The sequence below is a fragment of the Pseudomonas sp. COW5 genome, assembly GCF_026240005.1.
Lineage (GTDB): Bacteria > Pseudomonadota > Gammaproteobacteria > Pseudomonadales > Pseudomonadaceae > Aquipseudomonas > Aquipseudomonas kribbensis.
Window position 1 is genome coordinate 1,723,896 of record NZ_JAPHVP010000001.1, and the last position, 115,343, is coordinate 1,839,238.

Here is a 115,343-nt window from a genome sequence, read left to right on the forward strand (position 1 = left end):
AGTTGCCAGCGACACCATCCCCGCCCCGCTGCGCAAGGCGCTTTCGGTACTGAGCATAATCGCCCCGCCAAAACCGTGATCGCCACCGATCAGCAGGACATGGCCAAAACGCCCCTTGTGCGCAGCCGGTGCCCGGGCGGGCAGACGCGGCAGATTAGCGGCGTTGAGCCGGCGGACGGCGACGGCAATGTCACTGCAGGTTTCGGCCGGTGCTTGCAGATCGTTGAACAGCAGGTTGCCGACGTGATCCGCCGCGTCCCCGGTAAACAGGCCAAGCTTGAGACCGATGAAGGTCACCGTGAGATCGGCACACACCGCCCGGCCCAGCACATGACCGGTATCGGCACACAAACCGGAAGGGATATCGACCGCCACAACCGGCAGGCCGCTGGTATTGATTGCCTCGATCGCAAGCAAGTACGGCTCGCGCACCTCACCGCTTAACCCGGTGCCAAGCAGCGCATCGACAAGAATTCCGCGCAATTCACTGGAAGCCGTCCACGCAGCAATCGCAACGCCTTTGGCCACCGATTCGGCATGTGCCAGAGCCGCATCGCCCTGCAATCGTTGCGGATCGCCGACGGCCAGCACCCGCACCCTCCAGCCCGCACAGTGGGCCAGTGCAGCGATCAGATATCCGTCACCAGCATTGTTGCCGTGCCCGGCCAGCACCGTCAGTTCGTTCGCCGAAGGCCATTGGCGTACCAGTGCGCACCAGGTGGCATGGGCGGCACGCTGCATCAATTCGAAGCCCGGCGTACCGGCGGCAATCAGCCGTGCGTCGAGTGCCCGCACCTGCGTGGCGCGGTACAGCGCGTCGGGTAATTGATCTTTAGTGTGCGGCATGCGTCTTCGGGCTCCGATGTCTGGCAGAATTATACGCACCTCAGCTCCGGTTTCTCTCGCCTCATGTCCGCCATCACCACAGATCTTCCCGCCCTCGCCCAATCCATCAAGGACTGGGGCCGCGAGCTGGGCTTCCAGCAAGTCGGCATCAGCGGTCTGGACCTGGCCGAGCATGAGCAGCATCTGCAACGCTGGCTCGAGGCCGGCTATCACGGCGAAATGGATTACATGGGCGCCCACGGCAGCAAACGCTCGCACCCGGAAGAACTGGTGCCGGGCACCTTGCGCGTGGTGTCCCTGCGCATGGACTACCTGCCGGGCGACACGCAAATGGCGCAAATGCTGGCGAAACCGGAAAAAGCCTACATCTCGCGTTATGCCTTGGGCCGCGATTATCACAAGTTGATCCGCAAGCGCGTGCAACAACTGGCGGACAAGATTCAATCCGAAATCGGCCCGTTTGGCTTCCGCGCCTTCGTCGACAGCGCCCCGGTGCTGGAAAAAGCCATCGCCGAACAGGCGGGCCTGGGCTGGATCGGTAAAAACACTCTGGTGCTGAACCGCAAGGCCGGCAGTTATTTCTTTCTCAGCGAACTGTTCGTCGACTTGCCGTTGCCGGTGGATGCCCCCCACAGCACCGAACATTGCGGGCGCTGCACCGCATGCCTCGACATCTGCCCGACCAACGCCTTCGTCGGCCCGTATGTGCTGGACGCGCGACGCTGCATCTCCTACCTGACCATCGAACTGAAGAACGCCATTCCCGAAGACTTGCGACCGTTGATCGGCAACCGGGTGTTCGGCTGCGACGACTGCCAGATCTGCTGCCCGTGGAACCGCTTCGCCCGCCCGTCCGGCGAAAGCGATTTCAAGCCACGGCACAATCTGGACAATGCCGAACTGGCAGAACTGTTTTTGTGGGATGAAGAGAAGTTCTTGAGCAGCACCGAGGGCTCGCCTCTGCGCCGGGCTGGTTACGAGCGCTGGCTGCGCAATCTGGCGGTCGGCCTGGGGAATGCGCCCTCAACGATCCCGGTGCTGGAAGCGTTGAAGGCGCGACGGGATTATCCGTCGGAGCTGGTCAGAGAGCATGTGGAGTGGGCGTTGAACCGACATTCAGAGCGCGCAAAACTGACCCCGGAGTAACCCGCCTCACGCGCCCTCATTGCTTCAGTTACCACGCAGGGTCGTGCGCCCCTACCTGCTTGATGATGACATGCCGGGTGTTCTTGTTTGTCAGGAAGAACACACGATGTTCCTGTGTCAGACGCAGGTGAGCATGCTCGTAGTCCTTAAAGGGCTTGGCATTGGCATAGTTCGGATAAGGGTCGTATTTGCTCCCGGGATAATTTCTCGCAGCGTCGATTGGCGATTTATTGTTCGTCGCGATGTCGGTTTTGAACTCCTGGTATTTACCCCTTGAAACGTTGCCCAGCCTACCGTTGGGCAGGTAATCGTGTGCAGCGTAATCCTCTGTCAATGTCCAGCGTACCGGTGGAGGCGGTGGCTCCTGAGCGCTTGCGCCGGATGACTTGGCCTTCTTTCCTCGAGCGTAGTACTCGACGGGTGGTTCGTCGGCAAGCCCCTTGAAGTTCTTGCCCAGCATCCGTCCGCCCCGCGTGATGATTTGCCGGGCTGCCAGCCATCCTGCACCCGCCGAAGCCACGCCCAATCCAAGGCTTACCCAACCGAGTATTGATGCGGCTTCCGACTCCGGTGCCCACTCATTGACCAGCTCACTGGCAATACCCGAAACACCCGAGGCGACACCCAGCCCCATGGCAAGCAGCGCCAGAGGGGTAGCCGCCCCAAGGGTCACAATGCTCGCGGCAATCCCGATGACCCCAAGCGCAATTCCCAGAATCGACTGCCAGGAAAAATGCCCCGTCGGATCGACACGGTTGACCGGATCCCCCAGGCAATACGCATAGGCATTCACCCCTCCTGCCCCGAACGGACTCATGCTGTCGGGTGACATGAAGCGCATCAAGGTCGGGCTGTAGGCCCGATAGCCATTGCCCAGCAGATACAGACCGGTGACGGGATCGAACTGCTCGCCATTGAAACCCGGCAGACTGAAAAAACCGCCTTCAGCCTCCCGATGCCCAAACGGGCTGTAGGCGATATCGGCAAGCCGGCCATTCTGCAGTTGTGTCAGCACGCTTTGTTGCTGATCCGTGCCGAACATCCTCACACCCGCATCCACTCCGATCTGGTGCTGTCCCAGCAACAGACCTTCGTGGCGCACGACACTGCACGAATCGCCGCCACGCACTTCGTTAATGACGCGTCCACCGCGATAGTAACGCTGAGTGTCCGCGCTACCCGGCTGCGACAGCGCCATCAGCCGGTCAAAGCCGTCGTACTGATAGCCCCGCACCCTCTGCCCTTGCGCATCGCTGACACCTGTCAGACGCCCAAGCGTGTCGTACGTCAGCGTACGACCCTGGTCATCCTTGATCATCCGGCCATTGGCGTCGTATTGCAGAGTGACCGGTTGCGGGTAATCCGCGTGGGAATGACTGATGTCCGCGAGCTGGGTGAAGTCGACCTTGCTGTAGCTGAACGTCGTCAGATTGACTCCCTGGGGGAAACGGGTTTGCAGCGTGAGGAGGTTGTCCAGCGCATCGAAGGTGAATGTCTGTTCGACGATTTCCTTGCCGTAGGGATCCCGTGGCCGTTGCGTGCCTTCACAGCTGTAATGGCTCAGTCGCCCACGCACGTCATAGGTAAAGCGCTCATCGCGCAGTACTTGAGTCCCGCGTTTCAAGACTTTCTGCGCCAGCTTGCCGGAGGGGGTGTAACTCGAGGTCAGCGTCTGACTTGCCTGCCCCTCGACTTCAAACCGGCGGGTCGTTTCACGCCCGATATCGTCGTAGCCCAGATGCGTCTTCATGCGCAGGGCGGCTGATGTATCCCGGGCATCGATCAGCGCCAGCAAGCCTGCGGTGTCATAGGTGTATTCGAACCGCAAACTGCCCTGCGTGAAAGCGGATTTGCGCCCCCAGCTGTCATATTCAGACGTGTGTTCGTTGCCAAGTCCATCGATGAAAGTCAGCGGCCGCCCAGCCAGCGACCAAGTGTGGGAGGTTGTCTGGCGATGTTCACCGTACACGGTTGCTTCGGACTTCAAGCGTCCGGAAGGGTAATAGACGAAATGATGCTCGCGCCCCTGCTCGATGCAGGTTTCAGGCTTGCCATGCAAGGCGTCGTAAGTGAAGCGCGCCAGCAATCCGTCAGCCTTGCGCTCAGCCAGCCTGCTCACTCCCGGCGACCAGGTGAATTCGACTTTTTTACCGTCAGCCCCCATTTGCCATCCGGCCTGGCTGGAGCCCGACACATACCCCGTTGTGGATGTGCGCCCGCCAACCGTACTTTCAGTCAGGCGATCCAGCCCGTCGAATACCTGTCGACCCAACTCCAGAGTGTCGACTTTGATCCTTGTCGGTAATGTTTCGGCGCTGTGATCGGCATATTCTGTCTCGACTGCATGCCCGTCCGGCAATTCGCTGCGAACCAATCGATCAAAGACGTCGTAGTGGTAGAGCGTCTTGTTGCCTTCCTGATCGGTCCGGCTACGGGTTCTGCCGTAACCGTCATACTCAAGGACCGACTTGCCCAGGCTCTCCCCCTTTCGATCAAGCATCTCAATACTTTTCGGCTTGCCGAAAGCATTGAAAACCGAGACCGTCTTGCCCATTCCCTCTTGCCAGAGGGTTTCCCGGAGAGCGACCGGATCGAATTCGCGATGCTCTACGCGCCCGTCAGCATGATGCGTCTGTTTCACTTGCCCCCAACTGTCATAAACCAGCCGGGTAATGGCCGGACGGGCAATGCCATCCCACCAGTCTGTGCGGGTCTGTTCCACCAGATGCCCCGCCTTGTCGTGAAGTGCGGAGTACACCGTGCGAATAAGGCTTTCTTGCGACGCTCCCTCATCTGGAATGTCGCAATCAAGCTCCTTGATGCCGATCACGCGCCCCAAACCGTCATGAGTGACCGTTTGCACACCTCCCGCCGGATCCGAGACGGTCACCGTCGCGGGCGAAGTGCTGTTTGCCTCCTGATAAACCCAAGTCGTCGAAGCCGCATGGGCGGTGTCCGGGGAGAGGGTCTTGCGCACGCATCGACCAATGGCATCGTACTCATAGTCGATCCGGCCACCGTCCATGTCGGTCTCCGACAAGGTCAATCCGCTGTATGACGACAGGACTTGCGTCGTGCTTTGCGAAGTACCATCGAAACCGTGAACCGTGTGGCTCAGATGAAGGCGAGCACCTTCCAGCCGAGAGGAAAACGCCGTTCGGGTGGTGCGACCGTTCCGGGTACTGCGCTGCTCTTGCAATGCACCATGTCGGAGCCGGTCCGCCGGTGTATCGAAATAGCTGTGCTCGACTTTTGAACGAAGAACCTCCTTGTCTTCCACCGTTTCGAAAAACTGCTCTTCGATGAGCACGACGCTGGCCAGCGTCGAGCCTTGCAATGCCGGGTGCAAGGCATGGCGAAAACGGGTGCAGGTCGAGGCCCCGCCGCCGGGTGCGGCGGTGACCGTCCTTTGCTTCTCGAAACGGACAAAGCCGAGCGGATCCACCGGGCAGTCCGGCGACTCGACCGCCGGATAGAATTCGGACAGCGTTGTGACACCGTCGGGCCCCACATGCCTGAGCAGGTTACCCACCGCATCAAACTCGGTGATCGTCGTCTCCTCGCGTTGCTTCTTGCCGAGACGGTTTTCGAATTTCAGTTTCTGGATCCGGGGCAGACGAAAATGTGCCGGTTGCTCATTGAAAGGCTTTCCAGTTGCGACGTGATACTCGGTGAACTGCGAAGTGACCGCCTCCCCGCACGTTGTCACCTGCGCAACCAGCAAATGGAATTTGTTGTACGTCCGCTTGATGTGACTGTGCACCTTGCCATCGACCACCAGGCGCTCCTCGGACGCATACTGGTAACTCCAGGGTGCCGAGTAGAGCGGGTCACCGTCGTCGGATGGCTCCACCGACAAACCATGCCCAAGGAAATTACGGTCCGAAAACGTGTAGATTCTGCTCGTTTTCGGCTGACCGTGACCCGGATAAATGTCATGGGCCATGACATGAGGCAGCGTCGCCGTCGCCCCGGCGTCGCTGGCGGGCAGCAGATGTCCCTGCTCCTTGTAGCGAATGGTTTCCACGGCCCCCAGAGGTGTCACAACCCGTTTCAGGTAGCCGACTTCATCGATGAGCGAATATTCGAGATCCCAGCCCCGGCCCTCTGGCAAACCGATCTCCACGACCCGGTCGTTGCTATCGAGCTTCATTGTGAAGTCAGCCCTGGATGCCGTGTCCGGGTTCTGGCTCAACGTAACCAGAGTGCCCTTGCGGGAGATTTTCAGCAGCGTCCGCTGGTCATCCCTGACTTCGATCAGCTCCGGGTATTGATTGACCACTTTGTACATCAGTGTGATGCCTGCGCCGTTGGCCGCGACGATCCGCGTCGGGACTGCAACCGGACTGCCAGCCTGCACCGTCAACTCTTCCCGGTGCCCGTCCTTGCAATGAACATCAAAACGTCCGGCACCGGTTTTCACGACCTTGACGCTTTCCAGCTTCATTTCCCTGAACTGGAGACCCGCGACCGTTTCGACGGCCTTGTAACGCTCACCGCTGAACAGGGTCATCATCTTGCTGCGCGTGTCGTATCGGGTCGTGGCCAGCGACCAGCCCAGCCCGAATCCGGTGTTTCGAGTATCAAGCGGGTTGAACCCCAGGGCGAGTCCGAACGAAGGTCCGTTGAGACCCGCAGATCGAACAGCCCCCAAAGACAAGGAACAGGTATACAAGCCCGTCCGAGGATCAACACCGCCCGTTACAAACTCACCAAAATTGAATGCATTGGAATGCACGGAGCCCGGAGATTTGTTCTCCATATATAAATTCCTTATTCACCACACAATAACCAACCCACTCGATGAACTTCGAAGTTCAAACCGACTGCGTTGAAACCGAACAAAAGAAGCTCGCGACAATCTGCTAAAAAATCGCCGCTCAAACCAACTTGAATGCGCGTGCGGAAAAATCCGGCTTTATACGAAGCCAGTGCGCCGTACCGAACTCATCGAATACCGTCAGTTCAAAAACCTGATCCCGAACCAGCTGACTCTGATAGTCGGGAGAGAGATAGCTCAATACCGTCAGATTACCCGGCTGCTGATTGACTGGCGTCCCGACATACCCTTTCGGACCGCGAATGGTCGCACTGGCACCATAGACCGGCGCCATGTAGCCGCAATAAGTTCTTCCCCCCGGGTGGGAATCATCAATATTTCCGGAAGCAAAAAACAACGTCGCGTATTCGTCATCCTTTTGTACTTGCGTGCTGGTCCAGTCCAGAAGATGAATGGAACGACGGTCAGCATAGAGACCCAGGCTGTATCGATGAATCGCGTCGAAACGATCAATGACGCTTTCACTGACCTTTTCCAGAGAAAAGTGGCTCACTGGATACTTGACCGGCGATATCGCCTCCAACGTCACGCTGCTGTCGCTCCCCAGTTGCCCGTTGCTTCGAAACACTTCATCGCCCAAGGTGATTTCGGCGGCAATTTGCAGTGAGCCCGGCCTGGAGCTGCTGACCCAGAACTCATAGACCTGAACGGGTTCGGCAGGGTCGGTAATGCGGTTATGCGCAGCCGGTATCAGTGGAGTGGCCCGGGCGATGCCGCCTGCCATGTCATGGGCGTAGCGATTTTCCCGGGTCTCGACATTCCAGTCCCCCGAGAGCGGCCGCGCGCCGTTGTAGGAGATCAGGCGAAGGGTCTGCATGGCCGGATGCCCATGCAGGGACACTTCGTTGGCCTGGGCATCGCCACCCGAAATCAAGACCAGCACCCGTACTTGCATGCGACCGTTGGCGTAGAGTTGCTTATGACGAAGTGTGGGTGCCGAATCAAACTTGACTTCGAGCCTCTGAACACTGACGACTTCTTCCAACATCAATAACTTCCTGTATAAATATTCAATTGACCCCTTTTCAGACAAGTCAGGGCACGATCAAATATTAAACACATCACAAAAGTCTATAACAGCAGCAATAGCTGACAACATGTAAGCAGAGCACCCGAAAGCACCAACCTGAAACACAAACTATAAAACCTGCTCTCTGAAATATAAAAATCACAACAAAAAAAGCCCACTCCCTCCAAAGCCAAAAAGACAAAGAAAAAAGTGGGCCAACTATTTTTTACAACCAGACTCATTGCAAGACAACGGCTGCTCAGTATTTATCAGGTGTCGGACTCCACCCCGCTATCAGAACTGTCGCTTGATTCGGAAGATTCATCGACATCAAGACCGTCCTCATCCGAGCGAATCTGCACTTTACGATCAAGACTGGCATTTTCCAGATAGTGGGTGATTCGCTCCCTCGTCACCACGCCGAGCGGGTTGTCCCTCAAATCCAGGTAAAGATTCTGCGTGTCCGGAATGTCGAACAACTCTTCGCCGATGATGGAAATGTCGTTCTCTCGCAAATCCACGCGAGTCAGTGCTGGCAACCGCTCCATACCGGACGGAAGCTCGTCGATCGCACAATCGCGCAGAAACAACTCTCGCAACCCCCGCATGAATCCCACAGGCGGGGCAATGCCCAAAGGGTTTTCCCTCAAATCCAGTAACGTGAGGGTTTCGATCCGGGACAGGCCCTCGGCACTGTTCTCGGAGAGACGAAGTGAATTTCCGTTCAAAGTCAGGTGCTGCAAATCCCGCATCCGGAAGATCGCCGGAGAAAACTCCTCCATTCGCACAGACTCCAGAATCAGGTAGCGAACATTGGGAAAACTGTCTAAAAACCGACCCAACGATACTTCGGTATTACGAGCGGTCAGCACCAGCTCTGTCACCCATTCAAACCGGGCGGACAAGTGTGGCAATTCCCCGGAGAAATCGATGAACGTCGAAAAGCTTTGATCGGCAGAACCCTGGCCCGGCACTGACTCACGTCGCCAGATCGCCAGAAGATCCTGACTGAATTTTTCACGCTTCTGTCGTTGGCTGGCGAGAGCTTCAGCACTCAATCCGGATTCAGAGCCGGGATGACCTGAACGCTCATTCGCCACCCAGTCCTTCAGTTCTTCACACAACGCTACAGACTCTTTTTCCAGTCGCACGAGAACGGAATGCGGATCACTGTGTAAACGATCTCCGATGAAAGCACTCACTTCGTCGTCCGCAAGCCCGGGATAAAGCGCTCGCACTCGGCGCTCGAAAGATGCTTGCGAAATCAGGCGGCCTGAGAGAGCCGAGGAAGGTCCCGGCGCGAAGGTTTCAACATCGGCTTCGTCCACACCGGTAATCTTATGCGCCCCGTTGCTGTCTTTCGGGTGCCAGTAACGGCGGTGCTGATCAGGCAACAGTAACGGCCCGGAAGGAACAAGCTCACTTGCCAGCATTGCTCGCCAATCCCCCGTAACGGGATCCCTGGCAACCTGGACAAAATGCCCGTCGGTCAATTCGATGTACCGGCGCTGCTTGATGATTCTGAATCCCTGAGCATCGGGTGCGGGCAGTTTAGCTGCAGCGCTGATCCAGAAATCGGCCAACACCGGAGGCATCGGTGCGGTTGCAGGCACCCGGGATGCAGATTCGGAAACAATCATGCTGTTCTCGACAACAGGCGAGGGAGGGGCATTCTGCCTGCCTGAATGGCCAGGGTCTGTTGTCGCAGGTGGCAATGCAGCGCGACGTGACACACCTGGCACGTCGACATCCACTCGCGGCGGTGCTTCATGACTTGGAGTGCGGGAAGCAGGTGGGTTCGGGGAAGGTGCTGGAGCAAAATCCCTTGGTGGTTTTTTGAGCATCAATTCTCATCCTTGAGCGATATTGAGTCAGCCCCTTTACGGTAAGGAACTGACGGACAATAGTGTCCCTGCCGAAATGCCGGCAGGGATCATCGATATGGCAGCTTACTGACTTATTCTTTTACAGCGACCTTATATATCTATTGCCCTGATGCAGATTTACCCCCGCTCAAGAATGAACAAACCTTGCGTAGCGTCGGTTCGAATGGCCAGTTTGTGTTCAGACCCGTATTGATCAATCGCGGAAAAATGAAACGCCTCATCCACCGTATACTTGGCGTAGCTGTACGTGTATTCGGAGATGGCTTGCACAATAGTCAATTCACCGTGACGATCGCTGACCCGTACAGGATATTCCTTACTCATCTCAGAAGAGACACTGGCCGGGCCTGAAAATACGGTGTCTAAAAAATTGTTGTCATTGACAGGCAACTTTACAGTCACATCAGCCTGATCCGGACTTGCCAGAATACCGATCAGATAATTGGTCGCAGGGGCACCCAGCCAGTTACCGTGAGCAAAAACCAAATTGCCTGTACCCCGCGAAGCCACCCAGTCCACCAGTTTTATTTGCTGCCCCTGATGATTGAGTCCGAGGTAGTAATTGGAGATCCGGTTACCTGGTTCTTCATTCCCGCGCCGTACGCTTTTCAAGTGAAACTGCTCAAGCGAGTAGCTGATCGGCAATTGCGCATCCAGCGTGATACTGCTGTCCTGACGATCGATCAGACCAGTACCGTTGCTTTGAATAACGGTTCCGTTGAGTAAAACACGCGCTGCGATCTGTGTGGTACCAACCCCCGCCGATGAAACCCAGAAGGTGCGCACGTGAGGATGGGCATGGTATTGCGACTCATCGTCCGATGCGTCCATCAAATCTGCAGAGACAGGAGCCTCCAGTGTATATCGTCCCTGTTCGGCACTGGCTTTCCAGCCGTCCCGCAATGTTCTCCCGGTATTGTAATGAATAAGTTCTACTGTATTCAGTACATCAGCCGGTACAGAAATATGTTGACCGCTCTCATCGAAACCGGAGACCAGCACCTGCACTTTAACTTGCATACGCCCGTTGCCAAACAACACCTTGCTGCGCGTTGCGCCCCCTGAATCGAACTTCACCTTCAATTCAATACTTTCCAGAGAAGCCGAATTGATCAAGCGCTCTGCAGACAGCTCATTAAACTCACTCATTCTTTCACTCCTGTGACTGATATCAGTTCCGATGCACCCGCACTTTATTGGGCGGAACCGGACATCAATATCACGTCATTCAAAAGCGAACTTAAAATCAAGTGTAAGAAGCTGTAGCCAGTTCTCAATGCTCGTCGTTATAAACGAACTTCGGCATTTCCCAATGAAAGCGAATCGCCAACAACCGCAGCAGAAAGCCACCGAACAAGGTGATCAGAATCGCCTGTTCGCTCGGCACATCCAGATACAGACAAAGCATGTAACACCACGCGGCGGCGAACGAGACGCTGGCGTACAACTCGCGGCGGAAGATCAGCGGAATGTCGTTGCAGAAGATGTCGCGCAGGATGCCGCCGAACACCCCGGTGATCACGCCGCTGACCGAGGCCACCAGCATGCCGTGGCCCATTTCCAGGGCGGTCATGCAGCCGATCAGGGTGAACGCCACCAGACCGACGGCATCGAGCACCAGAAACAGCGAGCGCAGATGGCGCATCCAGCGCGCCGTGAACACGGTGATCATCGCCGCGACCGTGGTCAGCACCAGGTATTCCGGGTGTTTGACCCAGGTCAGCGGGTAGTGCCCGAGTAGCACGTCGCGCACCGAACCGCCGCCCAATGCGGTGACGCAGGCAATCAGCACCACGCCGAACCAATCCATGCCGCGACGGCCCGCAGAGAGGGCGCCGGTCATGGCTTCGGCAGTAATGGCGACGAGGTAGAGCATCAGCAACATGGCGGCGGTCCTGGCAGGAAGGCGCGCAGTCTAGCCATTTCAGGGCGGCACCAGAAGTGCGTTTTGCTGAACGTCTGTGACGAGGGGATCTGGCTGCTGCGCAGCCAGGCGGGAGCAAGCTCCCTCGCCACAAAGGCCGTCGATCTCAGAACTTGATGAAATGCTGGCGGTAGTGCTGCAGCTCGGCGATGGATTCGCGGATGTCGTCCAGCGCCAGGTGAGTGCTGCCCTTCTTGAAACTGTCGCGCACGTCCGGCGCCCAGCGCGCGGCCAGTTCCTTGAGGGTGGAAACGTCTAGGTTGCGGTAGTGGAAATAGCTTTCCAGCGATTTCATGTGGGTATAAAGGAAGCGACGGTCCTGACAGATGCTGTTGCCGCAGATCGGCGACTTGCCCTTCGGCACCCACTTTTCGAGGAAAGCGATGGTTTCGGCTTCAGCTTCGGCCATGGTCACGCGGCTTTCGCGCACACGCTGGGTCAGGCCGGAGTTGCCGTGGGTGCGAGTGTTCCACTCGTCCATCCGGGCAAGGACTTCGTCACTGTGATGGATGGCGATCACCGGGCCTTCGGCCAGGGTGTTGAGATCGCTATCGGTGACGATAGTGGCCATTTCGATGATGACGTCGTTTTCCGGATCCAGACCGGTCATTTCCAGGTCGATCCAGATCAGGTTCTGCGGGTTTTGCATATTTCGGCTCCTAGGCAATGCTGCGCAGTTTAGCCTAGGGCGGTGCCCGGGCGTGCTAAACTCGCGGCCGTTTTACCCAATCGCTGCATTCTTCAGACGGAACACCCATGGCCAAACGCCAACTCAATCGTCGTCAAAACTGGCGCATCGAAAAGATTCAGGGCGAGCGCGCCGCCCGCGCCGCCAAACGCGAATCCTCGGCTGTCGAGGCGCTCGAAGGCGGCGACCTGGGCCCGGAACAGCACGGTCTGGTGATCGCTCACTTCGGTGTGCAGGTCGAGGTCGAGGCCGTTGACGGCGAACTGGCCGGTCAGGTCTTCCGTTGCCACTTGCGGGCCAACCTGCCAGCGCTGGTAACCGGTGACCGTGTGGTCTGGCGCGCCGGCAACCAGGGCATCGGTGTGATCGTCGCGCAACTGCCGCGCACCACCGAACTGTGCCGCCCGGACAGCCGAGGCCAGCTCAAACCGGTGGCCGCCAACGTCGACATGATCGTCATCGTCTTCGCCCCGCTGCCCGAGCCCCATGCGAACCTGATCGACCGCTATCTGGTCGCAGCCGAGCACGCCGGCATCCGTCCATTGCTGCTGCTGAACAAATTCGACCTGATCGACGAACAGAACGCCCCGGCGCTGAACGCGTTGCTGGCGGTATACCGAACGCTGGGTTATCCGGTGCTGGAAGTGTCGGCGCACCACGGCAACGGCATGGAGCAATTGCAAACGCTGCTCGACGGACGCATCAGCGTGTTCGTCGGTCAGTCCGGTGTCGGCAAGTCGTCGCTGGTCAACAGCCTGCTGCCGGACGTCGAAACCCGTGTCGGCCCGCTGTCCGAATGGTCCGGCCAGGGCACCCACACCACGACCACCGCGCGACTGTTCCACTTCCCCGGCGGCGGTGAACTGATCGACTCCCCGGGCATCCGCGAATTCGGCCTGGGCCACGTCAGCCGTGCCGATGTCGAGGCGGGGTTCATCGAGTTCGACGACCTGCTCGGCACCTGCCGCTTCCGCGACTGCAAGCACGATCGTGAACCGGGCTGCGCCTTGCTCAAGGCCCTTGAAGATGGGCGCATCCAGCAACAGCGGATGAACAGCTACCGCTCGATCATCGCCAGCCTTCCCGAAAACGGCTATTAAGCAGCCAGACACAAAAAAGCCGCGATCATCTCGCGGCTTTTTTGTGGGTCACTGCTTCGGCGCGGGCGCCGGTGCAGTGGCCGGTGCAGCAGGCGCCGGGGCTGGCGCTGCGCTGCCCGGCTCGGCCGGTTTCGGCAGCGGGTCGTCGAACAGGTTCAACCGTTCGCGCAACTCGTGGGCCGGCACCGGTTGCTGATCCGCCGGCAAGGCGTTCGGGTCGACCGGTTTGGCCGGATCGGCGCCGTTCTGCCCTTCGGCCGGTTTTGCCGGCTCGGCGCCCTGAGAACCTTCGATGGCGGCCTGGGCCTTCTTGGTCAGCACCACGATGTCGATACGGCGGTTGACCGGGTTGAACGGGTTCTCCTTGTCGAACAGTGCCGACGAGGCGTAACCCACCACACGAGCCACTTGACCGTCCGGATAGCTGCCCGCCACCAATGCACGCCGGGCGGCGTTGGCACGGTTGGCCGAAAGCTCCCAGTTACCGAAATCACCAGTGCCGGTGTACGGCTTGGCATCGGTATGACCGCTGATGCTGATCTTGTTCGGCACCGCCTTTATGGTGTCGGCCATGGCCAGCAGGATGTCTTCGAAATACGGCTTCAGGCGTGCAGAACCGGAGTCGAACATCGGCCGGTTCTCGGCGTCCATGATCTGGATTCGCAAGCCGTTCGGCGTGATCTCGAACAGGATCTGATCCTTGAACTTCTGCAGTTGCGGGTTCTCGTCGACCTTGTTCTGCAGTTCCTGCAGCAACAGTTCCAGACGCTCCTTCTCGACCTGCTCGGCCATGCCTTCAACCTGATCGGTGTCGACCGTGACCTTGTCCGGTTGCGGCTGAGACTTCACTTCAGGGTTGAGGGTGTTTTCCGGCGCCAGGGTCGGCGTACCGCCCAGGTCGATGATGTAAGGCGTGCCGCTCTCGGAGAAGCCGACCGGATCCTTGAAGTAGCCGGCAATGGCGATCTTCTGTTCCGGCGTTGCGGTGGACAGCAGCCACAGCACCAGAAAGAACGCCATCATCGCCGTCGCGAAGTCGGCGAAGGCGATTTTCCACGCCCCGCCGTGATGCCCGCCACCGTAGCGCTTGACGCGCTTGATGATTATCGGCTGGTTATTTTCCATGACTTAGCGACCGCGAACCGCTTGTTCCAGCTCGGCGAAGCTAGGACGGTGAGCCGGGTACAGAACCTTGCGCCCGAATTCCACGGCCAGCGACGGCGGCATGCCGGAAGCCGAAGCCACCAGCGAAGCCTTGATGGCTTCATAAACGTTGAGTTCTTCCTTGGCATCGTGAGCCAGGGAGTGCGCCAGCGGGCCAAAGAAGCCGTAGGCCGCCAAGATACCGAAGAAGGTACCGACCAGTGCCGCACCTACGTGCAGACCGATGGACTTCTGGTCGCCCTCGCCCAGGGACGCCATGGTCACCACGATGCCCAGTACCGCCGCGACGATACCGAAACCGGGCATGCCGTCGGCAATGCCGTTGACCGCGTGGGAAGGATGCTCCAGTTCTTCCTTGAGGCTGTACAACTCCATGTCGAACAGGCCTTCGAGTTCGTGCGGCGCCATGTTGCCGGACGACATGATGCGCAGGTAATCGCAGATGAACGCGGTCATGCGCTCGTCTTTCAGCACCGCCGGGTACTTGGCGAAGATCGGGCTCGCAGCGGCATCTTCGATGTCGCCTTCGATGGCCATCATGCCTTCACGGCGGCTCTTGTTGAGGATTTCATAGATCAGGCCAAGCACTTCCAGATAGAACGTGTGGCTGAAACGCGAGCTGAACATGCCCAGGGATTTCTTGAGCACGTGCATGGTCATGTAACCGGGGTTGGCCTGGAGGAATGCTCCGAGTGCCGCACCGCCGATGATCATCACCTCGAAGGGCTGGATCAGGGCGGCAATCTTGCCGTGGGAGAGCACGTATCCGCCGAGCACGCTCGCGAATACGACGATGATGCCGATAATTTTAGCCATAGGTAGAAAGTACTTGTTTAAGTCGGGTTCAAGGTCATATTCGGAAGTTAAAAAATCTCTTCTTCTACTTATCGGCAAAACTGCGCCAGACTATAGCCAGTTCAGGCGAAAAGCCAATTTAGCCCGTGCCGGGCGCGTCTACAGCAGATCAAGATCCCGTCCAGACATGGCTAATGAAACGAACGTCCCACACGCAAGACCGACCACACTCGATGGCTGGGTGAAGCTGCTCGACAGCGTGCGCCTGCCGGTGCCGCAAGAGGCCCATGACAAGGTCTGCCGGGCGATCCGCGACAATCGCAGCTCGTTGCGCGACATTGCCGACCTGATGCAGGACAGCCCGGCGCTGGCCCTGAGCATCATCCGCGAAGCCAACCGCCATACCCAGGGCAGCCTGACCACACCAGCGGAAAACCTTGAGGTGGCGATCAATCGCCTGGGGCTCGCCCGCACCGAAGAACTGCTGGCACGCCTGCCAGCCGAGCCGCAGGTGCAAATTCCCCAGGCCCTGCGCCAGATACAGATGATCAGTCAGCACGCCACGCAACAGGCCAACGGCTTTTTTGCCAGTCGCCTGGCGCGGCTGTGGCAGGACATTCATTGGGGCAGTCTGTTGTTTCTGTCGCCGCTGTGGCCGTTGGCGCTGACCTTTCCCAAACTGCTCGAAGAGTGGGAAGTGCGGGTCATCCACAAGGGCGAATCGGCCCGCGACGTGGAAAAACAATTGTTCGGCGTGCGCCTGCTGAAGATCGGTGCGGCACTGGTCGAAGCCTGGCGCCTGCCGATCTGGGTGCAGCAGGGGTATCGATTGCTGCTCACCGAGCAGCGCGAACTGGTCAAGGTCCTGCGCATCGCCCGCGATGTCGATCATCCGTTGCGCCAACAGAACCGCCTCGATGACGACCCGACCCTGCGCAACTGGCTCAATCAGCCGGCCAATACCGTGCTGCTGGCCAATGGTCTGGCGCTGTCGGCGCAACAGGCCTGGGACAGTCCGCACAGCGAGCGCTGGCAGTACCTGACCAGCCTCTATCTGCAAATCCCGATGGACGAAGTGCAGCAACAGCTGCACCAGCAGGCCGCCAACAGTGCGCGCCGGCATTCGATGCCGGATCTGTGGCACCCGGCGGTTTCGCTGCTGTGGCCATGGGACAACCGTCGCTTGCCTGCCGGCATGCTGCCGGCCGCCGCACCCAATGCCGACGACCTGGCCAAATGGCGCCGGCAATGCGCCGAGCTGCTGGCCGAGCCGAGCCGTTTCACCAACGCCATGCACTTGACCATCGCCGCCCGCGACGCGCTGGTGGCCAGCGGCATGCGTCGGGTGATGATCCTGATGGCCGACCGCACCCAGTCCAGTCTGCGTGTGCATCAGATTTCCGGTTTGCCGAAGGAAGCCGCTGCGCTGAACTTCGTCGTCAGCCAAAGTACCGTGCTGCAACGCTTGCTCGCGCAGCAGGCACAGGTGCGGATCACCCCGGACAACAACGCCCAGTTTTCCGCCCTGCTGCCGCCATCCCTGCGTACGCTGTTTCGTGGCGAACATCTGTTTCTGCGCTCGCTGATCCATAACGGTCGGGTAATCATGATCGTGGTCGCCGACCAGGGTGGCGGACCGTTCGCCGACATCACCGTGCAAGCCTTCGGCAAAACCGCGCAGTGCATCGAGAAAGCCCTGCACAGCTTTAGCCAGCGCGGCCAATGACAGCTACAATCCTTCCCCTTTGTGCTCTGGAGACCTCACATGTCTGACTTCTCTGGCCTGGCGCTGGTGATCGAGCCGAGCGACCTGCTCCCGCGACTCGACGCCCGCAATCTGATTCTGGTGGATCTGACCAGCGCCGCCCGCTATGCCGAGGGTCACATTCCCGGCGCACGCTTCGTCGATCCGAAGCGCACCCAGCTGGGCCAGGCACCGGCTCCGGGCCTGCTGCCGACAAAAGAAAAACTCGAAGAGCTGTTCGGCGAGCTGGGCCACAACAAAGATGCGGTCTACGTGGTCTACGACGACGAAGGCGGCGGCTGGGCCGGGCGCTTCATCTGGCTGCTCGACGTGATCGGTCACGACAAGTACCACTACCTCGACGGCGGCCTGCCGGCGTGGCTGGCGGAAGGTTCGCCGATGTCGATCCAGGTTCCTCCTGCGGTCGGCGGCCCGGTGGCCCTGACCCTGCACGACGAACCGACCGCCACCCGTGAATACCTGCAAAGCCGCCTCGGTGCCGCCGACCTGGCGATCTGGGACGCTCGCGGGCCACTGGAATATTCCGGCGAGAAAGTACTGGCGGCCAAGGGTGGACACATCCCCGGCGCAGTCAATTTCGAATGGACGGCAGGCATGGATCAGGCGCGTCAGTTGCGCATCCGTACCGACATGCCGCAGATCCTCGAAAACCTCGGGATCACCAGGGACAAAGAAATCATCACTCACTGCCAGACCCATCACCGGTCCGGTTTCACTTATCTGGTGGCCAAGGCTCTCGGTTATCCGCGGGTCAAGGGCTACGCCGGTTCCTGGGGCGAATGGGGCAACCACCCCGACACCCCCGTCGAGCTTTAAGGATTTTTAAGGACAGTCATGAAAGAGCGTTTGTTTATCGTCAGCCAGTACCTGCTGCCTCACCACTTGCTGTCGCGCCTGGCCGGCTGTATCGCCGAGTGCCGTGTGCGCTGGTTCAAGAATGCCTTCACCACCTGGTTCGCCAAGCGTTATCAGGTGGACATGTCCCAGGCGCTGGTTGAAGACGTCACCGCTTACGAGCACTTCAACGCCTTCTTCACCCGCGCACTGAAAGACGGCGCACGCCCTCTGGATCAGACCCCGGGCGCGATCCTCAGCCCGGCCGACGGCGCGATCAGCCAGCTCGGCCCGATCGAGCACGGCCGCATCTTCCAGGCCAAGGGCCACAGCTTCAGCGTGCTGGAATTGCTCGGTGGCGACGCAGCCAATGCCGCGCCGTTCATGGGCGGCGAATTCGCCACCGTTTACCTGTCGCCGAAGGACTACCACCGCGTGCACATGCCACTGGCCGGCACCCTGCGCGAGATGGTCTACATCCCGGGCCGGATCTTCTCGGTCAATCAGACCACCGCTGAAAATGTCCCTGAGCTGTTCGCCCGCAACGAGCGTGTGGCGTGCATCTTCGACACCGAGCGCGGGCCGATGGCCGTGGTGCTGGTGGGCGCGATGATCGTGGCCTCCATCGAAACCGTGTGGGCCGGCCTGGTCACGCCGCCGAAGCGTGAGCTGAAAACCTTCCGCTACGACGAAGCCGCCCGCGCGCCGATTCATCTGGAAAAAGGCGCCGAACTGGGACGCTTCAAGCTGGGTTCGACCGCAATCGTGCTGTTCGGGCCGGATCAGGTGAAATGGGTTGAAGAATTGAAAGCCGGCTCGCCGGTACAGATGGGTCAGGCCCTGGCACTGTCGAACGCCTGAACCTGCTGATCCGCCCCTGCGCACGTCTGCGAAGGGGCGGACACGACCTGAACGGCGCCGTTACTCTATCTGCCCACGGAAGCCGATCGGCCCTTCGTTGGCGTAGGTATTGGTGCCGCTGAGGTTTTTCCCGCCGTCACTCGAGGTGACATTCAACGCGATAACGTTCTGGTTATCCCGACCGCCGATCACCCATTTGCCACCCGGATGCCATGGGGCATCGTTGCCACCCCACTGGTTCTCGACGTTGTACTGGTTCTGACCAGTGCGCTGAGCCTTGAAGCCAATAGGGCCTTCGCCGGCGTAAGTCATGGTGCCATTGAAGGTTTTGCCGCCGTCGCCGGACTTGATGTCGATGGCAACGACTTTCTGGTTGTCCCGCGCCCCAAGAACCCAGGTTCCACCCGGATGCCAAGGTGCCGAACTACCGCCCCATTGGTTTGCCACTGCGTATTTAGACATGAACCTCATCTCCTTGAAGTTTTTCAGAGACCTGCCCGACGTTGGCGGCAAGCCGTGCAACCGTGCGTTTCCGATCGCACGCCAGAGAGCCTAGTAGCGCCTGCCGAAATGGCATCAGGCCAGCAGACCAACGGTAAAAAAGCCCGACAAGCGCCTGCGAAACAGACCACAACTGCTAGAGTTCTGGCATTGCCCTATTCGCCGCCGGAGCTGGTCACGGCATGAGTGAGCCTCGATTCCAACCGCAACTGAGCGCACCGACGCCAACGCAGTTGCGCCTGTCTTTCTGTGAAGCGACCCCACGCGATCTCAAGCGCTGGATCGCCGGCCTGCCGAAAGCCAACATCGGTGAAACCGCACGTCAGCTCTATCAGGGCCTCGGCGAACTCAATCAACTGCTGACGCCCAGCGACAACCGCCTGCACCTGCTGGAGCTGCTGCGGCCCGAGGTGTACTTCGTCTGCCAGCACCTTGAGCGACACTTTCTGCATCAGGCGATCATGCTCGACGAGCGCTCGCGCAAGATCAGCAACCTCTGTCAGGCCCTGCAAAGCCAGCTGGCCATCGGCTACAAACAGATCGTTCTGCGCATCGCCCCCAAATACTCAAAAGACCGGGCCGCCCTGCTGAGCGAGGCACTGCAACGCGCCGTTCATGCACTGAAAGGGCAACTGGTGCGCGCCACGCAGTTGTACAGCCCGGCGCCGGAGCAGCTGTGGTTTGAGCTGCACCAGTTGTTTCGCTGTGCCTGCGACTTGCAGTTGCAACACCGTCGGGTCCGTGACGATCTGGCCAGCCTGGCCGGTGAATTGAGCGTCGAACAGACCTATATCGCCGCTCTGCTGCTGGGCAGCGCCCGCTGCAATCAGTTGCGGCAGAATCCGATCGCCCAACTCGCGCAGGTGCTTGAACCCTGGGGCGCCTGGCTGAAACTGCATCCCGGTGCCTCGGGCGAAGGGTTGTTCGCGATTTCTGCGGAGATCGACGCCGGTCCGCGCTATCGCAGCAAATTTCGCAGCGAACAACAGTCGGGGCTGCTCGGCTTCGATCCGCAACCGCTGGTGAATGCCATCGAGGCTCACCTGTTGCATCAGGACACATCGACGCCGCTGCCGGTGCCGTCCGGCCTGACCCTCGACACCCTGCAACATCTGCACGCCACCTGGGGCGAGGCTGCCGAACGCAGCTTCCAGCGCACCGTTGGCCAGGGCAACCTGACCGTGTGCGTCGGCATGAGCGCCCTGCACTTCTATCTGGGTGGCGAACGCACCTTCAGCGAACTGCTCAGGCATCCCGGCTCGCGCGCCGCAAACTTCAGCCGCGCTGTGGCCCAAGGAGAAAAGGACAGCTGGAGTCAGGCATTCGATGCGGCCCCACAGAGCAAGTCCGACGAGTTTCTGCCTTACGAAGAAATCCGCTACGAACCCTTGGCGGACGACGAAGGCGACGCCGACAGCCCGCCGCACTACCCGACCTATGCCTTGCCGGTCATCAACCACAGCCCCGGAGGTTACTGCCTGGCGTGGCCAAAAGAAGTGCCTGCCGAATTGCAGACCGGGGAAATGGTCGGCATCCAGGACACCACGAATCAGGGCTGGAGCATTGCCGTGGTGCGCTGGATTCGTCAGGTGCGCGGCGCCGGGACACAAATGGGTATCGAGCTGGTAGCGCCACACGCCCAGCCCTGCGGCCTGCAACTGGTGCGCACCCGGGACGATCACAGCCATTACCTGCGAGGTCTGCTGTTGCCGGAAATCAGTGCCATCGACTTGCCTGCGACGCTATTGGCGCCGCGACTGCCGTTTCAGGAAGGCAACAAAGTGCTGATCAACACCCAGGGCGAAGAACACCGCGCCGGACTGGATCGACGGGTGGCAAGCACACACAGTTTCAATCAGTTTGCCTATCGTTCGCTGGAAGCCGCACAGAATGGCGGGAGCGAGGAGGATTTCGACTCATTGTGGAAATCCCTTTAAGTGAAGTCAGATAACCCGGCGTGCCCTCCTTCGCGAGCAAGCCCGCTCCCACATTTGAAATGCATTCCAATGTGGGAGCGGGCTTGCTCGCGAAGGGGCCAGCTCAGGCGACAGAGCTCTCAGAGCTGCCCGTCGCGATCCCGGAAGCCCAGCAGATAAAGCACGCCATCCAGACCGAGAGTCGAGATCGCCTGCTTCGCCGACTGTTTGACCAGCGGCTTGGCGCGAAACGCCACGCCCAGACCGGCAATCGCCAGCATCGGCAGATCGTTGGCGCCGTCGCCCACAGCAATGGTTTGCTCCAGACGCAAACCTTCTTTCTCAGCCAATTGCTTCAGCAGATCGGCCTTGCGCTGGGCATCGACGATCGGCTCGATCGCAACGCCAGTGCACTTGCCGTCGACCACTTCCAGCTCGTTGGCGAACACATAGTCAATGCCGAGCTTGGCCTGCAATTGCTTGGCGAAGTAAGTGAAGCCGCCGGACAGGATGGCAGTCTTGTAGCCCAGACGCTTGAGCTCGGCGAACAGGGTTTCGGCGCCTTCGGTCAGGCGCAGGGAGGCGCCGATCGAATCCAGCACGCTGACATCCAGGCCTTTGAGCAGCGCCAGGCGCTCCTTGAAGCTGGCGCGGAAATCCAGCTCGCCGGCCATCGCCCGCTCGGTGATTTCCGACACCTGGTCGCCCACACCGGCGGCCTTGGCCAGTTCGTCGATGACTTCGGCTTCGATCAGGGTCGAGTCCATGTCGAACACCGCCAGGCGACGGTTGCGACGGAACAGCGAATCTTCCTGAAAGGCGATGTCGACGTTCAGTTCCTGGGCCACGCTGAGGAACTCGGCGCGCAGGGCCTGTGGATCGGCCGCTTCGCCACGCACGGAGAACTCGATGCAGCCCTTGCCCTTGTCGGCCGGCGTGTCCAGCGGCATGCGACCCGACAGACGGTCGATATGGTCGATGTTCAGGCCGTATTTGGCGGTGATCGAACTCACGGCCTGCAACTGACCGGCGGTGACCTTGCGGGTCAGCAAAGTGACGATGTGGCGCTTCTTGCCCTGATTGCCCACCCATTGCTGGTAATCCTCTTCGGACACCGGGGTGAAACGCACCTGCTGGTCGAGCTCGTAGCCCTTGAACAGGATGTCCTTGAGCACCGACTTGCCTTGCTCGGAGTCGGGGATTTCCACGAGGATGCCGAACGACAGCATGTCGTGAATCACCGCCTGACCGATGTCGAGGATATTCACACCACCCTGGGCCAGAACGCCGGTAATGGCCGCAGTCAGACCCGGACGGTCGACTCCCGTGATGTTAATCAGGACGATTTCGCGCAACGCGCACCCCCGCAACTGGAAAAAAACCGCATTCTACCCACTTTCAGTGACCATCGGGCACCGCCAGCGCTTTGCCGGTCTAGGGCCTGTCGCTATACTGCGCGTCAACTTCACGGACAAAAGAGCCGAGCTCAGTGAACCGGCCCACGCCAGTTAAAACCGATAACTTCTTCCTGCTGATTTTCCGTGCACTGCGCCACCGCCGTGTACCGATTGCATTGCGCATCGCCAGCCATAACGTGATCCTGGTCGCCCTGGCCCTGGTGATCTATGCCTGCGTGATGGGCCTGCAGTTCAAGCAGGCCATGCACGAGCAGGCCGATGCGCTGGGCGAAAGCCTGACCACGCAGACCGCCACTTCCGCGACCGAGCTGCTGGTGTCCAACGACATCCTCAGCCTCAACGTGCTGCTCAACAACCTGACCAAGAACAAGCTGGTGGCCCACGCTGCCATCTACAGCGTGGACAACCGCATCCTCGCCGAGTCCGGTCAGCGGCCCAAGCACAGCCTGCTGGGCGAAGCCGAAGGCATGTACGAGAGCAAGATCACCTTCCAGGACGTGACTGCCGGGCAACTGCGCATCAGCCTGGACATGGACCAGTTCCAGCAGCCGATGACCATCAGCCTGCAGAGCATGGGCATTCTGAGTGCGATCCTGCTGGCCCTGTCGCTGGCCCTGAGCTTGCGTCTTGGCCGACACATCTCCACGCCGCTGCTGCAACTGCGGGTATGGCTGCGCCGGATCGACGAATACACACCGGGAACCGAGCGTCAGGACGAGATCGGTGATCTGGCTCGCCAGCTGCATGCCAACTTTGCCCCGGAGCCAGCCCCCAAGCCTGAGCCGGAACCCGAGTTCGAGGACGATGACGTCGAGCCGGAATTCGAAGTGCGCAACCTGCGCGATCCGAGTTTTGACGAAACCCGCCCGATGGCCGCGCAGAAGCCTGCGCCCCGCCATGTGGTCAGCACCGTTGAAGACGACGATGACGAAGATCCGTTTGCCGATTTGCGTGACGAATCGCTGAACGAACCCGCGCAACCTGCCGTTCGCCAGCCAACCCCGAGCGTGCCGCAACACACCGCAGTGCTGGCCGTGCAACTGGGCTCTCAAGAGCAATTGCGCCGTTTGCCACGGGCACGCCTGGAAGAATTGCAGGAGCGCTATCGCGACTGTCTGGAGCAGGCGGCTTCGCTGTATCAGGGTGAAATCGAAACCCTGAACGACGGCAGCACGCTGATGCTGTTCCACACCGAAGACAGCGGCGACGATTACCTGACCAACGCCATCTGCTGCGGCGAACTGCTGCGAGCGCTGGGCCACCAGTTGCAGATCGAAGTCGCCGACAGCGGCATCACCCTGCAATTGCAGCTGGGTCTGACTCTCGGTGATGAGCTGTTCGGCCTGAGCCAGATCGACCTTCTGCTGACCGATTCCGCCCAGGACGCCCTGGCCCTGTCGCAACACAGCCGCAACCTGCTGCTGGTGGAGCGCAAGATCGGTGACGACGCGCTGATCCGCCAGCGTGCGCGGATCCGGCCGATTGCCAGCCCTGAAGGCGCCTGCTGTGTGGAGCGGTTGATGGAACCATATCCGTCGATGCTCGAGCGGCAACTGGCGCGGATGCATGAGCGTCGGGCCTGAGGCCTTGATGTGAAGAAGCCCGCAGATGGGTGATTGTCTGCGGGCTTTTTTGTGCGTGGTGGTTTCGTGATCTCGCCCGGCTTTGGAGCCCCCTCACCCTAGCCCTCTCCCGGAGGGAGAGGGGACTGACCGAGATGTCTTGCGTCATACATCGACCTGAAAGATCTTGGCGATTATGGATTCGGCTAAGCACATTCAGGTCGATGAAATCCTAGAGCATCCCCCTATCAGTCCCCTCTCCCTCCGGGAGAGGGTTAGGGTGAGGGTGAGGGTGAGGGGCTTTTGACTTTTCGCAGTTCCAAACACAACAAAGCCCGCACTAGGCGGGCTCTGTCCTGACTCGTTCCAGCCTTAGAAGCGGAACACTTCCATATCCGTACGAATCGGCGAAGCCATCGGGATCTTCGGCTGTTTCTCGGCTTCCGCCGCCGGCGCGGCCGGTTTTGGTGCCGGTTTGCGCGGTGCTTCGGCAACCGGTGGCTGGTTGGCCAGTGGCTTGAGCGCGACCGACAGTTGCTCGGCCAGGCGCTGCAACAGGATGCCCTGAGCCTGAACCTGCGAAGCCGTGCCGCCACTGTGCAGTTCTTGCAGGTGAACGATGCGGTTGTCACGCACCTGGCCACGACGGTCAATCAGACGCCACTGCGCGTCGAGGATCGCCGGTTGCTTGGCACCGGAGTCCAGACGCGTGATGGTCAACAGCACCTGCACGTCCGGGGTGAACCCGGTGGTGGCCGGTGCCAGCACCACACGTTGACTGTCCAGATGACCGGCAACCTGACGCAGCAGCAACTGATCGATATCCGACGAAAGGCTGCCGGCCCAGCGGCCATCGACGGCAGCCTGCAGGCTGCCGTCCGGCTGACGCTGCAACAGGGTTTCACGTTGCAGGTAATCGGCAACGGTCACAGGGCCCAGCAAAACTGCCATGCCCGCGCTTTGCGCAGGCTGAGCCGGACTTCCGCTGTCCAACTGATATAGCGACACCGGCTGGTGAACGCTGCAACCCGCCAGGCCAAGAACGCCGGCGAGCAGGAAAATAAGGGGGCGCAGAGAAGTCATCATCCCGTCCAGGTGGCCGCCACAAGGCTGACCACAGTGAAAATACTCAAAAAATATGAAGAACGCTCGGCCACGCCGGCGCTTGGAAAGGCCATATCATCCGTGAATATGCGTTCCGACTCCAGCGCCAAAGCGCCGATCTACGGGTTAAATCGAAGATCGGGCGCTCTAGAGAGGCGTTCTCACTCATTTTCTCCACCGGAGAAATCAGTGCGAATGCCTCCTGACCGCTTAATTGAGGTTTTCGACGAGCAGCGCGTCCACTCGCTGGAAGCCCCGTGGCAGTTTATTGCCACGACGACCACGCTCACCCTTGTAGTGTTCGAGGTCATCGGCTTTCAGCGACAGGGTACGTTTTCCGGCCTGCAGCACCAAGGTGGCGCCTTCCGGCAGAACGGCGATGTCCGTGACATATTCTTCGCGACTGGCCACACGTTCACCGGAAATACCGATGATCTTGTTGCCTTTGCCCTTCCCTAATTGTGGCAGATCACTGATTTTGAAGATCAGCAGGCGACCCTCGGTCGTGACCGAGGCCAGCCAGTTCTGCTCGCGGTCGGCCACCGGACGCGGCGCGATCACCTTGGCGTTGTTCGGCAGGCTCAACAGGGCCTTGCCGGCCTTGTTCTTGGCTTGCAGGTCTTCACCTTTCACCACAAAACCGTAGCCGGCGTCAGAGGCGATCACGTACAGCGCATCGTCCTCCGGCATCAGCACGCATTCGAACGTAGCGCCGGGCGGCGGCGTCAGACGGCCGGTCAGCGGCTCGCCCTGGCCCCGTGCAGAAGGCAAGGTGTGGGCGGCCACCGAGTAACTGCGACCGGTGGAGTCGATGACCACGGCTGACTGGTTGGAACGCCCCGCCGCCGACGTCTTGAAGCCGTCGCCAGCCTTGTACGACAGGCCGGTGGCGTCGATCTCGTGGCCCTTGGCCGAACGAATCCAGCCTTTTTCCGACAGCACAACGGTCACTTTCTCGTTCGGCAGCAGATCGTGCTCGGTCAGTGCCTTGGCTTCAGCGCGTTCGACGATTGGCGACCGACGGTCATCGCCGTAGGTTTCGGCGTCTTTCAACAGCTCGCTGCGAACCAGCTTCTTCAGCTTGGCTTCGCTGCTCAGCAGCGCTTGCAGCTTGGCTTGTTCCTTGAGCAGTTCGTCCTGTTCATCACGCAGCTTCATCTCTTCCAGTCGCGCCAACTGACGCAGACGGGTGTCGAGGATGTAGTCGGCCTGGATCTCGCTGAGGGCGAAGCGCTCGATCAGTTTGGCTTTCGGTTGATCCTCGGTGCGGATGATGTGGATCACTTCATCCAGGTTGAGGTAGGCAATCAGCAAACCGTCCAACAGGTGCAGGCGACGTTCGACCTTGTCGAGGCGGAATTGCAGGCGGCGACGCACGGTCAGCACGCGGAATTCCAGCCACTCCACCAGCAACGCCCGGAGGTTTTTCAGCTGCGGCTTGCCGTCCAGACCGATGATGTTGACGTTGACCCGGTAGGTCGACTCCAGCTCGGTGCTGGCGAACAGGTGCTGCATCAGCGCTTCGTGATCGACGCGGCTGTTGACCGGGATGATCACGATGCGGCATGGGTTCTCGTGGTCGGATTCGTCGCGCAGATCGGCGATCTGCGGCGCTTTCGACGGTTTGGCCTGCATCAGCGCGGCGATCTGCTCCAGCACCTTGGCCCCGGAGACCTGGTGCGGCAGCGCGGTGACGATGATGTCGCCGTCCTCGACGTGGTACACGGCGCGCATGCGCACCGAGCCCTTGCCGGTTTCGTACATTTTCAGCAGGTCGGCGCGCGGGGTGATGATTTCCGCTTCGGTCGGATAGTCCGGACCCTGAATGTGTTCGCAGAGCTGTTCGACCGTGGCTTTCGGCTCATCGAGCAGGCGCACGCAGGCGGTGGCGACTTCGCGCAGGTTGTGCGGCGGCACGTCGGTGGCCATGCCCACGGCGATACCGGTGGTGCCGTTGAGCAGGATGTTCGGCAAACGTGCCGGCAACACCAGCGGTTCCTGCAGGGTGCCGTCGAAGTTCGGGCCCCAGTCTGCAGTGCCCTGACCCAGCTCGCTGAGCAGCACTTCGGAATAACGCGACAGGCGCGCCTCGGTGTAACGCATGGCGGCGAAGGATTTCGGATCGTCCGGCGCACCCCAGTTACCCTGGCCGTCCACCAGCGTGTAGCGATAGCTGAACGGTTGGGCCATCAGCACCATCGCTTCGTAGCACGCCGAGTCGCCGTGGGGGTGGAACTTGCCGAGCACGTCGCCGACGGTACGCGCCGACTTCTTGTGCTTGGAATCGGCGTCCAGCCCCAGCTCGCTCATGGCGTAGACGATACGCCGCTGTACCGGTTTCAGACCGTCGCCGATATGCGGCAGGGCACGGTCCATGATCACGTACATGGAGTAGTTGAGGTAGGCATTTTCGGTGAAGTCAGCCAGCGACCGGCGTTCTACACCGTCCAGGCTGAGATCAAGGGAGTCGCTCATGCGGGCCTCATCGGTTCGTTGTCTGGCGCAGCAGCATGGTGCCACCGCGCTGGGTAAATTCAAGTTTGTTCAGGGCGCTCATACCGAGCAGCACCTGATCGCCATGCAGGCCGGGCGCCACCAGTGCGCGGACGTCCCGCAGCACGATGTCGCCCAGTTGCAGGCGGTCGATACGGGTGCGATAGCCCTGGCTCAGGCCATTGGCCGTGCTCAGGGTCACACCGAAACCTTCTTCCAGCCGCAGGTCTTTCGCGACCTCGGCCGGGATTGCCACGTCGGTCGCGCCGGTGTCGAGCATGAACTCCACCGGCCGGCCGTTGATCAGTCCGCTGGCGACGAAATGTCCCTGGGCGTTACCCGCCAGTTTCACTTCGATCACGCCACCCACCTGCTCCGAGCTGACCACCACATTGGGATTGCGCTGGCGGTCTTCCCACTGGCCGAAAAACCGCGTGGCCAGAAACAGCGCCGCGCACCAGGCCAGAATCATCAACACCCGACCGGCGCGCTTGCCCGGTGGCTGCTGGCTCAAGGCTTGGCACTCCAGCCACCTTCAGGCGCGGCAAAGCGCCAGACGATCGGGCGGACTTCGCCATCGGCGCGAGGGCCGAAGTTGTTGTCGACGCCGATCCAGGCACCGTCCGCATCAATCACCAACGCCTCTTCGAGTCCGAAGTTCTGGGCGTAGCGACGGTTGCCTTGCAACAGTTCGTCGGCATACGACCAGCAGCGTTCGACCTTGGCCGTCTGCGGATCGCGGCGGCAGATCTGGTAGGCGTTGCGCTCAAGAGTGAACAGCTTGCCGTTGAACAGTGACAGGTCGGAAAAGTCCCGGTTGACCGGTCTGGCTTTTGGAAACTGCGGCGGCTGCATTTCCATGCCGCCCTCGCTGAGCAATACGCAGCGACCGTCACAGTCCCACACCGTCTGCTGACGCTTGATCATCAACAGACCACGGTTTTGCCGTTCGGCAGCCAGCCACATCTGATCGCCCGCCGGGTTGATCGCCAGGCCTTCGAAGATTGCGTTGAACTGCAGCAGCATGCCGCTGGCCCGCGCCTCGCGGACCATCATCGGCGAAATCTTCAGCCACGAGGACGGCCCCTGCGGCGGGACTTGCAAAACGGCGGCGTGGCCTTCGCTGACAATGTAGCGATTGCCGGCGCTGTCGCAGGTGATCCCTTCGAAATCCAGATCGCCGCCACGGACGAACGACGCCGCCCAGGTCCGCGATTTGATGCCCCACGGCAAGCCGCTGTCGGGCACTGGCGGCGGGTCGATGCGCACGGCCGTGGCCTGCCAGACCGGATCGCGGGTATCGAGACGATAGATCTGATCATCGTCGCGATCCGAGACCGTCCACAGCTCGTTGCCGCACATTGCCAGCCCCGAGAGGTTGCCGCCGCGCATGCCTTCGACCGGATGTTCGGAGAGCACGCGCAGTTCCTGCACCGGCTCGGCCGACACTGTCATCGAGCCCAGCAGCAACGCACCCGCCAGGGCCCGGCCGAAGCGCATCAGGCCAGAACCTCGGCCAGGTTGCCCTTGGATTCGAGCCAGGACTTGCGGTCGCCGGCGCGTTTCTTCGCCAGCAGCATGTCCATCATTTCCGAGGTCTGGGCGAAGTCTTCGCCAAGGGTCAACTGCACCAGACGCCGGGTATTCGGGTCCATGGTGGTTTCACGCAGTTGCGGCGGGTTCATTTCACCCAGGCCCTTGAATCGGGTGACCTGCGGTTTGCCGCGTTTCTTCTCGGCCACCAAGCGGTCGAGAATCCCGTCGCGCTCGGCTTCGTCGAGGGCGTAGTAGATCTCCTTGCCCAGGTCGATGCGGTACAGCGGCGGCATCGCTACGTAGACGTGACCGGCATCCACCAGCGGGCGGAAATGCTGGACGAACAGGGCGCAGAGCAAGGTGGCGATGTGCAGACCGTCGGAGTCGGCGTCGGCGAGGATGCAGATCTTGCCGTAGCGCAGCTGGCTCATGTCCTCGGCGCCCGGATCGACACCGATGGCTACCGCAATGTTGTGCACTTCCTGGCTGGCCAGCACTTCGCTGCCGTCGACTTCCCAGGTGTTGAGGATCTTGCCGCGCAACGGCAGGATCGCCTGGAACTCTTTATCCCGCGCCTGCTTGGCAGAACCGCCGGCGGAATCACCTTCCACCAGGAACAGCTCGGAACGCATCGGGTCCTGCCCGGCACAGTCCGCCAGTTTGCCCGGCAGCGCCGGCCCCTGGGTGATGCGCTTGCGCTCGACTTTCTTGCTCGCTTTCAGGCGACGGCCGGCGTTGCTGATCGCCAGCTCCGCCAGCGCCAGACCGGTTTCCGGGTTGGCGTTGAGCCACAGGCTGAACGCGTCCTTGACCACACCGGAGACAAACGCCGCCGCTTCACGGGACGACAGGCGCTCCTTGGTCTGGCCGGAGAATTGCGGTTCCTGCATCTTCATCGACAGCACGAAGGCGATGCGTTCCCAGACGTCTTCCGGCGCCAGCTTCACGCCGCGCGGCAACAGGCTGCGGAATTCGCAGAACTCGCGCATCGCATCGAGCAGGCCCTGACGCAGACCGTTGACATGGGTGCCGCCCTGCTCCGTCGGGATCAGGTTGACGTAGCTTTCGGTGACCGAAGTGCCGCCCTCAGGCAGCCACAGCAGCGCCCACTCGACCGCTTCTTTGGTCCCGGCCAGATTGCCGCAGAACGGCGCGTCCGGCAGACGCTCGAATTCGCTGACCGCGTCTACCAGGTAGGAACGCAGGCCATCTTCGTAATGCCACTCGACCTTTTCGCCGGTGCCTTTGTCTTCGAAGCTGATCAGCAGCCCCGGGCACAAAACGGCCTTGGCCTTGAGCACGTGCTTGAGGCGGCTGATGGAGAATTTCGGCGAATCGAAGTATTTCGGGTCCGGCGCAAAGAACACGCTGGTCCCGGTGTTGCGCTTGCCGACGGTGCCGATCACTTGCAGATCGGTGGCCTTGAAGCCGTCGGCGAAAGTCATTTCGTATTCGTTGCCGTCACGCTTGACCCGCACCCGCACCTGGGTCGACAAGGCGTTGACCACGGAAATACCCACCCCGTGCAGACCGCCGGAGAACTGGTAGTTCTTGTTGGAAAACTTGCCGCCCGCATGGAGCTTGGTGAGGATCAGCTCAACGCCCGACACACCCTCTTCCGGGTGGATGTCGACCGGCATGCCGCGGCCGTCGTCGCAGACTTCCAGCGAGTGGTCGGCGTGGAGGATGACCTGGATCGATTTGGCGTGGCCGGCCAGGGCTTCGTCGACGCTGTTGTCGATGACTTCCTGGGCGAGGTGGTTCGGCCGACTGGTGTCGGTGTACATGCCGGGGCGTTTGCGCACCGGGTCGAGGCCCGAGAGGACTTCGATGGCGTCGGCGTTATAGGAGCTAGCGCTGGGAGTGGCCATAAGGTCTCGTCGTCAGTGTTCGGTGAATAAGAAAATTATGGGGGCAACCGCTCACAGCGCGGTGAAATCGATTGCCTGAAACAAATCGGCGCCAATGCCGGCAAAACTCAGCAACGCCGGCAACTGCCCGGCAAATCCCTGGAAACTGTGGTCGCCGCCGGCCTGGATACGCAAGGCGCAGGCCCGGTAATACTGCTGGGCGTGGCGATAGTCCAGGGTTTCGTCCCCGGTCTGCAACCACACCTGATAACGCTGCGAATCCTGCGGCGCCGGCACTTCCAGTTCGGCCAGGGCCGTCACGTGGTCGTGAGTCAATTCCCAGGTTTCGTCGGTGTACAGGTTTTTTTGCGTCCCCAGGTATCCGTCGAACATCCGGTGCGGACTGACGGCCGGGTTGACCAGCAGGGCTTTGAGGCCATGGCGTTCGGCCAGATGAGTCGCATAGTAGCCGCCGAGCGAGCTTCCCACCAGCAACGGCCGGCCCAGCTCGGCAATTGCCTGTTCCAGCTGACCGATGGCTTCACGGGGGTGATGATGCAACGCCGGGACACGCAGTTGATCGCCCAAACCCAGCCGCTCCATCACCGCGACCAGCTGACAGGCCTTCTTCGAGGCCGGCGCGCTGTTGAAACCGTGGATATAGAGGATCGAACCGGACATTTGAGCTCCCTGGGTGTCGGCTAAAGAAAGCGGAGTTTACAGGGAGTCGAGGGTCGTTGGGCCAGCACCCGAGGAAATCAGCGCTGCGCCCCTGAATCAGTAACCGTTGGAGCCGTAATCCACCGTGAACCGGAAATCGGTGACACGCTCCACGCCCGTCTCGATCCGCCCGTTGGGCAGCAAGCGCAACCAACGATAGCCCGGCGCCTGCTCGCCGACCTTGAAGTCGACACTGCGCGGCTCGAACTGAATGCAGGTCGACGGTGAGGCGATCAGCCGCACGCCGTTGCGCTCACGGTCGATCTCCTGATGCACATGCCCCCACAACACGGCCCGGGCCTGCGGGAAACGGTCGAGCACCTCGAAAAACGCTTCGGGATTGCGCAAGCCGATGGGCTCCATCCAGGCGCAATCGATCGATACCGGGTGATGGTGGAAGCACACCAGATGATGCCGCTCCGGCGCTTCGCTCAAGGCACGGGCGAGCAGTTGCAACTGGTCATCCTGCAAGTACCCCGGCACCGAGCCCGGCACCGCCGAATCGAGCAGGGTCACGCGCCAGTTGCCGACATCCACTACCGGCTCCAGCAGCGCACTTTGCACCGCGGCCATTTGCATGATCTGCGGTTCGTCGTGGTTGCCGGGGATCCAGCGGGCGGGTGCATCGATCTGCGCGGTCAGCTGACGAAACTGCTGGTAGGACTCCAGCGTGCCGTCCTGGGACAGGTCGCCCGTGGCAATCATCAGGTCGATTTGCGGCTGTTGTTCGAGCACCAGCTCGATGACCTTTTGCAGGCTCTCACGAGTCTTCATGCCCAGCAGCGCGCCGTCCGCCTCGGCGAACAGATGACTGTCGGACAGTTGCACCAGCAACGCCGCATCGGCAGTGGTCAGAGTCGATACGCTCGGCAAGGCGTTCTCCCAGGGCTGGACGCCGGGTCGGAAAGGTTCGCAATTATGCTGGGGGAAGGCCCCGGGAAGAAACCGCCGAACCGGACACAGTTCACAACTTGCCGCTGTAATAGAAACTATCGAACGGCGGCGTACTCGTGACCGCAGGCCAGGCAATGACTCAGCCACTCTCCGAGGAACAGATTGAGCTGGGCCTTTTCGTCCGGCTGATGCATGGCCGCATTGGGGTAAGGATAGACGCCGCGAAAGCGCCGCGCATGTTCGGCGCTGATGACTTCGGCCATGCGCGCGTCGTGATAGACCTGCACTTCCAGCTGCGGCACCGGCAGCCACGGCAGGCTGTGTTCCTGACGCACTTGCAGGGTCGTGGTGTACGGACAGGTCTGCAACACTTCGATGGCCAGCACACCGAGCATCTGGTCGCCCTGGGTCACGGCGATGCGCCGTGCTTCAGGTTCGCGGCGCATGTCCGGCAACAGTCGCATCAGACGCGCGTAGTTGGCCTCGCAGGCGGCTTGCAGGCCCACGAGGTCGACACGATAGCGATCGCGCAGTTTGTTTACGACCATAACCCCCTCACTTCGGCGCGATTGAGCGCCAGCCACTGCAAGGCGATGATGCTCGCCGCATTGGCAATCCGGCCGTCGCGTACGGCCTGCAGCGCATCCTCGAATGCCCAGACCGTGACGCGGATATCTTCTGCTTCTTCCTCCAGCCCATGCAGGCCGCCAACGCCTTCGGTGCTGCAGCGCCCCAGAAACAGATGCACGAATTCGTTGCTGCCCCCCGGCGACGGGAAATATTGCATCATCGGCCACAACGCCTTGATGTCGAGTCCAGCTTCCTCCTGCGCTTCGCGGCGAGCAACTTCTTCCGGCACTTCTTCCTTGTCGATCAGACCGGCGACCAGTTCCACCAGCCACGGGTTGGCAGTCTTGCCCATCGCACCGACGCGAAACTGTTCGATCAGTACCACTTCATCGCGCTGCGGATCATAGGGCAGCAGGCATACGGCGTCGTGTCGCACGAACACTTCACGATTGATCTCGCGGCTCATGCCGCCGGCGAACAGTTCGTGGCGCAAATGCACACGGTCGAGCTTGTAGAAGCCCTTGTAGCATTGTTCGCGCCGCACGATATCGATGGCGGCGGGAGTGGCTTTGGCAAGATCGGTCATGGGCATCCTCGTTTACTGCAATTCCAATACGAGGCTGCGTTTTTTGTGACGGGCAACCTCGACTTCGCGCCATCCTAACGCGCCCGCGATGTTTGATGCAGCCCCTTTACCGTCAGCGGGATGGACGGTGGAGGCGAAACCCACTCTAATTAGCTTAGTGGCGAACTGACCGCTTCACAGAGAGTCGAAGCGGTAACTTTTTGCCTTCCCCTGTTTCAGAAAGGACGCCCATGTCGCTTTTCAAAATCGCCTCCGTGGCGGCCATCGCCCTGACCCTGGGCGCCTGTGCCAGCCTGTTCCAGCCCAACTACCGCACGCCGCTGGAAACCACCCGCGACGCTTCGGAAACCCTGAAACCCGGCTGTTCCAACCCGGACTGCCCGCTGGTGAACATCGACACCCTGCACTTCCCGGCCGAGCCTGCGCTGGACGGCATCATCGAAAAACGCCTGCTGCAATTCACCCGCACCGAACCCAACGCACCGGTGGCGCCAACCCTGGCGGCCTATCGCGAGCAGTTCCTGCGCACGGCCGGCCCGCGCAACAGCAGCTATTTGCAGGCGAAAGTACGCGAGCAGCATGACGGTCTGGTGATTGTCGAAGTGTCGAGCTACCTGGACACCGGCGGCGCCCATGGCACGCCGGGCCGCGGCTTCATCAACTATTCGCGCCAGCAGCACAAGGTGCTGAGCCTGTCGGACATGTTGGTGCCGGGTCAGGAAGAAGCGTTCTGGAAAGCTGCGCAAGTGGCGCATAACAGCTGGCTGATCAGCACCAAGCTCGATCAGGAAGCGGAGTACGTGAAGAACTGGCCGTTCGTCAAAACCCCGCACGTGGCCCTGACCTACGGCGGCGTGATCCTCAAGTACGACGTGAGCACCATCGCGCCTTACGCGCTGGGCCACGTCGAACTGAAGATCCCTTACCCGCGTCTGAACGGCATCATCAAGCCCGAGCTGTTTCCCGGCCGTAACTGAAGGCCCGGCCCAGCACGAGTTGCAGCAGCCCTGCCAGGACCAGCGCCGGCAGGGTTGCGCCGACATCCGGATACAGGTTGGCCAGCAGGTGGTAAGTACTGATGCCACCCAGCCAGGCCAACAGCGCCGGCCAGCGCAATGCGGCCGAAGCGACCTGACCACTGCGTTTGCGCAGGATGAAGTGATCCACCAGCACCACGCCGAACAGTGGCGCAAATACCGAACCGATCAGCAGCAAGAAATTCTGGTACTGCGCCAAGGGCGCGAGCAGCGCGATCAGGGTGCAGATCACACCGATGGCCAAGGCCAGATGCTCGACTTTCAGACGTAGCAGAATCCCGCTGGACACCGCCGCCGAGTGAATGTCGGCAAAGGCGTTTTCCGACTCGTCCAGCAGAATCAGCAACAGCGGAATCCCCAGACCGGCACCAGCCAGTGCCAGCAGCAGCGCGTTGACTTCACCGCTCGGCGCAAAGGCCAGGGTGTAGGCCACGCCGAGACTCATCAGCCAGAAGTTGCCGATGAAGAAACCGATGGCCGTGCCACCGAACACATTCTTCGCCTTTTTGCCGAAACGCGAGTAGTCGGCAATCAGCGGCAGCCACGACAGCGGCATCGCGATGGCAATGTCGAAGCCCACGGCGAGCGGCATCGAACCATCCCCGGCCTGTGCCCACAAGGCACCCAGATCGGCCTTGGCGAACAGGTTCCAGGTCAGCCAGATGCACGCGGCCAGAATCAGCCAGATGCCCCATTTGCGCAGGATCTTGCGCACGAACGTCAGCGGCCCGCTGACCGCGAGCAACGTCGCCAGTGCACCGAAGCACAACGTCCACAGCATCGGGCTGGCCCACAACGAACCTTCGCTGAACGCACGGGTACCCAGCAGGCTGGCCGCATCACGCATGACGATGATTTCGAACGAGCCCCAACCGATCAGTTGCAGCAGGTTGAGCAGCGCCGGCAGGCTCGCGCCTTTGCTGCCGAGGCTGAGTTTCAGCGCGGCCATCGACGACAGACCGGTGTCGCTGCCGATCACGCCGACGGCGGCCAGCAACAGGACGCCGACCAGGGTGCCAAGGAAGATCGCCAGCAGCGATCCCGACAGGCCCAGCCCCGGCGCCAACAGTGCACCGGTCTGCAAGACCATCAGGCCGATGCCCAGGGAAAACCACAGGGAAAACAAATCGCGACCGCCGAATACACGCTTGTCGGCGGGCACGGCGAGGTCGGGGGAATAAGTACCGGGTTGAATGCTCAAGGGTGTTATCTCAGAGGGACATTTGTTGTTGTGTCGACCGTATTCGCGAGCAAGCTCGCTCCCACTCTGGAATGCATTCAAATGTGGGAGCGAGCTTGCTCGCGAAGGGGCCATTACAGGCCCCACTCTTTCAGGTCCGATCAAACCTTCTTGTACAGCTGACTGCCTTCCTTCTTGAACCGCTCGGCCTGCTCCGCCAGGCCCTGGGCGACGTCCACGTCGACCGCGTCGATCCGCTGGTTGGCCGCGTATTCGCGGACTTCCTGAGTGATCTTCATCGAGCAGAATTTCGGCCCGCACATCGAACAGAAATGCGCGACCTTCGCCGAGTCCTTCGGCAGGGTTTCATCGTGATACGAACGGGCGGTGTCCGGGTCCAGACCGAGGTTGAACTGGTCTTCCCAACGGAATTCGAACCGCGCCTTGCTCAGGGCGTTGTCGCGGATCTGCGCGCCCGGATGTCCTTTGGCCAAGTCCGCTGCGTGGGCGGCGATCTTGTAGGTGATGATCCCGGTTTTCACGTCATCCTTGTTCGGCAGGCCGAGGTGTTCCTTCGGCGTCACGTAGCAGAGCATCGCGCAACCGAACCAGCCGATCATCGCCGCACCGATACCCGAGGTGATGTGGTCGTAGCCCGGTGCGATGTCGGTGGTCAGCGGGCCGAGGGTGTAGAACGGCGCCTCGTCGCAGCACTCCAGCTGCTTGTCCATGTTCTCTTTGATCAACTGCATCGGCACGTGGCCCGGGCCTTCGATCATGCATTGCACGTCATGCTTCCAGGCGATCTTGGTCAGTTCGCCCAGGGTTTCCAGTTCGCCGAATTGCGCTTCGTCGTTGGCGTCGGCAATCGAGCCCGGACGCAGGCCGTCGCCCAGCGAGAAGCTGACGTCGTAGGCCTTCATGATTTCGCAGATTTCGTCGAAGTGGGTGTAGAGGAAGTTCTCTTTGTGGTGCGCCAGACACCACTTGGCCATGATCGAACCGCCGCGGGAAACGATGCCGGTTACACGCTTGGCGGTCAGCGGCACGTAGCGCAGCAACACGCCAGCGTGGATGGTGAAGTAGTCGACGCCCTGCTCCGCCTGCTCGATCAGCGTGTCGCGGAACAGCTCCCAGGTCAGGTCTTCGGCCACGCCATTCACTTTTTCCAGCGCCTGATAGATCGGCACGGTGCCGATCGGAACCGGCGAGTTACGGATGATCCACTCGCGGGTTTCGTGAATGTGTTTGCCGGTGGACAAGTCCATGACGGTGTCCGAACCCCAGCGAATGCCCCAGGTCAGTTTCGCCACTTCTTCTTCGATGGACGAACCCAGCGCACTGTTGCCGATGTTGCCGTTGATCTTCACCAGGAAGTTGCGGCCGATGATCATCGGTTCCAGTTCGACGTGGTTGATGTTGGCCGGGATGATCGCGCGGCCACGGGCGATTTCTTCGCGTACGAACTCAGGGGTGATTTCTTTCGGAATGCTCGCGCCGAAGCTGTGGCCGGCGTGTTGCTGGTTCAGCAGGCCGGCGGCGCGGGCTTCTTGCAGCTTCATGTTTTCGCGGATGGCGACGTATTCCATCTCGGCGGTGATGATGCCTTTGCGCGCGTAGTGCATCTGGCTGACGTTGGCCCCGGCCTTGGCGCGGCGCGGGTTGTTGACGTGGGCGAAACGCAGTTTGGTCAACTCCGGATCGGCCAGGCGCTCCTGACCGAAATTCGAGCTCAGGCCTGGCAGGCGCTCGGTGTCGCCACGGTCGTCGATCCACGCCGAACGCACATCGCCCAGGCCTTTGCGCACGTCGATCACCACGTTCGGATCGGTGTACGGGCCGGAGGTGTCGTAGACGGTAACCGGCGCGTTGATTTCGCCACCGAAGTCGGTCGGGGTCACATCGAGGGTGATTTCGCGCATCGGCACGCGGATGTCCGGGCGGGAGCCCTGAACGTAGACTTTTTGCGAACGGGTGAACGGTTGAACCGACTGCTCGTCGACCTTGGCCGAGTCACTCAGGTTGATCGCGTTTTTAGATTTTGTAGTCATCACGGGCTCTCCAGACAGCATCCAGGCAGTGGATTGTCGGAGCAGAACCTGAAAGGCACGGACGCACCAGAACTGGTGCTGTGCATCGTCGTCGAGCGTTCGATTGTCGAACAATTTCCCGGACGAAGCACAAGAGGACTCGCCGGGTGACGAGAAATCTTGTTCCCTACGCAGGCGCTAACCTGATCAGGTTCAACGGGATCCGAAATTATTCGATCTCAGCCTCATAGCAAGGCACCCCGACAAGAACCCGGCCAGTCTAGACACAACCGGCAAAGAACGCCAACACCGCAGCAAACACCATGATGAATGGCGCAATTGCGGCGGCCGACAGGATTGTGAGCGCCTCAATGCGCTACTACACTCGCCTTGCCCTGCTGCGCCTTGACGCTCTGCGGCCCGCGCCTTACCTTTGGCGCCCGGATTATTTCCATAATATTCATGCTAGGGATCGCCTCATGCTGCGCAAACTCTCACTGGCTGTTGCCGTGTCTTGTGCGTCCAACGCAATGGTCTGGGCAGCAGAAGCGCCCTTGTCGACCAGGACCGATCTGGTCAGCGTCTATCAGGAAGCGGTCGACAACAACGCCGATCTGGCCGCCGCCCGCGCCCAGTACGGCGCCCAGAAAGAAGTGGTGCCCCAGGCCCGCGCCGGGCTGCTGCCGAACCTCTCCGGTGGCGCCGAAACCGCCAGCGTGCGCACCTCGATCGACCAGCCTTCGGCCATCGCCAACCGCAGCGCGCACTCCTATCAGGCGACCCTGGCGCAGCCGCTGTTCCGCGCCGATCGCTGGTTCCAGTACCAGGCCGCCAAGGACGTCAACGAGCAGGCCGCGCTGCAACTGTCGGCCACCGAGCAGAACCTGATCCTGCAATCGGCCGAAAGCTATTTCAACGTGCTGCGCAGCCAGGACAACCTGGCCTCGACCAAGGCTGAAGAAGCCGCGTTCAAGCGCCAGCTCGACCAGTCCAACGAGCGCTTCGACGTGGGCCTGTCGGACAAGACCGACGTGCTGCAGTCGCAAGCCAGTTACGACACCGCCCGGGCCAACCGGATCGTCGCCCAGCGTCAGGTGGATGATGCGTTCGAAGCGCTGATCACCCTGACCAACCGTCAGTACAACTCGATTCAGGGCATTGTCCACACGCTGCCGATCCTGCCGCCGGCGCCGAACGACGCCAAGGCCTGGGTCGATACCGCCGCGAAACAGAACCTCAATCTGCTGGCCAGCAACTATGCGGTGAGCTCCGCCGAACAGACCTTGAAGCAGCGCAAGGCCGGTCACCTGCCGACCCTCGACGCCGTGGCCAAATACGAAAAAGGCGACAACGACGCCCTCGGCTTCTCCAACCCGAGCGCCTTCGGCACGCCGTATCACGGCAACGTCGAACAGAGCACCGTGGGCCTGCAACTGAACATCCCGATCTACAGCGGCGGGCTGACCAGCTCCCAGGTGCGCCAGTCTTACGCGCAACTGGATCAGAGCGAGCAACAGCGCGAAAGCCTGCGCCGGCAGATAGTGGAAAACACCCGCAACCTGCACCGCGCGGTGAACACCGACGTCGAACAGGTGCAGGCGCGCCGCCAGTCGATCATCTCCAACCAGAGCGCGGTGGAAGCCACGGAAATCGGTTATCAGGTGGGTACGCGCAACATCGTCGACGTGCTCGACGCCCAGCGTCAGCTCTACACCTCGGTGCGCAACTACAACAACACCCGTTACGACTACATTCTCGACAACCTGCGCCTGAAGCAGGCGGCGGGGACGTTGAACCCGGGTGACCTGCAGGACCTGACCCGTTATCTGAAAGCCGACTACAACCCGGACAAGGATTTCCTGCCGCCGGATCTGGCCAAGGCCGCCGAAGAGCAGCTCAAGGCCCGGCCTTAAACAAAAAACGCAGCCCTGAGGCTGCGTTTTTTTAGGGGCGGTCGATCAACCTTCCCAGCCCATCAAGCAATCGCTGCAACGCACCCTGATTGCGGCGCATCACGCTCAATCCGGCTTCGGCCATGCGCTGTGCATCGCGCGGCAACTCGAACAGCCGCTGCACTTCCGTCGCCAGACCTTCGGCGTCATCCACCTCGGCCAACGCCCCGGCGCTGCGCAGTTGTGCGGCGATGTCGAGGAAGTTGAACAGGTGCGGGCCGCTGATCACCGGTTTCGCCAAAGCTCCCGGCTCCAGCAGGTTGTGGCCACCGTTGGGCACCAGGCTGCCACCGACAAACGCGCTGTCGGCCAGGGCATAGAGAAACAGCAACTCGCCCATGGTGTCGCCGAGCAGCACCGAGGTTGAGGCATCGACGTTGGCGCCGGTCGAACGACGCACCGTGGCAAACCCTTCGCGCTGGCACAGTTCGAACACCGAGTTGAAGCGCTCCGGATGGCGCGGCACCAGAACCAGCAACGCATCGGGATGGTTGGCCAGCAAACGGCGATGGGCATTGAGCACCACCTCGTCTTCGCCTTCATGGGTGCTGGCGGCGATCCACACCGGGCGCTCCTGCGCCTGCCATTCACCGCGCAGTTCAGCGGCGCGTTGCAGCAATTGCGGGTCGATGGTCAGGTCGAACTTGATCGAGCCGGTGACTTCGACTGTTTCCGGGCGCGCACCGAGATCACGGAAACGCTGGGCTTCGGCTTCGGTCTGCACGGCGAACAGGCTCATTTCGGCCAGCATCGGTGCGGTCAGTTTGCTGAACCGGCCGTAGCCTTTGGCCGAGCGCTCGGACAGTCGACCGTTGGCCAGCGCCACCGGAATCCCGCGTTTGGCGCATTGATGAATGTGGTTCGGCCAGAGCTCGGTTTCCATGATCACCGCCAGTTTCGGCTGCACGCGATCGAGAAAACGCGCCGCCGCGCAGGGCAAATCGTAAGGCAGGTAGCAATGCTGGATGCGCGGCTCGTTGGCAAACAATGCGTGAATGCGCTCCGACCCGGTCGGCGTCATGCAGGTCACGGTGATCGGAAGCGTCGGATAACGTTGCAGCAGCGCGCGGATCATCGGCGCGGCCGCGATGCTTTCGCCCACCGACACGGCGTGAACCCAGATGCCTCCAGGCTGCAGCGTCGGCATGCCGTAGGAGAAACGTTCGCCAATCCGTTTGGCATACGCCGGCGCCTTGCGCGAACGCAGCCATAGCCGAATCGCCACCAATGGCAGCCCCAGGTAAAACAGCGCGGTGTAGAGAGTTCTATTCATGGCGGCGGAGTTTATCGGCTTTTGCCGCCGATCGCCCGCAGGTGTATGGCAAATCGCTCCGCCAGCCAGCGGGCCGCCGGCCCGAGCGGTTCGTCACGACGCCAGACCAGCTCCACCACCAGTGCCGGCGGCGTCCATTCGCTGTCGAGTTCTACCATCAGGCCCTGGTAGGCCGAGTACTGCACCACATGACGCGGCAGCCAGGCCCAGCCGAGGTCGCGCACCAGCCATTCGGCCATGACGTAGAAACTGTCGGCACGCCAGACCTGCGGGCTGGCCGGCTCGCTGCCGGGGTAGACGCTGGTCTGGGTCGACATCAGCAGTTGCCGATGTTGCGCCAGTTGCTGGCAATTGACCCGGGATTGCGCCGCCAGCGGATGATTGACGCCGCAAACCGTGACCATTTCCACGCTGCCCAGCACCCGCCGCTCCAGCGCTTCGGGGATTTCATCGTGGTAGAACAACAACCCGAGATCGGCCCGGCGCTCCACCAGTTTGCGCGAAACCTCACCCTGGGCGGCGCTGGTCAGTTGCACCTCCAGGCTCGGAAACTGCTCGGCCAACGCACCGAAGCTTTCCACCAGTGCCTGATAGGGCATCGCCTCATCCTGAGCCACGCGCAGCTGCGCTTCCTGGCCACGTACCATGGCCATGGCCCGACCGTTCAGGCGCTCACATTGGCGCAACACTTCCCGCGCCTCTTCGAGCAAGGCTTCGCCCGCTTCGGTAAGACTCGGCTGGCGACCACTGCTACGCTCGAACAGACTGACACCGAGGTCGTCTTCCAGCATGGCAATCGCGCTGCTGATCGCCGACTGTGCCTTGCGTTGCTGGCGCGCCACGGCGGAGAACGAACGCTGTTCGGCGACCGCGACGAACACACGTAACTGATCCAGATTCCACTGCATGCTCATCGACCAACCCATCTTGTAAACAGATAGGTAATGACTTTACCCCATCCGGGTACTCACTAGAATGCCGCCTCAGAAAGCAACGCTTCACACGAGGAATTGAACATGAACGCTTACGTCTATCTGGCTATCGCCATTTGCGCCGAAGTGATCGCCACCGTTTCGATGAAAGCCGTCAAAGGTCTCAGCACGCCTTTGCCGCTGGTGCTGGTCATCGTCGGCTACGCCATCGCGTTCTGGATGCTGACCCTGGTGGTGCGCAGCGTGCCGGTGGGCGTGGCCTACGCGGTGTGGGCCGGTATGGGCATTGTGATGGTCAGCGTTGCGGCGCTGTTCATTTACGGGCAGAAGCTCGACGTGCCGGCGATGCTCGGGATGGCGCTGATCGTGCTCGGTGTGGTGGTGATTCAGCTGTTCTCGAAAACTGCAGGCCACTGATTCTGACATGAGCCCTTGCAGGCACTCGCGCCTGCAGGGCTCATGCCTGCCCTCTGTTGATCATCGACAAATCCCCTTTTCCCCGAGTCTGTATACTGCGCCCTCGTCTTGAACACTGAGGTCGTTGCATGCCATCTCCCATTTCCACCGACGTGCTGATTGTCGGCGCTGGTGTCGCCGGTCTCTGGTTGAACGCGCGCCTGCGCCGCCAGGGTTTCTCGACCGTGCTGGTGGAAAGCGCCAGCCTCGGTGGCGGACAGAGCGTGAAGTCCCAGGGCATCATCCACGGCGGCGCCAAGTATGCGCTGCACGGTGCACTGACCGGCGCCTCGGAAGCCATCGCCGACATGCCGCGCCGCTGGCGCGAAGCCCTGGCCGGCAACGGTGAGCTGGACCTGAGCGGCGTGCGCCTGCTGTCCGAAGCCCATTACCTGTGGTCGCCGGGCACCCTGGCCGGCAACCTCACCAGTTTCTTCGCCAGCAAAGCGGTGCGCGGCCGGGTCGATCAGGTCAAGGGCGATCAGTTGCCGCCAGCGCTGCAAGACAAGCGTTTCAAGGGCAAGGTCTACCGTCTCGCCGAACTGGTGGTCGACGTACCAAGCGTGATCCAGCGCCTGGCCGACCTCGCCGGTGACGGCCTGCTGGCCGGCCAGAACATCGAGCCATTGCTGGAAAGCGGCGTGCTGGTCGGCCTGAAAGTCGACGGCCGCGAGATTCGTGCCCAGCGCATCGTGCTCAGCGCCGGTGCCGGTACTGCGGCGCTGCTGGAATCCCTCGGCCTGACCCGACCGGCCATGCAACGCCGGCCGCTGCACATGATCATCGCCAAGGGCCCGGGCCTGAAGCCGCTGTACGCCCATTGCCTGGGTGGCGGCACCAAACCGCGCATCACCGTGACCACCCACCCGGCCGCCGACGGCCAGTGGGTCTGGTACATGGGCGGCGATATTGCCGAGTCCGAAGGCGTGGCTCGCGAGCCGGCCGAGCAGATTGCCACTGCACAAAAGGAAATCGCACAGTTGCTGCCGTGGATCGACCTGAGCAACGTGCAATGGGCCACCCTGCGGGTCGACCGCGCCGAACCGCTGCAAACCGGCCTGACTCGCCCGGACAACGCGTTCCTCGCCGAAGAAGGTCGCCTGCTGGTCGGCTGGCCAACCAAACTCGCCCTGGCCCCGGACTTCGCTGATCGGGTGATCGCGTCTCTGGAACGCGACGGCATCCAGCCGAGCCACCCCGCCCCGCTGCCAGAACTGCCAAAACCACCAATGGGCGTTCCCGCCTGGGAGCAACTGCTGCCATGAGCCTGCCGACCCTGCACGATCTGCATCGCCCGCTGGGCAGCACCGGCCTGCTGGTTTCACCGCTGGGCCTGGGCACCGTCAAACTCGGCCGCGATCAGGGCGTGAAATACCCCAACGGCTTCCAGATCCCCGATGACGACGCCGCACGTATGCTGCTCAAGCAGGCGCGGGAGCTGGGCATCAACCTGATCGACACCGCGCCGGCCTATGGCCGCAGCGAAGAACGCCTCGGCCCGTTGCTGCGGGGTGAGCGCAAGGATTGGGTGATCGTCAGCAAGGTCGGCGAAGAATTTGTCGACGGCCAGTCGACCCACGATTTCAGCGCCGCCCACACCCGGATGTCGGTGGAGCGCAGCCTGCAACGTCTTGAAACCGATTTTATCGATCTGGTGCTGGTGCACTCCGACGGTAACGATCTGGCGATCCTCAACAACAGCGAAGTCTACGCAACCCTCGCGGCGCTGAAGGCCGAGGGCAAGATTCGCGGCTTCGGCTTTTCCGGCAAAACCGTCGACGGTGGCCTCAAAGCGCTGGAGCAAGGCGACTGCGCGATGGTCACCTACAATCTGAACGAACAAAACGAGAAGGCTGTCATTGACTATGCTGCTGCCCACGGCAAAGCCATTCTGGTGAAGAAGGCCCTGGCCAGCGGGCACGTGTGCCTGAGTCCCGGCGTGGATCCGGTACGCGCCAGCTTCGAGTTGCTGTTCGCCCAGCCCGGCGTGGCCAGTGCCATCGTCGGGACAATCAATCCGCTGCACCTCGCCCATAACGTTGCGACCGTTGCCCAGGTCCTTCGTGGACACTGACGCCGCCCCGCGGCCTTAAGCAGGAGCCGACATGCCGCGTACGCTCATCAGAAAGAACCCGAGCAACTTCAAGACGCTGCCGCTGTTCGTCGAAGCGACGCCCGAAGGCCTGACGTATCAGAGCGTCGGCATGCCGCTGAATTTCGCCCAGACCCTGCAGCGGCGCAAACCGGTCAGCGTGGCGGATGCCGAACGCTTTGCGCTGGAGCTGGCCAACCTCGGCGTCTCGGTGCGCCTGACCCTGCACTGGCAGAATCGCGATTACTGGGTGCTGGTACGCCAGCGGCGGCAGGATCGCGGCGATGTCGTGCTCAAGCTGATTTCCGGCTACGTGCCGGCCCATGAACTGAATATCCCGTTGCACACGGCCATTCAGGAGATCGCTGAAGAATGCCTGCTGGAAACCCCGGAAGGCTGGCTCGGCGGGCGTTTCAACGACACCTGGCTGCCGGCGCCGTACGCCTCGGCGCTGCATTATCGCGAGGCCCTGCCCTTTCGCCTGATGCCACTGTCCGGCTCAGCCCGGCCGGTACGTTGCGCCAATCTGCAATTGCTCGAACGGCCACGGGCCTACGTGCATTTGCCCACCGCTTCACTGCAATTGATCTATGACCTGCGGCTGGATGTGCCGAAGGAAGCCAAGAACCTGAGCCTGTTTCATGTCGATGAACGACTGGAAGGCGATCAACTGGTCGCCCGGCTCGACCGCAAGCGCCCCGATCTGTACTTGATGCCGTTGCAGGACGGCGAACCGTTGCCCGAGCTGTATACGCTGAAGAAAGGTCAGTTGTCCCCGGCAGGCACCCGAGGCCTGTATCTGGCGGAAAGCTTCGCCCGGCAGGACGGCTGGCTGGTGCGCGATGAGCGCATTCGCTGGAAGGACTGGCTGCGCCAACAGGGCCTGACGCCGCCGCCCAAGGACACGGGGCTGGCGCGGTTGCGCGGCAAGGCCAAGCAACTGCTGAAGAAGATCGTGCCGCGCAAGAAAGTGAACTCCTGAACGGCAAAAGACCGCGCCTGCGAGCGACTCCAGAGAGTCATCGCAGGCGCGGTCTTTATGATTGCATCACTCGGACTTGCGGATTTTTTCCACAATCGCCGTGGTCGAGCTGTTTTCCACCAGCCCCAGCACCTTCACGGTGCCGCCGTAGGCCTTGACGATATCGGCGCCGACAACCTGGTCGATGCCATAGTCGCCGCCCTTCACCAGCACGTCCGGCTTGACCTCGCGCAGCAGGTTTTCGGGAGTGCCTTCAGGGAAGCTGATCACCCAGTCCACCGCGCCCAGGCCGGCGAGAACCGCCATGCGCCGGTCGACGCTGTTGATCGGCCGGCCCGGACCTTTCAGGCGGCTGACCGAGGCGTCGTCGTTGATCGCGACGATCAGACGATCACCCTGGGCCCGTGCCTGCTCGAGGTAGGTCACGTGGCCGGCGTGGAGAATGTCGAAGCAGCCATTGGTGAACACGATCTTCTCGTTGTGCGCACGGGCATCGGCCACCGCCAGAATCAGTTGCTCCAGTCCCAACACACCACGTTCCGAACCTTCCTCGCGCTGAATGGCGCGACGCAGTTCCGGGGCGCTGATCGCCGCCGTACCCAGTTTGCCGACCACGATGCCGGCCGCCAGGTTGGCCAGCGCCACCGCGTGCGGCAGTTCTTCGCCTGCGGCAATCGCGGCCGCCAGGGTGGAAATCACCGTGTCGCCGGCACCGGTCACGTCGAACACTTCACGGGCCCGGGCCGGCAGGTGCAGCGCCGGATGATCCGGGCGCAGCAGGGTCATGCCGTGCTCGCCGCGAGTCACCAGCAGTGCGCCGAGCTCGAGGTCGTGCATCAGTTTCGCGCCCTTGCTCACCAGTTCGTGCTCGTCGGCGCAACCGCCGACGATGGCTTCGAACTCGCTGAGGTTCGGGGTGATCAGGCTCGCGCCACGGTAGATCGAGAAATCCTTGCCCTTCGGGTCGGCCAGCACCGGAATGCCTTTGGCCCGGGCGGCCTGGATCAGCGCCTGATGGTTTTTCAGGGCGCCTTTGCCGTAGTCGGACAGCACCAGCACCTTGATGCCTTCCAGCAGGTCGTCGACCTGGGAAGCAAGGGCCAGGGCGTCGGTGGCGAACGGTTCTTCGAAGTCGATACGCAGCAATTGCTGGTGCCGACTCATGACCCGCAGCTTGACGATGGTCGGCTGGTGCGCGATGCGCTGGAACAAGGCGCGCACGCCCGCACCCTTGAGGCTGTTGCTCAGGCTGTCGGCGGCTTCGTCGTCACCGGTCACACCGACCAGCGACGCCGGCGCACCCAGCGCGGCAATGTTCAAGGCAACGTTGGCGGCACCGCCCGGGCGGTCTTCGATTTGCTCGACCTTTACAACCGGAACCGGCGCCTCAGGGGAAATCCGTGAGGTACCACCATGCCAGTAACGGTCGAGCATGACATCGCCGACCACCAAGACAGGGGCTTGATCGAATCGCGGCATGGACAACTTCATGGAGCAACCCACATACAAAATGAACAGGGGCGCGATATTAACACAGGGTTGGCGAAGGCTTGTGCGGCGGCTGCAACAGGATGAAACAACAGACTTTTTTGCTCATTTTTTGCACAGGAACGCCGCCAGTCGATGGCAGGCATCGGCCAGCTCGACCTCGTCCGTATCGATCCGGCACTCGGCCGCCAGCGGCACCTCGTACGGACTGTCGATCCCGGTGAAGTCCTTGATCCGCCCTTCTCGCGCCGCCCGGTACAACCCCTTCGGATCACGCCGGGCGCAGACTTCCAGCGAAGTGCTGACATGCACTTCAATGAAATCACCTTCGGCAAACAGCCGGCGTGCCGAATTCCGCTCGGCACGAAACGGTGAAATGGCAGCCACGATCACGATCAACCCGGCGTCCACCATCAATCGCGCCACTTCGGCGGTACGCCGGATGTTCTCGCGTCGACAGGTATCGGTCATCCCCAGATCGCAGCAAAGACCGCTGCGCAAGTTGTCGCCATCGAGCAGGAACGTGTGCAGCCCGAACTGATGCAGATACAGTTCCAGCGCATTGGCCAGGGTCGATTTTCCGGCGCCGGACAGTCCGGTCAGCCACAGGCAACGGGGGTGCTGCGCCTTCTGCGCGGCGCGCGCCTGGGCGGGAAGAGACAGCGCATAGGGACGGATCACCGGTGGCGGCGATACTGACAGTGCCTCACTCATAACCGAGCATCTCGTAGTCACGTGCATAGACTCGTCGCACCAGACGTCGGGTACGTTGCGTACAAAAGTCACGGGCCGGTTGCGGGCGTCGCTGCCGGGAGCTGTTGATGTGTTGCAGCTGGCTGGTCAGACCCAGGCGCTCGCACACGAGGCGAAAATCCCGTTCCAGATGTTCCTGATAGCCGACGAAGTCCAGGGCGAGGCGCCCCAGTGAATCGGTGAGAAAATCGGTTTGCGCGGCAAAGTGCAATTGTCGCCCGATGGTGTCGGCATGTAGCCAGCGCGCAACGAAGTCGTCGAAGTCGCGGTAGTGCCTGACCAGATGCTGCGCGGCCTGATCACGCCCGCCCAGTTGGTTGCCATGCAGGAAGGCATAGGCCGAATAGGCACGCTCCAGCGGATCACGCACGAAAGTGAATTTGAATGCGGCGGCAAACTGCGCGGGAAACTGTTCTTCATACCAGTACAACGGCAAGTGACCGGGACGCCAGCCGTCGAACATTGACTCGCAGACACTGCTGCCGGCGCATTTGGGGACGTGAATGAACAGACAGGAACGTTGCTCGAAGACTTCGGGAAAGCGCAGGTTGGACGACATGGACTTGTTCACCGCCTGTCGATCGACGACCGACAGGCGCCCCAGCAGAAAAGCCCGCTGCGGCTTTGGCAGCAGTTTCCACAGATAGCGTTGCAACATGAAAGTACCCGCGCGACGGGGATGGCCCCTTCGATGGAAGTCAGAGTTCGTCCGGGAACCTTAACAAGCGCGGTGTCGGGTTTTATGCAGGTTTGGTCAAGAAGGGTAAAGATCCGGATACAAATGGCCGGGCGCATTGCGCGCCCGGCGTCCGCGAGGCGGGATCAGGCAATATCTTCGGCCGGAGCGTCGAGGCCCATGGCGTTCAGACGCGCGTAGTAGCCATTCTGCGCCAGCAGTTCGCTGTGAGTGCCACGCTCGACGATCCGGCCCTGATCCATCACCAGAATCAGGTCGGCCTTCTCGATGGTCGACAGACGGTGGGCAATGACCAGCGTGGTACGGCCCTTCATCACCTGGTCCAGTGCTGCCTGAATGTGCCGCTCGGATTCGGTGTCGAGGGCCGAGGTGGCCTCGTCGAGAATCAACAATGGCGCGTTCTTGAGCAAGGCACGGGCGATCGCCAGGCGCTGGCGCTGGCCACCGGAAAGCAACACGCCGTTCTCGCCGACCTGGGTGTCCAGGCCTTCGGGCAACTGCGCGATGAAGTCCATCGCATAAGCGTCACGCGCGGCTTTCTCGATGTCTTCACGCGGTGCCCCGGCCAGATCGCCGTAGGCAATGTTGTTGGCCACGGTGTCGCTGAACAGCGTGACGTGCTGGGTGACCTGGGCAATGTGGCGGCGCAGGTTGAGCAGCTTGTATTGCTCGACTTCCACACCGTCGATCAGGATCTCGCCCTTGTCGTGGTGATAGAAGCGCGGGATCAGGTTGGCCAGGGTCGACTTGCCGCTGCCGGAACGGCCGACCAGCGCCACCATTTGCCCGGGCTCGGCCGAGAAGCTGATGTTGTCGAGCACCTGACGCTCGGTGCCAGGGTAGGTGAAGCTCAGGTTGCGCACATCCAGACGACCGCTGACCGCATCACGCTCGATCGTGCCGGTATCGACTTCCGGCTCGACGTCCAGTTGCTCGAAAATGCTTTCGGCGCCGGCCACGCCCTTCTGGATGGTCGAACTGACTTCGGACAACTGACGAATCGGCTTGGGCAGCAGACCCGCCAGGGTGATGTAAGCCACCATGTCACCTGCCGAAGCGTCACCGCGCAGGAACAGCACCAGAAACATCAGCACGGCCATGGCGGTGTAGATCACCAGTTGCAGCATCGGCGTGTAGATGGCGCCGGTGCGGGTCATGCGCAGTTGTTTGTCGGTATTGCTCTGGCTGGCATTGAGGAAGCGTTTCTCTTCGTAGGCTTCGCCGCCGAAGCTGCGCACGACGCGATAGCCCTGGATGGTTTCCGACGCCACATGGGTCACGTCGCCCATGGCCAGCTGGATTTTCTTGCTCTGCTTGCGGAATTTCTTGCTGGCGGTGCGCACCATCACGGCGATCAACGGCAGGATCGCAACCATCACCAGTGTCAGTTTCCAGTTCATGAACAGCAGGGAGGCGAACAGGAAGATGACTGTCATGCCTTCACGGATTACGACCTTGATCGCATCTGTTGCCGCCCCCGTGACCATGGTCACGTTGAAGGTGATGCGCGAAATCAGGTGGCCGGAGTTATGCTTGTCGAAATACCGGTTCGGCAGCACCAGCAGGTTGTTGAACAGCTGCACCCGCAGATCGTGGACCAGGCCCAGGGAAACCTTGGCCAGGAAGTAGTTGCCCAGATAGGAGCCCAGGCCCTGCCACGCAGCGATCAGGATGATCAGTAGCGGTACGGCCTGCAAAAGTTGCAGGTCGCGCAGGTAAGGCACGGTGGGAAACAGCACTGCCTCGGGGTTGGACAGACCGTCGACGAAATACTTGAGAATGTAACCGAGCATCGGCTGGGTCGATGCGAAAATCAGAAAACCGACGATGCTGATCAGGAACAGACTGATATACGGCCGGACGTAGCCGAGCAGGCGGAAGTAGATTTTCAAGCTCGAAGGGCTTGCGGCGGGACTGGAGTCGGTCATATCACGCGAAAGTCGATAAAAAGGACGCTGACTTTAGCACAGCTTCTTAAGGGTTCTGGCAATCGGCCAAAGGCTGTTATTGTTATGCGTCTTTTTCAGCATCAAATAGCCATCAACGAAATGGCCGATCAACTTCAGGATTGAATCTCACAGCATGCAACTTCGCGGCTTCAACAGTACGTCCAGTCGAATCTTCGATTTCATCAGCCTGTGGATGCTTCCCGTCGGCTACTTCCTGCTCCTGTGCGCGCTGTTCTTCCTGCCTGGTCGCAGCCTGCACCACAAGCTGTTTTATGGCCTGTTCAGCATTCCGGCGCTGATTGCCCTGTGCCTGCGCCCTCAGGGCTTCAGGGAGCTGGTGCGCGAACCGATGATTGTTGCCTTGCTGGTGTTCGTCGCCTGGGCGATGCTCAGCCTGAGCTGGGGGCCAGCCGACGGCGAATCGTTCAGTGGGATGTTCAAACCACCGTTGCACACCTTGCTGCTGTTCGTCGGCTGTTACCTGCTTGTGCGGTATCGCAGTGACATTCTTGCGCCGATGCTGTTCGTCGCAGCGCTGGTCGCCCTCGTCGCCACGACGTGCTTCCTGATTCCATTCATCCATCATTACGAACCCGGCGCCCGCCTGGTTGGCGGTGGGGCGTTCGACAACCCGCTGCTCAGCTCACACCTGTTCGGCTTCTTCTGTGCCTACTGGATGAGCGTCAGCATGTCGTGCAGACATGGCCGCCTGCTCTGGCTCAGCCTGCCGGCGATGCTGGTCATGTTTGCAGCAGTCATCGCCACCGGTTCAAGAACGCCACTGGTCGCACTGACCATGGCTGCGCTGTGGCTGAGCTTCATCTGCTGGAACCGTCGCTCACTGGCGATGCTGGGGGCCCTGGCTACCGTGGGCATCAGTGTGGTCTGCGTGTTTTCGAAGATGATCACCGAGCGTGGCGACTCTTACCGTTTCGAAATCTGGCAGATCGCCCTGCAAAAGATTTCCGAGCACCCGTGGATCGGCCATGGCTATAACGCCGATCTGGCGATCGATCCGGGCGTTGGCTACAACTTTCAGGAACCTCACAGTTTTGTGCTGGGCGTGCTTTATTACGTCGGCATTCTGGGTTTGCTGCCATGGCTGTTTTTCCAGGCCTGGGGACTGTTCAGCAGTTGGCGTCAGCGCGTTCAACCACTGCTGATCATCGCGTCGACCTGGCTGGTGTTCGGTATCGGTGCCGGACTGACAGAGGGCGGCGGGATCATCTCGCGGCCAAAGGAGCACTGGTTCCTGCTGTGGATTCCTCTGGCACTGATTGCCGCACTGAGCATCAACCAGCGAGCTCGCCGCCTGCTGACCCTGCCCGTACAGAGAATGTCTGCCACCGGTCTGCAACAGCTGGGTGCCAACGCTCAGGTAGTTGAAGAAGATGGCCTGGGTCCAAAGGTCCTGCGCCTGACCGACGGCAGTTTTCTCAAACTGTTCCGCCGCCGTCGCTGGTACACCTCGGGCAACTTCAACCCTTACTCCGAACGCTTCGCCATCAATAGCGAACAATTGCGCCGGATGGGCATCCCGACCCCACAGGTGTTGAACCTGTACCGCCTCGAAGATGGCAGCAGTGCAGTGCATTACGCTCCACTGCCGGGCCACACCTTGCGCCAGGTACTTCAGGGCATCACCGCACCGGCCGTGCGACAGGCCCTGGTCGAGCGTTTCGGCAAGTTCATGGCGCGCCTGCATGAACAGGGCGTGTATTTCCGCTCGCTGCACCTGGGCAACGTTCTGGTGCTGGAAGACGGTGAATTCGGATTGATCGACCTGGCCGACCTGCGCATCTATCCGTCCCCATTGAGCCTTTCATTACGTCAACGCAACCTGCGCCATATGCAGCGTTACACGGAAGACAAGCGCTGGCTGTTCGAGGACCACTTCGACGCCCTGCTCCAGGGTTATTCGACGACGGCCTCCCGAGCGGCGGTCGATAATCTGCACAGGCAAGTGCAACAGGGAGGTCGCCCGGCCCGGGCCCATTGATCATGACGGATACCAATCCAGTCTTCGCCCTGGCAGCGTATCTGCTCGCCATCGCGACTTCAGTGATATTCCTGCGCGTGGTCCCCAAAGCCGTCATGCATCTGCAGCATAACGGCGAAAGCCGCTACGCCAGCATCGACGGCTTGCGCGGTTATCTGGCCTTTGGCGTATTCATACATCACGCTCTCATTACCTGGTTCTACCTGCGCACCGGCGTCATCGAGTTTCCGCCGAGCAACTTTTATTCGCAGCTGGGCCAGGCCAGCGTTGCGCTGTTTTTCATGATCACCGGTTTTCTGTTCTGGAGCCGCCTGCTCAAGCAGGGACGTCGGCACGACTGGCTGGCATTTGCGGTGTCACGGGTGTTTCGGCTTTATCCCCTCTACCTGCCACTGATGCTGATTGTGTTTGTCACCGTGTTCAATCTGCAGGATTGGGAACTGAAGGACTCTCCCGCACAACTGGCCGGACAGGTACTGAGCTGGTTGACGTTCGACCGGCCGGACATCAATCAGTACCACCAGAGCGGCATGTTGATCTCCAACGTGACCTGGACACTCGCCTACGAGGTGTTTTTCTATCTGGCTCTGCCCCTTCTGGGACTGGTGTTCATTTACCGCGGGCACTGGCTGCAAGTCGTGCTGTGCCTGATCGGAATCTACGCCCTGTATCAGGTCGTCGGCTGGGAACATTCGCTGAAAAAGCATTTTCTGGCGAGCTTTCTTGGCGGCATCGCGGCAGCTTATTGGGTACGACGCCCGCAGCTGGTCGCATGGGGCCAGACCCACGTAGCCACGGCGGTTGCCCTGCTGGCCCTGATTCTGACGATGACACTGTTCAAGCGCGCCTTCAGCCTGATGCCGCTTCTGCTGCTGAGCGTATTCTTCGCTATCGTCGCGTCGGGCAATACGCTTTGGGGGGCGCTGCGTCTGCGCTGCGTCCGCTGGCTGGGAGAGATCAGCTACAGCACCTACCTGCTGCACGGCTATGTGCTCTGGATCATGGTGCAGCAGCTGCCACACCTGATGTCCTTCAATCCACAGAGCCCGGTTCTCTACCTGCTGTTGATGGTCGTCTGCAGTTGTCTGCTGATCGTCATTGCCAGCCTCACTTTCCTGTACATCGAGAAGCCTGGAATCGAAGCCGGAAAGACATTTCTGCAATGGTTACGCCAGAAGCAGCGCCCGAAAAAACTGGCCGAGGAAGCCGCCCGGGAGCGTTGAGCAGCTATGAGGGCTGGCGCTGGCGGGCGTAGGTGAGGAATCCCTCGATGTCGTCACTGCACAGCGTTTGCGCCAGGCTGTGCAGTTCGGTTTCCGGCCAATCCCACCAGGCACTCTGCAACAATTGCTGGCGCTGCTCCTCGGGAAAGCGCCAGCGCAGGAATTTCGCCGGATTGCCTCCCATCACCGCGTAGGGTTCGACATCCCGCGTGACCAGCGCGCCGGCCGCGATGATCGCGCCGCTCCCGATCGTCACGCCCGAAAGGATCGTGCAGTCGGAGCACAGCCAGACATCGTTGCCAATCGTCACGTCCCCATGAGTGCCGCTGTATTCGCGAATGTGCGCAGCCTGCGGCAGCATCGCCGGAAACGGAAACGTGGTCACCCAGTCCGCCCGGTGATGCCCGCCGAGAAAAATCTGCACGCCTTCGGCAATCGAACAGTAGGCGCCGATCTTCAGCGTCGAGCCTTCCTTCCAGTCATGGACGATCGGCAGACCATAACTGCCCCGGCCAAAGGCATAGTCAGGGTAGGCCTGCGCGAACCGTGCAGCACCGCGTTCGATCTTCGGCAACTTGCGAATCGCCCGTTTGGCGCGTCGCTCACGCCAGCGCTGAAGCCAGCCCATGGTTCAATCCTTTTCCAGCGGCGAAAACAGCAACCGGCCCAGACCGCGCCAGGTTTTCTTGTTCCACGCCTTGAACGGAATCTGCGCCAGCAGCTCCCGCGCCAGTTTGCGGTCACGGTTGGCGGTTTTCAGGAACATCGAATTGAGCGACTTGTAGCGCACCTCGTCGTACAGCGGGTGATCGCTGAACAGCGCGTAGGTACGCAGAATGTTCTCGATCATGAAACGGTGATTCTTGTAAGAGTTGGTGGCGTGCTTGCGATAGCGCGCCATCACCACGTTCAGGCCATCGATGAAGTAACCGGCGCGGGTCACTTTCAGTTCGATGTACAGATCCTCGAGACGAATCGTCGGATCGAACCCGCCCACCTTGTCCAGCGCCTCACGGCGGATCATCAGGGTCGGCGCCGGCGGATACGGCTTGCGTTCCAGGAACATGTCATCGAAATCCAGACGACGGAACGGCACGTCCCGGCGCTGACGCTTTTCCGGATAGAGGTTGCCGTCGGCGTCCATCAATTCGATGTTGCCGGCGCAGATACCCACTTCCGGTTTGCCGTCCATGTACGCGACCTGGGTGGCGATGCGATCCGGGTACATGATGTCGTCGGAGCCGAACGGCACGATCAGGCTGCCTTGGGCCCGCGCAATTGCGCCGTTCAGCGTGTTGGTCAGGCCCTGGTTCTGCTGCACCCGGAAATCGAAGCCGTGCTGTTCCTGCAAGGCCTTGATGCGCTCGACGCTGTCATCCTTCGATCCGTCGTCGACCACCAGCAGCTCAATGTTCTTGTAGCTCTGGTTGATGACGCTGAGGATGCTTTCCTCGATGTACGGTCCGTGGTTATACGAAGCGATGATCACGGTGACGAGGGGTTGCGCATCGCTCAGGGCGGTGACCTCACTCATGGCTGCTCCTTGCGGGCCTGCGCCAGACCGGAGTCGATCAGGTTCAGGTATTCCTGGCGGAAGACCTCGATGTCGTGCTGTTCCTGCAAATAGCGATAGGCCTGTTCACCTTTGGCCTTGAGCTCGTCATCCGGCAGCCCGAGGTAGGTGTCCAGCGCCGTGACCAGGCTCGACACATCCTTGGGCGTGATCGCCAGGCCCCCGGCACCTTCGATCAGCGGCAACATGGCCGGCACGTTCGAGGCGATCACCGGCAGGTGCCCGCTCATGCCTTCCAGCAAAGCCAGGCCCAGGCCTTCGGCCAGCGACGGCATGGTCCAGATATCGAACGCACGCACGTATTGCAGGGCGTTTTCCTTGAAGCCCAACAGGTGGGCGCGACCGCTCAGACCGAGCTGTTCGATCTCGGCCGCCAGCGGCGCTTGCAGGCGTCCGGCACCGATGATTGCCAGTTGGGTGTTCGGGTATTTGTCTTTCAGTTGGGCGAAAGCCTGCAACAGATAAGTGTGGCCCTTGACCGACACCAGCCGCCCCAGCGCACCGATCAGGCGCACATTCGGGTCGATGCCCAGCAGTTCGCGGGCACGCTCGCGGCTGTGCTGCAAGCCTTCGGCCTGTTCGATGTCGATGGCGTTGGTGATCGCGTAAGTATTCTGGTCAGTGAAACCGCAATCGCAGTCCAGCAGGTACTGTTTGACCGCCGGCGACACGCCGACGAAGCGCCAGTGCCGGTCGATCAGGCGTTGAGTCTGACGACGGCGATAGAAGCGGTCGTACTCGCCGAAACCGTGGGAAATACCGATGCACAACGGCACTTTCAACCAGCGGTTGAGGGTCAGCATCATGTTCACCGGTTTGAAGCGGTTGCAGATCACCACGTCGAATTTTTCCCGGCGGCAGAACTTGTACAGCTGCCACATCGCCCGCAGGCGCATGCCTTTGAGGGACTTGTCGGAAAACTCGAAATACACCGAACGGTCGGCCCGGCTGACAGCTTCACCCGGTCCGGGTTTGCCGCGCAGGAATGCCGCCGTCACCTCATAGCGATCGGTCGGCAACGCCTTGACGATCTGTTCGGCGAGGTCGGCGAAATCATGGGATTTGACGTTGTAGTCGGGCTGCAGCTGCAGCACCTTTGCGCGTTGACTCATGACTCTCCCCGGTGCGATCCCGTCGCGCCTGTTTCGCTCTGCTTCAGTACCCAGAACAACTCCTGGCGTCTGACCGCTTTGCGGAAAAATTCGTTCTCGCCATAGTCCGACGGCGCCCGACCGGCCAGCAGTCGCTGAAACAACCGGCGCAGGCGCCGCTTGAACGGCGCCGGCGGCTGCAGGTCATGCATCATGCCCAGTGCCATGGCCTTGTCCCGTTGCAACTCGACCGACAGCGGCAGGCACAGCGGCTGCATCGCCAGAGTCGCATCGAACGTCGGCGGCAAGGCGATACCCTGCCCGCTGTCCCCCATCGGCCAGCGATCGTTGTCGTGCAAGTGGTTGGCGTAGCCGAGCAGGATCGGTTGGTAATCGAGACCGTGCAGGGCTTCCAGCACGGCTTCCTGGGCGCAGATATGGTCGGGATGCGGATCAAGTGTCGGGTGTGGCAACACGATCACATCCGGACGGGCACGGGACAGGACGTCACGCAGATCGGCCAGCAGATTGTTCCAGGTCGGCGCGCCGTCGGCATCGCCCGGCAAGGCAAACGGATTCAACTGACGAAAGATTCGCGTGTCGTTCAGATCGGCTTCCCGAGAGCCCACTGGTTGACTCGGCGCAGCCTGCATCGCCGCCAGTTGCAGGCAGAAGTAACCGAGTTGCACGCAGTTTTCCTGTGGAATGCCGGCCCAGCGCGGCACGGCAAGGCTGTCCCAGGCACGCAAGCGGCCCTTGAGTCGCGACGCCTCGACCTTGTTCAGGCCCATCTGCTGGTAGTGTTCGGCTTCGATCTCGCCGGCAGTCAGGGTCACGATCCAGGCTTCGTTGGCCTGACTGTACAGACCGTAGGCGGCCAGTTCGGCATCGTCGGCGTGAGGGGCGATGACCATTACCCGCTGCTGGCGGTAGTCCGGTTGTTCCAGCGCCCACAACACTGGCTCGCCGGACACCCGGCAAAAGCGCCCGCGCAAGCGCAACAGACCTTGCGAGAGGGCCTGCGCCTGACCGCTGAGGTTCAGATAACGCAGGCCGCTGACGCCTCGTTCGAAGGTCTGGGCATCGGGACTTGCCCCACCCGCCAACTCGACCCGAGGATCGAAGAATCGTCCCAGAAAGCTGCTTTTGATCTTCACGGCGAGGATCAGCGTAGCGTCGTCCACCAGCATTACGCCCTCGTCGAGGCGCAATTGCTCACCGTGCAAATGCACTTTTGGCTGCGGTGTGAACGGCGGAAAGCTGTATTGGTAATCGTCTTTCGGCGAATAGAACAGGTGGTCGGCGAACCACGCCTCGTGAGCGATCCAGCCAATCACCGCCAGCACCAGCGGCAACCACCAGGTCACCAGCACGCCGAGGGCGATCAACACGATCAGTGCAACCAACAGGCTGATCCGTTTATTGCGCCGGTGGCGCTTGAGCAGTTGCTGTTTGCGGCTCATGGGCTGACTCATACGGTGAAGACCGGCACAGGATTGCACCAGCGATCCTTGTATTCACGGTCGGCACGACCGAAGGAAAAGCGCAGCGGCTTGTTCAGTGCCCGCGCATGCTCCCAGGCACTTTGCGTATTGAGGAAACTCAGGACACTGCCGGGGCTGAATTCACGGGTTTCGGGGTCGACGCCGCCGTTGATGTACTCGACGCTGATCCACTCCGGCGCTTCGACGCGATATACCAGCTGAATCGCGATCGGCGCATCGTTGAGGAAGATCACCGAGCCGATCAACAGCTCGCGCAGCAGCTCTATGACCTCGGCCATGCGTGCCGCACCAGTGGCTGGAAAACCCCAGCGACGCTGGAACAGGTCGCAGTAGATCGCGGCCAGTTCGGCACTGGAGAACTCAGCGACCGGCCGCACCACCCCGCCCGCCTCTTCCAGCAAACGCAGCTCGCGGCGCTGGTTGTAGCGAAACTTTTTCGACAGTTCTTCCGGGGTACGGGCCATGGCCAGTTGTTCGGTCTGCAACTTGAGGTCGCTGAAGCGGTTTTCGTTGAGTGCCGACAGGTAGCGCCCGCGATGACGCAGCGGCGCCTGGGCATCGACGGCGGCCGGCAGGATCAGTTCGGCGTTGCCGAGATCGAACAGGCCTTTCTTGCCGTTGCGCTTGAGCACGTCCTTGGACAAGGCCAGATCACGGCCCCAGGTCGGGATCGCCGCTTTGATTTCGCCCTGCTGCTCCCAGGCCAGATAACGCACCGGGATGCCGGCCAGATCCGCAAGACGCTCGACGACCATCGGATGGGTCGCGACGCTGCCGCCAAAACGCTGCCAGGCCTGTGCATAAGTTGAGGCGTCAACGGGCGACCAGCCACGTTCGCGCCAGCCTTGAAATCGGTTGAGCATCAGCCCCTCGGTGCCAGATCGGTAACTTGCGGCAAATGCCAGAAGGTGTCGCGCACGGCGCGGTCGGAGAAGCGCTCGCGCAGGCGATCGAACATCATCTCGGCGCACTGACGGCGTTGCTGCTCGTCCATGCCGGCCAGATGCTTCAGGCCCTGGGCCAGATGTTCGGCATCACCCAGCGGGAACAGAATGCCCACGCCTTCGACCACTTCCTTCGCCCCGCCGCACGCGGTCGCCAGCAACGGCACACCGGCGGCCATGGCCTCCAGCAGCACCATGCCGAACGGTTCGTGGTCGGAGCTCAAGGCAAACACATCGAATGCTCGGAAGTAATTGCGTGCGTCCGGCACCTGACCGAGAAACAGCACGCGATCACCGACACCCAGTTCGCGAGCCAGCGCCTTGAGTTCGTCCTCAAGACGCCCCTTGCCGAGGATCACCAGTTGGCTGTTGGCCGGCAGACCGGGCAGTGCGGCGGCAAAACCGTGCAGCAGCGTGGCCTGATCCTTGTCCGGGTGCAGTCGACCGACATTGCCGACAATGAATGCATCCGCAGAAAGACCCAGGGTCTCGCGGGCTTCACGGGCGGACACCTGACTCATCTGCAACGCCGAAACATCGATGCGGTTGTAGAGGGTCTGGATGCGCGTCGCCGGCCATTTCGGCAGGCAGCGTCGCATGTCGTCGCGTACCGCGTCGGACACACCGAGCAGGCTCAGGCGCTTGCGGAAAATGTGCGCAAAGAGTTTGCGCGAGCCACGTTTGTAATCACCAAACGCGTGGTGCACGCCAATCACCGGCAGCGAAGTGCCGAGCAAGGCGATGTAGATCGGCTTGAAGCGATGGGCAATGCAGAAACTGAAATTGCGTGAAGCGGCGATCTTGCGCAGATCGCCGATGGCACCCAGCTTCAGGCCACGAATGGCCTTGGAGCTGTATTCCATGAACAACACTTCGTCGGAGGCGCAGGCCGCGGCCACCTCGCTATCGGCCGCCCCGGTCAGAAAGACCGTGGTGACCCGATAACCGGTGCCCGCGAACAGGCTGGCGTACTGCCGCGCGCAGTCGAGGAACGGCCCGTCATAGCCGTGACAGAACTGCAGCACATGGCGTTCAGCCGAGCGTGTCATAAGCGTTTGCGCCTTCTTTGACCACCAGGATGTCTTCCATGATCAGGTACTGCAGATCGGAGCCGAAGAACATGTTCAGGGCGTCGGTCGGCGAGCAGATCATCGGTTCACCACGGCGGTTGAGCGAGGTGTTCAGGGACACGCCGTTGCCGGTCAGCACTTCCAGCGCCTTCATCATGTCGTAGTAGCGCGGGTTGTATTCGCGCTTGAGCACCTGGGCCCGGGACGTGCCGTCTTCATGGACGACTTCCGGCACGCGGGTCTTCCATTCTTCCGCCACTTCGAAGGTGAAGGTCATGAACGGCGCCGGGTGATCGATCTTGATCATCTGTGGCGCAACGGTGTCGAGCATCGACGGGCAGAAAGGCCTCCAGCGCTCGCGGAACTTGATCTGGTGGTTGATGCGGTCGGCCACGCCAGCCACGCTCGGGCAACCGATGATCGAACGACCACCCAGTGCACGCGGACCGAACTCCATGCGGCCCTGGAACCAGGCCACCGGGTTGCCATCGACCATGATCTTGGCGATCTGCTCCGGCATGTTGTCGAGCTTGCGCCAGGTCGGCTTGTTCTCGTGACGGGCGCACGCGGCGATCACGTCTTCGTTGCTGTACGACGGGCCGAGGTAGACGTGTTCCATCTTCTCGACCGGCACGCCACGGGCGTTGGACACATAGGCCGCTGCACCGACTGCGGTGCCGGCGTCGCCGGAGGCAGGCTGTACGAACAGCTCCTTGACGTCGTCGCGGGCGATGATTTTCTGGTTGAGCTTGACGTTCAACGCACAGCCACCGGCGTAGGCCAGTTTGCCGGTTTCCTTGAGCACGTCGCCCAGGTAGTAGTCGATCATCTGCAGCGCGATTTTTTCGAACAGCGCCTGAATGCTGGCGGCGTAGTGGATGTAAGGCTCATCGGCGATGTCGCCTTCGCGCTTCGGACCCAGCCACTCGATCAGCTTCGGCGAGAAGTAGTAACCCTTGCCTTTCTCTTTGTAGCGACGCAGGCCGATCACGTTGGCGTAGTCGGTGTTGATCACCAGCTCGCCGTTTTCGAACGAGGCCAGGCGCGAGAAATCGTATTTGCTGGCGTCGCCGTACGGCGCCATGCCCATGACCTTGAACTCACCGTCCAGCATGTCGAAACCGAGGAACTCGGTGATCGCGCCGTACAGGCCGCCGAGGGAGTCCGGATCGAAGAATTCCTTGATCTTGTGGATCTTGCCGTTTTCGCCATAACCGAAGAAGGTCGTGGCGTACTCACCCTTGCCGTCGATACCGAGGATCGCGGTTTTCTCTTTGAAACCCGAGCAGTGGTAAGCACTGGAAGCGTGGGCCAGGTGGTGCTCAACCGGCTCGATCTTGATTTTCTTCGGATCGAAGCCCAGTTGCTCCAGGCACCAGACGATTTTGTTGCGATAGCGCTTGTAGCGACGGTTGCCCATCAGGATCGCGTCGAGTGCACGATCCGGGGCGTACCAGTAACGCTTGGCGTACTGCCAGCGAGCCTTGCCGAAAATGCTGATCGGGGCGAACGGAATCGCTACAACGTCAACGTCGGACGGCTTGATGCCGGCCTGCTCCAGGCAGAACTTCGCCGATTCGTAGGGCATGCGGTTCTTTGCATGTTTATCGCGTACGAAGCGCTCTTCCTCAGCCGCCGCGACCAGCTTGCCGTCGATGTACAGGGCTGCTGAAGGATCATGGCTAAGGGCGCCGGACAGGCCAAGAATCGTCAATGCCACAGGGGTCTAGCCTCTTTAGTCTGCATTCAGGCGCGATGCGCCTTGAAAAATGATGTGCCCTCGCACCGGGCGAGAGACAGCTAAAGGGCGGGATTATAGCTTAAAAGCGCCGACAAACCTCTAGCGGAACTGGCCGGCCGGTGCGTTGACACCTTGGGAGCATCGCCATAGACTCCAGCGCAAATGGACTGGGAGATCCCGGTCGGCGCTAATGCCTCGGTGAGATCATCGGGGCTTTTCGCTTTCTGGAGATGGGAAAAGCTTCAAACCACAATTCTCGAAACCCTCTCCAACCTTGCTCCGCCCTCCACTGCAATAGAACTTGCGCTTGAGCACGTCAAAAGCACGGTTCCCCTGACCCGCCCTCAAAAAGCTCATGCCAATGGGCCTCGCAACAAGATCGGCTAACTGCAGGCCGGTGGAGTTCACCTGCTTGGTTGCAAAAACGATGTCAAACGGCAGTTGAATGCCCCATCGATTCGCCCCGCCACACATCCTGCGAAACTCCAATTCAAGCTCGTTATCCTCTCGCTTTCCTCGGCGCTCGAAAATCACATGCGTCAGTGCCCCCTGCTGATTCTTCTCCTGCATAAACTCATAGAGCGTTTCCAGACAAAAGCCGAGAGCGAGGTGATAAGGATTGTGCCCCGTGCCTTGTTTTTCGCGAAGGGAAGCCTTGTCTACGACGCAACTGATCAGAACGAAGTTGCTGGCTTCAATGATGCAAGTCAGCTCCTCAAGAAAGGCATTCTTGTGCTCTCTCGACATGAAAAGGCCAGAAAAAGCTCCTTTTTCTTTACGAATTTCGAGTTCATGCAGACCGATCAGATCGTGCCCCATATGGGCAAACTTGAATTTCTGTAAAGCAGGAATGACTTTCTCGCAGTAATGCAGCTTATGAAAGGCACAAAACGCGAGCACGAAGACTGGATAGTTGGGATCCAGTGTCTGCATTCCATGATCACCGCTCTCATCGACATAAACGATGACATCGCTGTATTCACTGATTGGCGGCAAAGTAATTACCCACGACTCGGCCGCCAATAAACACTGATATTCCCGTCCACCGCCTGGCGATAGATCGTATATGGCAGAAAAGCCGTGTCGAAGACGCCGGACAGGGTCAGGTCGAGCAGGACGACTGGCACCAGAATCCCGGTGGGATCGGGCGGCGCGTGCAGCAGGCAGAAATCGTGGGCCAGGCCACTGTAAATGCGCGGAATGAACTGGCAGTAGGTCTTCTGTTTGCGCAGGCCGCGCGTGGCGTCTTCGTCGTCCTGCAACACGGTGACGGCAGTGCCGCAGCCGGTTAGCGCCAGTGAAAATACTCCGATGGTGATAGCCGTTTTGATGGTCAAGATTTGCCCTCCGGGAACGTCGGGGCAAACTAGCATCGGGACTTTGCGGGGGGCAGTTCATGGGTTCCGGGAAGGCTGTAGGACATGTCACAAGGATTTGTCGCCACATGCCTTACCGGATTTTTATTGCGGAAACGTCTTACCGGCTTGCGAAAGAAATCACGCAGCGCCCGATGCATCCTTGGGCAAACGCTGATCAATGACCTGATACAACGCACTGCTCTCGGGCCAGTTACGCATGAAGCGCGCGCGATCCCGGGCATAGGCCGGAGCAAAACTGCCCGCCGAGCCGTGCTGACACATCGAATCCAGGTCGATCAACGCCCAGCGATCCTCATGCCAGAACAGGTTGTGGCCCTTGAAGTCGCCATGGCTGATGCGCTCGGCAATCAACCGTGCAAACAGCTGATCCAGCGCCTGCAACTCGGCTTCCGGCGCTTCACCGTTTTCAACATACGGCGCAAAGCGCTCGATGATATCCGGCCCGGCCAGGTATTCGGTGATCAGGTACGCCTTGCTGCGCAGCCAGAAAAACCGCGTTTCCAGCACCGCCAGCGGTTTGGGCGTGGCGATACCGAGGAACGCCAGGCGATTGCCTTCGCGCCAGGAATGCCAGGCACGGCTCGGACGCCAGAAACGCTTGAGCCAATGGGCAAAATTCTTGATGTTGTAACGCTTGATCACCAGCGGACGCCCGGCGACTTCAACCTTGCCGACGCTGGCCGCGCCCCCGGTCTTGTACAAATGGCCCTGATCGAGCAAGGCATCGGCCTGCTCCAGCACCGGCAACATCGCGGGTTCTTCTTCGCGACGGATCGAACGCAGGCCAAAGGCCCCGCGCCGCACGCTGAACAACGTGCATTCACGACCGACCTTGATCAGAAAGTCCTTCAGCCGCCAGGCGCGCACCTTGTCGATCTGCTTCTGCAAGGCTTCCAGCGGCAGTGCATGCTCGCTGTTGCTCAGCAGGTAATACACCAGCAATTCTTCGGTGAACGGCTCCAGCGACTTGGGCAACTGGGCGAAAAACACCCCGAGGTTTTCCAGCACTTTCTGTCGCGACAACGGCTGGCCGGCGGTTTCCGCGCAGATGCCGGCGCCATCGATCAGGTGCAAATGACCGCCGTGGCGCAGCAAGTTGTCCAGGTGCAGGTCTTCCTGCCACAGGCCTTTGCCGTGCAGCTGGCCAATGGCACCGAGCGCTTCGGCCAGCACTGCCGATTGCTCGTCGGCCAGCACCGGCAAGGATTCGACCTTGCTCCAGGCATCGCCCAGACTTTCGGCGCCTTCGAGGAATTCGAACAGCAGCCAGCCACCCTCGCCGTCCTTCAGGCCATCGGCCAACAGCAACGGCGTGGTCATGCCCTGGGCGGCGAGCAGTTTCACGCCCTCCAGTTCCCGTTGAAAATGCCGTGCAGCCTTGCTGCCGACCAGCAACTTGGCCAGCACCGGACGCCCGCGCCATACGCCAGCACCGACATAACGCTGCCCCGGCAACACCCGCAACAGGCTGAGCAATTGCAGATCGGCCGGCCCCGCCGCATCGGCCAGCGAAACCGTCAGCGGAAGACTTGGCGTGCGTCCGGCGTTTTTCAGGTCGGACAACTGCATCAGCGGGTCTCCTTGCGACTGCGCCGCGCGGTCAGCCGCGTGACCCAGCTATCCACCAGCGAACTGTCGACCGACTGATCGAGATACGCCGCCAGTAACTCGCGCAACTGGGCATCAGTCCACTCCGGCGCCCGGCGCAGCAACGGCTCCAGGTCCTTGACCCGATCCCGCTGACCGAACAGCAGAGGGCGAGTCTTTTCCAGATCGATCAGTTGCGCCTGATAACCGGCGCCTTCGGCCCGCAGGAAAATATGCTTCGGGTAGAAGCAGCCATGCACCTGACGCACACCGTGCAGGAGCCGCGCCAGTTGGCCGCAAGCCTTGAGAATCGCCGATTGCTGCGATGCATCAAGGTCCGACCAGCGCTGCAACAGCGAATCCAGATCATCCCAACCGTCGAGGGCGCGGGTCAGCAGGATCGCGCGCACTTCGCCGTTGACCTTGCGCTGACCGAAAAACGCCGCTTGCAGCGCCGGAATACCGAGCTGGTTATAACGGCTGATATTGCGAAATTCCCGGGCAAACGTCGGCTCGCCAAACGGCGCATGCAAGGTACGGGTCAGGTAATTGCTCTGGCGCTTGAGGTAGTAACCATGACCTTCGAGCTCAAGGCGGAACACACTGCTCCAGCCGCCACCGTCGGTGTTCGGCTCATCCACCGCTTCGAGCTGCTTGGCCCACAGCGCGTCGAACGTGCCGAGACCGTGGCGCTCCAGCAGCGCACAGTCTTCAGCGGCGAGAAAATCAGTCATTCGCGTCCCTCGAAAAATCTCACCACATGACGAATCCGTTGCTTGTCGGCGGCATTGAGCCGGTCACGCTGGCGGTATTGCAGGTAAAAGCGCAGGCGCTGGGTGTTCGACAGGTGATATTTGGCAACCTTGTCGAGACAGGCCAGGTCCTTGGTGATCCGGTATTTGAGCCAGAAACCACGCCAGAAATCGCCGTTCGGGCAATCGATGAGAAACAGCTGCGCCTGATCGTCGATCAGCAGGTTGCGCCATTTCAGATCGTTATGGGTAAAGCGATGATCGTGCATCGTCCGGGTATAGACGGCCAGTTGCCGGCTGATACCGTCCACCCAGCTGTGATTGCGCAGCTTGGGATCGTTGCGTTCGGCCAGTGCCGAGAGGTCCTCGGTGCGCGGCAGCTCACGGGTAATCATCGCCCCGCGATCGTAGGCCATGCCGTTGCGCTCCAGGCCCCAGGCCACCACTTCAGCAGTGGGAATGCCCCATTTGGCGAAACGCTTGAGGTTCTGCCACTCCATCTTCACCCGCGGCTTGCCGAGGTAGCGGCGCAAACCCTTGCCGGCGCCGGAATAGCGTTTGACGTAATAGTTGACGCCGTTGCGCTGCACACGGATGACTTCGGACAGCGGATCGCGGGTCAGGCGCTCGCCTTCCAGCGCGAATACCGCTTCAAGACTGCCAAAATCCGCTGCGAGGTCACTGTAGCCGGGTTCAAGATTCCAACCCGCCATCAGAGCGCATCCCCGTATCGCTGTTTGCGCGCGTAGAGCTTGTTGGCCTTGCCTTCGAGCCAGCTCAGCAACGACGCCTCTTCAGCCAGGATCTGGCGCAGCGGTTGCTGGAAGTAACCCTTGAGGAAGCGCAGCTTGTCGCGACGGGTCAGACCGATGTCCAGCGCGGAAAAATACAGCGCCGCCAAGTCCTTGTCGCGCCAGCGCCGGGTGATCACGGGGCGGGTCTGGGCACGGTGCAGGTCGATCACCGAGAGTTTGAAATCTTCCGGGGTCACCGGCTTGTCGGTGTGCAGCAGAAAATGGCAGATGTAGCAGTCGCGGTGATTGACCCCCGCGCGGTGCATCATGCCGGTCATGCGTGCGACTTCGGCGATCAATGCACGCTTGAGCTTCGGCTGCGGCGGCTGCTTGACCCAGTCGATACTGAAGTCTTCAAGACTGATGGTCGGCGCCAGCTCTTCGGTGACGATGAACGAATGCTGATCCGCCGGGTTGCTGCCCTTCTCGCCGTACGCGACGGCGGTCATGGTCGGCACGCCGACCTCCTGCAGACGCTGGATAGCCTTCCACTCCTGACCCGCGCCGAGCACCGGCAGCTTGGCGGTCAGCAGGTTCTTGAAAATCTCGCCCCAGCCGATGCCACGGTGGATCTTGACGAAAAATCCGTTGCCGTCGACTTCCGTGCGCAAAGTCCTGCGGGCTTCCAGCTCGCGGTACACCTCGCCCTGCAAGCCCTCGACTTCCGCGAACGCATCGCGGCCGGCCCAGAGGCTCTTGAACGGTTCAGCCAGCATCAACTTCATTTATGCGTGCTCCGCCAGAATCACATCGGCCGCGTGCTGCGGCATGCTGTAGAGGTCGGCCGTTTCGGCGAAGGCCAGACCGTTGCGGCTCCAGGCCGCCCGTGCAGCGTCGTCGTTCAACATGTCGGTCAGGTATTGCGTCAGCTGCGCCTGATCGAACGGTTCGTCCAGCACTCGCCCGGCATCGGCCTCGGCAATGTAATGGGCGTAGCCGCAGACCGCGCTGACCAGCACCGGCAAACCGGCGACCAGCGCTTCAAGCAGCACCGTACCGGTGTTTTCGTTGTACGCCGGGTGGATCAACAGATCGGCGCCGAGCAGGAAGCGCGGAATATCGCTGCGCCCCTTGAGGAACGTCACGTTGTCGCCCAGACCCAAAGTTGCACTCTGCATCTGGAACAATTTGGGGTCATCCTGGCCGATTACAAACAGCCGGGTACGTTTCTTCAGTTCGGCGGGCAATGCGGCCAGGGCTTTCAGGCTGCGATCGACGCCCTTGGTCTTGAACCCGGAGCCGATCTGCACCAGCAGCAGCTCGTCGTCCTTGAGGTTGAATTCAGCGCGAAAACCGGCGCGAATCTCGTCGGCATCCTTCGGGCGGCGACGATCCTGGGCGATGCCCGGCGGCAGCAGGTGGAAGCGTTCGAGCGGCGTGCCGTAATGCTTGATGAACAGCGGTTGCTGCACTTCGGAAATCATCAGCACTTCGGTCTTCGCGTCTTTGGCGAACACTGCGCGCTCGTACTCGGCGAAGTGGCGGTAGCGGCCCCAGCGGCGATACAGCGAATGGCGCAGGTTCTGCGCCTTGTCTTCGAAGCAGCCGTCGGCGGCATAGTAGACGTCCAGCCCCGGCATCTTGTTGAAGCCGATCAGGCGGTCCACCGGGCGCTTGGCCAGGTCAGCCTCCATCCACGCACTGAGCTTTTCGTTACGGCGATGATTGAAGAACGCCTTGACCGGCGCCACCAGCACTTCGAAACCGGGCGGCACGTCGCCTTCCCAGATCAGGGTGTAGACGCGGATCTGGTGGCCACGCTTCTGGCATTCGAGGGCGATGCGCATGAAGTCGCGCTGCAAACCACCGAACGGGAAATACTTGTAAAGGACAAATGCCAATTGCATCAACGCAGCTCCTCAGCCATCAACAACGTGCTCAGTCGGCTGGCGACACGCTCGGGATTCAGACGCGTGAAGCACAAGGGCAACTCGCGTTTCAGGTCAAACTGACGGGCATCCTGCGCGGTCGGTTGATACGTACATTTCTTTTGCAGGCACGGCGCGCACGGGAAATCGCTGCCGAGGTGAATCTGCAGCTTGCCGTAGGCGCCGGTCAGGCCCGGATTGGTCGGGCCGAACAGCGAAATCGTCGGCACGTCCAGTGCCGCAGCGAGATGGCCGAGACCGGTGTCCACCGCGACGCAGGCCTGGGCGCCGGCCAGCACCTTGCCGACCCCGGCCAGGTTCAGCTTCGGCAGGACTTCGGCGTGTTTGAAACCGGCGGCGATGCGCTCGGCCCGGGCCTTTTCCAGCGGGTTGCCCCACGGTAGCCTGATCCCGACGCCGAGGTAGCCGACCCGCTCGGTCAGCTCACGCCAATAGCTTTCCGGCCAGTGCTTGGTGTCCCAGGTGGTGCCATGCAGGAACACCACGTAGGCATTCTTGCGCGGTAGTTCGACCAGACGCTCGACGTTGAGGCCGTAATCGCCCAGGCCTTTTGGCAAGTCGTAGCCCAAGGCGATAGCGAACAACTGACGCACACGCTCGACAGCGTGCTGACCACGGGCCACCGCCAGTTTGCGGTCATAAAAACGCGCGGCGATCGGCTCCCGGGCCGAGCCCTTGTCGAGGCCGGCCACCGGCGCTTTGACGTAGCGAGTCAGCCAGGCGCTTTTCAGCAGGCCCTGAGCGTCGATCACCAGGTCATATTTGTTCGCCCGAACGGATTGTTTGAAGCGCTTCCACTCGCCGCTGGTGATGGTTTTCCAGAGGTTCTTGCGCCAGCGGCGGATCGCCACCGGAATCACCTTGCCCACGGCCGGGTGCCAGGTCGGGATTTCGGCAAAGCCTTCTTCCACCACCCAGTCGAACTTGATCCCGGGAATCGCCCGGGCAGCGTCGGTCAGCGCCGGCAACGCGTGAATCACGTCGCCCAGCGATGAAGTCTTGATCAGCAATACCCGCAAGTTAATGGACCTCGACCACGGAGCCCTGCAAACGCTGCAAGGCATCGTTGACCGCGTCCGGCATCAGCTGGCGCAGGCAGTTGTAATGGCCGAAACGGCAGGTGCGGTCGAAGCACGGGCTGCAATCGAGGCCCAGGCGAACGATTTCCACATGCTCGGCCAACGGCGGGGTGAAACCCGGCGAAGTCGAACCGTAGACCGCCACCAACGGGCGATTCAGCGCTGCAGCCACGTGCATCAGACCGGAATCGTTGGAGACTACAGAGTCTGCGCAGGACATCAGGTCGATGGCCTCGGCCAGCGAAGTGCCGCCGCTGAGGTTCACGGACTCTTCACGCAGGCCCGGAATCAGCCGCGCTCGAATGTCTTCGCCAACTGCGTGATCGTTCTTCGAGCCGAACAGCCAGACCTGCCAGCCTTCGCGGATGCGCGCCTCGGCGACCTTGGCGTAATGCTCGGACGGCCAGCGTTTGGCTTCACCGAACTCGGCACCGGGGCACAACACCAACACCGGGCGATCAAGGGTCAGGCCGAACTTGGCCAGCGCCGCCTCGCGGGTCACCGGGTCGATCTGCAGGCTCGGGCGCGGATAGGGTTTCGGCAGCTCGGCGTTCGGCTCATAGGCCAGCGCCATGAAACGCTCGATCATCAGCGGATAACGTTCTTTATCCAGCGTGCGCACGTCATTGAGCAGGCCGTAGCGGAACTCGCCGCGCCAGCCGGTGCGTTTCGGGATGCCGGCGAAGAACGGCACCAGCGCCGACTTCAGCGAATTCGGCAGCAGGATCGCCTGGTCGTACTGGCCGGCCAGGGATTTGCCGATCCGCCGGCGGGTCGCCAGCTCCAACGCGCCGTGGCCGAGCGGGAAGCTCAAGGCCTTGCGCACTTCGGGCATGCGCTCGAGGATCGGCCGGCTCCACTCGGGGGCCAGCACGTCGATTTCGCACTGCGGGTGGCGTTGCTTGAGACACTGAAACAGTGTCTGCGCCATCACCATGTCACCGACCCAACTGGGCCCAACGATCAGAATATTCATGTGGTTTCCATAAACGAACCGGGGAGGCCTTACGCCTCCCCGTCTCGAGAATCAGCTTAGCCCCAGCTCTCGCCAGATCCGCATCACCTGCCGCCGTTCGTCCGCGAACTGGTCGCCCGGTATCACGCCGGCGTCCTTCTGCAAGGCCTGCCGGTGGGCGGCGGAACGATAGGCCTTGTAGGCCTCGCGCAACAGGCTGGCGTCTTCGACGGGCATAAGCCCTTCGTGTTCCAGCTCTTCCAGAATGCGGATATTGTCCGTCCAGCGCAGCAGCGGCGGGTGGCTTTGCGACCACGCCAGGGCCGCGTATTGCACCATAAATTCAATATCGACGATACCTCCGGCGTCCTGCTTGAGGTCGAACGGCGCCGCGGCGTCGAAGGCATTTGCTCCGGTACCGGCGGCCGTGCTCTTGCTGCCGAGGTTGTCGCGCATCTTGGCGCGCATCTCGCTCACTTCCTGTTGCAGCTTCGCCAGATCCCGCGCCTTGCCCAATACCTGGGCCCGTACTTTCTCGAATGCCTGGCCGACATCCTGACTACCCACCAGCACCCGCGCCCGCACCAGAGCCTGATGCTCCCATGTCCAGGCTTCATTTTCTTGATAGCGGGCAAATGCCCCCAGCGAACTGACCAACAGCCCCGACGCACCGGACGGTCGCAGACGCATGTCCACTTCATACAGCTGGCCGGAGTTGGTCTGCGCCGTCAGCAAGTGAATGATCCGCTGGCCAAGCCGGGTAAAAAACTGCGCGCCATCAATCGGTTTCGCCCCGTCGGTTTCCGCCTGGGGGTCGCCGTCGTGGATAAACACCAGATCCAGGTCCGAACCATGCCCCAACTCGATCCCGCCGACTTTCCCATAACCGACAATGATGAAGCCGGGATCGCACAATGTGCCGTCGGTGCGCAGCGGCGTGCCGTACTTGGCCACGGTCTGACGCCAGGCCAGGGCCAGCACTTGCTCGAGAATCGCTTCGGCGAGCCAGGTCAGGTAATCGCTGACTTTCATCAGCGGCAGACTGCCGGCGATTTCCGAGGCAGCGACGCGCAAGCGATGCGCCAGTTTGAAATGGCGCAGGGCTTCCATCTGTTGTTCGAGGTCGTCTTCCGGGATCCGGGTCAGGCGCTCGCGCAATTCGGCGGCCAGTTCCGGCGCCAGCGGCGGCTTGAACAGGCGGCCTTCGTTGAGCAATTCATCGAGCAGCAACGGGAAACGGGTGATCTGCTCGGCGATCCACGGGCTGGCGGCGCACAGGGTCAGCAAGCGCCGCAACGCGCCGGGGTTTTCCGTCAGCAACACTAAATAAGCCGAACGCCGGGCCACCGCTTCGACCAGCGGCAGCACCCGTTCAAGCACCAGATCCGGATTGTCGTGCTCCACCGCCTGAGCGAGCAGGCGTGGAATAAAGGCGTCGAGGCGTTCGCGCCCCAGACGCTGCATCGCCCGCAGTTGCGGACTGCTGCGCAGACCGGCCAGCGCCTTCAAGGCTTTGGTGGCGTCGGCAAAACCGCCCTCTTCCAGTTGGCGGCAGGCGGCTTCTTCGTCCTGCGCCTCTTCCCACAGCGGCAGCCATTCGCCACCGACCACCACTTCGCAATCGGCGCCCTCTTCTTCATCGGGGTCAGCGATCACTTGTGCAAAGTGCCAGGCCACCCGGCCACGCCAGAACATCAGCTTTTCATGGAAGGCGTCCCAGTCGGCGAAACCGAGCATGAAGGCGATGCGCGCCTGATCCTGTGCAGTGTCCGGGAGCATCTGGGTCTGGCGGTCGGCAATCGCCTGGATCGCGTGCTCGGTGTAGCGCAGGAATTCGTAACCTTCACGCAACTCGCTGATCACCGCCGGCGGCAGGTAACCCTGCCCTTCCAGCGTGCCCAGCACCTTTAATAGAGGACGCTGTTGCAGGCTCAGGTCGCGACCACCGTGGATCAACTGAAAGGCCTGGGCGATGAACTCGACCTCGCGGATGCCGCCGGAGCCCAGCTTGATATTGTCGGCCATGCCCTTGCGCCGGACTTCCTGCTGAATCAGCTGCTTCATGGTGCGCAGCGCTTCGATCGCCGAGAAGTCCAGGTAGCGCCGGTAGACGAACGGCCGCAGCATGTCGAGCAACTGCGCGCCCGCCACCTGATCGCCCGCGACGACCCGTGCCTTGATCATCGCGTAGCGTTCCCAGTCGCGGCCCTGATCCTGGTAATACTGCTCCAGCGCATTGAAGCTCAGCACCAGCGCACCGGACGAACCATACGGGCGCAGGCGCATGTCGACGCGGAACACGAAGCCGTCGACGGTCATCGGGTCGAGGGCCTTGATCAGGCGTTGGCCGAGCCGAATGAAAAATTCCTGGTTATCCAGCGCGCGCTTCACGCCGACGGTTTCGCCGCCCTCGGGATAGGCGAAGATCAGGTCGATGTCCGAAGACAGGTTCAGCTCGACTGCGCCGAGTTTGCCCATACCGAGGATGACCATTTGCTGCGGTTCGCCGCTGCGCCGGCCGGTGGGCGTGCCGAATTGCTGGCAATGGCGGCTGTACAGCCATTGATAGGCCTGGTCGATGCTGGCGTCGGCCATGTCGGACAGGTCGCGGCAGGTCTGCACCAGGTCGGCCTGACGGGTCAGGTCGCGCCATATGATCCGCACCTGATGCCGGGCGCGTTGACGACGCAGGACACGACCCAGCTCGTCTTCTGTTTGTGCAGCGTTCACCGCAGCGGCGATCTGCCCGCACAACTCGCCGGGGGCGAACGGCCGGTCGAGTTCGCCGGACTGCACCAGCGACAGCAACATCAAAGGGTCACGAACACTCTGTTCAATCACGAAATCGCTGGCGCCAGTGACGCGGGCGAACTGCGCCCAGCGCTCCGGAGTCCAGGTGGAGAAGCCGTGATCGCCCTCGGTCAATCCGGCGACGGCCGTACGGAACGACTGCTCGGATCGGCTGACCAACGGCAGGAGAATGGCGGGCAGTTCGGCAAGCGCGGGCAGGGTCATGGTCTATCCTTGATCGGCGTGTAAATGGCCGCTTGTAGTGATGATTGAAAAACCGCTACGCGAAGGACTGTCGAACAAAAGTGAGAAATAGCTGAAATTTCTTTTTCTTTGGCAGCCAACATCAAACTTTCACCTTTTTCGGATGGCTAAAGACCAACCTTAACGATTATTCTCACAACGCAGTCGGAGGCCACAAGCCTTTCATCTGTAGTTTTACTACTCGTCTATACATTCGAAAGGCTGAAATGCCGGATGATTTGTAGTAAAACTACACGCCGCCGGAACAACCTGTCGGCAATCCAAGAATTTTAAATCGTCTGCCCACAAGGCCAGTCGCAAACTCAGGCAACCGATTCTGGAAGCCTTTCCGCCCTGGAGCAAGCCATGCAAGACCTCGATCCCGTCGAAACCCAGGAATGGCTGGACGCCCTGGAATCGGTTCTCGACAAAGAAGGCGAAGACCGTGCTCACTATCTGATGACCCGTATGGGCGAACTCGCGACCCGCAGCGGCTCGCAACTGCCTTACGCCATCACCACGCCTTACCGCAACACCATCCCGGTTACCCACGAAGCACGCATGCCTGGCGACCTGTTCATGGAACGCCGCATTCGCTCGCTGGTACGCTGGAACGCGATGGCCATGGTAATGCGTACGAACCTGAAAGATTCTGACCTGGGCGGTCACATCTCCAGCTTCGCCTCCAGCGCGACCCTGTACGACATCGGTTTCAACTACTTCTTCCAGGCCCCGACCGACGAACACGGCGGCGACCTGATCTACTTCCAGGGTCACACCTCGCCAGGCGTCTACGCCCGTGCGTTCATGGAAGGCCGCATTTCCGAAGACCAGATGAACAACTTCCGCCAGGAAGTCGACGGTCAGGGCCTGTCGTCCTACCCGCACCCTTGGCTGATGCCTGACTTCTGGCAGTTCCCGACCGTATCCATGGGTCTGGGTCCGATCCAGGCGATCTACCAGGCGCGCTTCATGAAGTACCTGGAACACCGCGGCTTCATCCAGCCGGGCAAACAGAAAGTCTGGTGCTTCCTGGGCGACGGCGAGTGCGACGAGCCGGAATCCCTGGGCGCGATCTCCCTGGCCGGCCGCGAGAAGCTGGACAACCTGATCTTCGTCATCAACTGCAACCTGCAGCGCCTCGACGGCCCGGTTCGCGGCAACGGCAAGATCATCCAGGAACTCGAAGGCGTATTCCGCGGTGCTCAGTGGAACGTGACCAAAGTCATCTGGGGCCGTTTCTGGGACCCACTGCTGGCCAAGGACGTCGACGGCATCCTGCAACGTCGCATGGACGAAGTCATCGACGGCGAGTACCAGAACTACAAGGCCAAAGACGGCGCGTTCGTTCGTGAACACTTCTTCAACACGCCAGAACTCAAGGCGATGGTTGCAGACCTGTCCGACGACGAGATCTGGAAGCTCAACCGTGGCGGCCACGACCCGTACAAGGTCTACGCGGCGTACCACGAAGCGGTCAACCACAAAGAACAGCCGACCGTCATCCTGGCCAAGACCATCAAGGGTTACGGTACCGGTGCGGGCGAAGCGAAGAACACCGCGCACAACACCAAGAAAGTCGACGTCGACAGCCTGAAGCTGTTCCGCGACCGCTTCGACATCCCGGTGAAAGACGAAGAGCTGGAAAACCTGCCGTTCTTCAAGCCTGAGCCAAACAGCGCCGAAGCCCGTTACCTGGCCGAGCGCCGCGCCGCACTGGGCGGTTTCGTGCCTCAGCGTCGCGCACAGAGCTTCAGCGTACCGACTCCGGATCTGGACACCCTCAAGGCGATCCTCGACGGTTCCGGCGACCGTGAAATTTCCACCACCATGGCCTTCGTGCGGATCCTCGCGCAACTGGTCAAGGACAAGGAAATCGGCCCGCGCATCGTTCCGATCATCCCGGACGAAGCCCGTACCTTCGGTATGGAAGGCATGTTCCGTCAGCTGGGCATCTACTCGTCCGTCGGCCAGCTCTATGAGCCAGTCGATAAAGACCAGGTGATGTTCTACAAGGAAGACCAGAAAGGTCAGATCCTTGAAGAAGGCATCAACGAAGCAGGCGCCATGAGCTCCTTCATCGCCGCCGGTACTTCGTACTCCAGCCACAACCAGCCAATGCTGCCGTTCTACATCTTCTACTCGATGTTCGGCTTCCAGCGTATCGGCGACCTGGCCTGGGCTGCCGGCGACAGCCGCACCCGTGGCTTCCTGATCGGCGGCACCGCCGGCCGCACCACCCTGAACGGTGAAGGCCTGCAGCACGAAGACGGTCACAGCCACCTGCTGGCTGCCACCATCCCGAACTGCCGCACCTATGATCCGACCTACGGCTACGAGCTGGCGGTGATCATTCAGGACGGCATGAAGAAGATGACCGAAGAGCAACAGGACATCTTCTATTACATCACCGTGATGAACGAGTCGTACCAGCAGCCAGCCATGCCGGCCGGTGCCGAAGAAGGCATCAAGAAAGGCATGTACCTGCTCGAAGAAGACACCCGCGATGCGGCGCACCACGTACAGCTGATGGGCTCCGGCACCATCCTGCGTGAAGTCCGTGAAGCGGCGAAGATCCTGCGTGAAGAGTTCAACATCGGCGCCGATGTGTGGAGCGTCACCAGCTTCAACGAACTGCGTCGCGACGGCCTGGCCGTAGAGCGCAGCAACCGTCTGAAACCTGGCCAGAAGCCTAAGCAGAGCTACGTTGAAGAGTGCCTGAGCGGCCGTAAAGGTCCGGTCATCGCCTCTACCGACTACATGAAACTGTTCGCCGAGCAGATCCGCCAGTGGGTACCGTCCAAGGAATTCAAAGTCCTGGGCACCGACGGTTTCGGCCGCAGCGACAGCCGCAAGAAACTGCGTCATTTCTTCGAAGTCGACCGTCATTTCGTGGTGTTGGCAGCCCTGGAAGCACTGGCTGACCGTGGCGATATCGAACCTAAAGTCGTGGCCGAGGCCATTACCAAGTTCGGCATCGACCCGGAAAAACGCAACCCACTGGACTGCTGAGGAGAAACTCTGTGAGCGAACTCATTCGCGTACCTGACATCGGCAGCGGTGAAGGTGAAGTAATCGAACTGTTTGTGAAGGTCGGCGACCGTATCGAAGCCGACCAGAGCATCCTGACTCTGGAATCGGACAAGGCCAGCATGGAAGTGCCGGCCCCGAAGGCCGGCGTCATCAAGAGCCTGAAAGTGAAGCTGGGCGACCGTCTGAAAGAAGGCGACGAACTGCTGGAACTGGAAGTCGAGGGCGCCGCGCAAGCGGCCCCTGCTCCGGCTGCTGCGCCTGCCGCCAAGGCTGAAGCTGCACCGGCTGCCGCTCCTGCACCGGCTGCTCCAGCTGCTGCCCCTGCTGCCGCTTCGGTTCAGCAAGTGCACGTGCCGGACATCGGTTCGTCGGGCAAGGCCCAGATCATCGAGATCCAGGTCAAGGTCGGCGACAAGGTCGAGGCTGATCAGTCGCTGATCACCCTGGAATCCGACAAGGCAAGCATGGAAATCCCGTCGCCTGCCGCTGGCGTGGTCAAGGCCATCAGCGTCAAGTTGAACGACGAAGTCGGCACCGGCGATCTGATCCTGGATCTGGAAGTGGCGGGTGCTGCGGCGCCTGCTGCTGCCGCTCCGGCCCAGGCTGCTGCTCCAGCCGCTGCCGCTGCGCCGGCTCCGGCCGCCGCGCCTGCTGCACCGGTTGCCGACAGCGTTCAGGACATCCACGTTCCGGACATCGGTTCGGCCGGCAAGGCCAAGATCATCGAAGTGTTGGTCAAGGCTGGCGACAGCGTTGAAGCCGACCAGTCGCTGATCACCCTGGAATCCGACAAGGCGAGCATGGAAATCCCGTCGCCTGCCGCTGGCGTGGTGGAAAGCATTTCCATCAAGCTGGACGACGAAGTAGGCACCGGCGACCTGATCCTCAAGCTGAAAGTCAAAGGCGCTGCTCCGGCTGCTGCCCCGGCTCCAGCTGCCGCTGCTGCTCCGAGTGCTCCGGCGCCAGCCGCTGCTCCGGCCGCCGCTGCACCTGCTGCTGCCGCTCCGGTTGCCGCTCCAGCCAAGCCTGGCGCGAAAGTTCACGCCGGCCCTGCCGTGCGTCAACTGGCTCGCGAGTTCGGCGTCGAGCTGAGCGCTGTCGGCGCCAGCGGTCCGCACGGCCGCATCCTGAAAGAAGACGTGCAGACTTACGTCAAAGCCATGATGCAGAAGGCCAAGGAAGCACCGGCCGCTGCTGCTGGCGCAACCGGTGGCGCGGGCATCCCGCCGATCCCGGTCGTCGACTTCAGCCGCTTCGGCGAAATCGAAGAAGTGCCGATGACCCGCCTGATGCAGGTCGGCGCTGCCAACCTGCACCGCAGCTGGCTGAACGTGCCGCACGTGACGCAATTCGACTCGGCGGATATCACCGAGCTGGAAGCGTTCCGCAACGCACAGAAGGCTGTCGCAGAGAAGGCCGGCGTCAAGCTGACCATTCTGCCGCTGCTGCTCAAGTCCTGCGCACACCTGCTCAAGGAACTGCCGGACTTCAACAGCTCGCTGGCTCCAAGCGGCAAGGCGATCATCCGCAAGAAATACGTGAACATCGGCTTCGCCGTCGACACCCCGGATGGCCTGCTGGTACCGGTCATCAAGAACGTCGACCAGAAGAGCCTGCTGCAACTGGCCGCCGAGGCCGCTTCCCTGGCTGAAAAGGCCCGGACCAAGAAGCTCTCGTCGGACGAGATGCAAGGCGCCTGCTTCACCATTTCCAGCCTCGGCCACATTGGCGGCACCGGCTTCACGCCGATCGTCAACGCGCCGGAAGTGGCGATCCTCGGTGTTTCCAAGGCAACCATCCAGCCAGTCTGGGACGGCAAAGCCTTCCAGCCGAAACTGATGCTGCCACTGTCGCTGTCCTACGATCACCGTGTGATCAACGGCGCCGCTGCTGCACGCTTCACCAAGCGTCTGAGCGATCTGCTGGCGGACATCCGCACCATCCTGCTGTAAAGCGCTCGGCCCTCCGGCAACGGAGGGCCGACTGCGTTCCACGTTTTCGAGCGCCACACGCTCGTACCTCAACCCCGTCAGTTTGGCGGGGCTTTTTTTTGCCTGAAATAACGCACGCCTGTACTTTTCCCACAACTTGCGCTGACATCAGCCACGACCCGAGTCCACTTCCTGTCGATATTTTTCAGCAGCAGGCAACTAACCTTGGCGCACAAAAGTTAGCCAATAAACCCTGGAAAACTTTATTACTCATTAACTTTCATTCGAATGGATTCGAGCATGCTAAAGCCTGTTGTCGGCCCAATTATTGGCCACACTACAACCCATCAGACAAGAATATTCATTCGCGGCGACTTTCAAAATGGCGCGACGGCATTTGCAGGCATCCGTTACCGGGTCACTGATTCAAAACAGTGGTCGAAGGGACTGTTTATCAAACTTGATGCCCGCCGTGATCAATCTGGTGTCCTGGTTCTCGACAACTTGAAACCCGACACCGATTACGAATACCAGACCGGCTGGTTCACCCCGATGAGCCCGGCCCACACGGTTGAAAGCGTGGCGGAACTCCCGCTGCAATGGCCACGGGAAACCTGGCGCTTTCGCACTCGCAGCGGGCAGCCGCTGCAACCACGGGCCTACATCCTCGGTTCCTGCCGTTACTTGCGCCTGACCGCCGGCCTGCCTGTGCTCCCGCAGTTGGGCGACCGGATCTTCGCCTCGATCAGCCAATTGATAGAAGGCGCACAACCCCCGGTCAGCGCGATCATGATGAGCGGTGACCAGATCTACGCCGATGATTTGAACCGAATTGCACCGGACCGCGAATATAACGAGATCATTGCCAAATATCGTGCAGCTTTCTCTCAGCCCAACATCAGAAGACTAATGTCGGGCACTTCTACTTATATGATTCTCGATGACCATGAAATAGAAGATAACTGGCCAGCAAATGCCGACACCTCCGATGAAGCACTGTTCCACAATGCAATGGCGGCTTACGAAATCTATCAAGCCAGTCATAGCCCCGCCTGTTCGCTGACAACTAACGGCCAGGTGAATACTTCGCCGAAGCACTATTGGTATCAATTCAGCGATGGCGATATCGAATGGTTTGTGACCGATAGCCGAACCCGTCGCAACTTGTCCAGAGAGAACCGCCGCATCCTGGATGAAGAACAGGAACAGGCCCTGTGCAAGTGGTTGATCGAAAGGCCCGCGCGGATCAAATTCGTGGTTACCAGCGTCATGTTCTACCCGGATCGCAAAATGAACGGCGAGGACGCCTGGATGGGCTTCCCCGAACAGCGCCTGCGCCTGCTGGAAACCATCCGCCGGCATCGGATCAGAAACGTGGTGTTTATTTCCGGCGATGTTCACGGTTCGCTGACCTCCCGCCTGACCCACAGCGACGATCCTGATTTCGAAGTGCACACCATCGTGTCCTCGCCGTTGAGCAACAGCAAACTGCTTCCCTATGCCACGGCCTCGACGTTCATTCTCGATCAGCCGCTGGCCCGTACCGACGCAGGAGAATACCGGCACAAGCTGACCAGCGAGGTCGTCAGTCAGGACAATTTTGCCCACATGGTGGTCGAGACCGGGCACATCCTGGTCAACTACCACGACCGCGATGGCAAGCGCCTGCAAACGATCAACATTCCACTTCGCTAAACCCGGCGGCTTTACCGTTCCGGTGCCCGATGGCTCTGGAACGGTACTTTCCCGGCGATCGCGCATTACTTTCCGCCACCCGCTGGAGAAATGCCCGCCGCAGCCGACATATTCTTATAGCACTTGGCCTTCATGTCTCTTGTCAGTCGGTGCCGCAATGATGCAACCTTGCCGCAGGCAACAGTAAAGAGGGCGAGAGCCCGGCGCGTTCAGCAAATTTCCAAGCGAGTTCCCTTCATGAAGAGCCAACCCGATGCCGCCAGCCGTATGGCGGCCGAGGTAGTGACGCAGTTGCCTGTGCCCTCGCGGCTCGGCATGCTGCGTTTCGAGCGCCTGAATGAAGCCAGTTGGGCGATGCTGTTTCTCGATCCCAACTGCGAGCGCCAGTTCGGCCAGCCGGCCGTTGAACTCTGCGCTCTGGTCGGTTCGCCCTACGCCAGCCTGATGGAGCCCGAAGCGCGTTATCAATTGCACGACGCAATCCAGCAGCAACTCGGCCAGAGCCCGCATTATCTGGTGCGCTATACCCTGCACACCGCCGCCGGCGCCCTGAGCATTCTCGAACTCGGTGAAGCCTACAAACAGCACAACCGTCATTTGCTGCGCGGTTACCTGCTGGCGGTCGACGATGTATTCGACGAAGCACCAACGCTGCCGTCCGTCGACCTGGAAACCCAGAACTCGCGCCTGCAAATCGCCCTTGAGCTCAATCAGCGCGCCCAACAGGAACAGCTGCAACATCTGGAGCGGGTGCGCGCCCAGCAGGATCTGATTCTGTTGCTGGCCCGCCAGCGCTATAGCAGCCAGAACTCCCTGCAGGAAGCCGCCGAGCTGATCACCCGCTGCGCCTGCGATATCTACGAAATCGACTGCGCCAGCCTGTGGAACCTCGAAGGCCAGAAGCTGGTGCCGATCTCGGCCTACCACCGCGCCACCCAGGAATACATCCTGCCGGACGTGATCGACGTCAGCGGTTTCCCCGATTACATGGAGGCGCTGCACGGCAGTCGCGCCATCGACGCGCACAACGCGATGCGCGACCCGCGTACCCGGGAAATGGCCGAAGCCCTGCGCCCCCGTGACGTCAACGCCATGCTCGACGCCAGTATTCGCGTCGACGGCCAGGTGGTCGGCGTGCTGTGTCTGGAACAGACCGGCGTGACACGCGCCTGGCAGTCTGATGAAATCGCCTTTGCCGGCGAGCTGGCCGATCAGTTCGCCCAGGTCATCAACAATCACAACCGCCGTACCGCCACCAGCGCCCTGCACCTGTTCCAGCGTGCGGTCGAGCAAAGTGCTAACGCCTTTTTGCTGGTCAACTGCGACGGCGTGGTCGAGTACGTCAACCCGAGCTTCACCGCGATCACCCAGTACACCACCGAGGAAGTCCACGGCCAGCGCCTGTCGGAGCTACCGGCCCTGGAAAACCTCAGCGAGCTGCTGTTCGACGCGCCCTCCGCGCTGGCCAAAAGCAACAGCTGGCAGGGCGAATTCAAGAGCCGCCGCAAGAACCTCGAACCCTACTGGGGCCAGTTGTCGATCTCCAAGGTCTACGGCGACAACCGTGAGCTGACGCATTACATCGGCATCTACGAAGACATCACCCAGACCAAACTGGCGCAGCAGCGCATCGAGCGCCTGGCCTACACCGACAACCTGACCAACCTCGGTAACCGGCCTGCATTTATCCGCAATCTGGACGAGCGCTTCGCCCGAGACAGCGATACCCCGATCAGCCTGCTGCTGGTGGACATCGACAACTTCAAGCGGATCAACGACAGCCTCGGTCACCAGACCGGCGACAAGTTGCTGATCAGCCTGGCCCGGCGCCTGCGCAACAGCCTGAGCCCGAGCGGTAGCCTGGCGCGGTTCGCCAGTAACGAATTCGCGGTGCTGCTCGACAACACCGACCTCGAAGCCGGCCAACAGATCGCAAGCCAGTTGCTGATGACGCTCGACAAGCCAATGTTCGTCGACAACCAATTGATCAGCGTCACCGGCTCCGTGGGCCTGGCCTGCGCGCCGCTGCACGGCCGCGACCCGCAGACCCTGATGCGTAACGCCGGCCTCGCCCTGCACAAGGCCAAGGCCAACGGCAAACATCAGGTGCAGGTGTTCACCGAAGCGCTGAACGCCGAGGCCAGCTACAAACTGTTCGTCGAGAACAACCTGCGCCGCGCCCTGACCCAGAACGAGCTGGACGTGTTCTACCAGCCGAAGCTGTGCCTGCGCAGCGGTCGCCTGCTGGGCATGGAAGCGCTGCTGCGCTGGAATCACCCGGAACGCGGCATGATCCGCCCGGACCAGTTCATCAGCGTCGCCGAGGAAACCGGCCTGATCATTCCGATAGGCAAGTGGATCGCCCGCCAGGCCTGCCGCATGAGTAAAGCGCTGACCGCCGCCGGCATGGGCAACCTGCAGGTGGCGATCAACCTGTCGCCCAAGCAGTTCTCCGACCCGGATCTGGTGGCCTCGATCGCCAACATCCTCAAGGAAGAAGCGCTGCCGGCCAATCTGCTGGAGCTGGAGCTGACCGAAGGCCTGCTGCTGGAAGCCACCGAAGACACCCACTTGCAGCTCGACCAGCTCAAGCGCCTGGGCCTGACCCTGGCCATGGACGACTTCGGCACCGGTTACTCGTCGCTCAGCTACCTGAAGAAATTCCCGATCGACATCATCAAGATCGATCGCAGCTTCATCCACGAAATCCCGGACAACCAGGACGACATGGAAATCACCTCCGCCGTGATCGCCATGGCCCACAACCTGAAACTCAAGGTCGTGGCCGAAGGCATCGAGACCGCCGAGCAGCTGGCATTCCTGCGCCGCCACCGCTGCGACGTCGGCCAGGGCTACCTGTTCGACCGGCCGATTCCGGGCGGCGAACTGATCCAGGCGCTCAAGCGCTACCCGCGTGGCCCGCTCTGCCTGTAACCCACCGGACACTATCCGCACACTTTGCCTGGTGATTAACTTGGCATCATTGGGCACACTGGTGGTCTGCTTAATTACATCCCATCCTGACTGAGAGGAACGATCATGGTTCTGCGCTCGGAAATTCTGGTGAACAAAAACGTGCTACCGACTAAAGAACAAGCTCTGCCCGGCCGTGAAACCCCGATGGCCCTGCCTGAAAAACACTTTGTTTTCACCGAGACGCCGTTGCTGGGCCCGTTCTTTCAGGACGTCGACTTCGCGATTTTCGGTCTGGGTTGCTTCTGGGGCGCGGAACGCCGCTTCTGGCAGCGCGAAGGTGTGGTCAGCACCGTGGTCGGTTACGCCGGCGGTCACACGCCGAACCCGACCTACGAAGAAGTCTGCTCGGGCCTGACCGGCCACGCTGAAGTCGTTTTGGTGGTGTATGACAAGGCCAAGGTCAGCTACGAAGAGCTGCTGGCGATGTTCTGGGAATTGCATAACCCGACGCAGGGCATGCGCCAGGGCAACGACATCGGCACCCAGTACCGTTCGGTGATCTATGCGACCCACCCGGAGCAACTGGATGCGGCGCTGAAGAGCAAGGCTGTTTATCAGGCCGAGCTGTCGAAGGCGGGTCTGGGTGAAATCAGCACCGAGATTGAACAGGCCCCGACCGTTTACTTCGCCGAGACCTATCACCAGCAGTATCTGGCGAAAAATCCGGAAGGCTACTGCGGAATTGGCGGCACTGGCGTTTGCATGCCACCGAGCCTGGCGGGTAACTGAGCCCGCCTTGATCGCTCCCGCGCCTAGCGTGGGAGCGATTGACGGTTGATCAGCTCTCGGCGATCAACCAATCCATCTGCCATCCACCCTGGGTCTGCCCAAGCTTCTTGGACAACCACGGCAGCAGCTCACGCAATTCTTCCTCCAGCCCCCACGGCGGATTGGCAATCGCCAGGCCAGAGCCGTTCAGGCTGTTCGGCGTGTCCAGCGGATGCACCAGCAACTCGACCCGCAGCAACTTCGGCGCACCGGTGCCAGCCAGATCCTGATAGAAACGACGTAGCGCGCGCTGGTCCTTCACCGGGTACCAGATGGCCGCCACAGTCTGGCGCATGCGCGAGATCGCCTCTTTCAAGGACGCCGCGCAACGCTGCATCTCGTCGAGCTTCTCGAACGGCGGATCGATCAGCATCACCGCGCGTTTTTCGGCCACCGGCAGCAACGCCCGCGCCACGTGCCAGCCCTCACCCAGATGCACCGCCACACGACGGTCGCCCTTCATGTTGTCCTTGAGCAGCACGCCGTCTTCCGGGTGCTTCTCGTTGAGCAACACCCGGTCCTGAGAACGGGTCAGACGCCGCGCCAGCTCCGGTGAACCCGGGTAATAGCGCAACTGGCCATCCGGGTTCATCTCGTGCAGCACATTCATGTAATCGCCGGTCAGCGCCGGCAGATCCGGCTGACCCCACAACCGCGCGATGCCTTCCAGGTACTCGCCGGTACGGTTGGCCTGATCGCCCTGCAGGTCATACAGACCGATGCCGGCGTGGCTGTCGAGATAGGCAAACGGCTGCTCCTTGCGCGACATCAGGGCGATGAGGCGGGTCAAGGTCAGGTGTTTGAACACATCGGCGTGATTGCCGGCATGGAAGGCGTGACGATAATTCATGGCTGCTCCTGCGAGGGCCGTGAAGTTTACCTTTTACCGGGCGGCAAGTCAGGGGTTGGGGGCTGAGTGGGTGGTCTTGCTGTCGGGTACATCCTTGAGAAGCCCCTCACCCTAGCCCTCTCCCCGAGGGAGAGGGGACTGATCGAGGTGATCTTTCGGCTTGCATCGACCTGAGAGATCACCGCGACCTCAGCTTGGCCAAACCAAGTTCACCACCAAAGTCGCAGGTCGGCGTACGTTACCCATTCACCTCGGTCGGTCCCCTCTCCCACCGGGAGAGGGCTAGGGTGAGGGGATGGGATCTAAGGCCGGTCACGCAACCTGCAGCCAATCACATCCAAGACATCACAGCCGTCACGCAACGGAATCACGCAGAGTTGGGCGAAGTCGCTCAGGATGATCGAGTCGCATTCGACCGAGCCGCGCATGCACATGTTTTCCAGGACCTGGATCACGGCGCGAATCCGGTAGTTGGCGGCGTCCATCAGGATATCGAGCGGGGCGTGGGTGTCGATGAACAGGGTGGGCATGTCGTTGCAGTTGCTGGTCAGCGCCATGAGGCGGTTGTCGGGGTGGGGGATGAAGGGTTCGTAGGGTGGATCAGGTTTTAACGTCGACATTTTTTGCACCTCGGCAGGTCAAGTGAGGCTGCCAACGACCTTCCTACAGGTTTGGGTGGCAGCTGTACGCGAGAGTAGGAAAGCTGAGGAACCCACCAAACTCAGCCACGCCGAAGCGTTCCCGCGCACAGCCGCCGCGAACAATGTCATGGGCACGTTCAGGTGCCGCAATCAAAGGACAGAGCTGATGCACGGTGAGTTTTCCAAGGGTTCCTACGCCCTGTCACCACTCTCGCAGTGACAGCCAAAAGACTATCCCCGCACCACCGCGCCCACCAGTTCACGAAAACCGCCGCAACTCGCAGGAAACGTCCGAAGCCTTTGCCCGGAAATTTCACTCTGACTCGTCCCGCAAGTGGTCCAGCAACGCCGAAGCCGACGATTCGTCCGACGCCGAAACCGCAAAAAACCTGACAACCTTGCAGCGCAAGACATCGGCGGGAAACGCCTCGAACAACGCTGGTTGCTCCTCGCTCAACCACTGCAAGGCGTTGCTGATCCGGGCATCATCGCCGAATTGCGCCAGCAGCTTTTCCGGCACCGACCACCAAGGGAATTCCCGATCCGAGGCCTGCGCCCTGCCCCCGATCTCGACGGCCTGACCGTTGATCAAGCCTCGCGTGAGAACCGGCAGCAATTGCCCGGCATCCACTTCGGGCGACTCAAGGATCGGCAACAAAAACCGCCCATCCCAGAAGCGGAAGAACACCGCTTTCCCGTCCGGCATCAACACCTGAGTCAAACTGCGAAAGTGCTCGACCACTGCCTCAAGACTGGCCGAAGATACCGCCAGCCAGCCCCAGTCGCGAGACTCCGTGGTCGCGACCCAATCCAGAAACTCACTGCCCGCGTCGACGATTCCCACGTAGGGCATCACCGCATCCCACTCGGCATAAATCGTTTCCGCCCAAACCGGTTTCGGCATCTGCGCATTCGAAGGCCAGGCTTTCAGCGGACCGACCGCACTGGCGCTGCTGAAAATCGCGAACAACTGCTCCGATGGTTTCAGCGGCTCTCCCTTCAACCATTGATCAGGCCGCACAGACACCCTCCTTGCAGCGCTCGCATTCTTCGCAGAACGGCGCATCTCCTTTAAGACTCATGATTTGCGCAGCAGTCAGAATCGCAGCCGGTGCCGCCGCCAGTTTCTCCGGCAACCCCGGCACGGTCGGCGCCGCGCTCATCGCCGCCATCGGCGCACCACCCACCACAATCGGCACGCTGCTGAAGATCCCGCCGGGGCCGATGTTGATCCATTGCCCGCCCGCCTGGATCGTCGCACTCGCCCCACCGTCGATCACCACTTGCTGGCCGGCGCTGACGTGGAATTGCGCACTGGCGTTGATAGCCTGATTGCTCACGCGGATGTGCCGGTCGCCGGTCACCGTAAGGTGATCGTCCTGCTTCACTTCGGTCTGGCGCTGGCCGTGGGTGATGCGTTGTTCATCAGCTTTGAGTTCATGTTTGGCGAGACCGGTCACTACGACGCTGCGCTGGTTGTCGACCTGAAGCTGCTGATCATTCAGCACATGCTGCGTCCAGTTTCGCTGGGCTCGCAGGTAGACTTCCTCCGCGCCTTTGCGATCCTCGATGCGCAGTTCGTTGTAGCCCCCACCGCCGGGACTGCTCTGGCTACGGAAAATACAGCGGGTCTTGTCGGCCGGCAGATCCAGCGGCACCGGCGTGGCGGCGTTCGGCAGGCAACCCATGACCAGCGGTTTGTCGGCGTCGGAATCGATGAAGCCCACCAGCACTTCCATGCCGACCCGTGGTATCAGCACGCTGCCATAACGGTCATGGGCCCAACCGCTTGCGACCCGCAACCAACAACTGGAATGCTCGTTGAGATCGCCGTCGCGATCCCAGGCCAGTTGCACCTTGACCCGGCCGTACTCGTCGCAATGGATTTCACTGTCTTTCGGGCCGGTGACCACGGCCGGTTGATAGCCGAGCATCCGAGGTTTTTCCGGGCCCATCGGAGGACGGAAGAACACATCCCACGGGGCGGCGAGAAAGGTATTACGGTAACCCTGGAATTCATCACCGTCGCTGGTGACCGATTCCTCCAGCACTTGCGGCTGCCGGCCATGGTGCTCGATAGCGGTCAGCAGCCAGAGGTCATTCAAATCCTGGCGCGGATGCTCGCTCAGTTGCAGGAAATGTCCGCTGACCAAGGCAGACTGATCGCTGCGCCCCTCGACCTGACGGTAATCGGCGACATGGCGCTCAAGGGTGCGCCGGGCCAGCTGCTTGCCGGTTTCGCGCTCGGTGAACTGGCCGGGAAAGTGGTAATCCTCCAGCACCGGGCGCTGTTCGCTTTCCACCCGACTCTGCAGCGACAGGCGCGGTTTGGTGAAGTCGTAATCACGCCGGGTGACCACGCTGGTGCGGGTTTCCACACGGACGGTGAAGCGCTTGATCGCCGGGGCCGCCGCAGCCATGCCGCTGCCCGGGAGGTACAGCGTCGGTTCGGCCAGACGCGGAAATACCGTTTGATCGTCGCCGAACACCAACCAATGCCCGTCCGGGCTGTGCTGAAAGTGGAAGTGAATACCGACTTCGGAACACAGGCGCTGGATGAACGCCAGATCGCTCTCGGCGTACTGCACGCAATATTCACGCGCCGGGTAATCGCTGCCGAGGCGAAACTCGAAGGCGTCGCGCAGGATCGCGTGATCCTTGAGGATCTGCGTCACGATCTGCGGCACGCTTTGGTGCTGGAAAATTCGCTGGTTGATCCGATGCCCCAGATAAGCCAGACGCGGAACAAGACTGACGTGATAGCGAGTCAGACGCTTGCCGGAATCCCCCTGCCCGACCCGATAGATCTGACCGTGGATACCGGATCCATCTTCATCAAGACTCAGAAACGCCTGACAGTGCAGCAGGCTTTCCAGATCCAGATCCGGCCGTTCACTGACAAGTTCCAGGTCAAAGCGAAAGGGTTGGCTGATGGCTTCCTTGCCCGTGAACTCAAGGACTTTGAGGTCAAACTGGGCGCCTTCGACGGTCAACGTGAAACGCGGTTGATTGGCAGGCGCGAACATCCGATGTCTCTCTGCAGATTGAGGGCGGGCGATTCTGCATGAGGGGCAAGGGGTGCAGGATGGGTGACTGAAAAATCAGATTTTCCCTACTCAAAACTTCGATTTGGCCTTCAATAATCAACGCTTTCAACTACAGACACATCCGTCAGAAATATCGCAGAACCCTGTGGGAGCTGGCTTTCCAGCGATGAGGTCGGCACATCCAGCATTCAGGGCGACTGACGCATCGCCATCGCTGGCAAGCCAGCTCCCACAGGGGTTCCAGCGTTCATCAGAAATCGCAGGCAATAAAAAACGGCCCGCTTCCTGGCAGGAAACGGGCCGTTTTCTTGTGAGCCTCAGCTCATTTCCATCACTTGTTCAGATGGAAGTCCTTCTCGGCCGCTTCGAAGCGCTGAACCATGCCGGCGCTCGGCTGGCCCATCAGGCTGACGAAGTAGATCGCCAGGCTGGCGAAGATGAAGCCCGGGATGATTTCGTACAGACCCAGCAGCTCGAAGTGCTTCCACACGATCACGGTGATCGCGCCGACCAGGATGCCGGCCAGTGCGCCGTCACGGGTCATTTTCTTCCAGATCACCGAGATCAGCACGACGGGACCGAAGGCTGCACCGAAACCGGCCCAGGCGTAGGACACCAGCCCCAGCACGCGGTTATCCGGGTTGGCGGCCATCGCGATAGCGATCAACGCAACCAGCAGCACCATGGCGCGACCGACCCATACCAGCTCGACCTGCGAAGCGGATTTACGCAGGAAAGTCTTGTAGAAGTCTTCGGTCAGGGCGCTCGAGCACACCAGCAACTGGCAGCTCAGGGTGCTCATCACGGCAGCCAGAATGGCCGACAGCAGGACGCCGGCAATCCACGGGTTGAACAGCAGTTTGGCGAGTTCGATGAACACACGTTCGTGGTTTTCGCTCACCGGCATTGCCACGTCCGGGTTGGCCGAGAAGTAAGCGATACCGAAGAAGCCCACAGCCACGGTGCCGCCCAGGCACAGGATCATCCAGGTCATGGAGATGCGACGGGCGTTGGCGATGGATTTCACCGAGTCAGCGGCCATGAAGCGCGCCAGGATGTGCGGCTGGCCGAAGTAGCCCAGGCCCCAGCCCATCAGCGAGATGATGCCGATGAAGGTGGTGTTTTTCAGCATGTCGAAGTTGCTTGGGTCTTGCGCTTCGATGGCCAGGAACGTGGTATCGACGCCGCCGGTGGCCAGCAGCACGATGATCGGCGTCAGCAGCAGGGCGAAGATCATCAGGGTGGCTTGTACGGTGTCGGTCCAGCTGACCGCGAGGAAACCGCCGACGAAGGTGTAGGCAATTGTCGCAGCAGCACCGGCCCACAGCGCGGTCTCGTAGGACATGCCGAAGGTGCTTTCGAACAGACGGGCACCGGCAACAATGCCGGAAGCGCAGTAGATGGTGAAGAACACCAGAATCACGACTGCCGAAATGATCCGCAGCAGGCCGCTTTTATCTTCGAAACGGCTGGCGAAGTAGTCCGGCAGGGTCAGCGCATCGCCGTTGTGCTCGGTTTGAACACGCAGACGGCCGGCGACGAACAGCCAGTTCAGGTAGGCACCGACGATCAGGCCGATGGCGATCCAGCTTTCGGACAGGCCGGACATGTAGATGGCGCCCGGCAGGCCCATCAGCAACCACCCGCTCATGTCGGAAGCGCCGGCGGACAATGCGGTCACCACGCTGCCCAGGCTGCGGCCGCCCAGAATGTAGTCGGAAAGGTTGTTGGTGGAGCGATAGGCCATGAAGCCGATCAGCACCATTGCTGCGATGTAGATCACGAACGTGATCAGGGTTGGATTGCTTGCGCTCATTACGTACGTGCCCTGGCTTTGTTTTTATGTAGCGGCGGCGGTTGCACCGTTTGCAGACTGACGTCCGACAGACGATTCGCACGGCCGCGCATTTATGACCAATGTTTCCCCAGGAAAGCCATTGGCCGGTAAACCGGGTTGTCCCGGTTGCACCTTGGGCGCGAATCCTATGCAACAAAGCAAAACAGGTGCAACCAGTTTCTTGAGAATTAGTTGCACCTACGTCGTTTTTTCGGCCGCAAACCGCCGATTTTGCACCGTTGCGGCGCAGTGACACCCCGCCATGTGCCTTGAAAGCACCTATCTAGAGCGATCATCGCGAAGCTGAAATTTATTCCTGACAAGTTGCCGAATATTCCGACAAAAAAAGGGTTGCACCCGGTTGCACCTCTTTCGGCTCGCGGCTAATCTTGCCGCCAGCTGTTGTCGCGCAACTGCGGCACCTATGAGGATAAAAATATGGCTACCACCACCCTTGGGGTCAAACTTGACGACCCGACCCGCGAGCGCCTGAAGGCCGCCGCAACCTCGATTGATCGCACGCCGCACTGGCTGATCAAGCAGGCAATTTTCAATTACCTGGAAAAACTCGAGGGTGGTGCAACCCTGACCGAGCTGAACGGTTTGACCGCCAAGGACGCCGACGACGCAGGTGAAGTCCACACCGATCACGCTCACCAATGCTTCCTCGAATTCGCCGAAAGCATCCTGCCGCAATCGGTGCTGCGCGCCTCGATCACCGCCGCTTACCGTCGCCCTGAGCCGGAAGTGGTACCGATGCTGATCGAGCAGGCTCGCCTGCCGGCGCCGATGGCCGAAGCCACCAACAAACTCGCCGCCACCATCGCGGAAAAACTGCGTAACCAGAAGAGTGCCGGCGGTCGTGCAGGCATTGTTCAGGGCCTGCTGCAGGAATTTTCCCTGTCGTCCCAGGAAGGCGTAGCGCTGATGTGCCTGGCCGAAGCGCTGCTGCGTATTCCGGACAAAGGCACTCGTGATGCGCTGATCCGCGACAAGATCAGCACCGGCAACTGGCAGCCGCACCTGGGCAACAGCCCGTCGCTGTTCGTCAACGCAGCGACCTGGGGTCTGCTGCTGACCGGCAAACTGGTCTCGACTCACAACGAAGCCGGCCTGACTTCGTCCCTGAGCCGCATCATCGGCAAGAGCGGCGAGCCGATGATCCGCAAGGGCGTCGACATGGCCATGCGCCTGATGGGCGAGCAGTTCGTGACCGGCGAAACCATCGCCGAAGCCCTGGCCAACGCGAGCAAGTTCGAAGCCAAGGGTTTCCGTTATTCCTACGACATGCTCGGTGAAGCGGCGCTGACCGAACACGACGCCCAGAAATACCTGGCCTCGTACGAACAAGCCATTCACTCGATCGGCAAAGCGTCCCACGGCCGTGGGATTTATGAAGGCCCGGGCATTTCGATCAAGCTGTCGGCCCTGCACCCGCGTTACAGCCGCGCCCAGTACGAGCGCGTAATGGATGAGTTGTACCCGCGCCTGCTGTCGCTGACCCTGCTGGCCAAGCAATACGACATCGGCCTGAACATCGACGCCGAAGAAGCCGACCGCCTGGAGCTGTCGCTGGATCTGCTCGAGCGCCTGTGCTTCGAGCCGCAACTGACTGGCTGGAACGGCATCGGTTTCGTGATCCAGGCCTACCAGAAGCGTTGCCCGTACGTGATCGACTACGTGATCGACCTGGCTCGCCGCAGCCGTCATCGTCTGATGATCCGCCTGGTGAAAGGCGCGTACTGGGACAGCGAAATCAAGCGCGCCCAGGTCGAAGGCCTGGAAGGCTATCCGGTCTACACCCGCAAGGTGTACACCGACGTTTCCTACATCGCCTGCGCCCGCAAACTGCTGTCGGTGCCGGAAGTCATCTACCCGCAATTCGCCACGCATAACGCCCATACCCTGTCGGCGATTTATCACATTGCCGGTCAGAACTATTACCCGGGCCAGTACGAATTCCAGTGCCTGCACGGCATGGGCGAACCGTTGTACGAGCAGGTTGTAGGCAAAGTTTCCGAAGGCAAGCTGAACCGTCCGTGCCGCGTGTACGCTCCGGTCGGCACCCACGAAACCCTGCTGGCGTACCTCGTACGTCGCCTGCTGGAAAACGGCGCCAACACCTCGTTCGTCAACCGTATCGCCGACCAGTCGATTTCGATTCAGGAACTGGTGGCCGATCCCGTTGCGCAGATCGAGCAGATGGCAACCGTGGAAGGTGGTTTCGGCTTGCCGCACCCGCGCATTCCACTGCCGCGTGACCTTTATGGTTCCGAGCGCGCCAACTCCAGCGGCATCGACATGGCCAACGAACATCGTCTGGCATCGCTGTCCTGCGCCCTGTTGGCGACCGCGCACAACAACTGGAAAGCCGCGCCGATGCTCGGTTGCGCCTCCAGCAACGAAGCGCCGTCCCCGGTGCTGAACCCGTCCGATCTGCGTGACGTGGTCGGCCACGTGCAGGAAGCCACCGTCGAAGACGTCGATAACGCCATTCAATGCGCCCTGAACGCCGCACCGATCTGGCAGGCCACCCCGCCGGCCGAACGCGCCGCGATTCTGGAACGCGCCGCGGACTTGATGGAAGGCGAAATCCAGCCGCTTATGGGCCTGCTGGCCCGCGAAGCCGGCAAGACCTTCGCCAACGCCATCGCCGAAGTCCGCGAAGCCGTCGATTTCCTGCGTTACTACGCGGTGCAGGCTCGCAACGATTTCAGCAACGACGCCCACCGCCCATTGGGCCCGGTGGTCTGCATCAGCCCGTGGAACTTCCCGCTGGCGATCTTCAGCGGCCAGGTTGCCGCCGCACTGGCCGCCGGTAACCCGGTGCTGGCCAAACCGGCCGAACAGACTCCGCTGGTCGCCGCACAAGCCGTACGCCTGCTGCTCGAAGCCGGGATTCCGGAAGGCGTGCTGCAACTGCTGCCGGGTCGCGGTGAAACCGTCGGTGCCGGTCTGGTGGGTGACGAGCGCGTCAAAGGCGTAATGTTCACCGGTTCCACCGAAGTTGCGCGTCTGCTGCAACGCAACATCGCCGGTCGTCTCGACAACCAGGGCCGTCCGATTCCGCTGATCGCCGAAACCGGTGGCCAGAACGCGATGATCGTCGACTCTTCGGCACTGACCGAACAGGTAGTGATCGATGTGGTGTCGTCGGCCTTCGACAGCGCCGGTCAGCGTTGCTCGGCCCTGCGCGTCCTGTGCTTGCAGGAAGATTCCGCTGATCGCGTCATCGAAATGCTCAAGGGCGCGATGGCTGAAAGCCGTCTCGGCAACCCGGAGCGTCTGTCCGTGGACATCGGCCCGGTGATCGACGCCGAAGCCAAGGCCGGCATCGAGAAACACATCCAGGGCATGCGCGACAAAGGTCGCAACGTGTACCAGGTGGCCATCGCCGATGCCGAGGAAGTCAAACGCGGCACCTTCGTCATGCCGACCCTGATCGAACTGGAAAGCTTCGACGAACTGCAACGCGAGATCTTCGGCCCGGTGCTGCACGTGGTGCGCTACAAGCGCAAAGAGATCGACCAGTTGATCGCCCAGATCAACGCCTCCGGCTACGGCCTGACCCTCGGCGTGCACACCCGCATCGACGAGACCATCGCCAAGGTGATCGACAACGTCAACGCCGGTAACGTCTACGTCAACCGCAACATCGTGGGTGCCGTGGTCGGCGTCCAGCCGTTCGGTGGCGAAGGCCTGTCGGGTACCGGTCCGAAGGCGGGTGGCCCACTCTACCTGTACCGTCTGCTGTCGACGCGTCCTGCGGACGCCATCGAACAATCCTTCGCTCGCGGTGATGCTGCCGTGGCACCGGACGTTCGTCTGCGCGATGCCCTGAGCAAACCGCTGGTTGCCCTGAAAGCCTGGGCCGACAGCAACAAGTTCGCCGACCTGAGCACCCTGTGCGTGCAGTACGCCGCCCAGTCGCAAAGCGGTATCACCCGTGTACTGGCCGGCCCGACCGGCGAGAAGAACAGCTACGCGATCCTGCCACGCGAGCACGTGCTGTGCCTGGCGGACATCGAAGGTGATCTGCTGACCCAGCTCGCTGCGGTGCTGGCGGTGGGCGGTTCGGCGGTCTGGCCGGAATCCGACACCAGCAAGGCATTGTTCGCACGCCTGCCGAAGGAGATTCAGGCGCGGATCAAACTGGTTTCCGACTGGAACAAGGACGACGTGGTGTTCGATGCAGTTCTGCATCACGGCCATTCCGACCAGTTGCGCGCGGTCTGCCAGCAGATCGCCAAGCGTACCGGCGCCATCGTCGGGGTTCAGGGCCTGTCCCAGGGCGAGACCAACATTGCGCTGGAGCGTCTGGTGATCGAGCGCGCATTGAGCGTCAACACTGCGGCAGCGGGTGGTAACGCCAGCCTGATGACCATCGGTTAATCGCCGACTCTGTCAGCAGCATAAAAAATGGGCGCCCTCACCGGCGCCCATTTTTTTGGCCTCTCCATCACCGTTATCAATCTTCCTGTTCAGCCTTTATTCGCACGCCTAGACTCGGTCCATTCCAAAAAAAGGTAGGCCGCCATGTCCGAGACGCTGCTCAGTTCCCGCAATCTGGCTTTCGAGCTGTACGAAGTCCTCGATGCCGAGGGCCTGACCCGGCGCGAGCGGTTTGCCGAACACAACCGCGAAACCTTCGATGCCGCCATCGGCACGGCGCGCAACATCGCCGAGAAGTACTTCGCACCGCACAACCGCAAGGGCGACGAAAACGAGCCGCGCTACGAGAACGGTCAGGCGATTCTGATTCCCGAAGTGAAACCGGCGGTGGATGCCTTCCTCGAAGCCGGATTCCTCAACGCCGCGCGCAGTTTCGACGCCGGCGGCATGCAACTTCCTACATTGCTGTCTCAGGCCTGCTTCGCACACTTCCAGTCGGCGAACGCGGCTTCGACCTCGTACCCGTTCCTGACCATGGGCGCGGCCAACCTGATCGAAAGCTTCGGCACCGAAGAGCAGAAGCAGCGCTTCCTGCAACCGATGATCGACGGTCGCTTCTTCGGCACCATGGCCCTGACCGAACCCCATGCCGGTTCGTCGCTGTCGGATATTCGCACACGCGCCGAACCTGCATCCGACGGCACCTATCGCCTCAAGGGCAACAAGATCTTCATCTCCGGTGGTGATCACCCGCTTTCGGAAAACATTGTGCACATGGTGCTGGCCAAGCTGCCGGACGCACCGGCCGGGGTGAAGGGGATTTCGCTGTTCATCGTGCCGAAGTTTCTGGTCAACGATGACGGCAGTCTCGGCAAGCGCAACGACGTGTTGCTGGCCGGGCTGTTTCACAAGATGGGCTGGCGCGGCACCACGTCCACGGCGCTGAACTTCGGCGATAACGGTGAGTGCGTCGGCTATCTGGTGGGCAAGCCGCATCACGGCTTGAGCTACATGTTCCAGATGATGAACGAGGCGCGAATCGGCGTCGGCATGGGCGCGGTGATGCTCGGTTACGCCGGTTACCTGTATTCACTGGAATACGCCCGCGAACGACCGCAAGGCCGGGTACCGGACAGCAAGGATCCGACGACGGCGCCGGTGGCGATCATTCAGCACGCGGATGTCAGACGCATGCTGCTGACGCAGAAATCCTACGTCGAAGGTGCGTTCGATCTCGGCCTGTATGCGGCGCGGCTGTTTGATGACACCACTACGCTGGAAACCGAAGCCGAGCGCAAACAGGCGCATGAGCTGCTGGACTTGCTGACCCCGATCGTCAAATCCTGGCCATCGGAGTTCTGCCTCAAGGCCAACGCACTGGCGATCCAGATTCTCGGCGGCCACGGTTACACCCGCGAATACCCGGTGGAGCAGTATTACCGCGACAACCGACTGAACCCGATCCACGAAGGCACCCACGGCATTCAGTCGCTGGACTTGCTGGGACGCAAACTGGCGCAGAACGGTGGCGCCGGGCTCAAGCAACTGATCCGCCTGATTGCCGACACCGCCGAACGCGCGGTGGCGTACGAATCGTTGACCGCATTGCGTGAGCCGCTGGAGAAACTGGTCGCACGCCTGCAGAGCGTGACCATCGGCCTGCTGACGGATCTGGCCCAGGGCAAGGTCAACAGCAGCCTGGCGAATTCGGCACTGTACCTGAAGGTGTTCGGGCACGCGGTGGTTGGCTGGCGCTGGCTGGAGCAGGCGATTCGGGCTGAGGAAGGTTTGGCCAAGGGTAATGCGGCGGATGTCGACTTCTATAAGGGCAAGTTGCAGGCGGCGCGGTATTTTCTGACGTGGGAAGTGCCGGGTTGCCAGCATGAGCTGGCGTTGCTGGAGGCGCGGGATGATACGTGTCTGGCAATGCAAAATGAGTGGTTCTAAAGCCGGCCCTCACCCCAGCCCTCTCCCGGAGGGAGAGGGAGCCGACCGGGGGATGCTTCAGAAGCACATCGACCTGAAGGAGCGTCACCGAATCCATAATCGACTGGATTTCTCAGGTCGACGTATAGCGCAAGATACCTCGGTCAGTTCCCTCTCCCTCTGGGAGAGGGCTAGGGTGAGAGGGCCCTTGGCGTTCAATACATCAAGTGAGTTTGAACCCACCCATCTGCCGCGCCAGATCATCCGCCAATCGCTGCAACATCTGACAATCCTCACGACAAGCCCGAACCTCCCCCGCCGTCGCCCGGGCCAGATCGGAAATCCCCTGCACGTTGCGGTTGATCTCTTCCGTTACCGCCGACTGCTCCTCCGTCGCCGTCGCCACCTGATGGTTCATGTCGCTGATGCGCTCGACTTGCCCGGTAATCGCGGTCAGCGACGCTCCGGTGCGCTGGCTCGATTCAACCCCGGTCCCCGTCGCGGCCTGACCGGTGCGCATGGATGACACCGCATTCTCCGCCCCCTGCTTGAGGCTGCCGATCATCTGCTGAATCTCGTCGGTAGAAGCCTGAGTCCGGCGCGCCAAGGTGCGGACTTCATCCGCCACCACCGCAAAACCACGTCCCATGTCCCCGGCCCGCGCCGCTTCAATCGCCGCGTTCAGCGCCAACAGATTGGTCTGCTCGGAAACACCGCGAATCACCGCCAATACTTGATCAATCGACGCCACCTGATGCGCCAGTTCACCCACCGCTCCCGCCGCAACGCCGATTTCATCGGACATGCTTTCTATATGGCGAATCGAGCCGCCAACCACTTCCCGCGCCTGCATCGCTTCATCACGCGCCGTTTGCGAGGCGAGCGCGGCATTGCCGGCGTTCTGGGCGATTTCCTGCACGGTCAGGCCCATTTCGTGAACGGCAGTGGCGACCATGTCGGTCATTTCCTGCTGGCGGCCGGAGCGCTCGGCGGTGTTATCCACAACCCTGGCCACTTGGCCGACGGCGACACGCAGACGCTCGCTGGTGGTCAGCACTTCGCCGATCATCCCGCGCTGGCTGTCGAGGAAACGGTTGAAGCCGCGAGCCAGGTCGCCCAGCTCATCGGCGCGGCTGGAATCTAACCGATGGGTCAAATCTCCACCACCGCTACCGATTGCTACCAGTGCGGCTGTTACCTGACGAATCGGTCGCACCAATCCCTGAGCCAGCCAGATCACCAGCGCCAGGCAAACCAGCGCCACCGCCAGACCGATGCCGCTGCTCATCCACATCGCCCGTCGGGCTTCGGCGTAGATCTGCGACTGTGGCACTTCGGCCACCAGGGTCCAGCCGAGATCACGCAAAGGCAGGCTGAAGGCGAGGAAGTCTTCGCCGTCGCGCTGGAAGCTGCTGTTGGTCGCCACTTTGTGGCCCATGACCGCTTGCGCCGCGTTGGCGCCGATCTGCTCCGTGAGGGTGCGCTTGCCGCTGAATTGCGCCTCGGGATGGACCTGGATCAAACCGTCGGAACGCACGAGATAGACCTTGCCGCGCTCGCCAAAGCTGAAATTGTGGATCAACTCCGACAGCTCTTTCATGCTCAGCCCGAGCCCCGCGACACCCACCACTTTGCCGGCCTGCTCGACCTTCAAATCGATGAACAGCGCCAGCTCTCCGGTGGCCCCATCGTTGTCGATGTTCAGGGTGCGTGGCTGATTGCTGTCGAGGAAAGAGTAAAACCAGGCATCGGCCGGTTTGGATCGGCTGAGGGTGCGATCCAGACCTTTTTCGGTGATGTAGTGATTGGATTCGGTGCCGATGATCAGCGCCGTGAAAGCCTTGTGTTCGGCGCGGATGCCTTCCAGATACTGCGCGAAGCCTGCTGTTTTGGCGGAGTCTTCACCAGTGGCCAGCCAGTCGCGGACCATGGTGTTGCTGGCGATGTCCTTGGCGGCGGTGAGGGGCTGAACGAGGATTCGTTCGATATCGTTGCGCGTCGCTTCGATGCTCGATGGCAACGCCTGTTCGACCAGATAGCTCTGGGCGAGGCGGTTGACCACCAGGGTATAAATGCCAACCACGATCAGGATGCTGACCAGCAGGGCGGTGCCCATACCGAGGATCAGCTGCCATTGAATACTGCGACGCCAGAACTGCATGGAGCACCCCTCCAGGAATAAGAAGGAGAAAATGCTGCAACAGTCGTGCCGATTGTATACATCATAATTGACAATCCAGAAGACCTACTGTGCGCAATCCTAAAAACTGAAGTTAACCTTCCTATCGAAGAGTCTTCTGGCAGCGAGTTACTGTATGAATCAACACCTGTCATATATGACAGGTTACAAATAAAGAAATGAATTCCACAATAAAAAACCTGGAACAGTCCAAGTTACTTTCAAGCATTCAATACGACCAGAATAACTTATTTATTCGAGGTAAAAATCATGAATCATGAAACGAAGATCCACGATGGAACCAGCGGATCTAAATCGTACTTTGAAGCTTTCCAAAAAATGGCTCGTAGCATATCCGTCGGAGATCTAGTAACGCTTCACGAAGGAAGTGGAACCGAAGTTGTGTACCAAAAAATCTACTCTTACAGGGTGGTTGCTGGAGTGGAGGAATTCGTTGTTGGACTTGGTACTGCACCGAAACTAATCACACCTTAACTGAGTAAAACTGAGTCCGGAGTTCCTGACCGGAACTCCACTCACAATCAAATTTGCGAACTAGTGGAGCGTCCAAAATCCTAGCCCACAGATAAAAACATCATTCCCGACCAATCGTCTTGGCAATCGTCTCGACCGTGGCGCTGACTTGCTCTTGGTAACGCTCGAGTTCTTCCTGATGCTGCTTCTTCATTTCAATCTGCTGCGAGCACAGATTCATCGCCGCCAGCACCAGCAGGCGGTCGCCGATCAGGGTCGGGTATTTGCGCTTGGTGTCGGCCAGTGCGGCCTTGAGCATCAATGCAGCGTCCAGCAGGGTCTGTTCTTCCCCGGCCGGTGCCTTGATCGAATAGTCCTCCCCCATGATGGAGATGACTTTTACCCCTGCTGTGCCGTGGTTCATGCGCTGACAGGACCTGCGTTGACGCGATCAACCAGGGCCTGGATGCGTGCGGCGGTGGCGCCGTGCTTTTCTTCCTGTTCCATCAGGCTCAGTTGCAGGCTCTCGTTTTCATCCTTGGCCTGGGCCAGTTCCGTGGACAGGGTCTGGTTGGTTTCCGACAGTGTCTGGTTCTGTTGCACCAGGTCGCTGACGAGCTGTTCCAATTGGCTGAGGGATGCTTCCAACATTTTGATATTCCAGGGCTTTTTCAAAGGGCGCGTACGATAAAGAAAAGTCGTCGTGGATGCCAGGATTAAACCGGCGCAAGGCCTTGATTTTCCTGGCAGTCGACCATTCCTGCGAGTGTTAGAGACTGTGATCTGCCGATCTGGTTCCTGCACTTCGTCGCCCGACCCCTTATGCGACAAATACGCGCACCGCCTCAAGACTTTAGTCGTATGACCGATAAGTCATCCAACAGCAGTCTCAGCCCGCATGGATGCGGCCCTTCCCTGGTAATCGCACCATGTCCCTTCGCAATATGAATATCGCCCCCCGGGCGTTCACCGGCTTCGCCCTGATCGGCGGCCTGATGCTGATTCTCGGCGTGTTCGCCCTGAACCAGATGAGCAAGATCCGCGGCGCCGCCGAAAACATCACCACCACCAGCGTGCCGAGCATCAAGAACCTCGACGAGTTCACCCAACTGACCTTGCGTCTGCGGGTGCTGTCGTACCGCTTGCTGGTGAACCGCGAGCCGGATATCCAGCAGAAAACCGTCGAGCTGCTGGAAATGCGCAACCAGCAGATCCGCAAGGCCCAGACCGATTACGAGCCGTTGATCGGCAGCCCGCAGGAACGTGCGGCCTACGATCAATACGTGCAGTTGCTGGGCCAGTACCGCCAGATCGAAGACCGGATGAAAACCCTGTCGCGCAACAATCAGGTGGATGAGCTGCGCAACCTGCTGAACACCGAATTGCTGAACAACTCCGAAGCAATGAACACCGTGCTCAACCGCCTGATGCAGATCAACGGCGAGCAGATCAGCCAGACCAACCAGCAAGCCGCCGAGCAGTTTTCTTCGGCCTTCAGTCTGGTGGTGACGCTGTTGGTGATCGCCACCGGCCTGACTTTCCTGTTCGCCTGGCTGCTGACCCTGAGTATCACCAAGCCGATTTCCAAAGCGCTGGATGCAGCGGAAACCATCGCTGAAGGCAACCTGACCCAGCCGATCCACGTTGACGGCACCGACGAAGCCGGGCGCCTGCTGGCAGCAATGGCCAAGATGCAGTCGAAGCTGCGCGACACCCTGCTGCGGATTTCCGGCTCAGCGACTCAACTGGCGTCCGCCGCTGAAGAATTGAACAGCGTCACCGACGAAAGCGCCCGTGGCCTGACCCAGCAGAACAATGAAATCGAGCAGGCCGCCACGGCGGTCAACGAGATGACCAGTGCTGTTGAAGAAGTCGCACGCAACGCGGTCAGCACCTCGGAAGCCTCGAAGAACGCCACCACCTCCGCCGGCGACGGTCGTGATCTGGTGCAGGAAACCGTCAGTGCCATCGAACGCATGAGCGCCGACGTACAGAGCACCGCGACCCTGATCGGCGATCTGGCCAACGAATCCCGCGACATCGGCAAGGTGCTGGACGTGATCCGTGGCCTGGCTGACCAGACCAACCTGCTGGCACTCAACGCCGCCATCGAAGCGGCCCGTGCCGGTGAAGCCGGTCGTGGTTTTGCCGTGGTGGCGGACGAAGTTCGCGCCCTGGCGCACCGCACCCAGCAGTCGACCAGCGAAATCGAGCGCATGATCGGCAGCATCCAGAGCGGCACCGAGCACGCCGTGGATTCGATGCGCAACAGCACCGAGCGCGCCGAGTCGACCCTGAACATCGCCCGTGGCGCCGGCCTGTCGCTGGACACCATCAACACCGCCATCGTCGAAATCAACGAGCGCAACCTGGTGATCGCCAGCGCCGCCGAAGAACAGGCGCAGGTAGCGCGGGAAGTGGATCGCAATCTGGTGAACATCCGCGATCTGTCGGTGCAATCGGCGACCGGCGCGAATCAGACCAGTGCGGCGAGCAACGAGCTGTCGCGTCTGGCGCTGGATCTGAACAATATGGTTGGGCGGTTCAGCCTGTAATTTTGAGATCAAGATCAAGATCAAGATCAAGATCAAAAGCTACCCCCTCACCCCAGCCCTCTCCCCCTAAAGGGGGCGAGGGGGAAAGGGAGCAGATCGGGGGCTTTTCAGATCCTGAGTTCGACTCGGAATTTCAGGTCGCCGTAGCTCACAAAAACACCACGATCAGTCCCCTCTCCCTCCGGGAGAGGGCTAGGGTGAGGGCAGCAATCGTGCGCCGAACGCGAATCCGCATACCCCACTGAAAAAGCTTTTTGACAGCATCACATTTCAACAGGTTAGAATCGCTGGCACGCAGACTGCATGGTCAGTTTGTGCCCGTCTTTCCGCTTCTGGAGTACTGCCTTTGAATGCGACGACCATCAACAGCCTGTTCTTGATCGGCGCGTTGCTGGTAGGTGCGAGCATTCTTGTCAGTTCCCTTTCGTCACGTCTCGGCATCCCGATTCTGGTGATCATCCTCGCGGTCGGCATGACCGCCGGGGTCGATGGCGGCGGCATCATTTTCGATAACTACCCGACGGCCTATCTGGTCGGCAACCTCGCACTGGCGGTGATTCTGCTCGACGGCGGCTTGCGAACCCGAGTATCCAGTTTCCGCGTGGCCTTGTGGCCGGCCCTGTCGCTGGCCACGGTCGGCGTACTGATAACCACCGGCCTCACCGGCATGGCCGCCGCCTGGCTGTTCGACCTTAATCTGATCCAGGGCCTGCTGATCGGCGCCATCGTCGGCTCGACGGACGCCGCAGCGGTGTTCTCGCTGCTCGGCGGCAAAGGCTTGAACGAGCGGGTGACCGCCAGCCTGGAAATCGAATCCGGCAGCAACGACCCGATGGCGGTGTTCCTCACCGTGACCCTGATCGACATGCTCGCCAGCGGCCAGACCGGCCTGCACTGGAGCCTGCTGACCCACCTGATCCGCGAGTTCGGCATCGGTGGCGTGATCGGACTCGGTGGCGGCTGGCTGATGCTGCAACTGGTCAACCGGATCAACCTTGCCACCGGCCTCTATCCGATCCTGGTGATCGCCGGCGGTCTGGTGGTGTTCGCCCTGACCAACGCCCTGCACGGCAGCGGCTTCCTTGCCGTTTACCTGTGCGGCCTGGTGATCGGCAACCGTCCGGTGCGCAGCCGCCACGGCATCCTGCACATGCTCGACGGCATGGCGTGGCTGGCACAGATCGGCATGTTCCTGGTGCTGGGGCTACTGGTCACTCCGCATGACTTGCTGCCGATCGCCCTGCCGGCCCTGGGCCTGGCGCTGTGGATGATTCTGTTTGCGCGGCCGCTGTCGGTGGTGGTCGGCTTGCTGCCGTTCAAGGCCTTCCACGGTCGCGAAAAGGCCTTCATTTCCTGGGTCGGCCTGCGTGGCGCGGTACCGATCATTCTGGCGGTGTTCCCGTTGATGGCCGGGCTGCCGAATGCGCAGCTGTACTTCAACCTCGCGTTCTTCATCGTGCTGGTGTCCTTGCTGGTGCAGGGCACGAGCCTGCCGTGGGTGGCCAGACTGCTCAAGGTGACGGTGCCGCCGGAACCTGCGCCGATTTCACGCTCGGCCCTGGAAGTGCACATCACCAGCGAGTGGGAGCTGTTCGTCTACAAGCTCGGCGCGGAGAAATGGTGCATCGGTTCACCCCTGCGGGAGCTGAAAATGCCCGAAGGTACCCGTATCGCAGCCCTGTTTCGTGGTCAGCAACTGCTCCATCCGTCGGGTAGTACAGTGCTGGAAGTCGATGATTTGCTGTGTGTTATCGGCCATGAACACAACCTGCCGGCCCTCGGTAAACTGTTCAGCCAGGCACCACAGCGGGGCCTCGATCTGCGTTTCTTCGGCGACTTCGTACTCGAAGGAGACGCCCAGCTCAAAGCGGTTGCGGCCCTTTATGGCCTGTCGGCCGACGGCATCGATCCGGACATGACCCTGGGCCACTTCATCGCCCAGAAAGTCGGCGGTGCACCGATCGTTGGCGACCAGGTGGAATGGAACAATACCCACTGGACGGTGGCGGTCATGGAGGGGAACAAGATCGCCAAAGTGGGCGTCAGATTCCCCGAAGGAAGTCGCCCGGGCCCCGGGCTCTTCCTCTAAACTGCCTCCACTCTCACTTGCTTGACCGGTCTCTATGCCTACCCTGCGCTCCTTTTTCCTCGCGGCCCTGCTGGGCCTGAGTCTTACTGTCGGCCCGCTGCAGGCCGCAGAACCGCCGTCCAGCGAAGCCGTGCAGGCGAACCTGGACAAGCTCACCGACAGCAAACTGCCCGAGGCCGACAAAAAGGCCCTGCAAACGCTCCTGCAAAACACGCTGAACCAGCTCAACAACCGGCGTGACTACGATCAGAAGCTGATCGACCTCAAGCAGCAACTGGCCACGGCGCCGAAGCAGACCATCGAGAACACCCGCGAACTGGCACGTCTCAAGGCCACCGCCGTGGTACCGGTAGCGCAGCGTTTCACCAAAGAGAACATCCAGCAGCTGGAACAGATCCTCACCGAGCGCTCGACCCAGCAAAGCGACCTGCAAAAAGCCCTGGCAGACGCCAACAGCCTGATCATCACCGCCCAGACTCGTCCGGAGCGCGCCCAGGCAGAAATCGCCAGCAGCCAGACCCGCATCCAGCAGATCAACAGCATCCTCAAGACCGGCAAGGACAGTGGCAAGACCCTGAGTGCCGAGCAACGCGACCTGCTCAACTCCGAGCTGGCAGCGCTCAATGCACTGATCCCGTTGCGTCGCCAGGAACTGGCCGGTAACAACCAGTTGCAGGATCTGGGCAACAGCCAGCATGACCTGCTCACGGAAAAGTCCGACCGTCTGGACCACGAGATCCAGGAACTGCAGACCCTGATCAACCAGAAGCGTCTGACCCTGTCTCAGGAAACCGTGACACAGCAGTCGATCGAGGCTCAGAAGTCCGGCAGCAGCACCCTGCTCGCCACTGAAAGCGCGGCCAACCTCAAACTCTCCGACTACCTGCTCAAGAGCACCGACCGCCTCAACGAGCTGACCCAGCAGAACCTGCAGACCAAGCAGCAACTGGACAGCGTGACCCAGAGCGACTCGGCCCTCGACGAGCAGATCAACGTGCTCAAGGGCAGCCTGTTGCTGTCGAAGATTCTCTATAAACAGAAGCAGGCGCTGCCACGCCTCAAGGTCGACCGCGACCTGGCGGACCAGATCGCCGACATTCGCCTGTACCAGTTCGAAATCAACCAACAGCGCGAACAACTGAGCAATCCGGCGACTTATGTCGACACCCTGCTGTCCACCCAGCCGCCAGAGCAAGTCACACCGCAACTTCGCAAAAACCTGCTGGATCTGGCCAATACCCGCGTCGATCTGCTGGAGCGGCTGAGTCGCGAACTGAGCGCGATGCTCAATGAATCGATCACCCTGCAACTGAACCAGAAGCAACTGCTGAGCACCGCGCAAAGCCTGCGCGCGACCCTCGACGAGCAGATGTTCTGGATTCCCAGCAACAAGCCGCTGGACTCCGAGTGGCTGCGCGGTGTGCCGGAGCGCCTGAAACGCCAGATCGACACCTTGCCCCTGGCCTCCAGCCTTAGCGAACTGACCGACGGCCTGACCCAGCGCCCGCTGCTGTTCCTGCCGCTGGCACTGCTGATCGGCGCCTTGCTGTGGCGGCGCAAGCAGCTGTATGCACGCCTGAACAAGGTTCACCAGGACATCGGCCACTTCAAGCGCGACAGCCAGTGGCACACGCCTCAGGCGATCCTGATCAACATCCTGCTGGCGATGCCGGTGGCGCTGGGCCTGGCGTTGTGCGGGCTGGCACTGCAGATCGACGCCCGTGGCCAGAACGCCAACATGGGCGCCGCCCTGCTGCAAATGGGTCAGGCGTGGCTGGTGTTCTACACCGCTTACCGGATCCTTGCGCCGGGTGGTGTGGCTGAACTGCACTTCCGTTGGGAGAAACCGCAGGTCGAATTCCTTCAGGGCTGGGTACGTCGCCTCGGCCTGGTCGTCATGGCTCTCGTGGCGGTGGTGGCAGTCGCCGAACTGCAGCCGGCGGCGCTGGCCGATGACGTCATCGGCATGCCGGTAGTGCTGACTTGCTACGCGCTGATGGCGTGGCTGCTCAGTCGCCTGCTGATCAGCAGCCCGACCCACGAAAACGCCTCGCTGTTCCGCAAGGCCGTGGGGATCATGTTCACCCTGCTGCCTATCGCGCTGTTCGTCGCGGTGTGCTTCGGCTACTACTACACCGCGCTGAAACTCAGCGACCGTTTGATCAATACCCTGTACCTGCTGATGTTCTGGCTGGTGATCGAAGCCACGTTCGTCCGTGGTCTGGCGGTCGCGGCACGCCGTCTTGCCTACCAGCGCGCCCTGGCCAAACGTCAGGCAGCGAAGGAAGCCGGCGACGGCGAAGCGGTGATCGAAGAACCGACCCTCGACATCGAGAAGGTCAACGAACAGTCCCTGCGTCTGATCCGTCTGGCCCTGCTCGGCGGTTTCATCGCCGCGCTGTACTGGGTCTGGGCCGACCTGATCACCGTGTTCTCGTACCTCGACAACATCACCCTCTACGAATACACCAGCGGCACCGGCGCCAACATGAGCATGGTGCCGATCAGCATCGGCGACATGCTCGGCGCGCTGATCATCATCGGCATTACCTTTGCGCTCGCACGCAACTTGCCGGGCCTGCTTGAAGTGTTTGTGCTGTCGAAACTCAATCTGGCCCAGGGCAGTGCCTACGCGACCACCACGCTGCTGTCCTACGTGATCGCCGGGGTCGGCTTCGTCTCCACCCTGTCGACCCTCGGCGTGAGCTGGGACAAGTTGCAATGGCTGGTGGCGGCGCTGTCGGTCGGCCTCGGTTTCGGTATGCAGGAGATCTTCGCGAACTTCATCTCCGGCATCATGATCCTGTTCGAACGCCCGGTGCGGATCGGCGACACCATCACCATCGGCAACCTGTCGGGCACCGTGAGCAAGATCCGCATCCGCGCCACGACCATCACCGACTTCGACCGCAAGGACATCATCGTCCCGAACAAGACGTTCATCACCGGGCAACTGATCAACTGGTCGCTGACCGACACCATCACCCGGGTCACGCTGAAACTCGGCGTTGATTACGGTTCGGATCTGGATCTGGTCAAGGAGCTGCTGCTCAAGGCCGCCCGGGAAAACCCGCGCGTGCTCAAAGAACCCGAGCCGCACGTGTACTTCCTCAACTTCGGCGAAAGCACCCTCGACCACGAGCTGCGCATGCACGTGCGCGACCTCGGCGACCGCAACCCGGTGATCGACGAGGTCAACCGCTTCATCAACCGCGAGTTCAAGAAACAGCACATCAATATCTCGTTCCGGCAGATGGAGGTGTACCTGAAGAACCTTCACGGTCAGGAGTACAAACTGGTGCCGGTCGAAGACGACAGCAAAACCATCGTGCCTGTCAGCGGCGAGCAAAAACCGCTGCAAGAGCCGCCGCCCGCCAAACTCGACTAACCGGACTAATCCCAGCAGAATGCTCGGACATTCTGCTGGAGCCGGCCCTTGAAAGCCCTCGACGAACTGACCTTCGACAACCGCTTCGCCCGCCTGGGCGATGCGTTCTCGGCCCATGTGCTGCCCGAACCGATCGACAACCCGCGACTGGTGGTCGCCAGCCCTGCGGCCCTCGCGCTGCTGGATCTGGAACCGGCGGCGGCTGACACCCAGGAATTCGCTGAACTGTTCGGCGGCCACAAGTTGTGGGCCGATGCCGAGCCACGGGCAATGGTCTATTCCGGGCATCAGTTCGGCGGCTACACCCCGCAACTGGGCGATGGTCGCGGGCTGTTGCTGGGCGAGGTCTACAACGCCGCCGGCGAGCACTGGGACCTGCACCTCAAGGGCGCCGGGCAGACGCCGTTCTCGCGCATGGGCGATGGTCGTGCCGTGCTGCGTTCGTCGATTCGTGAGTTTCTCGCGTCCGAAGCGCTGTATGCGCTGAACATCCCGTCTTCACGCGCCGCCTGCGTGATCGGTTCCGACACCCCGGTGTGGCGTGAGAAACAGGAGCGAGCCGCGATGGTGCTGCGCCTGGCGCCGAGCCACATTCGCTTCGGCCATTTCGAATATTTCTATTACACCAAGCGTCCCGAGCAGCAGAAACTGCTCGGCGAGCACGTGCTGGCGATGCACTTCCCCGAGTGCCTGGAGCAGCCGGAACCCTATCTGGCGATGTTCCGCGAAATCGTCGAACGCAACGCCGAACTGATCGCCAAGTGGCAGGCCTACGGTTTCTGCCACGGGGTGATGAACACCGACAACATGTCGATCCTCGGCATCACCTTCGACTTCGGTCCGTTCGCCTTCCTCGACGACTTCGATGCGAACTTCATCTGCAACCATTCCGATGATCAGGGACGCTACTCGTTCAGCAATCAGGTCCCCGTCGGCCAGTGGAACCTCAGCGCCCTGGCCCAGGCCCTGACGCCGTTCATCAGCGTTGAAGCCCTGCGCGAAACCCTCGGTCTGTACCTGCCGCTGTTCCAGGCCCATTACCTCGACCTGATGCGCCGCCGTTTCGGCTTCACCACGGCCGAGGACGAGGACCAGCAACTGCTGGAGCAACTGCTGCAATTGATGCAGAACAGCGGCGTCGATTACACCTTGTTCTTCCGTCGTCTGGGCGAAGAATCAGCAGACCAGGCGGTTGCCCGGCTGCGCGATGACTTTGTGGATATCCGAGGCTTCGACGCCTGGGGCGAGCGGTATGTCGACCGCGTCGCACGGGATGGCGCCACCGATCAGGAACAGCGCCGTGCGCGGATGCATGCGGTGAATCCGTTGTACATCCTGCGCAATTACCTGGCGCAGAAGGCGATTGATGCTGCCGAGCAAGGCGACTACTCGGAGGTGCGTCGTCTGCATGCGGTGTTGAGCAATCCATTCGAGGAACAGCCAGGAATGGAGAGCTATGCGGAACGGCCGCCGGAGTGGGGCAAGCATCTGGAGATCAGTTGTTCGTCGTGAGGAGGCTCAATCCAACGGATCGATTGCGCTGACTACCCGAGCGACGATGTCCACCATCGTCACGTCGTCCAGTCGCTCGATAAACTTCGCGCTTCCCTCTCGTACACGCTGTTCGATATCAAAGCTACGAACCTGATTACACACCGCGACACCATTGGTTTCGTGACCAGAAATGGTCACGGCCAATCCCGAGGTTCGACTGAAATTGCCGCCGCTGGTGATCGGTACGGTCATGCTGACGCCCAAAGCATTTATCTCCCGAGGAGTGATGACTACAAAACGATGCCTGTTCATCATCTCCCGCCCGGCCACGGGATTGGGATCAATCCAGTAAACATCTCCACGCTGCGGGGGCTGTCGACGCACCATCAACCCAGCTCCCTGCCAACAGGCTCACCTTCGCGAGCTTCGGCAGTTTGAGCATTCAGTTCTTGGAACTGCTCAGCGCCTTCTAGCAGCTCGACCAAGCTATAACGCTTGCGAGCAAGAGGCGCCACGGGGCGAGCTATCAACTCCCCTTCAACCACATTCAGTTCCAGTTGAGCTCCCACATCCAAATGCAACAGCTTCAACAGCGTTGGTGGAATCGTTATGACTGCAGCGCCTCCCTGACGGCGAATTCTGGACGTTACGGACATGAAGTCACTCCGATCCGGTAAATGGAAATCATCGATCTCTCGATTTGTGCAACAAAAGTAGCACGCAGATACAGTCAAAGCGATCTCCTCACGACGAGCGTCAAAAACAGGAATTTGCTTTCAGCCTAGACATCAATCGAAAGGTGGCCGGCGAAAAACTGTGACGATTCAAGACATTGATAAATGACTCCCTCGACACCAGATCAGTGACATCAACTGCTCAATCGAGACCTATCATGACCGACCCACTCCTCATCCCCTGCCCCTCCTGCAACGGCCTCAACCGCATTCCCGCCGAACGCCTCAACGATCATCCGAAATGCGGGCGCTGCAAGTCCGAGGTGCTGTTGAACAAGCCGATCGACCTCAAGCAAGGCGATTACGCCAGCCAGATCAAGGGCGATCTGCCGTTACTGGTGGACGTGTGGGCGGACTGGTGCGGGCCGTGCAAGTCGTTTGCGCCAGTGTTCGAGCAGGCGGCGGCGCAGCTGGCGGGTAAATGCCGGTTGGCCAAGCTGGATAGCGAAGCCAATCAGCAGTTGTCGGCGCAGTTGGGGATTCGTTCGATTCCGAGCCTGATCCTGTTCAAAAATGGCCGTGAAGTGGCGCGGCAGAGCGGCGCGTTTCCGCTACCGCAATTGATGGCATGGTTGCGCAGTCAGGGCATCTGACACAAAACCAGCGTGGGAGCTTGCTCCCACGCTGGTTTTTTCAGGCGTCTTCGAGCAGGTTGTGCAGCTCGACGAACTGTTGCGTCAGCTTGTGCCGCGGGTCGAGATGGATCAGTGGTGTGCTGGCCTGGTGCGATTCGCGCATGCGCACTGAGCTGGCGAGGTAAACCGGCAACACCGGCAACCCTTCGGCGATCAATTCGTCGAGCATCTGCTGCGGCAGGCTGGCCCGGGCCTGGAACTGGTTGACCACGATGCCTTCGACTTCCAGGCCTTCGTTGTGGTCGTCCTTCAACTCTTCGATCTCCGACATCAGCCCGTACAGCGCCTGGCGGGAAAAACTGTCGCAATCGAAGGGAATCAGCACACGATCAGCGGCAATCAGTGCAGATACCGCATAAAAATTCAAGGCGGGCGGGGTATCGAGGTAGATGCGGTCGTATTCGCCGTCCAGCTCTTCCAGCAACTTACGCAGCTTATTGATCTTGTGCTTGGCCTCGAGCTTGGGCTGCAGGTCGGCCAGCTCCGCCGTGGCGGTGATGATGTGCAGGTTGTCGAACGGTGTTTCGTAGATATCGGCCTTGTTCTTCTTGGAGAACGGGCCCGAGGACAGGGTCTGCTTGAAGAAGTCGGCGATGCCCATCGGAATGTCATTACCGGTGAGCCCGGTCAGGTACTGAGTGGAGTTGGCCTGGGCATCGAGGTCGACCAACAGCGTGCGATAACCTTCGCTGGCGCTGACCGCCGCCAGATTGCAGGCGATGCTGGATTTGCCCACGCCACCTTTCTGATTGAACACCACGCGCCGCATGACAAAACCTCCGTGTATCAAAGAATGACCGAGTGTAGTGGTGCCCGGCCCCGCTTCGCTACCTTCGCGGACACGGACTACAGGGTCAGGCGCAAATATCTCAATAGTCACGGCGCAAATGCTGCCTTCGACCGCCGATATGCCCGACAGACAATCCCTTCACAATCCGGATAATGGCCAAGTGATATTTTTTGCCATGTACCCTTCGGTCCATTTCAGAGCGCAAAATGTAACCAGCATTTGCTACACACTCGTCGCACCGGGATAATGCGCGCCACCCGGCGCCAAGCGCCACGCCACTTTCGGCAAGGTCAGCTCCTCTGTGGCTTTGGCAGAACCGCGTCAAAAACAGCCCGCAGGGGCGGGATGAATGTCCGTGATCAACTTCAACATCGCCCAATGGCGCGCCTGGGCTCCCGGGCTCGACAGCGTGGACGCCTGGCAAGCCTGGAGCCGACAGCCGGTCGTGCTCCCGAGCAGCGATGCCGCGCCCGATGTGTCGTTCCTTCCCGCCATGCAGCGCCGCCGTCTCAGCCGCCTGGCGCGGATGGCCTTCAGTGTTGGCTGGCCACTGGCCGACGGGCGCGAAAACCTGCCGCTGGTCTTCGTCTCGCGTCACGGCGAAACGCCGCGCACCTTCGACATCCTCAGTGACCTGGCCAATGAGCAGCCGTTGTCACCGACCCAGTTCAGCCTCTCCGTGCACAACGCGATCATCGGCCTGTGGTCGATCATGCGCGGCGAAACCAGCGAGATGACGGCCCTCGCCGCCGCTGGCGACGGGCTCGAACACGGTGTGCTGGAAGCCGCCGCCCTGCTGGACGAAGGCGCGCCCGCCGTACTGTTGGTGATCACCGAAGAACAGCCGCCCGATGCCTATTCGGCATGGATCGATGACGTGCCGTTTCCGTACGCGGTGGGCTTGTTGTTGACCCCCGGTACCGACTGGCGGCTGACCCTGAACAGCGCCCCAGAAGCACTGTCCAAAGCGCAATGGCCCCATGCACTGAATCTGCTGCAAACCCTGCTCGGCCAGCAAACCCTTTGCCAACATGCCTGGAAAAATCGTGTATGGACCTGGCAACGCAGCCCGTGACCGAAAAGCACCGCGACGCCTACTACTGGCGTCTGCTGGCCACTGCCATCAGCTTCGCCCTGTTCGGGCTGGGCGGGCTGTGCCTGCGTTTGCTGGTGTTTCCGCTGCTGGGCTGCCTGCCGGGCGACGCGAAAACCCATCGCGAGCGGGCGCGGCAGACCGTCAGTCGGCTGTTCTGGTTTTTCGTCCGGTTCATGGCCCGTACCGGCGTGTTGACCTACGACATCCAGGGTGCCGAACGCCTCGGTCGGCCGGGGCAGATGATCATCGCCAACCACCCGTCGCTGATCGATGTGGTGTTCCTGATCGGTCTGGTGCGCCACGCCAATTGCGTGGTGAAGAAAACGCTGTGGGAAAACCCTTTCACCCGTGGCCCGCTGCGCAGCACCGAGTACATCAGCAACGACGGCAGCATGGACATGCTCGATGCCGCCGCCGGCGCATTGCAGGATGGCCAGACCCTGATCATTTTCCCCGAAGGCACGCGCACCCAACCCGGTCAGGCCCCGGCCTTTCATCGGGGGGCTGCGGCCATCGCGCTGCGCGGTGCGAAAATCCTGACGCCGGTCATCATCAAGGTCAGCCCGACCACTTTGACCAAGGCCGAGCCGTGGTATCGCATCCCGAGCCGCCGTGTTCACTTCAGTTTTCGCGTCGGGGCCGATATAGACCCACAGACCTTTGCCGCACAAGGCCCTGCACCGCAGGCCTCGCGCAAGCTCAACGACTTTCTGCACCATTTTTTTATCAAGGAGCTCGCCGAAGATGAGCGATCTGCACCGTGAGATAAAACTGCTGATCATCGATGCCCTGGGCCTCGAAGACATCAGCGTCGACGACATCGGCGACGACCAGACACTGTTCGGCGAGGGCCTGGGCCTGGATTCCGTCGACGCTCTGGAACTCGGCCTGGCGATCCAGAAAAAGTACGGCATCAAGATCGACGCCGACGCCAAGGACACCCGCAACCATTTCACCAACGTGGCGAGCCTCGCGGCGTTCGTCACGGCAAAACAGGCAGCTTGAGACCGGACCATGCAAACTCGTGACGACATTTTCAACACCCTGCGCGATGCCCTGGTCGAGCTGTTCGAACTGGACCCGGCCCGTGTGAGCCTGGAATCGAACCTGTATCAAGACCTGGAAATCGACAGCATCGACGCGGTCGACCTGATCGACCACATCAAACGCCAGACCGGCAAGAAAATCGCCGCCGAGGAATTCAAGTCGGTGCGTACCGTCGGCGACGTGGTCGAGGCGGTCTACCGTCTGGTTCAACCGGCCGCATGAGCCGATTGATCGGCCTCGGCCTGCTGCTGGCGGGCCTGTTGTATCCCTTTGCGGTGTATTTCGGCATGGAGCACTTTGCGCCGTGGCAGTTCGGCCTGCTGCTGGGCAGCCTGTGGCTGGCCCGCGCCCTGACCGGCGAGCGCAAGCCCGGCAGTCTGTGGATGGCCTGCGTGGCCATCGTGTTCTGCCTGCTGCTGGCGCTGTTCGACAGCCCGCTGTTGCTGCGCTGGTATCCGGTGCTGATCAGCGGCTTCATGCTGGTGCTGTTCAGCCTGAGCCTGAAATACGGCCCGCCGATGGTCGAGCGTCTGGCGCGAATTCGCGAGCCGCAATTGCCGCCCGAGGCGATCCGCTACACCCGCCAGGTCACCGTGGCCTGGAGCGTGTTTTTTTTCTGTAACGGCTTGTGCGCGGCCCTGCTGACCCTTTGGGCGCCGCTGCACTGGTGGATGTTGTACACCGGCCTGATCTCCTACGGATTGATCGGCCTGATGTTTGCCATTGAATGGCTGATACGACAACGGGTAAGAGGTCGCCCATGAACTGGATAAAACTTGAGCAGCTGTTGCTCAAGGATCTGCCGCAGCGCGCCGTCACCGTCGCGCCGGCACTCGATCACGCACACTTGCGCGAGCAAGCCCTGAGCCTGGCCGCCGGCCTGCAAGCCAGGGGCGTGCGACGTCTGGCCGTGCACCTGGAAGATGCCGCGGAACTGGCGATCGCCCTGCTCGGTGCCTGGCGTGCCGGCGTCAGCGTCTTGCTGCCTTCGGATCTGCAAGCGCAGACCCGCCAGCGCTGGTCGCAAGAAGTCGACCTGTGGCTGACCGATCACGCGGACGACGCGCACCTGAGGGATTTGCAGGGCACCGCACTGACGGGTGCCGAACTGGATCTCGACCGGTGCCGCCTGAGCCTGTGCACCTCCGGCTCCAGCGGCGAGCCCAAGCGCATCGACAAATCCCTGCGGCAACTGGCCAACGAAGTCGAAGCCCTCGAGCAACTGTGGGGCGCGGATCTTGGCGAGGCCTGCATTATCGGCAGCGTTGCCACCCAACACATTTACGGTCTGTTGTTCCGTGTGTTGTGGCCGCTGTGTGCCGGGCGCGTATTTCTGCGCAAACAACTGGCCTTTCCTGAAGACATGCAACGCGCCAGCCGCGAACACCCGGCCTTCGCCTGGGTGGCCAGCCCGGCGCTGCTCAAACGCATGGGCGACAACCTCGACTGGCCGGCCCTGAGCGCCGTGCGCCGGGTGTTTTCCTCCGGCGGCGCGTTGCCGGCAGATGCTGCAAAAAGCCTGCACCAGCGCTTGCAGCAGTGGCCAACGGAAATCCTCGGCAGCTCGGAGACCGGCGGTATCGCCTGGCGTCAGGGCCAACAGCTGTGGCAGCCATTCGCTGGTGTCGAGCTGAGCCAGGACGGCGACGGCGCCCTGTTGATCGCCTCGCCGTACCTTCCCGCCGGGCATGTCGAACACACCGCCGATGCCGCACGCATCGAAGCCGATGGTCGCTTCGAACTGCTCGGGCGGCTGGACCGGATCGTCAAGCTGGAAGAAAAACGCATTTCCCTGCCGATGCTGGAACAAGCTCTGGTCGCCCACGATTGGGTCGCCGAAGCGCGGCTCGGTGTGGTGCAGGAAAACCGCGCGTCCCTCGGCGCCCTGCTGGTGCTCAGCGAATCCGGCCTGTTTGCCCTGCGTGAGCACGGCCGCCGCAGCCTCACCGAAACCCTGCGCCGTCACCTCGGCGAGCATTGCGAAGCCCTCGCCCTGCCCCGGCGCTGGCGCTTGCTGCGACAACTGCCGCTGAACCCTCAGGGCAAGCTGCCCCAGACAGATGTCGAAGCCTTGCTGCTGGCGCCGCGTCCGAAGGCACCGGAGGTTCTGGAACAGACCGAAACCGATGGCGAGTGGAGCCTGCAACTGAGCGTGCCGCCAGACCTCGCTTACTTCAGCGGTCACTTCCCCAAGGCCCCGGTGTTGCCCGGCGTGGTGCAGGTCGAGTGGGCGCTGAACCTTGGTCGGCAACTGTTGAACCTGTCCGGCGCGTTCGCCGGCATGGAAGTACTGAAGTTCCAGCAACTGGTGCGCCCCGGCGAT

General features: G+C 61.0%; 89 protein-coding genes and 1 riboswitch (2 of these 90 cut by a window edge). Of the genes, 33 read left to right on the forward strand and 56 right to left on the reverse strand.

The genetic code is table 11. From position 1 onward, the window contains the following. Positions 1-846 carry the 5' portion of an NAD(P)H-hydrate dehydratase gene (locus OQ248_RS07860; RefSeq protein ID WP_265812499.1) on the reverse strand. The gene continues 654 nt to the left of window position 1, outside the view, so the window shows 846 of its 1,500 coding nt (coding positions 1-846); the start codon lies at positions 844-846; the stop codon falls past the left edge of the window. A gap of 63 nt (positions 847-909) precedes the next feature. On the opposite strand from OQ248_RS07860, the gene queG reads away from it, so the two are divergent. Continuing rightward, complete coding sequence (queG, locus tag OQ248_RS07865) at positions 910-1,992, forward strand: tRNA epoxyqueuosine(34) reductase QueG (RefSeq protein ID WP_265812500.1); 1,083 nt, start codon at positions 910-912, stop codon at positions 1,990-1,992. A gap of 28 nt (positions 1,993-2,020) precedes the next feature. Here queG and OQ248_RS07870 read toward each other — a convergent pair whose 3' ends face one another. From OQ248_RS07870 to orn, 6 genes are all read right to left on the reverse strand, one after another. Beyond that, positions 2,021-6,754, reverse strand: a complete 4,734-nt coding sequence (locus tag OQ248_RS07870; protein ID WP_265812501.1) for an RHS repeat-associated core domain-containing protein — start codon at positions 6,752-6,754, stop codon at positions 2,021-2,023. Between the two features lie 118 nt (positions 6,755-6,872). After that, positions 6,873-7,820: a hypothetical protein gene (locus OQ248_RS07875; protein ID WP_265812502.1), complete on the reverse strand. Its 948-nt coding sequence runs from the start codon at positions 7,818-7,820 to the stop codon at positions 6,873-6,875. A 290-nt stretch (positions 7,821-8,110) separates the two neighbouring features. Next, positions 8,111-9,481: a hypothetical protein gene (locus OQ248_RS07880; protein WP_265812503.1), complete on the reverse strand. Its 1,371-nt coding sequence runs from the start codon at positions 9,479-9,481 to the stop codon at positions 8,111-8,113. A gap of 363 nt (positions 9,482-9,844) precedes the next feature. Beyond that, entirely contained in the window at positions 9,845-10,876 is a 1,032-nt protein-coding gene (locus OQ248_RS07885) for a hypothetical protein (RefSeq protein WP_265812504.1), read from the reverse strand. 124 nt (positions 10,877-11,000) lie between these two features. Next, positions 11,001-11,612: a trimeric intracellular cation channel family protein gene (locus OQ248_RS07890; protein WP_265812505.1), complete on the reverse strand. Its 612-nt coding sequence runs from the start codon at positions 11,610-11,612 to the stop codon at positions 11,001-11,003. Positions 11,613-11,757: 145 nt separating this feature from the next. Beyond that, positions 11,758-12,300 (reverse strand): oligoribonuclease, encoded by a 543-nt coding sequence (gene orn / locus OQ248_RS07895; RefSeq protein ID WP_265812506.1) that lies wholly within the window; start codon positions 12,298-12,300, stop codon positions 11,758-11,760. A gap of 107 nt (positions 12,301-12,407) precedes the next feature. Here orn and rsgA point away from each other — a divergent pair, with 107 nt between their 5' ends. Then, positions 12,408-13,439, forward strand: coding sequence for a small ribosomal subunit biogenesis GTPase RsgA (gene rsgA, locus OQ248_RS07900; protein ID WP_085711151.1), 1,032 nt, complete (start codon positions 12,408-12,410; stop codon positions 13,437-13,439). A gap of 48 nt (positions 13,440-13,487) precedes the next feature. Here the strand turns inward: rsgA and motB are convergent, their stop codons facing one another. Both motB and motA read right to left on the reverse strand, forming a co-directional pair. Continuing rightward, complete coding sequence (gene motB, locus OQ248_RS07905) at positions 13,488-14,564, reverse strand: flagellar motor protein MotB (protein ID WP_114881206.1); 1,077 nt, start codon at positions 14,562-14,564, stop codon at positions 13,488-13,490. 3 nt (positions 14,565-14,567) lie between these two features. Continuing rightward, a complete protein-coding gene (gene motA / locus OQ248_RS07910; RefSeq protein WP_114881205.1) occupies positions 14,568-15,419 on the reverse strand; it encodes a flagellar motor stator protein MotA in 852 nt (283 codons plus the stop codon). A 166-nt stretch (positions 15,420-15,585) separates the two neighbouring features. On the opposite strand from motA, the gene OQ248_RS07915 reads away from it, so the two are divergent. The 3 genes from OQ248_RS07915 to asd are packed head-to-tail and all read left to right on the forward strand — an operon-like array spanning position 15,586 to position 18,858. After that, positions 15,586-17,124: an HDOD domain-containing protein gene (locus OQ248_RS07915; protein WP_265812507.1), complete on the forward strand. Its 1,539-nt coding sequence runs from the start codon at positions 15,586-15,588 to the stop codon at positions 17,122-17,124. 39 nt (positions 17,125-17,163) lie between these two features. Next, the gene (gene rhdA, locus OQ248_RS07920) at positions 17,164-17,979 is read left to right on the forward strand and encodes a thiosulfate sulfurtransferase (protein WP_265812508.1); all 816 of its coding nucleotides are present in this window, start codon (positions 17,164-17,166) and stop codon (positions 17,977-17,979) included. Positions 17,980-17,997: 18 nt separating this feature from the next. Then, positions 17,998-18,858 (forward strand): archaetidylserine decarboxylase, encoded by an 861-nt coding sequence (gene asd, locus OQ248_RS07925; protein WP_265812509.1) that lies wholly within the window; start codon positions 17,998-18,000, stop codon positions 18,856-18,858. A 60-nt stretch (positions 18,859-18,918) separates the two neighbouring features. Here asd and OQ248_RS07930 read toward each other — a convergent pair whose 3' ends face one another. Beyond that, positions 18,919-19,320, reverse strand: coding sequence for a lectin OAA (locus tag OQ248_RS07930; protein WP_085711146.1), 402 nt, complete (start codon positions 19,318-19,320; stop codon positions 18,919-18,921). Positions 19,321-19,541: 221 nt separating this feature from the next. On the opposite strand from OQ248_RS07930, the gene OQ248_RS07935 reads away from it, so the two are divergent. Continuing rightward, complete coding sequence (locus OQ248_RS07935; protein WP_265812510.1) at positions 19,542-21,296, forward strand: molecular chaperone; 1,755 nt, start codon at positions 19,542-19,544, stop codon at positions 21,294-21,296. Positions 21,297-21,415: 119 nt separating this feature from the next. Here the strand turns inward: OQ248_RS07935 and serB are convergent, their stop codons facing one another. Beyond that, positions 21,416-22,630: a phosphoserine phosphatase SerB gene (gene serB / locus OQ248_RS07940; protein ID WP_007952163.1), complete on the reverse strand. Its 1,215-nt coding sequence runs from the start codon at positions 22,628-22,630 to the stop codon at positions 21,416-21,418. Between the two features lie 134 nt (positions 22,631-22,764). Here serB and OQ248_RS07945 point away from each other — a divergent pair, with 134 nt between their 5' ends. Then, positions 22,765-24,276, forward strand: a complete 1,512-nt coding sequence (locus tag OQ248_RS07945; RefSeq protein WP_085711144.1) for an AhpA/YtjB family protein — start codon at positions 22,765-22,767, stop codon at positions 24,274-24,276. A 351-nt stretch (positions 24,277-24,627) separates the two neighbouring features. Here OQ248_RS07945 and OQ248_RS07950 read toward each other — a convergent pair whose 3' ends face one another. The 9 genes from OQ248_RS07950 to OQ248_RS07990 all read right to left on the reverse strand — a co-directional run bounded on the left by OQ248_RS07950 (position 24,628) and on the right by OQ248_RS07990 (position 34,008). Beyond that, positions 24,628-25,338 (reverse strand): ABC-type transport auxiliary lipoprotein family protein, encoded by a 711-nt coding sequence (locus tag OQ248_RS07950; protein ID WP_085711143.1) that lies wholly within the window; start codon positions 25,336-25,338, stop codon positions 24,628-24,630. A 231-nt stretch (positions 25,339-25,569) separates the two neighbouring features. Then, positions 25,570-27,834 (reverse strand): DNA topoisomerase IV subunit A, encoded by a 2,265-nt coding sequence (parC, locus tag OQ248_RS07955; RefSeq protein WP_085732649.1) that lies wholly within the window; start codon positions 27,832-27,834, stop codon positions 25,570-25,572. Between the two features lie 7 nt (positions 27,835-27,841). Beyond that, positions 27,842-28,366 (reverse strand): TIGR02281 family clan AA aspartic protease, encoded by a 525-nt coding sequence (locus tag OQ248_RS07960; protein WP_114881199.1) that lies wholly within the window; start codon positions 28,364-28,366, stop codon positions 27,842-27,844. After that, entirely contained in the window at positions 28,363-29,352 is a 990-nt protein-coding gene (locus OQ248_RS07965; RefSeq protein WP_265812511.1) for an esterase-like activity of phytase family protein, read from the reverse strand. The genes OQ248_RS07960 and OQ248_RS07965 overlap by 4 nt, the downstream gene beginning before the upstream one ends. Beyond that, positions 29,352-31,259, reverse strand: coding sequence for a DNA topoisomerase IV subunit B (gene parE / locus OQ248_RS07970; RefSeq protein WP_114881197.1), 1,908 nt, complete (start codon positions 31,257-31,259; stop codon positions 29,352-29,354). The genes OQ248_RS07965 and parE overlap by 1 nt, the downstream gene beginning before the upstream one ends. Before the next feature lie 51 nt (positions 31,260-31,310). Beyond that, positions 31,311-31,919, reverse strand: coding sequence for a YqiA/YcfP family alpha/beta fold hydrolase (locus tag OQ248_RS07975; protein ID WP_265812512.1), 609 nt, complete (start codon positions 31,917-31,919; stop codon positions 31,311-31,313). Between the two features lie 96 nt (positions 31,920-32,015). Then, the gene (gene cpdA, locus OQ248_RS07980) at positions 32,016-32,831 is read right to left on the reverse strand and encodes a 3',5'-cyclic-AMP phosphodiesterase (protein WP_265812513.1); all 816 of its coding nucleotides are present in this window, start codon (positions 32,829-32,831) and stop codon (positions 32,016-32,018) included. A 116-nt stretch (positions 32,832-32,947) separates the two neighbouring features. Next, positions 32,948-33,400, reverse strand: coding sequence for a DUF1249 domain-containing protein (locus tag OQ248_RS07985; protein ID WP_085711136.1), 453 nt, complete (start codon positions 33,398-33,400; stop codon positions 32,948-32,950). Then, positions 33,391-34,008, reverse strand: a complete 618-nt coding sequence (locus OQ248_RS07990) for an NUDIX domain-containing protein (protein WP_134825273.1) — start codon at positions 34,006-34,008, stop codon at positions 33,391-33,393. The genes OQ248_RS07985 and OQ248_RS07990 overlap by 10 nt, the downstream gene beginning before the upstream one ends. A gap of 230 nt (positions 34,009-34,238) precedes the next feature. Here OQ248_RS07990 and OQ248_RS07995 point away from each other — a divergent pair, with 230 nt between their 5' ends. Next, positions 34,239-34,985, forward strand: coding sequence for an RsiV family protein (locus tag OQ248_RS07995; protein ID WP_114881194.1), 747 nt, complete (start codon positions 34,239-34,241; stop codon positions 34,983-34,985). Here OQ248_RS07995 and cytX read toward each other — a convergent pair. Continuing rightward, entirely contained in the window at positions 34,954-36,246 is a 1,293-nt protein-coding gene (gene cytX / locus OQ248_RS08000; RefSeq protein ID WP_085711133.1) for a putative hydroxymethylpyrimidine transporter CytX, read from the reverse strand. The genes OQ248_RS07995 and cytX overlap by 32 nt on opposite strands. A gap of 140 nt (positions 36,247-36,386) precedes the next feature. Next, positions 36,387-38,276, reverse strand: coding sequence for a phosphomethylpyrimidine synthase ThiC (thiC, locus tag OQ248_RS08005; RefSeq protein ID WP_085711132.1), 1,890 nt, complete (start codon positions 38,274-38,276; stop codon positions 36,387-36,389). 146 nt (positions 38,277-38,422) lie between these two features. Next, positions 38,423-38,528: riboswitch (TPP riboswitch) on the reverse strand. 206 nt (positions 38,529-38,734) lie between these two features. On the opposite strand from thiC, the gene OQ248_RS08010 reads away from it, so the two are divergent. Continuing rightward, a complete protein-coding gene (locus OQ248_RS08010) occupies positions 38,735-40,168 on the forward strand; it encodes a TolC family outer membrane protein (RefSeq protein WP_114881190.1) in 1,434 nt (477 codons plus the stop codon). Between the two features lie 31 nt (positions 40,169-40,199). On the opposite strand, the gene waaA is transcribed toward OQ248_RS08010, so the two are convergent. Together waaA and OQ248_RS08020 are read right to left on the reverse strand one after the other, a co-directional pair. Continuing rightward, positions 40,200-41,480 (reverse strand): lipid IV(A) 3-deoxy-D-manno-octulosonic acid transferase, encoded by a 1,281-nt coding sequence (gene waaA / locus OQ248_RS08015; protein ID WP_265812514.1) that lies wholly within the window; start codon positions 41,478-41,480, stop codon positions 40,200-40,202. Positions 41,481-41,491: 11 nt separating this feature from the next. Next, entirely contained in the window at positions 41,492-42,394 is a 903-nt protein-coding gene (locus tag OQ248_RS08020; protein ID WP_085711129.1) for a LysR family transcriptional regulator, read from the reverse strand. 102 nt (positions 42,395-42,496) lie between these two features. Between OQ248_RS08020 and OQ248_RS08025 the strand changes: the two genes are divergently transcribed. The 4 genes from OQ248_RS08025 to OQ248_RS08040 all read left to right on the forward strand — a co-directional run bounded on the left by OQ248_RS08025 (position 42,497) and on the right by OQ248_RS08040 (position 45,942). Next, positions 42,497-42,829, forward strand: coding sequence for an SMR family transporter (locus tag OQ248_RS08025; RefSeq protein ID WP_265812515.1), 333 nt, complete (start codon positions 42,497-42,499; stop codon positions 42,827-42,829). A gap of 128 nt (positions 42,830-42,957) precedes the next feature. Further along, positions 42,958-44,133, forward strand: a complete 1,176-nt coding sequence (locus OQ248_RS08030; RefSeq protein ID WP_265812516.1) for an FAD-dependent oxidoreductase — start codon at positions 42,958-42,960, stop codon at positions 44,131-44,133. Further along, positions 44,130-44,942, forward strand: coding sequence for an aldo/keto reductase (locus tag OQ248_RS08035; RefSeq protein WP_265812517.1), 813 nt, complete (start codon positions 44,130-44,132; stop codon positions 44,940-44,942). Before OQ248_RS08030 ends, OQ248_RS08035 begins: the two co-directional genes overlap by 4 nt. A gap of 31 nt (positions 44,943-44,973) precedes the next feature. After that, positions 44,974-45,942, forward strand: coding sequence for a metal ABC transporter ATPase (locus OQ248_RS08040; RefSeq protein WP_265812518.1), 969 nt, complete (start codon positions 44,974-44,976; stop codon positions 45,940-45,942). Between the two features lie 66 nt (positions 45,943-46,008). Here OQ248_RS08040 and hldE read toward each other — a convergent pair whose 3' ends face one another. From hldE to msbA, 4 genes are all read right to left on the reverse strand, one after another. Next, positions 46,009-47,433: a bifunctional D-glycero-beta-D-manno-heptose-7-phosphate kinase/D-glycero-beta-D-manno-heptose 1-phosphate adenylyltransferase HldE gene (gene hldE / locus OQ248_RS08045; protein ID WP_085711125.1), complete on the reverse strand. Its 1,425-nt coding sequence runs from the start codon at positions 47,431-47,433 to the stop codon at positions 46,009-46,011. A 102-nt stretch (positions 47,434-47,535) separates the two neighbouring features. Next, on the reverse strand, positions 47,536-48,144 hold the full coding sequence (gene cysC / locus OQ248_RS08050) for an adenylyl-sulfate kinase (RefSeq protein WP_265812519.1): 609 nt from the start codon (positions 48,142-48,144) through the stop codon (positions 47,536-47,538). Further along, complete coding sequence (locus OQ248_RS08055) at positions 48,137-48,841, reverse strand: sulfotransferase family 2 domain-containing protein (protein ID WP_265812520.1); 705 nt, start codon at positions 48,839-48,841, stop codon at positions 48,137-48,139. The genes cysC and OQ248_RS08055 overlap by 8 nt, the downstream gene beginning before the upstream one ends. 164 nt (positions 48,842-49,005) lie before the next feature. Beyond that, positions 49,006-50,808: a lipid A export permease/ATP-binding protein MsbA gene (gene msbA / locus OQ248_RS08060; protein WP_265812521.1), complete on the reverse strand. Its 1,803-nt coding sequence runs from the start codon at positions 50,806-50,808 to the stop codon at positions 49,006-49,008. A gap of 154 nt (positions 50,809-50,962) precedes the next feature. Between msbA and OQ248_RS08065 the strand changes: the two genes are divergently transcribed. Together OQ248_RS08065 and OQ248_RS08070 are read left to right on the forward strand one after the other, a co-directional pair. Beyond that, entirely contained in the window at positions 50,963-52,828 is a 1,866-nt protein-coding gene (locus OQ248_RS08065; RefSeq protein WP_265812522.1) for a bifunctional O-antigen ligase/aminoglycoside phosphotransferase family protein, read from the forward strand. Positions 52,829-52,830: 2 nt separating this feature from the next. Then, entirely contained in the window at positions 52,831-54,051 is a 1,221-nt protein-coding gene (locus tag OQ248_RS08070) for an acyltransferase (RefSeq protein WP_265812523.1), read from the forward strand. Between the two features lie 4 nt (positions 54,052-54,055). Here OQ248_RS08070 and OQ248_RS08075 read toward each other — a convergent pair whose 3' ends face one another. The 17 genes from OQ248_RS08075 to glnE form a co-directional block, all read right to left on the reverse strand. After that, a complete protein-coding gene (locus OQ248_RS08075; RefSeq protein WP_265812524.1) occupies positions 54,056-54,679 on the reverse strand; it encodes a CatB-related O-acetyltransferase in 624 nt (207 codons plus the stop codon). Positions 54,680-54,682: 3 nt separating this feature from the next. After that, positions 54,683-55,567, reverse strand: coding sequence for a glycosyltransferase (locus tag OQ248_RS08080; protein WP_279309481.1), 885 nt, complete (start codon positions 55,565-55,567; stop codon positions 54,683-54,685). Positions 55,568-55,581: 14 nt separating this feature from the next. Beyond that, entirely contained in the window at positions 55,582-56,736 is a 1,155-nt protein-coding gene (locus OQ248_RS08085; RefSeq protein ID WP_265812526.1) for a glycosyltransferase family 4 protein, read from the reverse strand. Then, positions 56,733-58,178 (reverse strand): PIG-L family deacetylase, encoded by a 1,446-nt coding sequence (locus OQ248_RS08090; RefSeq protein WP_265812527.1) that lies wholly within the window; start codon positions 58,176-58,178, stop codon positions 56,733-56,735. Before OQ248_RS08090 ends, OQ248_RS08085 begins: the two co-directional genes overlap by 4 nt. Before the next feature lie 8 nt (positions 58,179-58,186). Continuing rightward, positions 58,187-59,083 (reverse strand): antimicrobial resistance protein Mig-14, encoded by an 897-nt coding sequence (locus OQ248_RS08095; protein ID WP_265812528.1) that lies wholly within the window; start codon positions 59,081-59,083, stop codon positions 58,187-58,189. Continuing rightward, the gene (locus OQ248_RS08100) at positions 59,083-60,213 is read right to left on the reverse strand and encodes a glycosyltransferase (RefSeq protein WP_119429484.1); all 1,131 of its coding nucleotides are present in this window, start codon (positions 60,211-60,213) and stop codon (positions 59,083-59,085) included. Before OQ248_RS08100 ends, OQ248_RS08095 begins: the two co-directional genes overlap by 1 nt. After that, positions 60,197-61,954, reverse strand: coding sequence for a carbamoyltransferase (locus OQ248_RS08105; RefSeq protein ID WP_007952261.1), 1,758 nt, complete (start codon positions 61,952-61,954; stop codon positions 60,197-60,199). Before OQ248_RS08105 ends, OQ248_RS08100 begins: the two co-directional genes overlap by 17 nt. 225 nt (positions 61,955-62,179) lie before the next feature. Further along, entirely contained in the window at positions 62,180-62,971 is a 792-nt protein-coding gene (locus OQ248_RS08110; RefSeq protein ID WP_265812529.1) for a DUF3800 domain-containing protein, read from the reverse strand. Positions 62,972-62,976: 5 nt separating this feature from the next. Further along, a complete protein-coding gene (locus OQ248_RS08115) occupies positions 62,977-63,312 on the reverse strand; it encodes a YceK/YidQ family lipoprotein (protein WP_265812530.1) in 336 nt (111 codons plus the stop codon). Between the two features lie 159 nt (positions 63,313-63,471). Continuing rightward, the gene (locus tag OQ248_RS08120; protein WP_265812531.1) at positions 63,472-64,923 is read right to left on the reverse strand and encodes a lipopolysaccharide kinase InaA family protein; all 1,452 of its coding nucleotides are present in this window, start codon (positions 64,921-64,923) and stop codon (positions 63,472-63,474) included. Further along, positions 64,923-65,675 carry a lipopolysaccharide kinase InaA family protein gene (locus tag OQ248_RS08125; RefSeq protein WP_265812532.1) on the reverse strand — a complete coding sequence of 251 codons (753 nt, stop codon included), beginning with the start codon at positions 65,673-65,675 and terminating at the stop codon, positions 64,923-64,925. Before OQ248_RS08125 ends, OQ248_RS08120 begins: the two co-directional genes overlap by 1 nt. Beyond that, on the reverse strand, positions 65,672-66,406 hold the full coding sequence (locus OQ248_RS08130) for a lipopolysaccharide kinase InaA family protein (RefSeq protein WP_265812533.1): 735 nt from the start codon (positions 66,404-66,406) through the stop codon (positions 65,672-65,674). The genes OQ248_RS08125 and OQ248_RS08130 overlap by 4 nt, the downstream gene beginning before the upstream one ends. Continuing rightward, a complete protein-coding gene (gene rfaP, locus OQ248_RS08135; protein WP_114881173.1) occupies positions 66,406-67,212 on the reverse strand; it encodes a lipopolysaccharide core heptose(I) kinase RfaP in 807 nt (268 codons plus the stop codon). Before rfaP ends, OQ248_RS08130 begins: the two co-directional genes overlap by 1 nt. Further along, positions 67,213-68,334 carry a glycosyltransferase family 4 protein gene (locus OQ248_RS08140; protein WP_265812534.1) on the reverse strand — a complete coding sequence of 374 codons (1,122 nt, stop codon included), beginning with the start codon at positions 68,332-68,334 and terminating at the stop codon, positions 67,213-67,215. Further along, positions 68,334-69,395 (reverse strand): lipopolysaccharide heptosyltransferase I, encoded by a 1,062-nt coding sequence (waaC, locus tag OQ248_RS08145; RefSeq protein WP_265812535.1) that lies wholly within the window; start codon positions 69,393-69,395, stop codon positions 68,334-68,336. Before waaC ends, OQ248_RS08140 begins: the two co-directional genes overlap by 1 nt. A gap of 1 nt (position 69,396) precedes the next feature. After that, positions 69,397-70,431 carry a lipopolysaccharide heptosyltransferase II gene (gene waaF, locus OQ248_RS08150; protein WP_039766536.1) on the reverse strand — a complete coding sequence of 345 codons (1,035 nt, stop codon included), beginning with the start codon at positions 70,429-70,431 and terminating at the stop codon, positions 69,397-69,399. A 51-nt stretch (positions 70,432-70,482) separates the two neighbouring features. After that, positions 70,483-73,425 (reverse strand): bifunctional [glutamate--ammonia ligase]-adenylyl-L-tyrosine phosphorylase/[glutamate--ammonia-ligase] adenylyltransferase, encoded by a 2,943-nt coding sequence (gene glnE / locus OQ248_RS08155; RefSeq protein WP_265812536.1) that lies wholly within the window; start codon positions 73,423-73,425, stop codon positions 70,483-70,485. A 384-nt stretch (positions 73,426-73,809) separates the two neighbouring features. Between glnE and aceE the strand changes: the two genes are divergently transcribed. The 5 genes from aceE (at position 73,810) to msrA (ending at position 83,807) form a co-directional block, all read left to right on the forward strand. Further along, positions 73,810-76,455 (forward strand): pyruvate dehydrogenase (acetyl-transferring), homodimeric type, encoded by a 2,646-nt coding sequence (aceE, locus tag OQ248_RS08160; protein WP_265812537.1) that lies wholly within the window; start codon positions 73,810-73,812, stop codon positions 76,453-76,455. Positions 76,456-76,466: 11 nt separating this feature from the next. Continuing rightward, a complete protein-coding gene (gene aceF, locus OQ248_RS08165; protein WP_265812538.1) occupies positions 76,467-78,428 on the forward strand; it encodes a dihydrolipoyllysine-residue acetyltransferase in 1,962 nt (653 codons plus the stop codon). A gap of 279 nt (positions 78,429-78,707) precedes the next feature. Then, positions 78,708-80,102: an alkaline phosphatase D family protein gene (locus OQ248_RS08170; protein ID WP_265812539.1), complete on the forward strand. Its 1,395-nt coding sequence runs from the start codon at positions 78,708-78,710 to the stop codon at positions 80,100-80,102. A 237-nt stretch (positions 80,103-80,339) separates the two neighbouring features. Continuing rightward, positions 80,340-83,036, forward strand: coding sequence for a GGDEF and EAL domain-containing protein (locus tag OQ248_RS08175; protein ID WP_085711103.1), 2,697 nt, complete (start codon positions 80,340-80,342; stop codon positions 83,034-83,036). A 105-nt stretch (positions 83,037-83,141) separates the two neighbouring features. Beyond that, positions 83,142-83,807 (forward strand): peptide-methionine (S)-S-oxide reductase MsrA, encoded by a 666-nt coding sequence (gene msrA / locus OQ248_RS08180; protein ID WP_265812540.1) that lies wholly within the window; start codon positions 83,142-83,144, stop codon positions 83,805-83,807. 49 nt (positions 83,808-83,856) lie between these two features. On the opposite strand, the gene rlmJ is transcribed toward msrA, so the two are convergent. The 5 genes from rlmJ to putP all read right to left on the reverse strand — a co-directional run bounded on the left by rlmJ (position 83,857) and on the right by putP (position 90,200). Beyond that, the gene (rlmJ, locus tag OQ248_RS08185; RefSeq protein ID WP_265812541.1) at positions 83,857-84,696 is read right to left on the reverse strand and encodes a 23S rRNA (adenine(2030)-N(6))-methyltransferase RlmJ; all 840 of its coding nucleotides are present in this window, start codon (positions 84,694-84,696) and stop codon (positions 83,857-83,859) included. A gap of 302 nt (positions 84,697-84,998) precedes the next feature. Beyond that, positions 84,999-85,316, reverse strand: coding sequence for a hypothetical protein (locus OQ248_RS08190; protein WP_265812542.1), 318 nt, complete (start codon positions 85,314-85,316; stop codon positions 84,999-85,001). Between the two features lie 334 nt (positions 85,317-85,650). Beyond that, on the reverse strand, positions 85,651-86,403 hold the full coding sequence (locus OQ248_RS08195) for a DUF4123 domain-containing protein (RefSeq protein ID WP_265812543.1): 753 nt from the start codon (positions 86,401-86,403) through the stop codon (positions 85,651-85,653). Then, positions 86,348-88,363: a type VI secretion system tip protein VgrG gene (locus OQ248_RS08200; protein WP_265812544.1), complete on the reverse strand. Its 2,016-nt coding sequence runs from the start codon at positions 88,361-88,363 to the stop codon at positions 86,348-86,350. Before OQ248_RS08200 ends, OQ248_RS08195 begins: the two co-directional genes overlap by 56 nt. Positions 88,364-88,715: 352 nt before the next feature. Continuing rightward, positions 88,716-90,200, reverse strand: a complete 1,485-nt coding sequence (gene putP, locus OQ248_RS08205) for a sodium/proline symporter PutP (protein ID WP_265812545.1) — start codon at positions 90,198-90,200, stop codon at positions 88,716-88,718. A 459-nt stretch (positions 90,201-90,659) separates the two neighbouring features. Here putP and putA point away from each other — a divergent pair, with 459 nt between their 5' ends. Both putA and OQ248_RS08215 read left to right on the forward strand, forming a co-directional pair. Beyond that, positions 90,660-94,613, forward strand: a complete 3,954-nt coding sequence (gene putA / locus OQ248_RS08210; protein ID WP_265812546.1) for a trifunctional transcriptional regulator/proline dehydrogenase/L-glutamate gamma-semialdehyde dehydrogenase — start codon at positions 90,660-90,662, stop codon at positions 94,611-94,613. A 144-nt stretch (positions 94,614-94,757) separates the two neighbouring features. Continuing rightward, positions 94,758-96,560: an acyl-CoA dehydrogenase gene (locus tag OQ248_RS08215; RefSeq protein WP_265812547.1), complete on the forward strand. Its 1,803-nt coding sequence runs from the start codon at positions 94,758-94,760 to the stop codon at positions 96,558-96,560. A gap of 202 nt (positions 96,561-96,762) precedes the next feature. Here the strand turns inward: OQ248_RS08215 and OQ248_RS08220 are convergent, their stop codons facing one another. The 3 genes from OQ248_RS08220 to OQ248_RS08230 all read right to left on the reverse strand — a co-directional run bounded on the left by OQ248_RS08220 (position 96,763) and on the right by OQ248_RS08230 (position 99,843). Beyond that, entirely contained in the window at positions 96,763-98,700 is a 1,938-nt protein-coding gene (locus OQ248_RS08220) for a methyl-accepting chemotaxis protein (RefSeq protein WP_265812548.1), read from the reverse strand. Positions 98,701-99,313: 613 nt separating this feature from the next. Next, entirely contained in the window at positions 99,314-99,616 is a 303-nt protein-coding gene (locus OQ248_RS08225; RefSeq protein ID WP_248743128.1) for a cell division protein ZapA, read from the reverse strand. Then, positions 99,613-99,843, reverse strand: coding sequence for a hypothetical protein (locus tag OQ248_RS08230; RefSeq protein ID WP_007952320.1), 231 nt, complete (start codon positions 99,841-99,843; stop codon positions 99,613-99,615). Before OQ248_RS08230 ends, OQ248_RS08225 begins: the two co-directional genes overlap by 4 nt. 278 nt (positions 99,844-100,121) lie before the next feature. Here OQ248_RS08230 and OQ248_RS08235 point away from each other — a divergent pair, with 278 nt between their 5' ends. The 4 genes from OQ248_RS08235 to selO all read left to right on the forward strand — a co-directional run bounded on the left by OQ248_RS08235 (position 100,122) and on the right by selO (position 108,736). Next, positions 100,122-101,747: a methyl-accepting chemotaxis protein gene (locus tag OQ248_RS08235; protein ID WP_265812549.1), complete on the forward strand. Its 1,626-nt coding sequence runs from the start codon at positions 100,122-100,124 to the stop codon at positions 101,745-101,747. A gap of 346 nt (positions 101,748-102,093) precedes the next feature. Next, positions 102,094-103,836 (forward strand): potassium/proton antiporter, encoded by a 1,743-nt coding sequence (locus OQ248_RS08240; RefSeq protein WP_265812550.1) that lies wholly within the window; start codon positions 102,094-102,096, stop codon positions 103,834-103,836. Between the two features lie 34 nt (positions 103,837-103,870). Next, positions 103,871-107,224, forward strand: a complete 3,354-nt coding sequence (gene mscK, locus OQ248_RS08245; RefSeq protein ID WP_265812551.1) for a mechanosensitive channel MscK — start codon at positions 103,871-103,873, stop codon at positions 107,222-107,224. A 48-nt stretch (positions 107,225-107,272) separates the two neighbouring features. Beyond that, positions 107,273-108,736, forward strand: a complete 1,464-nt coding sequence (selO, locus tag OQ248_RS08250) for a protein adenylyltransferase SelO (protein WP_265812552.1) — start codon at positions 107,273-107,275, stop codon at positions 108,734-108,736. 6 nt (positions 108,737-108,742) lie between these two features. Here selO and OQ248_RS08255 read toward each other — a convergent pair whose 3' ends face one another. Both OQ248_RS08255 and OQ248_RS08260 read right to left on the reverse strand, forming a co-directional pair. Further along, the gene (locus OQ248_RS08255) at positions 108,743-109,105 is read right to left on the reverse strand and encodes a type II toxin-antitoxin system PemK/MazF family toxin (protein WP_265812553.1); all 363 of its coding nucleotides are present in this window, start codon (positions 109,103-109,105) and stop codon (positions 108,743-108,745) included. After that, the gene (locus tag OQ248_RS08260) at positions 109,105-109,374 is read right to left on the reverse strand and encodes a PbsX family transcriptional regulator (protein WP_265812554.1); all 270 of its coding nucleotides are present in this window, start codon (positions 109,372-109,374) and stop codon (positions 109,105-109,107) included. The genes OQ248_RS08255 and OQ248_RS08260 overlap by 1 nt, the downstream gene beginning before the upstream one ends. A 236-nt stretch (positions 109,375-109,610) precedes the next feature. On the opposite strand from OQ248_RS08260, the gene trxC reads away from it, so the two are divergent. Next, positions 109,611-110,045, forward strand: coding sequence for a thioredoxin TrxC (trxC, locus tag OQ248_RS08265; protein ID WP_265812555.1), 435 nt, complete (start codon positions 109,611-109,613; stop codon positions 110,043-110,045). 40 nt (positions 110,046-110,085) lie between these two features. Here trxC and OQ248_RS08270 read toward each other — a convergent pair whose 3' ends face one another. Next, positions 110,086-110,856, reverse strand: a complete 771-nt coding sequence (locus tag OQ248_RS08270) for a ParA family protein (protein WP_085711085.1) — start codon at positions 110,854-110,856, stop codon at positions 110,086-110,088. Positions 110,857-111,226: 370 nt separating this feature from the next. Between OQ248_RS08270 and OQ248_RS08275 the strand changes: the two genes are divergently transcribed. The 6 genes in view from OQ248_RS08275 to OQ248_RS08300 are tightly spaced (at most 9 nt apart) and all read left to right on the forward strand, a layout consistent with a single transcriptional unit that may run on beyond the window. Beyond that, positions 111,227-111,952: a beta-ketoacyl synthase chain length factor gene (locus OQ248_RS08275; RefSeq protein WP_265812556.1), complete on the forward strand. Its 726-nt coding sequence runs from the start codon at positions 111,227-111,229 to the stop codon at positions 111,950-111,952. Continuing rightward, on the forward strand, positions 111,928-112,737 hold the full coding sequence (locus tag OQ248_RS08280) for a lysophospholipid acyltransferase family protein (protein ID WP_085711083.1): 810 nt from the start codon (positions 111,928-111,930) through the stop codon (positions 112,735-112,737). Before OQ248_RS08275 ends, OQ248_RS08280 begins: the two co-directional genes overlap by 25 nt. Then, positions 112,718-112,978: a phosphopantetheine-binding protein gene (locus OQ248_RS08285; protein WP_085711082.1), complete on the forward strand. Its 261-nt coding sequence runs from the start codon at positions 112,718-112,720 to the stop codon at positions 112,976-112,978. The genes OQ248_RS08280 and OQ248_RS08285 overlap by 20 nt, the downstream gene beginning before the upstream one ends. A 9-nt stretch (positions 112,979-112,987) precedes the next feature. Next, on the forward strand, positions 112,988-113,242 hold the full coding sequence (locus tag OQ248_RS08290) for an acyl carrier protein (protein WP_007909503.1): 255 nt from the start codon (positions 112,988-112,990) through the stop codon (positions 113,240-113,242). Further along, entirely contained in the window at positions 113,239-113,784 is a 546-nt protein-coding gene (locus tag OQ248_RS08295) for a hypothetical protein (protein ID WP_085711081.1), read from the forward strand. The genes OQ248_RS08290 and OQ248_RS08295 overlap by 4 nt, the downstream gene beginning before the upstream one ends. Beyond that, a protein-coding gene (locus tag OQ248_RS08300) for an acyl-CoA synthetase family protein (RefSeq protein WP_265812557.1) crosses the window boundary here: on the forward strand, positions 113,781-115,343 show its 5' portion. 117 nt of this gene lie beyond the right edge of the window; 1,563 of the gene's 1,680 nt are visible here — the first part of the coding sequence; it begins with the start codon at positions 113,781-113,783; its stop codon lies beyond the right edge, outside the window. Before OQ248_RS08295 ends, OQ248_RS08300 begins: the two co-directional genes overlap by 4 nt.

Bases quoted from the DNA above. Each gene is read 5' to 3' on its own strand.
- queG (WP_265812500.1), top strand. From the start codon at position 910: ATGTCCGCCATCACCACAGATCTTCCCGCCCTCGCCCAATCCATCAAG.
- OQ248_RS07870 (WP_265812501.1), bottom strand. From the start codon at position 6,754: ATGGAGAACAAATCTCCGGGCTCCGTGCATTCCAATGCATTCAATTTT.
- OQ248_RS07875 (WP_265812502.1), bottom strand. From the start codon at position 7,820: ATGTTGGAAGAAGTCGTCAGTGTTCAGAGGCTCGAAGTCAAGTTTGAT.
- OQ248_RS07880 (WP_265812503.1), bottom strand. From the start codon at position 9,481: ATGATTGTTTCCGAATCTGCATCCCGGGTGCCTGCAACCGCACCGATG.
- OQ248_RS07885 (WP_265812504.1), bottom strand. From the start codon at position 10,876: ATGAGTGAGTTTAATGAGCTGTCTGCAGAGCGCTTGATCAATTCGGCT.
- OQ248_RS07890 (WP_265812505.1), bottom strand. From the start codon at position 11,612: ATGTTGCTGATGCTCTACCTCGTCGCCATTACTGCCGAAGCCATGACC.
- orn (WP_265812506.1), bottom strand. From the start codon at position 12,300: ATGCAAAACCCGCAGAACCTGATCTGGATCGACCTGGAAATGACCGGT.
- rsgA (WP_085711151.1), top strand. From the start codon at position 12,408: ATGGCCAAACGCCAACTCAATCGTCGTCAAAACTGGCGCATCGAAAAG.
- motB (WP_114881206.1), bottom strand. From the start codon at position 14,564: ATGGAAAATAACCAGCCGATAATCATCAAGCGCGTCAAGCGCTACGGT.
- motA (WP_114881205.1), bottom strand. From the start codon at position 15,419: ATGGCTAAAATTATCGGCATCATCGTCGTATTCGCGAGCGTGCTCGGC.
- OQ248_RS07915 (WP_265812507.1), top strand. From the start codon at position 15,586: ATGGCTAATGAAACGAACGTCCCACACGCAAGACCGACCACACTCGAT.
- rhdA (WP_265812508.1), top strand. From the start codon at position 17,164: ATGTCTGACTTCTCTGGCCTGGCGCTGGTGATCGAGCCGAGCGACCTG.
- asd (WP_265812509.1), top strand. From the start codon at position 17,998: ATGAAAGAGCGTTTGTTTATCGTCAGCCAGTACCTGCTGCCTCACCAC.
- OQ248_RS07930 (WP_085711146.1), bottom strand. From the start codon at position 19,320: ATGTCTAAATACGCAGTGGCAAACCAATGGGGCGGTAGTTCGGCACCT.
- OQ248_RS07935 (WP_265812510.1), top strand. From the start codon at position 19,542: ATGAGTGAGCCTCGATTCCAACCGCAACTGAGCGCACCGACGCCAACG.
- OQ248_RS07950 (WP_085711143.1), bottom strand. From the start codon at position 25,338: ATGACTTCTCTGCGCCCCCTTATTTTCCTGCTCGCCGGCGTTCTTGGC.
- parC (WP_085732649.1), bottom strand. From the start codon at position 27,834: ATGAGCGACTCCCTTGATCTCAGCCTGGACGGTGTAGAACGCCGGTCG.
- OQ248_RS07965 (WP_265812511.1), bottom strand. From the start codon at position 29,352: ATGCGCTTCGGCCGGGCCCTGGCGGGTGCGTTGCTGCTGGGCTCGATG.
- parE (WP_114881197.1), bottom strand. From the start codon at position 31,259: ATGGCCACTCCCAGCGCTAGCTCCTATAACGCCGACGCCATCGAAGTC.
- OQ248_RS07975 (WP_265812512.1), bottom strand. From the start codon at position 31,919: ATGTCCGGTTCGATCCTCTATATCCACGGTTTCAACAGCGCGCCGGCC.
- OQ248_RS07985 (WP_085711136.1), bottom strand. From the start codon at position 33,400: ATGGTCGTAAACAAACTGCGCGATCGCTATCGTGTCGACCTCGTGGGC.
- OQ248_RS07990 (WP_134825273.1), bottom strand. From the start codon at position 34,008: ATGACCGATCTTGCCAAAGCCACTCCCGCCGCCATCGATATCGTGCGG.
- OQ248_RS07995 (WP_114881194.1), top strand. From the start codon at position 34,239: ATGTCGCTTTTCAAAATCGCCTCCGTGGCGGCCATCGCCCTGACCCTG.
- thiC (WP_085711132.1), bottom strand. From the start codon at position 38,276: ATGACTACAAAATCTAAAAACGCGATCAACCTGAGTGACTCGGCCAAG.
- OQ248_RS08010 (WP_114881190.1), top strand. From the start codon at position 38,735: ATGCTGCGCAAACTCTCACTGGCTGTTGCCGTGTCTTGTGCGTCCAAC.
- waaA (WP_265812514.1), bottom strand. From the start codon at position 41,480: ATGAATAGAACTCTCTACACCGCGCTGTTTTACCTGGGGCTGCCATTG.
- OQ248_RS08020 (WP_085711129.1), bottom strand. From the start codon at position 42,394: ATGAGCATGCAGTGGAATCTGGATCAGTTACGTGTGTTCGTCGCGGTC.
- OQ248_RS08025 (WP_265812515.1), top strand. From the start codon at position 42,497: ATGAACGCTTACGTCTATCTGGCTATCGCCATTTGCGCCGAAGTGATC.
- OQ248_RS08030 (WP_265812516.1), top strand. From the start codon at position 42,958: ATGCCATCTCCCATTTCCACCGACGTGCTGATTGTCGGCGCTGGTGTC.
- OQ248_RS08035 (WP_265812517.1), top strand. From the start codon at position 44,130: ATGAGCCTGCCGACCCTGCACGATCTGCATCGCCCGCTGGGCAGCACC.
- OQ248_RS08040 (WP_265812518.1), top strand. From the start codon at position 44,974: ATGCCGCGTACGCTCATCAGAAAGAACCCGAGCAACTTCAAGACGCTG.
- hldE (WP_085711125.1), bottom strand. From the start codon at position 47,433: ATGAAGTTGTCCATGCCGCGATTCGATCAAGCCCCTGTCTTGGTGGTC.
- cysC (WP_265812519.1), bottom strand. From the start codon at position 48,144: ATGAGTGAGGCACTGTCAGTATCGCCGCCACCGGTGATCCGTCCCTAT.
- OQ248_RS08055 (WP_265812520.1), bottom strand. From the start codon at position 48,841: ATGTTGCAACGCTATCTGTGGAAACTGCTGCCAAAGCCGCAGCGGGCT.
- msbA (WP_265812521.1), bottom strand. From the start codon at position 50,808: ATGACCGACTCCAGTCCCGCCGCAAGCCCTTCGAGCTTGAAAATCTAC.
- OQ248_RS08065 (WP_265812522.1), top strand. From the start codon at position 50,963: ATGCAACTTCGCGGCTTCAACAGTACGTCCAGTCGAATCTTCGATTTC.
- OQ248_RS08070 (WP_265812523.1), top strand. From the start codon at position 52,831: ATGACGGATACCAATCCAGTCTTCGCCCTGGCAGCGTATCTGCTCGCC.
- OQ248_RS08075 (WP_265812524.1), bottom strand. From the start codon at position 54,679: ATGGGCTGGCTTCAGCGCTGGCGTGAGCGACGCGCCAAACGGGCGATT.
- OQ248_RS08085 (WP_265812526.1), bottom strand. From the start codon at position 56,736: ATGAGTCAACGCGCAAAGGTGCTGCAGCTGCAGCCCGACTACAACGTC.
- OQ248_RS08090 (WP_265812527.1), bottom strand. From the start codon at position 58,178: ATGAGCCGCAAACAGCAACTGCTCAAGCGCCACCGGCGCAATAAACGG.
- OQ248_RS08095 (WP_265812528.1), bottom strand. From the start codon at position 59,083: ATGCTCAACCGATTTCAAGGCTGGCGCGAACGTGGCTGGTCGCCCGTT.
- OQ248_RS08100 (WP_119429484.1), bottom strand. From the start codon at position 60,213: ATGACACGCTCGGCTGAACGCCATGTGCTGCAGTTCTGTCACGGCTAT.
- OQ248_RS08120 (WP_265812531.1), bottom strand. From the start codon at position 64,923: ATGCAGTTGTCCGACCTGAAAAACGCCGGACGCACGCCAAGTCTTCCG.
- OQ248_RS08125 (WP_265812532.1), bottom strand. From the start codon at position 65,675: ATGACTGATTTTCTCGCCGCTGAAGACTGTGCGCTGCTGGAGCGCCAC.
- OQ248_RS08130 (WP_265812533.1), bottom strand. From the start codon at position 66,406: ATGGCGGGTTGGAATCTTGAACCCGGCTACAGTGACCTCGCAGCGGAT.
- rfaP (WP_114881173.1), bottom strand. From the start codon at position 67,212: ATGAAGTTGATGCTGGCTGAACCGTTCAAGAGCCTCTGGGCCGGCCGC.
- OQ248_RS08140 (WP_265812534.1), bottom strand. From the start codon at position 68,334: ATGCAATTGGCATTTGTCCTTTACAAGTATTTCCCGTTCGGTGGTTTG.
- waaF (WP_039766536.1), bottom strand. From the start codon at position 70,431: ATGAATATTCTGATCGTTGGGCCCAGTTGGGTCGGTGACATGGTGATG.
- glnE (WP_265812536.1), bottom strand. From the start codon at position 73,425: ATGACCCTGCCCGCGCTTGCCGAACTGCCCGCCATTCTCCTGCCGTTG.
- aceE (WP_265812537.1), top strand. From the start codon at position 73,810: ATGCAAGACCTCGATCCCGTCGAAACCCAGGAATGGCTGGACGCCCTG.
- OQ248_RS08170 (WP_265812539.1), top strand. From the start codon at position 78,708: ATGCTAAAGCCTGTTGTCGGCCCAATTATTGGCCACACTACAACCCAT.
- OQ248_RS08175 (WP_085711103.1), top strand. From the start codon at position 80,340: ATGAAGAGCCAACCCGATGCCGCCAGCCGTATGGCGGCCGAGGTAGTG.
- msrA (WP_265812540.1), top strand. From the start codon at position 83,142: ATGGTTCTGCGCTCGGAAATTCTGGTGAACAAAAACGTGCTACCGACT.
- rlmJ (WP_265812541.1), bottom strand. From the start codon at position 84,696: ATGAATTATCGTCACGCCTTCCATGCCGGCAATCACGCCGATGTGTTC.
- OQ248_RS08190 (WP_265812542.1), bottom strand. From the start codon at position 85,316: ATGTCGACGTTAAAACCTGATCCACCCTACGAACCCTTCATCCCCCAC.
- OQ248_RS08195 (WP_265812543.1), bottom strand. From the start codon at position 86,403: ATGCGCCGTTCTGCGAAGAATGCGAGCGCTGCAAGGAGGGTGTCTGTG.
- OQ248_RS08200 (WP_265812544.1), bottom strand. From the start codon at position 88,363: ATGTTCGCGCCTGCCAATCAACCGCGTTTCACGTTGACCGTCGAAGGC.
- putP (WP_265812545.1), bottom strand. From the start codon at position 90,200: ATGAGCGCAAGCAATCCAACCCTGATCACGTTCGTGATCTACATCGCA.
- putA (WP_265812546.1), top strand. From the start codon at position 90,660: ATGGCTACCACCACCCTTGGGGTCAAACTTGACGACCCGACCCGCGAG.
- OQ248_RS08215 (WP_265812547.1), top strand. From the start codon at position 94,758: ATGTCCGAGACGCTGCTCAGTTCCCGCAATCTGGCTTTCGAGCTGTAC.
- OQ248_RS08220 (WP_265812548.1), bottom strand. From the start codon at position 98,700: ATGCAGTTCTGGCGTCGCAGTATTCAATGGCAGCTGATCCTCGGTATG.
- OQ248_RS08225 (WP_248743128.1), bottom strand. From the start codon at position 99,616: ATGAACCACGGCACAGCAGGGGTAAAAGTCATCTCCATCATGGGGGAG.
- OQ248_RS08230 (WP_007952320.1), bottom strand. From the start codon at position 99,843: ATGTTGGAAGCATCCCTCAGCCAATTGGAACAGCTCGTCAGCGACCTG.
- OQ248_RS08235 (WP_265812549.1), top strand. From the start codon at position 100,122: ATGTCCCTTCGCAATATGAATATCGCCCCCCGGGCGTTCACCGGCTTC.
- mscK (WP_265812551.1), top strand. From the start codon at position 103,871: ATGCCTACCCTGCGCTCCTTTTTCCTCGCGGCCCTGCTGGGCCTGAGT.
- OQ248_RS08255 (WP_265812553.1), bottom strand. From the start codon at position 109,105: ATGGTGCGTCGACAGCCCCCGCAGCGTGGAGATGTTTACTGGATTGAT.
- OQ248_RS08260 (WP_265812554.1), bottom strand. From the start codon at position 109,374: ATGTCCGTAACGTCCAGAATTCGCCGTCAGGGAGGCGCTGCAGTCATA.
- trxC (WP_265812555.1), top strand. From the start codon at position 109,611: ATGACCGACCCACTCCTCATCCCCTGCCCCTCCTGCAACGGCCTCAAC.
- OQ248_RS08270 (WP_085711085.1), bottom strand. From the start codon at position 110,856: ATGCGGCGCGTGGTGTTCAATCAGAAAGGTGGCGTGGGCAAATCCAGC.
- OQ248_RS08275 (WP_265812556.1), top strand. From the start codon at position 111,227: ATGTCCGTGATCAACTTCAACATCGCCCAATGGCGCGCCTGGGCTCCC.
- OQ248_RS08280 (WP_085711083.1), top strand. From the start codon at position 111,928: ATGGACCTGGCAACGCAGCCCGTGACCGAAAAGCACCGCGACGCCTAC.
- OQ248_RS08285 (WP_085711082.1), top strand. From the start codon at position 112,718: ATGAGCGATCTGCACCGTGAGATAAAACTGCTGATCATCGATGCCCTG.
- OQ248_RS08290 (WP_007909503.1), top strand. From the start codon at position 112,988: ATGCAAACTCGTGACGACATTTTCAACACCCTGCGCGATGCCCTGGTC.
- OQ248_RS08295 (WP_085711081.1), top strand. From the start codon at position 113,239: ATGAGCCGATTGATCGGCCTCGGCCTGCTGCTGGCGGGCCTGTTGTAT.